This is a genomic window from Streptomyces toxytricini, from assembly GCF_014649915.1.
GTDB classification, from domain to species: Bacteria; Actinomycetota; Actinomycetes; order Streptomycetales; family Streptomycetaceae; genus Streptomyces; species Streptomyces toxytricini.
The window spans coordinates 125,800-221,851 of the sequence record NZ_BMTY01000012.1; the positions used below are offsets into that span (position 1 = coordinate 125,800).

The window sequence follows — 96,052 nt, forward strand, 5'->3', positions numbered from 1 at the left end:
GGGTCTGGTCCGCCGGCGGCGGGTCCAGCTGCACCGGCTGCCCCCAGTCGCTCAGGTCGACGGTGCCCGCTCCCCCGGCGCGCTCCATCCGCAGCGGGTACGGGGTGCCCTCCAGGGAGACCGCCAGCTTGCCGCCCTTGCCCTTGTCGGCGGTGACCTGCACGGCGCGGGTCGGGCCGACCTTGGTGTAGTCGCCCTTGGCGAGCTTGCCGTCGAGGCCGAGGAGGCCGTCGAGCAGGACGTGCATGTCGGTGAAGCCGCGGAACTGCTTGTAGGTGGGGTCGCTCTCGGGGACCTTCACGTACTTGTCGCCGAGCTTCCCGGCCGCCTCGGAGGTCCCCCAGAAGGCGGCGCTCGCCTTGAGGTAGAGCTGGTCGCCGACGCGCAGCAGCTGGAAGGTGTCCTCCTTGGACTTCACCTCGCCGGAGCCGCCCTCCTTGCCGAGGCGCATGTCGAGGGTGAAGGTTTTTCCGCTGCTGACGAGGGTGCCCGACAGGTGCACGGAGGAGGCGGCGCCGGCGGCGGCCTTCGCCTTGCCCTCGATCTGGCCCGCGGAGAGCTTGCCGACGCCGTTGGTGCCTTCGTCGGGGTCCGCGCCGCAGCCCGTCCCGGCAACGGCGAGGCCCGCGAAGACGACACCGGCGACGGCGGCGCGGCGCAGCCGTGCGGCGGGGGAATGGGCGGTCACGGGCGGGTGCCTCTCGTCGTGCTTCGCTGGGCAGCAGGCAGCGTACCCGCCCGTAGGCCGGCGCTCGGAGGGTGCCCGTGGTCGGCGGGCGGGCGGCCGGCGGCGCACCCCGGGCGGACGGCCCCACCAGGACGGCCGTGCACCCCACGGGCTAGCCTGAGGGGCGGCAGGCAGGACCGTGGATCGACGCTCTAGGAGGCGCTGGAATGGCCGGAGGCGCCCCGCGGATCTTCGTCTCGCATCTGTCGGGTGTGCCCGTCTTCGATCCCAACGGCGACCAGGTGGGCCGGGTCCGCGACCTCGTGGCGATGCTGCGCGTCGGCGGGCGGCCGCCGCGGCTGCTGGGGCTGGTGGTCGAGGTGGTCAGCCGGCGCCGGATCTTCCTGCCGATGACGCGGGTGACGGGCGTGGAGTCCGGCCAGGTCATCACCACCGGCGTGGTGAACATGCGGCGGTTCGAGCAGCGGCCGACGGAGCGGCTGGTCCTCGGCGAGCTCCTGGACCGGCGGGTGCGGCTGACCGCGACCGGCGAGGAGGCGACCGTCCTGGACGTGGCCATCCAGCAGCTGCCGGCCCGCCGCGACTGGGAGATCGACAAGATCTTCGTACGCAAGGGCAAGGGGGGCGCGCTGCGCCGCCGCGGCGAGACGCTGACCGTGGAGTGGTCGGCGGTGACCGGCTTCTCCCTGGAGGAGGAGGGGCAGGGCGCCGAGAACCTGGTCGCCACCTTCGAGCAGATGCGCCCGGCGGACGTGGCGAACGTCCTGCACCACCTGACGCCGAAGCGGCGCGCCGAGGTGGCGAGCGCCCTCGACGACGACCGGCTCGCGGACGTCCTGGAGGAGCTGCCCGAGGACGAGCAGGTCGAGATCCTCGGCAAGCTGAAGGAGGAGCGCGCCGCCGACGTCCTGGAGGCGATGGACCCGGACGACGCCGCCGACCTGCTGTCCGAGCTGCCCGAGGACGACAAGGAGCGGCTGCTGACGCTGATGCAGCCCGACGACGCCGCGGACATGCGCCGGCTGCTGTCGTACGAGGAGAACACGGCCGGCGGCCTGATGACGACGGAGCCGATCGTGCTCCGGCCGGACGCGACGGTCGCGGACGCCCTGGCCCGGGTCCGGCAGGCCGACCTGTCGCCGGCGCTGGCCGCGCAGGTGTACGTGTGCCGGCCGCCGGACGAGACGCCGACGGGCAAGTACCTCGGCACGGTGCACTTCCAGCGGCTGCTGCGCGATCCGCCGTTCACGCTGGTCAGCTCGATCGTCGACACGGACCTCCCGCCGCTGCGGCCGGACGCCTCGCTGCCGGCCGTGACGAGCTACCTGGCCGCGTACAACATGGTCGCCGTGCCCGTCGTCGACGAGGGCGGCGCGTTGCTCGGCGCGGTGACGGTGGACGACGTGCTGGACCACCTGCTGCCGGACGACTGGCGGGAGACGGACCTCCACTCCGAGGAGGTCTCCGGTGGGCGGTGAGCGGCGGGGCGACCCGGCGCGCGAGCGGCGCCGCGAGCAGCTGCGGGTGCGGCGCGAGCTGGCCCGGGAGCACGCGCGGGAGGACGCGCGGGAGCACGGGCTGAGCGGCCGGGAGGAGGAGGCCTCCGAGCGGCTGCGGTCGCGGGCCGCCGCGACGGGGTCGAGCGCGCTGACCCGGTCGGCGCGCGTACGGCTGGACCAGCCGCGGGCGGACCGGCGGCGGCTGCTGCCGGTGTACGACCCGGAGGCCTTCGGCCGGCTGTCGGAGAAGGTGGCGCGCTTCCTCGGCACGGGCCGGTTCATCGTCTGGATGACGCTGGTCATCGTGGTGTGGGTGCTGTGGAACGTGTTCGCGCCGTCGCACCTGCGCTGGGACGAGTACCCCTTCATCTTCCTGACGCTGATGCTGTCGCTGCAGGCCTCGTACGCGGCCCCGCTGATCCTCCTCGCGCAGAACCGGCAGGACGACCGCGACCGCGTCAACCTGGAGCAGGACCGCAAGCAGAACGAGCGGTCCATCGCCGACACCGAGTACCTGACGCGGGAGATCGCGGCGCTGCGGATGGGCCTGGGCGAGGTCGCGACGCGCGACTGGATCCGCTCGGAGTTCCAGGACCTGATCAAGGAGATGGACGAGCGGCGGATGTTCCCGCAGGAGAGTGACGAAGGCGACCGTTAGCGGCCTTTCCGGAGGCACGCTACCGAGCCGTACCATCGACGCATGGCTACCGACACAAGCTCCGCCGCCGTGCCCGAGCAGGACGCGATCCTGGACGCGCTGGCGACGGTGAACGACCCCGAGATCCACCGGCCGATCACCGAGCTCGGCATGGTCAAATCGGTGGAGATCGGCGACGGCGGCGCGGTCGCGGTCACGGTCTACCTGACGGTGTCGGGCTGCCCCATGCGCGAGACGATCACCAAGAACGTCTCGGACGCGGTCGCGAAGGTCCCCGGCGTCACCTCGGTGGAGGTGACGCTGGACGTGATGAGCGACGAGCAGCGCAAGGAGCTGGCGGCCACGCTGCGCGGCGGCACCGCCGAGCGCGAGGTCCCGTTCGCCAAGCCGGGCTCGCTGACCCGCGTGTACGCGGTCGCGTCCGGCAAGGGCGGTGTCGGCAAGTCGTCGGTGACGGTGAACCTGGCCGCGGCGATGGCGGCGGACGGCCTGAAGGTCGGTGTCGTCGACGCCGACATCTACGGCCACAGCGTGCCCCGCATGCTCGGCGTCGACGGGAAGCCCACCCAGGTCGAGAACATGATCATGCCGCCGTCGGCGAACGGCGTGAAGGTCATCTCCATCGGCATGTTCACCCCGGGCAACGCGCCGGTCGTCTGGCGCGGCCCGATGCTGCACCGCGCGCTCCAGCAGTTCCTCGCGGACGTCTTCTGGGGCGACCTGGACGTGCTGCTGCTGGACCTGCCGCCGGGCACCGGCGACATCGCGATCTCGGTGGCGCAGCTCGTGCCGAACGCCGAGATCCTCGTCGTGACGACGCCGCAGCAGGCCGCGGCGGAGGTCGCCGAGCGGGCCGGCTCGATCGCCGTCCAGACCCACCAGAAGATCGTCGGCGTGGTGGAGAACATGTCCGGGCTGCCCTGCCCGCACTGCGACGAGATGGTCGACGTGTTCGGCACCGGCGGCGGCCAGAAGGTCGCCGACGGCCTGACGAAGACGGTCGGCGCGACCGTGCCGGTCCTCGGCTCCATCCCGATCGACGTCCGGCTGCGGGAGGGCGGCGACGAGGGCAGGCCCGTCGTCCTGTCCGACCCGGACTCCCCGGCGGGTGCGGCGCTGCGCACGATCGCGGGCAAGCTGGGCGGCCGGGCGCGCGGCCTGGCCGGCATGTCGCTGGGGATCACCCCGCGCAACAAGTTCTGACGGGTTCGGACGGAGGGGCACCGCCTGCCGCGGTGCCCCTCCGGCGTGTCCGGGGTGCGGCTACTCGTAGGCGGTGAGGTCGCCGATGACGGCGAAGCCGATCCCGTAGGCGCTCATGCCGCGGCCGTACGCGCCGAGGTGGACCCCCGCGGGGGTGGTGCCGGCGAGGACCCAGCCGAACTCGGACTCGCGGTAGTGGAAGGGGGTCGGCTCGCCGTCGACGGGCAGCGACAGCGTCGACCAGTCCGGGCCGTCGAGGTGGTCGGCGAGCTCCCAGGCCGCCTCGGTCTGCTGCTCCAGCCAGTCGTCTCGCAGGGTGTGGTCCATCTGGCCGGGCCAGCTGTAGGCCAGCAGGCCGGAGCCGGCGAGCCAGGCGGCGGAGGACACGGAGGTGGCCTCCAGGATTCCGGTGCCGTCGCCGCTGCGGCGCAGCGGGTTCGCCGCGACGGTCACGACGACCGCGAAGCGCTCCTTCTCGCCTGTGGCGAGCTCGCCGCGGACGGACGGTTCGTCGCCGTGGCCGGTGGAGCCGTGCTCGACGGTGCCGTCGGCGCCGGTGCCGACCTGCATCAGCCAGCGGTGCCCGGTGAAGGCGCCGTCCAGCCCGTACCAGGGGAATCCGGCGCGGCGGAAGCCGTCGGCGGTGCGGCGGGCGGCCGGGACGGGGGCGGCCGCGGTCTCCTCGTGGGGCGGGGCGGCGGTGTGCGGGACGGCCGCGGCCGGGGCGGCGGGTGTGGCCGGCGGGGCGGTCGCGGCGGGTGCGGCGGCGGGTGCTTCGGGTGCTTCGGCGGGCTGTGCGCCGACCCGGCTACTGCTCGTCGTCTCCATCGATGGGGCCTCTCGTTCCGTGGGGTCCGGAACGGCCCGCCCCCCTCGGGCGTCCTGGGTCCGGACTCATGGAGGATAGCCACCGGACCCCGGATCGCCGGGCAGGACGGGGCTCAGGTGGCGTCGGCGTCGAACGGGGTGCGCTGCTCGGAGGACGGGGCGGCGGGCTTCTTCACCAGGTCCGGGCCGGGGCCGGCGGGGGCCGGCGCGGGCTCGGGGTCGCGGCCGTTGACGGCGTCGGTGACGTCGTTCAGCTCCTGGCGGAGGTCGAAGCTGCTGCGGATGTCGCGGAGGTCCTCGTTGGTGGAGAGCTGCTTGCGGATGAACGTCTTGGGGTTGAGGTCCTCGAACTCGAAGTCCTTGAAGTCCGGTCCGAGCTCGGAGCGGATGTCCTGCTTCGCGCTGTCGGAGAAGGCGCGGATCTTGCGGACGAAGCCGGCGACGTCCTGGACGACCTTCGGCAGTTTGTCCGGTCCGAAGACGAGGATGGCGAGGACCACGATGGTGACCAGCTCGAGTGCGCCTATGTCGTTGAACACCTTGCCGCTCCTCGGCTCTCTCCTCGTCGGGCCACGACAACGGTACCCGGCCGGGCGCCCGGGGCCCTACATCGGTACTCCATCATCCCCGGTTCGGCAGGGGGTCACGGCCCTTCCGCGGAACCGAGCACGAGCCGGACGGTCTGCTCGCGGCCGTCCCGCAGGAGGGTGAGGCGGAGCGGGTCGCCGGGGCGGCGGGCGCGGACCTTGACGATGAGCTCGTCCCCGCCGTGGACGCGCACGCCGTCGACCTCGGTGATCACGTCGCCGGGTCGGACGCCGGCCCGGGCGGCGGGCCCGCCGGGGGTGACGGCGGGCTTGCCGCCCTCGCCTTGGGCGCCGACGCGGGCACCGGCGCCGGTGTACTGCATGTCGAGGGTGACGCCGATGACGGGGTGGGTGGCGCGGCCGGTGCGGATGAGCTCCTCGGCGACGCGCTTGCCCTGGTTGACGGGGATGGCGAAGCCGAGGCCGATGCTGCCGCTCTGCCGGTCCGAGCCGGTCTTCTCGGCTCCGCGTATGGCGCTGTTGATGCCGATGACGCGGGCCTGCGCGTCGAGGAGCGGGCCGCCCGAGTTGCCGGGGTTGATGGGCGCGTCGGTCTGGAGGGCGTCCACGTAGCTGATGTCGCTGCCGTCCTTGTCGCCGCCCGCGGTGATGGGCCGGCCGGTGGCGCTGATGATGCCGGCGGTGACGCTGTTCGACAGGTCGAAGGGGGCGCCGATGGCGACGACGGGGTCGCCGACCCGGACGCCGTCGGAGTTGCCGAGGGCCAGCGGCTTCAGCCCGCGGACGCCGGTGACGCGGACGACGGCGAGGTCGTAGCCGCTGTCGCGGCCGACGACGGAGGCGGTGGTGCTCTCGCCGGTGCTGAAGGTGACGGTGACGTCCTTGGCGCCGGCCACGACGTGGTGGTTGGTGAGGATGTGGCCCTGGCCGTCGAGGACGAACCCGGTGCCGGTGCCGCCGGAACCGCTGCCGCCGCCGCTGCCGCGGACGTGGAGGGTGACGACGCCGGGCAGCGCGGCCGCGGCGATGCCGGCGACGCTGTCGGGGGCCCGGTCTTTGTTGTCGGCCGCGGCCTGCGGGAGTTCGAGGCGGGTGCTGCTGCGCCGCTCGGCGAGCACCCCGAGCCAGCCGCCGATGCCGCCGGCGAGCAGGGCGATCCCGAGCCCCAGCGCAACGGCATGCCGCAGCCGCACGACCGTCCCCCGAACCGCCGCCCCCTGATCGGGCACGCCGAACACCCCCACCTGCCAGGGGTCGTACGCACCCCGCCCGGCCGCCGGGCCGGTCTCGTCCCCAGCCGCGACCGGCCCGGATCCGTCTGCGGGGGACGGTCCCGCCTGAGCGGGGATCACCGCCGGTCCGGGTTCGACGGGCGGCGCCTCCGGGGCTTCGTCCGGCGCCGCAGCCGGGGCCTCCGGCTGGACCGGCCGGGCGTCGGCGGGACGTTCGCCCGAACCGGCGGCCGGCGCGGGACCGTCCTTCGCGAGCGATACGGGGCCGGGCCCGGCGGGCGGCCCGCCCGGAGCAGCGGCCGGAACGGCGCGGCGCTCCGCGGGCGCAGCCGGGCCGGATCCAGCGGCCGCCACCGAACCGAGGTCACCGGACGCGCCCGAACCGGGTCCATCGCCCGCGACCGAGCCGGGTCCAGCGGCCATGATCGAGCCGTAGTCACCGGACGCGCCCGAGCCGGGTCCATCGGCCGCGACCGAGCCGAGGTCACCGGACGCGCCCAAGCCGGGTCCATCGGCCACGACCGAGCCGGGGGCGTTGAACGCGACCGGGCCATGCTCGGCGCCGGTGAGGGGGCCTGGTTCGGCGGGCGCGGCCGGCCCGGACGCGGCCGGTGTCGCCGGGCCGGGTTCGGCGGGCGGGGTGGGGCTCGGAGGTGCGGCCGCCGGGGCGTCGACGGGGTCGGTCCGCCGTGGCGGAGTCGGCTGGGACTGTTGCTCGTCGGCCATGGGCGCTCCCCGGATTGCCTGCCGCCGCAGGGCGGCGCACCTGCCGGAGATTCAACCAGGTCGGCGCGCGGCGGGGGATGGCGGCCCAAGATCCTGCCGTCAGAGGAGCACCGAACCGGCCCTGCCCTCGGTGTCGGCGCCGTACGCCCCTGCAGGGGAGGCGGGGCACGCGTCCTGGACGGAATGGGCGGCGGCCCGCCAGCGCGGCAAGCGCCATATCGAACCCGCCGGTACGGCGCCCCGACGGCAGGGCCCGAGCCCGCCCCCGGAAGCGAGGGCCCGCAGCCCGCCCACACGGCGGGCGCCACGCAGGACCCACCGACCCGGCACCCCGACCGCAGGGCCCAAGCCCCGCACCGGAAGGGAAGCCCCGCAGCCAGCCCGGGCGGCCAGCCCAAACGGCAGGCGCCATATCCGACCCGCCAGCCCGGCACCCCGACGGGCACGCCCCCGGAAGCGAGAGCCCGCAGCCGGCCCACACGGCGGGCGCCACGCCGGACCCGCCCACCCGGCACCCCGACCGCAGGGCCCAAGCCCCGCACCGGAAGGGAAGCCCCGCAGCCAGCCCGGGCGGCCAGCCCAAACGGCAGGCGCCATATCCGACCCGCCAGCCCGGCACCCCGACGGGCACGGCCCCGGAAGCGAGAGCCCGCGGCCGGCCCACGCGGCGGGCGCCACGCCGGACCCGCCGACCCGGCACCCCGACCGCAGGGCCCAAGCCCCGCACCGGAAGGGAAGCCCCGCAGCCAGCCCGGGCGGCCAGCCCAAACGGCAGGCGCCATATCCGACCCGCCGGTCCGGCACCCCGACCGCAGCGCCCGAGCCCGCCCCCGAAGGCGAGGGCCCGCGGCCAGCCCACGCGGCGGGCGCGCCACGCCAGACCAGTCGGCCCGGCACCCCATCGCACCCCGACCGCAGCGCCCGAGCCCGCCCCCGAAGGCGAAGGCCCGCGGCCGGCTCACGCGGCGGGCGCCACATGGGGCCCGCCGGTACGGCGCCACGATGGCAGCGCCCGCCCCCGGCCCCGGAAGCGGGGGCCGCGGCTTGGGTGGTCGCGGTGACGCGGTGGGTGCCGGGCCGGGCCCCTGCGCCCCGACGGCAAGGTATGCGCCCCTCCCCGAGCCGGGGCCTGGGCACGTCGCGGCTCGGGCGCGGCCCGGGTCAGCGGAGGAGGGGGACCGGGCGGGACGGTGGTGCGGCGGAGGGGTGGAGCGGGGGGAGCGGGCCCTCCTCCCGGGGGTCGGCGGCGGGGCCGGGGCGTCGCGCGCGGTCGCGGACGACCGCGTCGGCCACGGACACGGCGCCGCCCGGGGCCGGTCCGGACCCGGAGGCGGGGGCCGCGGGCACGGCGGGGCCGGGCCGGGTCGCGGGCGACTCGCCCCGCACGTTCGGCTCGACCGTGTTCAGCGGAAACGTCCCGCCCAGGGCGATCGCCGCCAGGGACACCGCGCCGGCGGCGACGAAGGCGAGGCGCCGCCTGGGCCGCCCCACCTCGGCGATGCGGAAGCCCTCCTGCGGCGGTTCGGGCACCCGGTACCCGAACAGGTCCCCGCCGGGCGGTCCCGCGGGCCCGTCGGGCCCTTCGCCGGGCAGCCCTTGGAGCCGGGCCAGCAGCCCGGCGGACAGCGGCGGCGGCGCGCTCTCGACGAACATGGCCTTGAGGCGGCGCTGCGCATCCGCCTCGGCCTTGCACTTGGGGCAGGTCGCGAGGTGCGCCAGCACCCGCTCCCGCGCATCGTGGCTCAACTCCCCGTCCACCAGGGCCGCCAGGCGGTCGCCCAGGTGCTGCTCGGCGGGGGACGGACTGACTCCGGTCACTGCGCTCCGCCCTCTCCCCCACTGCCCGGGACTCCGACGGCCACCCCGGCCAGCGCCCGCTGCTCGGCCCTGGCCTCGGGCGAGCGGTGCTTGAGCGCCTTGCGCAGGTGCGAGCGGCCCCGGTGGATGCGGCTGCGGACGGTGCCCAGCTTCACGCCGAGCGTCGCGGCGATCTCCTCGTACGACAGGCCCTCGATGTCGCAGAGCACGACCGCCGCGCGGAACTCGGGCGCGAGGGTGTCCAGCGCCTGCTGCACGTCCGCGTCGAAGTGCGTGTCGTGGAGCACCTGCTGCGGGGACGGCTCGCGGCTCGCCAGCCGCTCCGCGGCGTCCTCCCCGAGTGCGTCGAACCGGATCCGCTGCTTGCGGCGGACCATGTCGAGGAACAGGTTCGTGGTGATCCGGTGCAGCCAGCCCTCGAATGTGCCGGGCGTGTAGGTGGACAGCGAGCGGAAGACCCGGACGAAGACCTCCTGCGTGAGGTCCTCGGCATCGTGCTGATTGCCCGTCAGGCGGTAGGCGAGGCGGTACACCCGCGCGCTGTGCGTGCTGACGATCTCCTCCCACGTGGGAGGGGTCCACGCCTGCGAGCCCGCATCGGCGGCAAAGGTCGCGGTGGTTGCGGTCACGGCGGAGTGGAAACGGTCAGCGGTGTCAGTCACGGATTTCGGCTCACCCGCCGACCAGAAGAGGCGTCTCCAGACGCCCCCACGATCCACAGGCGCAGCCGCACCTCCCCTATCGGCTCTGGTGGTGTCCAGTGGAGCCCCTACCATAGCCACCCCTCCCGTCAGCTCCGGATAAGCTTTTTTGCCCTAACTTTGCCTTGGGTGTCGGGGGTCGCCGCGCCGTTCTGACCGGTGCCGCCCCATCCATCCCCTCTGCGCCCCGCCCGGGGCCCTTCCCGCCTTCCGGCATAGGTCCGCTGCCCTTTCCAACGCCCGGTCCCATCTGCGGGTTCCCGACGCCAGCGGCTACAGTCACCGTTGCGCCAACTATGGGGACAGGAGAGGGTCATTACCGGCAACCGGCAGACGAGCTGGGCGTTCGCCGACGCGTTTGTCGCCGAGGACGACGCTCTGCGGTGGGCCCGCGACCGGGCCAGGGAGGCGGGCCTGCGCTCCGTCTCGCCCGGCACCGGCGCCGCGCTGCGCCTGCTCGCCGCCAGTGCCGACGCCAAGGCGGTCGCCGAGATCGGCACGGGCACCGGCGTCTCCGGCATCCACCTCCTGCACGGCATGCGCCCGGACGGGGTGCTGACCACCGTCGACCCGGAGGCCGACCGGCAGGCCTTCGCCCGCCAGGCGTTCCGCGCCGCCGGCTTCGCGGGCAACCGCGCCCGCTTCATCCCCGGCCGCGCCCTCGACGTGCTGCCCCGACTCGCCGACGGCGGGTACGACCTCGTCTTCTGCGACGGCGACCCCACCGAGTCCCTCGACTACCTCGCCGAATCGTTGCGCCTGCTGCGCCCCGGCGGCCTGGTGTGCTTCGAGGGGGTCTTCCGCGACGGCCGCACGGTCGACTCCGCGGCCCAGGAGGCGGACGTCATGCGCGTCCGCGAACTGCTGCGCAGCGTACGGGAGAGCCCTGCGCTGGAAGGGGCCCTGCTGCCGGTCGGCGACGGCCTGCTGTGCGCCGTGCGGCGCTGAGGGCCGCCCGGTCAGCGCAGCAGTGCGCCCGGTCAGCGCAGCAGTGCGAAGGTCAGCCCGGTGACCGCCCCGAGGGCGGTGCCCGCGGCGACCTGGGCGGGCGTGTGCGCCCGCAGGACGAGCCGGGACCAGCCGACGGCCGCGGCGAGCGGCGCCGCGAGGAGCGCGGCCTGCCCGAACGCCAGCCAGAGGACCATGACGGTGCCGCCGGCCACCGACATGTGCACGGATATCTGCCAGCCCACGGTGACCAGCAGGGTCGTCGCGAGCCCGACGAGCATCGCGGCGACCAGGGCGAGCACCTCGCGGGGCGCGCCGAAGGCGTGGCCCAGGCCCATCGCGGCGGCCACCGAGCCCAGGCTCAGCCCCATCGGCACGATGCGCTGGCGCCGGACCCGTATGTGCTGGTCGGTGAGGGCGCCGCGGCGCACCCCGAGCCGGACGATGCCGATCGGCACGGCGCCGCAGAACAGGGCGGCGAGCAGGCCCCAGCCGAGCCCGGCCGCCGTCCCGGTGCTGTGCAGGCCGATCACCAGCAGCAGGAGGACGACGAGGTGCGCCGGCGCGAGGACGTCGGAGAGGACCCGGGCGGCCTTCTGGCGGGGCGTGCAGTCGGCGAAGGCGGGCGGAGCGGGAGGGGCGGCGGTCACGTCTCGGCTTTCGGGGAACGGCGTACGCCCGCCCCCGCACGCGGGGACCGCCCGGCGCACCGGGGGAAGGGACCCGGCGGAGTCGGGCAGGGCGGACGCGGCACGGTCGGTCGGGGAGGTACGGCGCACGGCGGCGGGAGCACGGGCCGGTCAGGCACGTTCCCGGCGCGAGGCACGGAGAGCAGCCCGCCGCGGACCGGTGCTCACGCTCCGGTGTGCGCAGCGCACAACGCTGCCCCGGCCGCGGATCGCGGGCCGGGGCAGCGCAGAGTGTGCAGAGAGTGCAGTCGGTCTTGCCGACGGGTCAGCCGACGACCTTCTTCAGGGCGTCACCCAGGGCGTCCGCCTCGTCCGGCGTCAGCTCGACGACCAGCCGACCGCCGCCCTCGAGCGGTACGCGCATGACGATGCCCCGCCCCTCCTTGGTGACCTCGAGCGGGCCGTCGCCCGTCCGCGGCTTCATGGCCGCCATGCTCGTTCCCCTTCCTGAAACCAGCTCATCGTCAGCCGACGGCCCCATTCAGGCGCCTGGAACCCGGCATCGAACACATTGCTTCCCGGCCATTATCCCGCATGTCAGGACCCGATGACCAACATCGCAAGGGAACGCTTGGGCAACGCGCTCTGCCAAAACCACTCATTTCGGGGACCTGCCTGCGATACTGCGCGCGCTCCGCGCGGGCGCCGCGCCCGCTTTCTTTGACGCACATCACATGCCCCCGGGCGGCCGGGTCCGCCATGCTGGCCCTTGCACCGGCCGGTACCGGCCGGTAGCCCAGCCCGCGACGAAGGGGGACCCCCGACATGGCCGACAGCGTGCTCTACGACGTCACCGACGGACTCGCCACCATCACGATCAACCGTCCCGACGCCATGAACGCCATGAACACCGAGGCGAAGGTCGCGCTCCGCGACGCCGTCCGGGCGGCGGCCGACGACGCGGCGGTGCGGGCCGTGCTGCTGACCGCGGCCGGCGACCGCGCCTTCTGCGTCGGCCAGGACCTCCGCGAGCACGTGCAGAACCTGCAGGCCGACCGGGAGACCGGCTCGTCGCTGACGATGAGCACGGTCTCGGAGCACTACAACCCGATCGTGCGGGCGCTGGTGGAGATGCCCAAGCCGGTCGTGGCGGGTGTGAACGGCGTCGCGGCCGGTGCGGGCTTCGGCTTCGCGCTCGCCGCGGACTTCCGGGTCGTCTCCGAGACGGCGTCCTTCAACACGTCCTTCGCCGGGGTGGCGCTGACCGCCGACTCGGGCGTCTCCTGGACGCTGCCCCGCCTGATCGGCGCCTCGCGCGCCGCCGACCTGCTGTTCTTCCCGCGCTCGGTGAAGGCGCAGGAGGCGTACGAGCTGGGCATCGCGAACCGGCTGGTCCCGGCGCAGGAGCTGCACGCGCAGGCCGAGGCCGTGGCGCGCACGCTGGCCGCCGGCCCGACCGTCGCCTACGCGGCGCTGAAGGAGTCCCTCGCGTACGGGGCCTCGCACTCCCTCGCCGACGCCCTGGAGCGCGAGGACGTCCTGCAGACCCGGGCCGGGGCCTCCGAGGACCACGGGATCGCCGTCCAGGCCTTCCTGGCCAAGCAGCCGCCGGTCTACCTCGGCCGCTGACCCGCCGCCGGCGCCCGCCCCGCCCCGGCCTTGGCCGCCGGGGCGGCCGGGGTGCGGGCCGTGCAGTCGGCCAGGTGGTCGTTGACGAGGCCGCAGGCCTGCATCAGCGCGTAGGCCGTCGTGGGCCCGACGAAGCGGATGCCGGCCTTCTTCAGCGCCTTGGCGAGCGCCGTCGACTCGGTCGTCACCGCCGGGACGTCCGTGACCGACGCGGGGGCGGGCCGGCCCGGCTCCGGGGCGTGCGACCAGATCAGGGCGTCCAGCTCGCCGGGCTCCCAGTCGGCGAGCACCCGCGCGTTGGCGAGCGTCGCGTCGATCTTGGCGCGGTTGCGGATGATCCGCTCGTCGGCGAGCAGCCGCTCGGCGTCCCGGTGGTCGAAGGCGGCGACGGCCGCGATCTCGAAGTTCGCGAAGGCCGCGCGGAAGCCCTCGCGCCGCCGCAGGATCGTCAGCCAGGACAGCCCGGACTGGAAGGCCTCCAGGCACAGCCGCTCGTACAGGGCGTCGTCCCCGTGGACGGCGCGGCCCCACTCGGTGTCGTGGTAGGCGGTGTAGTCCTCGGTGGCCAGGGCCCACGGGCAGCGCAGGGCGCCGTCCGCGCCCGCGAGGGCGGTCACCGGGCGTCCTTGGTGAGGTCGACCGCGGTCGGCTCGGGGTCCTGCTCGGGCTCCGCGGCCTCCGCCTCCCCGGCCTCCCCGGCCGCCCCGGGCGCGTCCCCGGCGGCAGCCCCGGCCGCGGGAGCGGGAGCGGACCCGGCCGCCGCCGGCCGCCCGGCCGTCGCCACCGCCGCCGCCAGCTCGGCGATCTTGGAGTCCCGCTCGGCGAGCTCCGCCGCGAGGCGCTCCAGTACGTCGTCCACCTCGGCCATCCGGTAGCCGCGCGCCGCGACCGGCAGCCGCAGTGCCGCGACGTCGGCCGGGGCGACGGGGCGGGTCTCGGGCAGGGCGTCGGCGACCCGGTCGGGCTCCGCCTCGGGCAGGACGGCCTCGGAGCCGCCCCCGATCACGGCCAGGGTGACCGCGGTGACGACCACGACCAGCGCGATCAGCAGGAACCAGAACACGATCAACTCCCTGAGAGACTTGCGGGGCACCTCCCGGCGGCGGCCGGTGGACCACCAGGTGACCAGGTTAAGGTCGCGGACGGGGCGCGAGGGCCCCCTGAGGAGGAAAGAACGGGATGCTGCGACTGGGCAGGCGCGAGTTCGACACCCACGAGCCGGTGATCATGGCGATCGTGAACCGGACGCCCGACTCCTTCTACGACCAGGGCGCGACGTTCCGCGACGAGCCCGCCCTGGAGCGCGTGGAGCAGGCGGTGGCCGAGGGCGCGGCGATCATCGACGTCGGCGGGGTCAAGGCGGGGCCGGGCGAGCACGTGGACGCGGTCGAGGAGGCCCGGCGGACGGTCGGCTTCGTCGCCGAGGTCCGGCGCCGCCACCCGGACGTGGTGATCAGCGTCGACACCTGGCGGCACGAGGTCGGCGAGGCGGTCTGCGAGGCCGGTGCGGACCTGCTGAACGACGCCTGGGGCGGGGTCGACCCGAAGCTGACCGAGGTCGCCGCCCGGTACGGGGCGGGCCTGGTGTGCACGCACGCAGGCGGGGTCGAGCCGCGGACCCGGCCGCACCGGACCGCGTACGAGGACGTCATGGCGGACATCCTGCGGGTCACGGTGGGGCTGGCCGAGCGGGCCGCGGCCCTCGGTGTCCGCCGCGACGCGATCATGATCGATCCGGGGCACGACTTCGGGAAGAACACCCGGCACTCCCTGGAGGCGACCCGGCGCCTTGCGGAGATGGCGGAGACCGGCTGGCCCGTGCTGGTGTCGCTGTCCAACAAGGACTTCGTCGGCGAGACCCTGGACCGTCCGGTCAAGGAGCGCCTGCTCGGCACGCTCGCCACGACCGCGGTGTCGGCCTGGCTGGGCGCGCAGGTCTACCGGGTGCACGAGGTCGCGGAGACCCGGCAGGTCCTGGAGATGGTCCGGGCGATCCAGGGGCACCGGGAGCCGGCGGTGGCCCGCCGGGGACTGGCCTGAGCCGGGCCCCGGCGGGGGGCTGCCGGCCGGCCCCTACTTTCCGACCTCCTTGGTGACGAGCGCGATGGCCTCCTCCACGTCGTCGGTGACGTGGAAGAGGTACAGGTCGCGCTCGGAGGCCTTGCCCTGGGCGATGACCGTGTTCCGGAGCCACTCGACCAGACCGCTCCAGTAGTCCGTGCCGAAGAGCACGATCGGGAAGCGGGTGATCTTCTGGGTCTGGACCAGGGTCAGGGCCTCGAACAGCTCGTCCAGCGTGCCGAGTCCGCCCGGCAGCACGACGAAGCCCTGGCTGTACTTCACGAACATCGTCTTGCGGACGAAGAAGTACCGGAAGTTCAGCCCGAGGTCGACGTGCTGGTTGAGCCCCTGCTCGAAGGGCAGCTCGATGCCGAGGCCGACGGAGATCCCGTTCGCCTCCCGCGCACCCTTGTTGGCGGCCTCCATGGCGCCCGGACCGCCGCCGGTGATGACGGCGAAGCCGGCCTCGACGAGCGCGCTGCCGATGCGGACGCCGGCCTCGTACTCCGGCGAGCCCGCCGGGGTGCGCGCCGAGCCGAACACGCTGATCGCGGGCGGCAGCTCCGCCAGCGTGCCGAAGCCCTCGATGAATTCCGACTGGATGCGCAGGACCCGCCAGGGATCGGTGTGCACCCACTCGGAAGGCCCTGCCGAGTCCAGCAGCCGCTGGTCGGTCGTGCTGCCCGCCTGCACCTGGCTGCGGCGGCGCAGCACCGGTCCGAGCTGCTGCTCCTCGGGGCGGCGGACGCCTCCCTCGGCATCGCGGTGGTTGCCCATGATGTGCTCCCTCCTGCTGATCGTTGGATCAGGGTAGGCGCACGGAGGTGACGGGAGGGGTAATTCAGGAGGTCAGCCAGGCGCGGAGTCGTTCCTCGCAGTGCGCGATCGCCTTGGTGTCGACCCGTTCGTCGACCTTGTGGGCCAGCAGGGCGTTGCCCGGGCCGTAGTTGACGGCGGGGACGCCGAGCGCGCTGAAGCGGGAGACGTCGGTCCAGCCGAACTTGGGCATGGCGCGGCCGCCGACGGCCTCCATGAAGGCCTTCGCGGCCGGGTGCGAGAGCCCGGGGAGGGCGCCGCCGGAGGAGTCGTCGACGGTGAAGGCGGTGACGCCGCAGTCCGCGAAGACCTCCTCGACGTGGGCGATGGCTTCTGCCTCGCTGCGGTCGGGGGCGTAGCGGAAGTTGACGGTCACGGTGCAGGCGTCGGGGATGACGTTGTTGGCGACGCCGCCCTCGATGCGGACCGCGTTGAGGCCCTCGTGGTACTCCAGGCCGTCGATGACGGGCCGGCGCGGTTCGTAAGCGGCCAGCCTGGCCAGGATCGGGGCGGCGGCGTGGATGGCGTTGGAGCCCATCCAGCTGCGGGCGGAGTGGGCGCGCTCCCCGGAGGTGTGCAGCAGGACGCGCAGGGTGCCCTGGCAGCCGCCCTCGACCTCGGCGTCCGACGGCTCCAGGAGGACCGCGAAGTCCCCGGCGAGCCAGTCGGGGTGGGCCTCGGCGATCCGGCCCAGGCCGTTGAGGTGGGAGGCCACCTCCTCCTGGTCGTAGAAGACGAAGGTGAGGTCGCGGTTGGGCTCGGGCACGGTCGCGGCGATGCGCAGCTGCACGGCGACGCCGGACTTCATGTCGGTGGTGCCGCAGCCCCACAGGACGCCGTCGCCGTCGAGGCGGGAGGGGACGTTCCCGGCGATGGGCACGGTGTCGAGGTGCCCGGCGAGGACGACGCGCTCGGGGCGGCCGAGGCGGGTGCGGGCCACGACGTTGTTGCCGTACCGGTCGACCGTGAGGTGGGGCAGGCCCCGCAGGGCCTGTTCGACGAGGTCGGCGAGGGCCTTCTCGTCGCCGCTCACGGACGGGACGTCGACGAGCCTCGCGGTCAGCCGGGCTGCGTCGAGGGTGAGGTCGAGCTCGGTTTCGGACATGCCTCCGACCCTAACGCGCCGTGCTGCGGCGAAGGTCTCACGTCCGACCGGTGGACGCGCGACGTGGCTGAAGTACGGTGGGCCGCGTGTCACAGAGCGATCACTCCCGCCCCCGCCGCCGCCGTAGGCTCCGCACGGCCGCCGGCCTGTGCGTCCTGCTCGCGCTCGCCGGCTACCTGGTCGTCCGGTTCGAGTCGACGGGAGGGGGCGGCGCACCGCACTGCACGGCCGCGGATTCGGCCGGGGACGGCTCCCCCGGGGGCAGCCGCCGCACGTACGACATGACGCCCGAGCAGGCGGCGAACGCGGCGACGATAGCCGCGGTCGGGGTGGCCAAGGGGCTGCCCGACCGGGCGGTGACCATCGCGCTGGCGACGGCGATGCAGGAGTCGGCGCTGCGCAACCTCGACCACGGCGACCGGGATTCGCTCGGCCTGTTCCAGCAGCGGCCCTCGCAGGGCTGGGGCACGCCGGAGCAGATCAGGGACCCCGTCTACTCGGCGGGGATCTTCTACGACCGGCTCGTCAAGGTGAAGGGGTACTCGCGGCTGCCGCTGACGGAAGCCGCGCAGAAGGTGCAGCTGAGCGGCTATCCGCAGGCGTACGCCAAGCACGAGCCGGACGCGGCGGTGCTGACGGCGGCGTTCGCCGGGGCCGGCGATCTGACCTGCGGCGGGCCCGCGCCGGCGGCGCCGGGTGATCCGCAGCGGGTGCGGGGCGAGCTGGAGCGGATCTTCGGCAAGAGCGGGCTGCACGCCTTCCCGAAGGAGCAGGCCGCCGCGGCGGCCGGCGGCGCGCCGGCGGCGGAAGCCGAGGTCGCGCTGGCGGAGAAGCCGGACGGCGGGGAGCAGGCCGCGCGGGGCAGCCGGGCGATCGCCGGCTGGGCGGTCGCGAACGCGCCGTCGCTGGGCATCGCGCGGGTCTCGTACGCGGACCGCAGCTGGGTGGCCGGCGAGAAGAAGGGCCGCTGGCAGCCTGCGGGCGGCGACGCGAAGGGCGGCGCGGACGCGCGCGGGGCGCAGCGCGGCCAGGTCCGCATCTTCCTGAAGGGCTGAGCCGGGGGCTCCGGTCGCCCGCTCGCGCGTACGGGAGGTCACCCGCAGGGGGCCAACCGCGGGGCGGGCCTCCGGCGGCCTCCGGGGCGAGGAAGTGCTGGTCGGTCGGCATCCAATGCGCTTGTCCCGGAAGCCGATTAAACGATGCGTTACCGATCCTTTACCGAAGGGCGCCGCAACCCGCCCCGTACCGCGAGCGGTTGTAGCGGGCGTACTCAGCCGCTACCGCTTAGGAGCAACATGTCCCTCCCCCTGACCCGCCGGATCGCCCGTACCGCGCTGCTGCTCGCAGCCGGGGCCGCTCCCGTGGTCGGTGCGGCCGGCGCGGCCAGCGCCGCGGGCCTGGACTCGTCCCTGCCGCAGCTGGGCGCCCTCACCGGGCCGCAGGCCGCGGACACCGCCTCCGAGGCCGTCCCGGCCGCGCCCGGGCAGGTCGCCGACACCGCGGGCGCCCTGCTGGGCGGCCTGCCGGCCGCCAAGGGCCTGCCGACCGACGCCGTCCCGGCCGGCGACCTCGCGGGCGCGGTCCCGGCGCAGGGCCTGCCGACCGACGCCCTGCCGACCGGCTCCCTGCCGACGGACTCGCTGCCGACGGACTCGCTGCCGCTGGGCTCCCTGCCCCTGAACGGCCTCGCCGGCTGACGGACCCGCAGGACATCCGGAAGACGGCCGAGGGGGCCGGGAGCGCTCGCCGCTCCCGGCCCCCTCGGCCCGTCCGGGCCCGCCGTCAGGCGAGCCGCTTGACCGCGGCGTCGACGCGCTCGTCCGTCGCCGTGAACGCGACGCGGACGTGCCGGGCACCCGCCTCGCCGTAGAAGTCGCCGGGGGCGACGAGGATGCCGAGGCCGGCGAGGTGGGCGACGGTGTCCCAGCAGGGCTCGTCGCGGGTCACCCACAGGTAGAGGCTGGCCTCGCTGTGCTCGACGCGGAAGCCGTGCGCCTCCAGGGCCGCGCGCAGCGCCGCGCGCCGGGCGGCGTAGCGGGCGCGCTGCTCCGCGACGTGCGCGTCGTCGCCGAGGGCCGCGACCGTGGCGGCCTGTACCGGCGCCGGCGTCATCATGCCGCCGTGCTTGCGGATCTCCAGGAGCTCGCCGAGGACATCCGCGTCGCCGGCGATGAACGCGGCCCGGTAGCCCGCCAGGTTGGACCGCTTGGACAGGGAGTGGACGGCGACGAGGCCCTCGTAGGAGCCGCCGCAGACGTCGTCGTGGAGGACGGAGACGGGCTCGGCCTCCCAGCCGAGCTCCAGGTAGCACTCGTCGCTGAAGACCAGGACGGAGTGCTCCCGCGCCCAGGCCACGATGCGGACGAGCTCGTCCTTCGGGATGACCGCGCCGGTCGGGTTGGAGGGCGAGTTGAGCCACAGCAGCTTCAGGCCGGCCGGGTCGAGCTCGGTCGGGTCGTCGTAGACGACGGCCTCGGCGCCGCAGAGCCGCGCGCCGACCTCGTACGTGGGGTAGGCGAGCCGCGGGTAGGCGACCTTGTCGCCGGGGCCCAGGCCGAGCTGCGTGGGCAGCCAGGCCACGAGCTCCTTGGAGCCGACGACGGGCAGGACGTTGCGGTGGCCTGCCGCGCTCGCTCCGAGGCGGCCGCGGAGCCAGCCGGTGATCGCGTCGCGCAGGGCGGGCGTCCCCCACACGGTGGGGTAGCCCGGGGAGTCCGCGGCGGCGACGAGGGCGCTGCGGATCAGCTGCGGCACCGGGTCCACGGGTGTGCCGACGGAGAGGTCGACGATGCCGTCGGGGTGCGCCGCGGCCGTCGCCTTGTACGGCTCCAGCTTGTCCCACGGGAAGACGGGAAGGCGTGCGGATACTGCGGCCACGGTGCTCTCTGCTCTCTCGTGCGGTCCGGTGCGGCGGGTGAACGGCTCGGTCCCGCGCGGCGCGGGGCCGTACGGGACCGAGGTGCGTTCCGCCCGCGTGGGGGCAGCCGTCAGTGGCCTTCGCCCATGGGCGGCAGCGCGGCGATGAAGGGGTGGTCGCGCTCGATCAGACCCAGCTTCGAGGCACCACCGGGCGAACCGAGCTCGTCGAAGAACTCGACGTTCGCCTTGTAGTACTCCTTCCACTCCTCCGGAGTGTCGTCCTCGTAGAAGATGGCCTCGACCGGGCAGACCGGCTCACAGGCGCCGCAGTCGACGCATTCGTCCGGGTGGATGTACAAGGACCGCTGGCCCTCGTAGATGCAGTCGACGGGGCACTCTTCGATGCATGCCTTGTCCTTGACGTCGACACAAGGCTCCGCGATGACGTAGGTCACGCTCTCGTTCCTCCTCGGTAGGGCTGTCCATATCGCGCGGGAGCGCGGCGTCGTCGATGCCCACGCCTAGTATCTCCGTTCCCGGGCACGATCCGAACAGGAGGGGCGGACAGAGCTGTGGAAATCACTGCCGGTGGGCTGCTGGAGATCCGTATCACCCCCGCTGACGTGGGTAAACGAGTCTCCGTACGACGGTCGGACGGGGGGCCGGACGGCAGGCCCCCGTTCACGGACACGGTAGGGGTTCTCACATCCTGGGACCGCGGTGTGCTCACGATCACACGCAAGAGCGGGGAATCCGTCCGCATCCCGGAATCCTCGCTGGTGGCGGGCAAGGTCGTGCCCGCCGCGCCGGCCCGCCGCAGGGGTCCGGCGGCCTCCTTCGAGGAGCTGGCGCGCGTCGGCGCGCGGGCCTGGCAGCCGCTGGAGAGCGAGCCGCTCGGCGGGTGGACGCTGCGGGCGGCCGGCGGGTTCACCCGGCGCGCCAACTCCGTCCTGGCGCTCGGCGACCCCGGGATACCGCTCGGTGAAGCACTCGCCCGGGTGACGGCCTGGTACGCGGAACGAGGACTTCCGCCCTATGTGCAGGGGGCGACGGGCGCCGCGGGCACCCAGGAGGTGCTCCTCGCGGAGCTGGAGCGGCGCGGCTGGCGGCGCGAGGTGTCGGCGGAGGTCCGCACCGCCGCGCTGGCGCCGCTGGCCGACACCGACGCGGACACCGCGGCCGTACGGCTGTCCCGGACTCCGGACGCGGAGTGGCTCTCCCGCTACGGCCGGGTCGAGGACCCGGACACGGCGCGCCGGGTGCTGGAGGCCGGCCCGTCGGTGTGGTTCGCGACCGTGCCCGGCGCCGCGATCGGCCGCCTGGTCGTGGACGGCCGGTGGGCCGGCTTCGCGGCCGTCGAGGTCGCCCCGGAGCGGCGGCGCGAGGGGCTGGCGACAGCGGTGATGGCCGCGCTGGCCGCACGCGCCCTGGAGGAGGGCGCCTCCGCGGCGTGGCTCCAGGTGGAGGCCGGCAACGCCGCGGCCCGCGCGCTCTACGACGGCCTGGGCTTCGCCGCGCACCACGCCTACCACCACTACCGGCAGGCCCGGCCGTGATCCCGGGGATCCGCGAGCAGTTCGCCGAGGAGGCCCGCGCGGAGCGGCCCGACCTGTCCGTGCTGTGCCTGCTGGTGGCGGCCGAGGCCGACCCGGCGCTGGACGAGCGGGGGGTGGACGCGGCGCAGATCGAGCTGGACCGGCTGGCCGGCATGCTGCCGTACGGCCTGCGCGGGGCGCGGGCGTGGGCGTCGGCGGTGACGGAGCTGCTCGGAGGCCGGATGGGCTTCCACGGCACGCCCGCGGACTACGAGCGGCTGTCGTCCTCGCTGCTGCACGAGGTGCTGCGGCGCCGGCGCGGCCTGCCGATCCTGCTGTCCGTGGTGTGGCTGGAGGTCGCCCGGCGGGCGGGCGCGCCGGTGTACGGGCTCGGGCTGCCGGGGCATTTCGTCGTGGGCTTCGGCGACCCTGACGAGGGCGTGGTGGTGGACCCCTTCGCGGGCGGCGCCTCGCTGGGGGCGGGCCCCGCGGAGCAGGCGACGGGGCCGCGCACGCCCGCCCGGACGCTGGACATCGTGCTGCGGATCCTGAACAACATCCGGGCGTGGGCGGCCATGCGGCCCGAGCAGTCGGGGGTCGCGCTGTGGGCGCTGGAGCTGTCGCTGCTGCTCCCCTCGCACCCGGCGTCGCTGCGCTACGAGCGGGCGAAGCTGCTGGTGGAGCGCGGCCGGTTCACCGACGGGGCGGCCGAGCTGGAGGCGTACGCGCTGGTGGTGGAGGCGGTGGACGCCGCGGCCGCGGCGCGGATCCGGTCGGAGGCCCGCTCGGCGCGGGCCCTGCTGAACTGACCGTCCGCGGGGCGCGGCCCTTGCGTACGGACGGCGGCGGCCCCCGCCTCCCGGTGTCGGGGGCGGGGGCCGTGTCCGTGCCAGGCGGCGGGCGGCGCCGTCAGTTGGGGTTGGTGTCGATGGTGACGGTGCGCTCGGCGGTGGTCTTGCCGCGCAGGGCCTTGCCGAGGGCCCCGGCGACGTCCTGCGGGGAGACCGGGGTCTTCTCGCCGGTGCCTCGGGTGATCAGCACGCCGTCGAAGCTGTTGCCGTAGATGGCCTTGAGGGCCTCCAGGTCGTACTTCTCGACGAGCTTGCCGTCGACGGCCTGCATGCTGAGGATCTTCGGCAGCGACTTGGGGCCGAACGGGATGGACTTCGGGCCGGCCTTGACGGTGGCGATGCCGGACATGGCGGGCTCGGCGAACTCCTTCATGGCCCGGTCGAGTTCGGCCTGGTTCACGGCCGGCTCCTTGGTGGTGACCGGGAGTTCGACGGCATCGGCGGAGCCGGTGGCGACCATGTCGCGGAACGCCTTGGTGACGAGCTCGGCGGAGGCCCCGGTGTCGAGGGTGGTTCCGGCCTTGCCGGGGACGGCGACGGCCTTGCCCGTGTCGAACTTGATGGTGCCCTCGGTGACGGTCCCGGCGGTTCCCGCCAGCTCCTGCAGGGCGACCTGGAGCTTCTCCTCGTCGACCGGCATGACCGGGTCGGCGACGCGCTCGTTGCCGAGGAGCGAGCCGATGACGGTGACCGGGTTGTAGTCGCTGCCCGCGGCGTTGCGGACGGTGGTCTGGGCGTCCAGGCTCAGGCCGGCCTTCTCCGGCTTCAGCTCGACCGGCTTGCCGCCGACGGTGAGCTGGAGCGGCGTGGCGGCGCGGTTGCCGAAGGCCGTCTGGAGCTTGGCGACGGCCTCGTCGCGGCTGCCGCTGATGTCGACGCCGAGGACGGTGGTGCCCTTGGGGACGTCCGAGTGGTTCAGCAGCAGGCCGGCTCCGTACGCCACGGCGAGGAGGGAGACGACGCCGCCGCCGAGCAGGACCAGCTTCGAGCGGGCCTTGGCGACCTTCGTCGGCTTTGGGGCGGCCGCCTTGGCGGGCCGGGGCGCCGCCGGCCGGTCGGCGGACGGCTTCGGCGCGCGGGGGGCCGCGGCGCCGGCCGGTCCGGACGGGGCGGCGGGGCCGGGCGGCGGGACGGGGGTGCGCGCAGCGGCGCCCGTGTCGGGGCCGGGCCACTGCGGGGCGGCGTCGGCGCGCGGGCCGTCGACGGGGAAGGAGCCCAGCGCGGGGCCGCCGGTGGGGCCGGCCGGGCCGGCGGACCGGCCGGGGCCCTCGGGGGCGTCGAAGGCGGGGAACGGCTCGGTCGCGGGGCCGCCGTCGCCGGGGAAGGCGGGGAAGCCCTGCGTGGCACCGGCACCGGGCCCTGCCGGGGGCGGGAGCGGCGGGCCGGCGAAGCCGGGGCCGGCCGGGGCCGGCGGCTGCGGGGCGGGGGCGAAGCCCTGGGGGGCGCCGCCGGCCGCGGGGGCGGCGGGCGGGGCGAAGCCGCCACCCGTGGCGCCGCCGCGCACGGGCGGGGCGGGGGTGCGGACCGGCAGCGGCTCGGCGGCGGCCGGGGTTCGCGCGGGCAGCGCGGGGGCGGAGCCTTCCGCGGCGGGCGTGCGCTTCGGCAGCGCGGGGGCCGCCGGAGCGGCGGTGGAGGCCGCGGCCGCCTGGGGCGGCTTGCGTGGGGCGAACCAGTTGTTCGCCGACGCCTCCGGCTCCGCCGCCGGCTCGGGTGCGGGCGCGGGGGGCGCGGGCGCCCGCGGCGGCTCGGGCTCGGCACCGGGCCGGTCGGCCGGGGCCGCGGCGGCCTCCGCCTCCGCCTCCGCTTCGGCGACGGGCTTGCGCACGACCACCGGCGGGATCGGCCGCGAACCCGGGATGTTGATCCGGATCCGGGTCGTCAGGGTGGTCTCGGTCTTCGGCCCGTCGGTGTCGGGCGTGGACGGGTTCGAGGTCACAGAGTTCTCCTCCGAGGCAGTCGCCGCTGGGTCCGTGGACGGGTACTGGCCGGATCCGTACGGCGGCGTGCCCGAGGGGTAGGCGGCTCCACCGCCCCCCTGGGGCCCGGTGGACGGACTGTCGGTTTCACGACTCAAGGCAGGTTCTCCCGGTTGGCTCCGCCGCCCGTCGTTGCGTGCTCGGGCAGCTCGGCGGCCCGACCACCATACTGTCCGCGGCACGGAAGCAACTGAGCTGGTGGAATCAGAGGTTCCCCTTCACCTTCCCCAAGCCGCCGGCGCACACCGCCCCACAGGCCGCCCAACGGCCCGCAACCGGCACCGCGACCGAGTTCAACGGCCCGTCACTCCGCGGACGGGGCGGCCTGGACGGGGCGGTGGAACGGGCCGGACAGCGTGGCGCAGATCACAGCGGCCACCGTCCCGCCCAAAAGGTAGGCGTACATGGCGATTCCGGACGAACCGAGCAGGAAGTCCCCTTCGGGGCGCGGGGTGCCGACCACCACGTACGCCAGGAACCAGCCGACCGCGCCGGCGCCCACCCCGAAGCCGCCGCCGTCGGCGATCCTGCCGCCGAGGAACAGCCCGAAGGCGGCCAGCACCGCGAGCACCAGCCCGCCCGGGAACCACAGGTCGACGACGAGCCAGCCGGCCAGGCCGACCACCGCCCCGAGCGCCAACAGCCCGGCCAGCAGGGCGATGCGGCCGGCGGTCCAGGGCCGGGTCACGCCTCGACCCCCGCGAAGAGGTCGTCCTCGCGCCCGCCGGCGCCGGCGCCCGGACTGCCCTGCACCAGCTCGTAGAACTCCCGCGCGAACAGCGGCTGCGCCAGGTCGTTGGAGAGCGCGAAGAAGGGGCCGTCCACGGCGATCTGGGTGGCGTGCGCGCGCATCGCGGCCGCCTTGGCGGCGACGAAGCGCTCGTCCGCGGTGATTTCGGCGGTGATGCGCTCGTCCGGCACCACGCCGGGGACGTCCTCCGGCGAGGCGACTCCGGGGAAGGGCACCTTCTCCCCCGCCTCCCTCAGACGCGCGAAGCCCTCCTCCACGGCGGAGCGCGGCACCCGGTTCCAGTAGACCTTCCCGATCCGGTGCGGCTCTCCCAGGTCGCGCCGGTACGCGCCCTCGGCGGCGAGTTCGGCGGCGCGCATGGCGACGCGGTGGGCCTGGATGTGGTCCGGGTGGCCGTACCCGCCGTCCGGGTCGTAGGTGACGAGGACCTGCGGGCGCAGCTCGCGGATGACCTCGACGAGGTGTGCGGCGGCCTCGTCCACGTCGGCGGACCAGAAGGAGCCGGGCCGGTCGTTCTGGGGCAGGCCCATCATCCCGGAGTCGCGGAAGCGGCCGGCGCCGCCGAGGAACCGGTGGTCGGTGACGCCCAGTTCGGCCATCGCGGCGGCGAGTTCGCCGGTGCGGTGGGCGCCGAGGGTGTCGTCGCGGTCGGCCGCCAGGTGGGCGAGGGAGGGCGGGATGACCTCCCCCTCCTCTCCGAGGGTGCAGGTCACCAGAGCGACGTGCGCACCCTCGGCCGCGTACTTGGCCATGGTGAGGCCGTTGTTGATCGACTCGTCGTCCGGGTGTGCGTGCACGAGGAGCAGACGGCGGGCGGGAAGACCGTTCATGGGGCCAAGCGTAGTGCGGTGATCGGCGGCCCGGGGCTTCAGAGCTTGAGACCGCTGATCATGCTGGCCACGTTCGAGGTGAGCTGGGTGAGCGTCGGCGCGATGGTCGAGCTCGCCAGGTAGAAGCCGAGGAGCACACAGACGGCGGCGTGTCCCGCCTTCAGGCCCGATCGCCGGACCAGCAGGAAGACGACGATCGCCAGCAGCACCACGGCCGAGATCGAGAGTGCCACGGCGTTTCACCTCCACGTCGAGCGGACATCGGGTACGCGTACTCGTACTCAGTGCTCGGCGGAGTCATACCCACCGTGCGCTACGGATCATAACTATCCGTACCAGCGCATCGATCGAATTCCGGCAGCACGAGGGGCGCACCCCGCGCATGCGCAGGGTCACGGGGACGGCCGGGCGCGGGGCGCGTACGCCGGCTCGGCCGGTTGCCGGCGCCCGCACGGCCGCCCGGCATCCGTGCGGAGAAGCCCGTATCTCATGACAGACCGAACAATTCGCCGTGTTGGCAGGCGAATTGGGGCGGCGGCGGCAGGGGCGCGAGGGTACCGGCCGGGGCGCCGCCGCCACGCGGCGAAACCATCGCGGTGGCTGGAAATGATCGGTACGGGATCACGCCGCGGGCCGCCCGGACAGTCACTGGCCGCCGTGCAGCGGCCCCGGCGGCGGCGGGGGCGGGGGCAGCTCCCCCTCCGCCGGCACCACGTGCTTCTCGGCGGCGAAGTGACAGGCCGACGGGTGCGCCGCCGGCCCCTCCGGGAAGGCCTGCGGCACCGCCAGCAGCGGCACCTCGTCGGCGCACCGCTGCCGCGCCTTCCAGCAGCGGGTGCGGAAGCGGCAGCCCGACGGCGGGTTGGCCGGCGAGGGCACGTCCCCGGTCAGGATGATCCGCTCCCGGTGCGCGCGGGCCTGCGGGTCCGGGACCGGAACGGCCGACAGCAGCGCCTGGGTGTAGGGGTGCGTCGGGTGGTCGTAGATCTCCGCGTCCGTGCCGGTCTCCACGACCCGCCCCAGGTACATCACGCCGATGCGGTCGGAGATGTGCCGGACGATCGACAGGTCGTGCGCGATGAACACGTAGCTCAGGTCGAACTCGTCCTGGAGCCGTTCCAGCAGGTTGACCACCTGCGCCTGCACCGACACGTCGAGCGCGGAGACCGGCTCGTCGGCCACGATCACCTCGGGCCGCAGGGCGAGGCCCCGGGCGATGCCGATGCGCTGGCGCTGCCCGCCGGAGAACTGGTGCGGGTAGCGGTTGACGTACTCGGGGTTGAGCCCGACCACGTCCAGCAGCTCCTGGACCTTCCGCCGCCGGTCGCCCTTCGGGGCCGCCTCGGGGTGGATCTCGAAGGGCTCCCCGATGATGTCGCCGACCGTCATGCGCGGGTTCAGCGAGGTGTACGGGTCCTGGAAGACCATCTGGATGTTGCGGCGGACGGCTTTGAGCGCCCGGCCGGACAGCCTGGTGATGTCCTCGCCCTTGTACGAGATCGCGCCGGCCGTCGGCCGCTCCAGGTTGACCAGCATCCGCGCGACGGTCGACTTGCCGCAGCCGGACTCGCCGACGATGCCGAGTGTCTCTCCGCGGGCCAGGCCGAAGGAGACCCCGTCGACCGCCTTGACCGCGCCGATCTGCTTCTTGAAGAGGATGCCCTGGGTCAGCGGGTAGTGCTTGACGAGGTCGCGGACCTCCAGGATCTGCTCAGCCACCGAGGCACTCCTTCCAGAAGTGGCAGGCGCTCGTCCGGCGCGCGGGCGTACCGGTGACCGAGTACAGCGGCGGGACGTCGGTGCGGCAGATCGCCTGGGCCATGGGGCAGCGCGGGTTGAAGGCGCAGCCCGGCGGGATGGCCGTGAGGTTGGGCGGCAGGCCCTTGATGGCGTACAGCTCCTGGCCCATCTGGTCCAGGCGCGGGATGGAGTCGAGGAGGCCGCGCGTGTACGGGTGCGCGGGCGCCCGGTACAGCTCGTGGACGGGGGCCGCCTCGACGATCCGGCCCGCGTACATGACGGCGATCTTGTCGGCGACGTCGGCGACGACGCCGAGGTCGTGGGTGATCAGGATCAGGCCCATGTTCAGCTCGCGCTGCAGCTCGGCGAGGAGGTCCATGACCTGGGCCTGGACGGTCACGTCGAGCGCGGTCGTCGGCTCGTCCGCGATGATCAGGGAGGGCTCCAGGGCGAGCGCCATCGCGATCATGATGCGCTGGCGCATGCCGCCGGAGAACTGGTGCGGGTAGTCCCCCGCGCGCTGGCGGGCCGCCGGGATCCGCACCCGGTCCATCAGCTCCACGGCCCGCGCACGGGAGTCCTTGCGGGACATGCCGCGGTGCACCTCGAACATCTCGCCGAGCTGCGCGCCCACGGTGAGGACCGGATTCAGCGCGGACAGCGCGTCCTGGAAGATCATCGCCATGTGCGCGCCGCGGACCCGGCGCCGCTCGTCCTCCTTCATCCGCAGCAGGTCGCGGCCCTTGAAGAGGATCTCGCCGCCCGCGATGCGGCCGGGCGGCACGTCGAGGATGCCCATGACCGCCTGGGCGGTCACGGACTTCCCGGAGCCGGACTCGCCGAGCACTGCGAGCGTCTCCCCTTCGTCGACGGAGTAGTTCACGCCGTTGACGGCCTTGGCGACGCCGTCGCGGGTGCGGAACTCCACGTGGAGGTCGCGGACTTCGAGCAGCATGGGGCCGGCACTCCTCAGCGCAGCTTGGGGTCGAGGGCGTCGCGCACCGCGTCGCCGAGCATGATGAACGCCAGGACGGTGATGCTGAGCGCGCCGGCCGGCCAGAGCAGCATGTGGGGGGCGTTGCGGATCTGCGAGGCCGCGTTGGAGATGTCGATGCCCCAGGAGACGGTCGGCGGGCGCAGGCCCACGCCGAGGAAGGACAGGGTGGCCTCCAGGGCGATGTACGTGCCGAGCGCGATGGTGGCGACGACGATGACCGGCGCCACGGCGTTGGGGGCGACGTGCCTCAGCAGCAGCCGGGTGTTGCCGGCGCCGAGCGCCCGCGCGGCCTGGACGTAGTCGTTCTGTTTGGCGGTGATGACGGAGCCGCGGGCGATGCGGGCGATCTGCGGCCAGCCGAGCAGCACGATGAAGCCGACGACCGGCCAGACGGTGGTGCTGGTGACCACGGACAGGAAGACCAGGCCGCCGAGGATGACGGGGATGCCGAAGAAGATGTCCGCGACGCGGGAGAGCGTCGCGTCGCCCCAGCCGCCGAAGAAGCCGGCGAGGCCGCCGAGCAGCGAGCCGAGCAGGGCGGCGCCCAGGGTGGCGCAGACGCCGACGGTGATGGAGGCGCGGGCGCCGTACACGGTCCGGGTGTACACGTCGCAGCCCTGGGTGTCGTAGCCGAAGGGGTGGCCGGGGGCGGAGCCCTCCTGCGATTTGGACAGGTCGCACTTGAGGGGGTCGCCGCTCGCGATGAGCTGCGGCCAGATCGCGATGACGACGAGGAAGGCGATGAGCAGGGCGGAGACGACGAAGACGGGGTTGCGGCGCAGCTGGTGCCAGGCGTCGGACCACAGGGAGCGGGCCTTCCCGCCCGGTCCGGACGGGCCGGGGGCGTCGCCGAGGGTCTTCTCCAGGCTTTCCGCTTCTTCGATGGCCAGGTCCATGGGGCCGCCCGCTCCGGTGGGTGCGATGGCTTCCTTGTCGCCGGGCTGCAGCGGGTCGTACGGCTCAGGCATAGCGGATCCTCGGGTCCAGGACCGCGTAGAGCAGGTCGACGAGCAGGTTCGCCAGCAGGAAGACGATGACGAGGATGGTGACGAAGCCGACGACGGTCGGGGAGTTGTTGCGCAGGATGCCCTGGTAGAGCTGGTAGCCGACGCCGTGGATGTTGAAGATCCGCTCGGTGACGATCGCGCCGCCCATGAGGGCGCCGATGTCCGTGCCGATGAAGGTGACGACGGGGATGAGCGAGTTGCGCAGCAGGTGGCGGGTGATGACCCGCCGGCGGGGCAGTCCCTTGGCCACGGCGGTGCGGACGTAGTCGGCCTTGGTGTTCTCGGCGATGGAGGTGCGCGAGAGGCGGGTGACGTAGGCCAGGGAGACCAGCGCGAGGACGATGCCGGGCAGGATCAGCTCGTTCAGGGGGGCGTCCGGGGAGACGGTGGGCCGGACCCAGCCCCACTTCACTCCCAGCAGGTACTGCAGCAGGTAGCCGGTGACGAAGGTCGGCACGGAGATGACGACGAGGGTCAGGACCAGCAGGGTGGTGTCGATGGTCCGGCCCCGGCGGAGCCCGCTGACCACGCCGAGGGTGATGCCGACGACGATCTCGATCGTGATGGCGACGAGCGTCAGGCGCAGGGTGACCGGGAACGCCGAGGCCATCAGCTCGGTGACGGGCTGGCCGTTGAAGGCGGTGCCGAAGTCGCCCTGGAAGATCTGGCCCATGTAGTGGAGGTACTGCTCCCACAGCGGCCGGTCGAGGTAGAGGTCCTTGCGGATGCGCGCGGCGGTCGCCGGGTCGGGGGCCTTGTCGCCGAACAGGGCGGCGACCGGGTCGCCGAGCGCGTACACCATGATGAAGATCAGGAACGTGCTGCCGATGAACACCGGGATCATCTGGAGCAGCCGCCGGATCACGTAACGTCCCATGGACTGCTCCGGGGGGTGGGTGGGCCGGTGTGTCCGCCGGGCGGGTCAGCTGACCTTGATCCGGTTGTAGACGGGGACGCTGAACTGGTTGAGCGCGACGTCGGAGAGGCGCTCGGCGTACCCGGCGCTGCCGTTCTGGTACCAGAGCGGGATCGCCGGCATCTGCGCGGCGAGGATCTTCTCCGCGTCCTGGAACTTGGTGACGGCCTGCGCCGGGTCGGCCTCCTGGTTGGCCTCGTCGACGAGCTTGTCGAACTGCGGGTCGCTGAACTTGCCGTAGTTGGAGGAGGCGCCCGTGTAGTAGAGCGGCTGGAGGAAGTTCTGGATCAGCGGGTAGTCGGCCTGCCAGCCGGAGCGGAAGGGGCCGGTCAGCTTGTAGGAGCTCTGCTGGTTGCGGAAGTCGGCGAAGGTGCCGACCGGGTTGACCGTGCAGGCCGGGCCCTCGCCGAGGGCGTTGTTGATGCTGTTGCAGACGGCGTCCATCCAGTCGCGGTGCGATCCGGTGTCCACGTTCGACGTGAGGGTGACCTTGCCGCCGGGCAGGCCGCCGCCCTCCTGGATCAGCTGCTTGGCCGCGGCCGGGTCGTAGGTGCAGGCGTCGCCGCACAGGGTCGGGTTGAAGCCGCCCTTCTCGCCGAGGGCCGGGGAGGTCCAGTCCTTGGCGGGGGTGCGGGTCTCGCGGAAGATCTGCCGGGTGATCTCGTCGCGGTTGATGGCCATGGAGATGCCGCGGCGGACCTTCTCCATGCCGGGCTTGCTCCACCGCGGGTCGTACAGCGGGAAGGTGAGGGTCTGCATGATCAGGGCGGGCTGGTTGATGTACCGGTCGCCGAGGTCGTTCTTGACGTTCTTCAGCTGCTGGGCGGGGATATCGTCGACCAGGTCGAGGTTGCCGGAGATCAGGTCCGTGTAGGCGGTGTTGTTGTCGGTGTAGACCTTGAGGTCGACGCCGCCGTTGACGGCCTTGTCCTCGCCCGGGTAGCCGTCCCACCGGCGCAGCTTCATCCCGGTGCCCTTGGTGTAGGAGTCCACCGTGTAGGGGCCGTTGCCGACGGGCTTGTCCAGCCAGGCGGCGTGGTCGGTGAAGAAGGCCTTCGGCAGCGGGGAGAAGGCCTGGTAGCCGAGGGTGTCGGGCCAGGTGGAGAACTTCTTGTCCAGCGCGACGGTGAAGGTCCTGGCGTCCTTGACGACCAGCCCCTTCATCGTCTTGGCGGTGGGGTCCCCGGAGGCGGGGTGGACGTCGTCGTAGCCGACGATGTCCGAGAAGAACGGCGCGTTGTTCTGCTTGTTGCGGACGTCCGCGCCGTAGTTCCAGGCGTCCACGAAGGACTGGGCGGTGACGGGCTCGCCGTTGCTGAAGGTCCAGCCTTCCTTCAGGGTGATGGTGAAGTTCTGGCTGTCCTGCGTCTCGATCCGCTCGGCCAGCATGTTCTGCGCCTCGCCCGTCTCCGGGTCGTAGCGCATGAGGCCGCGGAAGACCATGTCGAGGACCTTGCCGCCCTGCACCTCGTTGGTGTTGGCCGGCTCCAGCGGGTTCTGCGGATCACCCCACGAGGAGCTGACGATGCCCGCCTCGCCGCTCCCGCCGCTGTCGCTGCCGCCGCCGCAGGCCGTCGCGGCGAGGGCGACGGCCACCGCGCCTGCGGCCCACCTGGCGTGCGTGGCTCCGCGCATGGAGTGCCTCCTACTGGCTCCCGGGACTCGCTTCGGGGCCAATGTCCCCCCATGTGGGTGCCGCCGCACGCCCGGCTCGACCGATTGCACCCGTGGGGAAAGCCGCTGTCACCCGACCGGGTGCAAAGGCAGCTCCCAGGTGTCCACCGCGTAGTGCTGCCGCATGCCGTGGGCCTCGTACAGGCCGAGCGCCCCGGTCGCGTTGCGGGTGTCGACGCCGAGGCCGAGGGTGTCCCGGCCGCGGGCCGCGTACGCGGCGAAGGCGTGGCGCAGCAGGTGTCCGCCGATGCCGCGGCCGCGCAGCTCCTTGCGGACGCCGAGGTGGCTGATCCAGGCCATGCTCGCACGGTCGTCGCGGGTGAGGAGGACGGCGGCGTCGCCGTGGCCGGGCAGGCTCGCGATCCAGACCAGCGACCAGTCGAGGCGGCGGCCGTCGATGTGGTCGAGCCAGTTCTCGTACGGGCGGTCCACGTGGCCGAAGTGGGCGGCGAAGGACTCCTCGACGAGGGCGTGGGCGCGGGCCGGGTCGGCCGGGTCGCTGCCGCAGTGCCGCAGGACGAGCCCCTCGGGCGGGGCGGGCGGCAGGTCGGCGGCCGGGTCGAGGGGGCGGGTCATCACCTGGTAGTGGCGGATGGTGCGGTATCCGCGCCCGGCCAGCAGGCCGAGGTCGAGGGTGGGGGTGCGGTTGAGCTGGAGCCGCAGCCGGCCCTCGGGGGCACCGGCGGCCATCTCGCGGGCGCGGGCCTCGATCCGCTCGAAGAGGGCGGTGGCCGCGGCGTCGCGGCCGGGCAGTACGTAGTGGTCGCAGTCCACGCGCCCCGGCTCGGAGTCCGCCCAGACCATGCCGTACCCGGTGAGCCGGCCGTCCTCGAAGGCGAGCCAGGAGTCGGTGGAGAGCTCCACCCCGGGGTGGCTCAGGTCGGCTTCGACGGAGGCGAGGTCGGTCTCGGGCCGGCCGATCTCGATCTCGTCGACGGCGTTGAGGAGGGCGCAGATGTCGGCCGCGTCCCCCGGTTCGGTGGGGCGCACGGTCATCACGTCGGTCATCGGGCCACTGTCCGCGAGGCGCCGGCGGGCCCGCAACGCGTTTTCCCCGGCGGGGAAACGCCGGGGCGCCCGGCTCCGGAGGTGTCCGGTGCCGGGCGCCCCTCAGGTGCGTCCGCTGGTGCGGTGGAGGTCAGACGGCGAGGACCGCCCGCTCCTCCGCGAAGTGGCACGCCGACTCGTGCGCGGCGAGGGTGTTCTGGCCCTTGTAACGCTCGGGGACGGCGAGGAGCGGCTGCTCGGTGGAGCAGATGTCCTGCGCCTTCCAGCAGCGGGTGCGGAAGCGGCAGCCCGACGGCGGGTTGGCCGGGGACGGGACGTCGCCGGTCAGGATGATCCGGTCGCGGGCCTCGCGGGCCTCCGGGTCCGGGACCGGGACCGCCGACAGCAGCGCCTGGGTGTAGGGGTGCGTCGGGTGGTCGTAGATCTCGTTGTCGGTGCCGATCTCGGCCATCTTGCCGAGGTACATCACGCCGACGCGGTCGGAGATGTGCCGGACGATCGACAGGTCGTGCGCGATGAACACGTACGACAGGTCGAACTCGTCCTGGAGCTTCTCCATCAGGTTGACGACCTGCGCCTGCACCGACACGTCGAGCGCGGAGACCGGCTCGTCGCAGATGATGATCTCCGGGTTGAGCGCGAGGCCGCGGGCGATGCCGATGCGCTGGCGCTGGCCGCCGGAGAACTGGTGCGGGTAGCGGTTGATGTACTCGGGGTTCAGGCCCACGACGTCCAGGAGTTCCTGGACCTTGCGGCGCCGGTCGCCCTTCGGGGCCACCTCGGGGTGGATCTCGAAGGGCTCCCCGATGATGTCGCCGACCGTCATGCGCGGGTTCAGCGAGGTGTACGGGTCCTGGAAGACCATCTGGATGTTGCGGCGGACGGCCTTCAGGGCGCGGCCGGACAGCTTGGTGATGTCCTGGCCCTTGTAGAACACCTCGCCGGAGGTGGCGCGCTCCAGGCTCATCAGCAGCTTGGCGACGGTGGACTTGCCGCAGCCGGACTCGCCGACGATGCCGAGGGTCTCGCCCCGGTAGAGGTCGAAGGAGACGCCGTCGACGGCCTTGACCGCGCCGACCTGCTTCTTGAACAGGATGCCCTGGGTCAGCGGGAAGTGCTTGACCAGGTTGCGCACCTGAAGGATCGGCTCGCGCTCGCCCTTGGTGAGGTCAGCCATGGATCTGCTCCTTCCAGAAGTGGCACGCGCTGCCGCGGCCCGGCAGCTCGGTGCCGTCCTGCTCGGTCACCCGGTGCAGGACCGGAACGTCGGTGCGGCAGACGTCCTGCGCCTTCGGGCAGCGCGGGTTGAAGGCGCAGCCCGAGGGGATGTTCAGCAGGTTGGGCGGCAGGCCCTTGATCGCGTACAGCTCCTGGCCCTTGAGGTCCAGGCGCGGGATCGAGTCGAGCAGGCCGCGGGTGTACGGGTGCGCGGGGCGCTTGTAGATCTCGTGGACCGGGGCGGTCTCGACGATCCGGCCGCCGTACATGACGGCGATCTTGTCCGCGACGTCGGCGACGACGCCGAGGTCGTGGGTGATCAGGATCAGGCCCATGTTCATCTCGCGCTGGAGTTCCGCGAGGAGGTCCATGACCTGGGCCTGGACCGTCACGTCGAGGGCCGTGGTCGGCTCGTCGGCGATGATCAGGTCCGGCTCCAGGGCCATCGCCATGGCGATCATGATGCGCTGGCGCATGCCGCCGGAGAACTGGTGCGGGTAGTCGCCCACGCGCGCCTTGGCGGCGGGGATCTTCACCCGGTCCATCAGCTCGACGGCCTTGGCGAGGGAGTCCTTCTTGGACATCCCGCGGTGGACGCGGAACATCTCGCCGAGCTGGGCGCCGACGGTGTGCACCGGGTTCAGCGAGGAGAGCGCGTCCTGGAAGATCATCGCGATCTTCGAGCCGCGGATCTTGCGGTACTCGTCCGCCGGGAGCTTCAGCAGGTCCTGGCCCTGGAAGAGGATCTCGCCGGAGGGGATCTTGCCGGGCGGCATGTCGAGGATGCCCATGATGGCCTGCGCCGTCACGGACTTGCCCGAGCCGGACTCGCCGAGGACGGCGAGGGTCTCGCCGGCGTCCACGGAGTACGAGACTCCGTTGACGGCCTTGGCGACGCCGTCGCGGGTGTGGAACTCGACGTGCAGGTCGCGCACTTCGAGGAGGGGGGTGCCCTCGCTCGCGGCGCGCGGCGCCGGGACGTTCGTGGTCTTGTCGATGCTGGTCAACGTACGCCCTTCCTCAGCGCAGCTTCGGGTCGAGGGCGTCGCGGACCGCGTCGCCGACCATGATGAAAGCGAGCACGGTGATGCTCAGGGCGGCGGCCGGGAACAGCAGGACGTGCGGGGCCTGCAGGAAGCGGTCCTTGGCGTCGCTGATCATCAGACCCCAGGAGATCTCCGGGGGCTGGACGCCGATGCCGAGGTAGGACAGGGCCGCCTCCGCACCGATGTACACGCCGAGGCTGATCGCGCCGACCACGATGACCGGGGCGATGGCGTTCGGCAGGATGTGCCGCAGCGTGATGCGCACGGTGCTCGCGCCGAGGGCGCGGGCGGCCACGACGTAGTCGTTGTTCTTGTGCTGCAGCACCGACGACCGCATGATGCGGAAGATCTGCGGCCAGCCCAGGGTGGCGAGGACCGCCGAGACCGTCCAGGCGTTGCCCTCGCGGCCGGACATGATGAGCATGCCGCCGAGGAGGAGCGGGATCGCGAAGAAGATCTCGGTGATGCGGGACAGGATGCTGTCCATGATGCCGCCGAGCCAGCCGGCGAGCAGGCCCAGCGCGCCGCCGACGGTGAGGACCAGGGTGGTGGTCACGACACCGACGATGACGGAGTTGCGGGCGGCCCAGATGGTGCGGGTGTAGATGTCACAGCCCTGGACGTCGAAGCCGAACCAGTTCTCACCGGTCGGCGGCTTCAGGGAGTTCTGCAGGGTGCAGGCGTTCGCCGCGAACGGAGTGCCGGAGGTGAACCAGCCGGGCACGGCGGACAGCACGAGCATGCAGAAGACGAGGAAGGCGCCGATCAGGAAGATCGGGTTGCTGCGCAGGTCGCGCCAGGCGTCGGACCAGAGGCTGGCGATCCGCTCCTGCTTCTCGTCCTTCTTCCCGCCCGCGGGGCCGCTGGCGGCGGTGCCCGTGGAGGGGGCGCCGGCGGTCTGGGTGTCGGTCATCGAGTCCTCCACCGAAGTCGTGTCACGCATAGCGGATCCTCGGGTCGAGCACGGCGTAGAGCAGGTCCACGATCAGGTTGGCGAGCAGGTAGACGAGGACGAGCAGCGTCACGACGCCCACGAGCACGGTGCCCTGGTCGAGGCGGATGGCCTGGGCGATCAGGCCACCGATGCCGTTGATGTTGAAGATGTTCTCGGTGATGACCGCGCCGCCCATCAGGGAGCCGAGGTCCGCGCCGAGGAAGGTGACGATCGGGATCAGCGCGTTGCGCAGCGCGTGGTTCACGACCACCCGGCGCCGGGGCAGGCCCTTGGCGACGGCGGTGCGCACGTAGTCGGCGCGCATGGTCTCCATCAGGCTGGTCCGGGTCAGGCGGGTGACGTACGCCAGCGACGTCGAGGCCAGGATGAAGCCGGGCAGCAGGTACGCCTTGAACCCGTCCGACTCGTTGAAGGAGACGGGGAAGAAGTCGAACCCGAGTTCCTTCAGCTCGACTCCGAGGAGGAGCTGGAGGACGAAGCCGGTGACGAACACCGGGATGGAGATGACCAGCAGGGTGGAGAGCAGGACCAGCTGGTCGAGGAACTTGCCGCGGCGCAGCGCGGCCATGATGCCGGCGGTGACGCCGACGAGCGCCTCGATGGCGAAGGCCACGATGGCGAGGTTGACCGTGTACGGGAATGCCTCGGTGATGAGGTCCAGGACCTGGCGGCCGTTCAGGGTCTCGCCGAGGTTCCCCTGGAGCACACCGGTCAGGTAGTTCCAGTACTGGACCAGGAAGGGGTCGTCGAGGTGGTACTTCTCGCGCAGCATCGCGGCGACGAGGGGGTCGGCCTTCTTTTCGCCGGCGAGGGCCTGCACGGGGTCGCCGCCCAGCGCGAAGGTGAGGAAGTAGATCAGGAAAGTGGCACCGAGCAGAACAGGGATCGCCTGTATGAGTCGGCGGATGAGGTAGCGGCCCATCAGACCTCCAGCAGTTGAACAGGGGCAGGGGGCAGGCGGACGGAACCCTGGTTCCGTCCGCCCGCCCCCGAGTCAGTTCCCCTTGGTGAAGAAGCGTGTTAGTTGAGCTCGACGTTGGCCAGGTCCATGCGGCCCTGGGCGTCGATCTCGACGTTCTTCACGGACTTGGAGTAGGCCGAGGAGGACATGTAGGTGAAGACCGGGATGTACGGCAGGTCGCGGATGATGATGTCATCGGCCTGCTGGTACAGCTTCAGCGAGGCGGCCGGGTCGACGGTCTTGTCGGCCTCGTCCATCAGCTTCTCGAACTCTTCGTTGACGTAGCCGCCGTAGTTCGAGCCGTGGTCGATGGCGACCTTCGAGAAGATCGGACGCAGGTAGTTCTCCGCGGCCGGGTAGTCCATGGACCACGCCATGCGGAAGGCGCCCTTGTACTTCTTGTCGCCCAGGTCGGTCAGCATGTCGCCGAACTTCGCGAACGGCTTGGCGGTGACCTCGACGCCGAGGTTCGCCTTCAGCTGGTTGGCGACGGCCTCGATCCACTCCTTGTGGCCGCCGTCGGCGTTGTAGCCGAGCTCGATCTTGTTGCCCGGAACACCGCCCGCCTGGGTCCACAGCTCCTTGGCCTTGGTCGGGTTGTAGGTGCCGACCTCGCCCAGGGCGCCCTTGCGGTAGCCGGGGATGATGGGGTTGATGAAGTCGTCGGCCGGCTTGCGGGTGCCGTTGAAGATGGTCTTCGTCAGCGCCTCCCGGTCGATGGCCATGGAGATCGCCTTGCGGATCTCGACCTTGCCGAAGGCCTCCGGGTTGGTGGAGAGCGGCAGGCCGACGTAGCCGACGCCCGACTCCGGCTTGTAGATGTAGCGCTCGCCGAACTCCTGGGAGACGGTGGCCATCGCCGAGGTGGGGAGCTTGTCGACGATCTGGATGGTGTCGGCGCGCAGGTCGTTGTACGCCGTGTCCAGGTTGTCGTAGATCTTGAAGGTGACGCCGTCGAGCTTCGCCTTGCCGCCGGCGTAGTTCTCGAAGCGCTTGACCTTGATCTGCTTGTTGTGCTCCCAGGCGCCGTCCATCTGGAACGGGCCGTTGCCGATCGGGGCCTCGCCGAACTTCTTCGGGTCTGCCTCGAACGCCTTCGGCAGCGGGTAGAAGGCGTTGTAGCCCAGCATGGTCTTGAACTGCGAGAAGGGGGCCTTCAGCGTGACCGTGAAGGTCTTCTCGTCGACGACCTTGAGGCCCTTGAGCTCGGTGGCGGTGGGCTTCTTGTCCTTGCCCGGCGCCAGCTCGTCGGAGCCCTCGATCTTGGAGAAGAAGGGCAGGCCCTCGGCGGCGTTGTCCTGGTTGGCGCCCCAGTTCCAGGCGCGGACGAACGACTGGGCGTCGACCTTCTCACCGTTGTGGAAGGTGTAGCCGTCCTTCAGCTTGATGGTCCAGGTCTTCGAGTCCTGGGTCTCGATGGACTCGGCCACCGCGAGCTTCGGCTCGTTGGTCTTGTTGTCGTAGTCGACCAGGCCGGTGAAGAGGGCGTTGAGAACCTCGGCGCCCTCGGACTCGGCGGTGTTCTGACCGATCAGGCCGTGCTGCGGCTCGCCGAGCACCACGGTGATGTTGCCACCGGACTTGGCCTTGCCGTCGCCTTCCTTGCTGGTGCTGCAAGCCGTTGCAGCCATCGCCACGATGACGGCACCGGCGACCCACTTGGCGCTCGTTGCTCCGCGCATGGGTTATTGCCTCCTCAGGAGTCACTGTCGATACGTGACGGAACCCGGCCCGCTGACACCCCTGACAGCGAAAACCGGCCCCATCGTGTGTGCTCGTGAGTCGACGCTCCCCACAGCGTGTGACCCATTGACCCGAGCTCAATGGAGCCATCCTCAGGGACCGCCCGACCGTAAACCACACTTCAGTGGTCTCGTTTTCACAACATCGATCCGCGCCAGAAACCCGAAATCCGGACAAAGGGAACAGAGACAGACACGCGCGAAACGGACGGTTGACTCACCATCCGGAGCGCGACGGTCGGAATGCGGACAACTGAACACAAGAATCCGCTTGACAAAAGCGAACAGCCCCCCTTGCCACGGGATTCCGTGGCAAGGGGGGCTGCCCTGCGGTGCGGCGCGACCGGCGGGTGCGCCAACTACCGGACTACTTGGCGGCCTTGGCGCGCGAGGCGGTGCGCGAGCGCTCCTTCTGGTCCAGGACGACCTTGCGGATGCGGACGGCCTCCGGGGTCACCTCGACGCACTCGTCGTCGCGGCAGAACTCCAGGGACTGCTCCAGGGAGAGCTTGCGCGGCGGAACGATCGCCTCGAACGAGTCGGCCGAGGAGGACCGCATGTTCGTGAGCTTCTTCTCCTTGGTGATGTTCACGTCCATGTCGTCGGAGCGCGAGTTCTCGCCGACGATCATGCCCTCGTACACCTCGGTGCCGGGGTCGGTGAACAGCACGCCGCGCTCCTGCAGGTTGGTCATCGCGAAGGCGGTGACCGCACCGGCGCGGTCGGCGACCAGCGAACCGTTGTTTCGGGTCTGCAGCGGGCCGAACCACGGCTCGTGGCCCTCGTGGATGGAGTGCGCGATGCCCGTGCCGCGGGTCTGCGTCAGGAACTCCGTACGGAAGCCGATGAGGCCGCGGGACGGGACGACGAACTCCATGCGGACCCAGCCGGAGCCGTGGTTGGACATGTTGTCCATGCGGCCCTTGCGGACGCCCATGAGCTGGGTGACGGCGCCCATGTGCTCCTCGGGCACGTCGATCGTCATGCGCTCGACCGGCTCGTGGACCTTGCCGTCGACCTCCTTGGTGACGACCTGCGGCTTGCCGATGGTCAGCTCGAAGCCCTCGCGGCGCATCTGCTCGACCAGGATGGCGAGCGCGAGCTCGCCGCGGCCCTGGACCTCCCAGGCGTCCGGGCGCTCGGTGTCGAGGACGCGCAGCGAGACGTTGCCGATGAGCTCGCGGTCCAGGCGGTCCTTGACCTGGCGGGCGGTGACCTTGCGGTCCTTGACCGCCGACTTGGCGTCGGCGCCCTTGCCGGAGCCGCCGCGGCCGACCAGCGGGGAGGTGTTGGTGCCGATGACCATGGAGATCGCGGGCTCGTCGACCGTGATCAGCGGGAGCGCGACCGGGTTCTCCGGGTCGGCCAGCGTCTCGCCGATCATGATGTCGGGGATGCCGGCGACGGCGCAGATGTCACCGGGGCCGGCCACCTCGGCCGGCTTGCGGGTGAGCGCCTCGGTCATCATCAGCTCGGTGATGCGCACGTTGGAGATCGAGCCGTCGCGCTTGATCCACGCGACCGTCTGGCCCTTGCGCAGCTCGCCCTGCTCCACGCGGAGCAGCGCGATGCGGCCGAGGAAGTTGTCGGCGTCGAGGTTGGTGACGTGGGCCTGGAGGGGCGCGTCCTCCTCGTACGTCGGGGCCGGGACGTGCTCCAGGATGGTGGAGAAGAACGGCTCCAGGTTGTCGCTGTCCGCGGGGACGGTGCCGTCCTGCGGCTTGGTCAGCGAGGCGATGCCGTCGCGGCCGCAGGCGTAGACGATCGGGAACTCGATCTGGTCCTCGTCCGCGTCCAGGTCCAGGAACAGGTCGTAGGTCTCGTTGACGACCTCGTCGATCCGGGAGTCCGGGCGGTCCGTCTTGTTGATGCAGAGGATGACGGGCATCCGGGCCTGGAGGGCCTTGCGGAGCACGAAGCGCGTCTGCGGCAGCGGGCCCTCGGAGGCGTCCACCAGCAGGACGACGGCGTCGACCATCGACAGGCCGCGCTCGACCTCGCCGCCGAAGTCGGCGTGGCCGGGGGTGTCGATGATGTTGATCGTGATCGGGGCCCCGCCGTCCTTGGGGTGGTACTTCACCGCCGTGTTCTTGGCGAGGATCGTGATGCCCTTCTCACGCTCCAGGTCGTTCGAGTCCATCATGCGGTCGTCGAGCTGCTGGTGGGCGGCGAAGGCGCCGGCCTGCTTGAGCATGGCGTCGACGATGGTCGTCTTGCCGTGGTCGACGTGGGCGACGATGGCGACGTTTCGGATGTCGTGGCGCGTGGGCACTGCGGCGCTTCTCCCGGGATCGTGGATGGCGTCGCGTACGGTCCGGCACGCGCGCCCTGGCCGGGCGGAAAACCTGCCACGGCCTTACCCCATCCTACGTCGGATGGCGGGAACCGCCTGCCGGGGGGTCTGTCAAGAGGCCGTACGACTGAGACCGGCCGGGATGCGGGGTGGGGGGCTCCGGCCGTGGTGGAACGGGTACTGCCGCGGGTCAACGGGTATCCACGACCTTGCCCGCCGGGCATCCGGCGGGCAAGGGAATTGAGTCACTTCTGAGCTTGTGACCCGCGGGTCACCCCCGCGGCCACCGGATTGTCACCGGTTCTTCTCGTTTGCTGCCCCGCTGCCCTTCCCGGCCGCCTTCGCGGGCTTCTTCCACCCGATGTCCTGGTAGCGGGGGGCGGCCATGCCGAAGGCGCCCGCGTTGGCCACGTTCGGCTTGACGGCCACCAGCTGCGGCCGCTGGAAGAGCGGGATGGAGCCGGCGGCCGCCCAGATCCGGGCGTCGGCCTTGCGGATCAGCTCCCGGGAGGCCTCCTCGTCCAGCTCGCCGACCGCCTGGTCGAACAGCTGGTCGATGTGGTCGGTCCCGACCCGCGTGTAGTTCTGCTCCACCAGCAGCGAACCGTCGGCGGCAGGCTCCGGCTTGGCGAAGATCGGGCGCGCGTCGGTCGCCGGGTAGGCCGTCGCGGGCCACGAGTACAGGGCGAGGTCGTACTCGCCCGAGGCGACGTGGTCCTTGAAGAAGCTCTCGTCCGACACCTTCGTCATCTCGGTGTTGACGCCGACCCTGCGGAGCATCTGCGAGATCCGCTCCCCGACCGTGCGCAGCGCTTCCGAGCCGGGACCGGAGGGCACGACGAAGCGCAGGGTCAGCATCCTGCCGTCCTTGGCGAGCATGGACCCGGAGGTGCGGGTCTGCTGCGCCGGGGCGGGGGCGGGCGAGGCGTCGCCGTCGGCGCCGTCGGCCTCGTCGGCCTCGTCGGCGCGCTGCGGGGCGCCCTTGGCATCGGCCGGATTCCGGGCCGCGGCGGACAGCGCGGCCGCCTGGGCCAGCAGCACCGCCTTCTGCTGGGCCGCGAAGGGGGCCGGCGCGAGGACCGGGGAGGGCTGGTCTCCCGCCGCGCCGCGGGCCTCGCCGTTGCGGCCGTCGTCCTGGCCCACGATGTACAGGCCGTCGTTCCCGGTGCCGGGGCCGGACGCCGCCGACGGCGTCTTCCCGTCGTCCTGCGGCTCGGCCTCCGGGCCGGCCTTGGCACCGGCCGGCTCGGTGATCCGGCCGCCGCGGCGCCAGCCGGCGTCCGCAAGGAGGGCCTGCGCCGCCTTGGTGTCCTGGCCGCCGAGCGCGTCGCTGTTGTCCGCGTACGCCCGCTGCCCGGCCAGCGCCACGTGGCTGCCGACCGGCCGCGCCGGCAGGCCCAGCGGCTTGAGGACGAGCTCGGCGAGCTCCTTGCGGTCCAGGGCGCGGGCCACGGCCCGGCGCACCCGCTCGTCGGCGAGCGGGCCGGAGGCCCCGTTCAGGGCGAGCTGCGTGTAGGCGGGCTCCAGCGACTTGCGCACGGTGAAGTTCCGCAGGGCCGCCTGCTCGGCCGGGTAGCGGGCGGCGGCCTCCTGGGCCTTCGCCCGCAGCTCCTCCTCCGCGGCCGCCTTGGCCTCGTCGGTGCCGTGGGCGGCCGCCCAGGACAGCGTCGCCGCGGCCGCGGCGGCCGCCGGGTCCGCCTCGGGCACGGGGGCGCCGGCCGCGCCGGCCGGGGTGCCCGCCTCCTTGCGGGCCCGCTCGATCCGGTCGGCGCCGGCCCGGTCGACCTCGGCCATGTCGACCTTCCCGGCGGCGAGCGCCGCCGGGCGCTCGGCCCGGGGCACCGCGGTCAGGACGAGGGTGTCCAGCTTGGCGGGCCGGCCCCACCAGCGGGGGTTGCGGGTGAGCGCGGCGGTGCCGGTCTTCTTGTCGACGGCTCCCAGGACGAACGGGCCGGCGGTCGCCTTCAGCGTGCCGCGGGCGCCCTCGTTGAAGGCGTCGGGCGTGCCGGTGACCTGCTTGGGGTAGAGCGGGGAGAACAGCGAGCGCCAGTCGGTGTACGGCTTGAGGAAGGTGACCCGCACCTCCAGGTCGGTCTTCCCCTTCTCGATCTTCTCGATCCGCTCGTAGCCGGCGTTGCGGGCGGTCCAGTACGCGGAGTCCTTGCCGCTCAGGGCCCGCCACTGGGAGACGAAGTCCGCCGCGCCGATCTCCCGGCCGTCGCTCCACACGGCCTGCTGGTTGAGCTTGTACAGGACGACCTGCTTGGGCTCCCGCTCGACGATCTGCGCCTTCTCCAGGAAGTCCGGGTTCGCCACCGGCCGGCCCTTGGCGTCCATCGTGAACAGCTGGGGCAGCACCGCGCCGGCGATCCGGGCGGTGGTGGCGTCGGCGTCGGCCTGGAAGGCGTTCAGGGTGTCCGGGAGGCTGTCGACGGCCCAGCGCAGCACACCGCCGTCGGCGACCTTCTCCCGCGCGGTGGGCGCGATGTCCGGCCCCGCGGCAGCGGGGCCGGCGTCGTCGCCCGAGCCGCAGCCCGCGAGCAGCGGCAGTGCGAGGACTCCCGAGGTCAGGAGCGCCAAGGGCCTGCGCCTTCTACGGGACATGGGTGCCACCTCCGGGCGGGCGTGAACGACGTGAGACGGCGGGCCGGCGGCTTGATCACGTTCGGCGGTATTTGCGGCTGATCACACCGGGTGCCGAGACACACTGAAAACGACCGCCCGGCGCGCCCCGGGCAGCCGCCCCCCGCCACGCCGCGAAGCCCACCCGTGCGGACCAATCGCGGTGCCGGCGGGGCGGGCGTTCCCCCGGGAGGGGGATGGGAGAGGGGTCGGGGAGGGCGCACGGATCGCGCCTGCGCGCCCGCAATCGGCGCACGTCCCCTTCCCAACGGGGGACGGGAGGCGCGACACTCGCAGGCGCACATGAACGTTGCCGCCGCTACCTGCGGAAGTGAGGGCAAGTCATGTACCAGCAGCATGAATTGGAAGCCGTCCGGCGCAGCCTCGACGAGCTGGCGCGCAAGGTGGAGCAGCTGGAGCGGCGGGCCGCGCCGCGGCCGCCGGACCGCGCCCGGCCGGCGGCCGCGCAGCCGCTCCCGATGGTGGCCATCCCGGACGCCCCGTACGACAGCGCGCTGTGGACGGACAGCGATGACGAGGGCCTCGGCGCCCGCGGCCGCCGGGCCCCCTGACCGCCCGCGGGCGCACCGCGCGCCGGCCCCCGCAGGCCCGCCACCGCCCGCGCCCCGCCGCACACCCCCGGGCCCGGCCCCTGCGGGCCGGGCCTCCCGGGCCACCCCCGACCACTCCACCCGGAGTCCCCTTTGGCCACAGGCACCCGACCTCCCCGCCCGCCGTCCGGCGTCCACGGCGCCTCCCGCGCCGCGATCGGCGCCCGCCACCTGCGCACCGACCGGTGGTGGCTGGCCCCCGCCGGCACCGCGGCCGGACTGCTCGCCTTCGTCGCCTACTCGACGTGGCGGGCCTTCGCGAACGCCGACTACTACGCGGCCCCCTACGTCTCCCCCTTCTACTCCCCCTGCCTGGCGGAGAACTGCCAGGAGATGCGCGGCGGCCCCAACCTCGACCTCGTCGGGAGCTGGTGGGGCCTGTCCCCCGCCCTGCTCATCCTGGTCTTCCCGCTCGGCTTCCGGCTGACCTGCTACTACTACCGGAAGGCCTACTACCGGAGCTTCTGGGCCTCGCCGCCCGCCTGCGCCGTCGCCGAGCCGCACTCCCGGTACACCGGCGAGACCCGCTTCCCGCTGGTCCTGCAGAACCTGCACCGCTACTTCTTCTACGCGGCCGTGCCGGTCGCCGCGGTCCTCACCTACGACACCGTCCTCACCTTCCGCGACGCGGACTACGCGTGGGGCCACATGGGGGCGGGGACGCTGCTGTTCCTCCTCAACGCGGCCCTGATCTGGGCGTACACGCTGTCCTGCCACTCCTGCCGGCACATCATGGGCGGCCGCCTGAGGCACTTCTCCCGGCACCCCGTCCGCTACCGGCTGTGGGGCTGGGTCAGCCGCCTCAACGCCCGCCACATGCAGCTCGCCTGGGCCTCGCTGGTCAGCGTCGCCGCCTGCGACCTGTACGTGTACCTGCTCGCCACCGGCGCCTTCACCGACCCGAGGATCTTCTGACATGGCCCAAGTCGACCGGCAGCAGTGGGACGTCGTCGTGGTGGGGGCGGGCGGCGCCGGGCTGCGGGCCGCCATCGAGGCCCGCGAGCGGGGCGCCCGTACGGCCGTGGTCTGCAAGTCCCTGTTCGGCAAGGCGCACACCGTCATGGCGGAGGGCGGGATCGCCGCCTCCATGGGCAACGTCAACGGGCACGACAACTGGCAGGTGCACTTCCGCGACACGATGCGCGGCGGCAAGTTCCTGGGCCAGTGGCGGATGGCCGAGCTGCACGCGCGGGAGGCCCCCGACCGGGTCTGGGAGCTGGAGACCTGGGGCGCCCTCTTCGACCGCACCCCGGACGGCCGGATCTCGCAGCGGAACTTCGGCGGGCACGAGTACCCGCGCCTCGCGCACGTCGGCGACCGCACCGGCCTGGAGCTGATCCGCACCCTCCAGCAGAAGGCGACCGCCCTCCAGCAGGAGGACTTCGCCGCGTACGGGGACCACGAGGCGCGCCTGAAGGTCTTCCAGGAGTGCACGGTCACGCGCGTCCTGAAGGACGGCGGGCGCGTCGCGGGCGCCTTCTGCTACGAGCGGGAGAGCGGCCGCTTCTTCGTCCTGGAGGCCCCGGCGGTGGTCCTCGCCACCGGCGGCATCGGCAAGTCGTTCAAGACCACCTCGAACTCGTGGGAGTACACGGGCGACGGGCACGCGCTGGCGCTGCTCGCCGGCGCGCCGCTGCTGAACATGGAGTTCGTGCAGTTCCACCCGACGGGGATGGTCTGGCCGCCGTCGGTGAAGGGGATCCTCGTCACCGAGTCGGTGCGCGGCGACGGCGGGGTGCTGCGCAACAGCGACGGCAGGCGGTTCATGTTCGACTACGTCCCGGACGTCTTCAAGGACAAGTACGCGCAGACGGAGGACGAGGCCGACCGCTGGTACGAGGACCCCGACGGCAACCGGCGCCCGCCCGAGCTGCTCCCCCGCGACGAGGTGGCCCGCGCCATCAACGCCGAGGTCAAGGCGGGCCGCGGCTCCCCGCACGGCGGGGTCTACCTCGACGTGTCGACGCGGATGTCCCCGGAGCGGGTCAAGCGGCGGCTGCCGTCCATGTACCACCAGTTCAAGGAGCTGGCGGACGTGGACATCACGGCGGAGCCGATGGAGGTCGGGCCGACCTGCCACTACGTGATGGGCGGCGTCGCGGTCGACTCCGAGACGGCCGCGGCCGAGGGCGTCCCCGGACTGTTCGCGGCGGGCGAGGTCGCCGGCGGCATGCACGGCTCGAACCGGCTCGGCGGCAACTCCCTCTCGGACCTGCTGGTGTTCGGGCGGCGGGCCGGACTGCACGCCGCGGCCCTCGCGGCGGCGCCGGGGCCGCGGCCGCGGGTCTCACCGGAGCAGGTGGACGCCGCCGCGGCGGAGGCCCTGGCCCCGTTCCACGCGGGGGAGGGCGCGGAGAACCCGTACACCCTGCACCAGGAGCTCCAGAACGCCATGAACGACCTCGTCGGCATCATCCGCCGCGAGGACGAGATGGCGGAGGCGCTGCGCAGGCTGGCCTCCCTGCGGGAGCGGGCCGCCCGGGCGGGCGTGGAGGGGCACCGGCAGTTCAACCCCGGCTGGCACCTCGCGCTGGACCTGCGGAACATGCTGCTGGTCAGCGAATGCGTGGCCCGCGCGGCCCTGGAGCGCACCGAGAGCCGCGGCGGGCACACCCGCGAGGACTGCCCGGCGATGGAGCGCGCCTGGCGGCCGGTGAACCTGCTGTGCCGCCCGGTGGAGCCGCCCCCGGCGGACCCGGCCGCGGACCGGATCCGGCTGGAGCGGGTCCGCACCGAGCCCATCCGCCCCGACCTGCTCGCGCTCTTCGAGAAGGAAGAACTCGTCAAGTACCTGGCCGAAGAGGAGCTCCCCGCGTGACGACATACGACGCCCGGTTCCGGATCTGGCGGGGCGACGCCGACGGCGGGGGCCTGCGGGACTTCACGGTCGAGGTGCACGACGGCGAGGTCGTCCTGGACATCGTCCACCGCCTCCAGGCCACCGAGGCCCCGGACCTGGCGGTGCGCTGGAACTGCAAGGCCGGCAAGTGCGGCTCGTGCAGCGCGGAGGTCAACGGGCGGCCGCGGCTGATGTGCATGACCCGCATGTCGGTCTTCGACCGGGCGGAGACGGTCACGATCACGCCGCTGCGGGCCTTCCCGGTGGTCCGCGACCTGGTGACGGACGTGTCCTTCAACTACCGCAAGGCGCGCGAGGTGCCCGCCTTCGTGCCGCCGGAGGGGGTCGGGCCGGGCGAGTACCGGATGCAGCAGGTCGACGTGGACCGCTCCCAGGAGTTCCGCAAGTGCATCGAGTGCTTCCTGTGCCAGGACACCTGCCATGTGGTGCGCGACCACGAGGAGAACAAGGAGGCCTTCGCCGGGCCGCGCTTCCTGATGCGGGTCGCCGAGCTGGACATGCACCCGCTGGACGCGGCGGCCGCGTCGGGCCTGGACCGCCGGCGGGCGGCGCAGGAGGAGCACGGGCTGGGCTACTGCAACATCACCAAGTGCTGCACGGAGGTCTGCCCCGAGGGCATCCGGATCACCGACAACGCGCTGATCCCCCTGAAGGAGCGGGCCGCCGACCGCAAGTACGACCCGCTGGTGTGGCTGGGGAACAGGATCCTCCGGCGCCGCCCCGACGCGCCGTAGCCCTCCCGCCGCCCCCTTCCCGAGCCCGCGGGAGGGGGTGGCGGCGCTGCGGTCGCGGGGGCCCGGGTGCGGTCATACGCTCCCTGCGTGACCCCGTCGAGACGCAACCCCGCCGGGCGGCCCGGCCCCCGGGCCGGGCTCGCGCTGGGTGCCGCGCTGCTGGCCTTCTGCGGCTGCGCGGTGGCCGGGGCGCCCGCCGCCCGGGCCGAGGACCCCGTCAGCCTGTCGGGGCAGGGCCAGGTCACCGACCGGGTGGGGGCGCTGCGCGGCCGGGAGGCCGCCGTCACGGCAGCACTGGACCGGCTGTACGACCGCCGCCGCATCCAGTTGTTCGTGGCGTACGTACGGGACTTCTCCGGGCGCTCCCCGCAGGGCTGGGCCGACGCCACCGCGCAGCGGGGCGGCCTCGGACGCGACGACCTGCTCCTCGCGGTGGCCACGGGGGACCGCCGGTACGGCTATTCGGCCGACCCCGATTCCGGATTCACCGAGGACCAGCTCGCGGAGGTCGCCCGGGAGGCCGTCGAGCCGGCGCTGCGCGCCAACGACTGGGCGGGCGCCGCGATCGGTGCGGCCGACGGCTACGACGCGGTGCTCGCCGGCCGCCCCGTCACCCCGCCGCCGATCACGCCGGGCCCGGCGGACCCGGGCGGCGGCGGGTCGGGCCCGGGCTGGGCGGGGGACCTGGTGCTCCCGGTCGTCGCCGTCGGCGCAGCGGGGGCGCTCGCCGCGTACGCGTACTCCCGGCGCCGCCGCGGGGCCGGGCGGGGCGGCGGCCGGACGACGACCGGCTGGGGCGGGCAGCCCGCGACGGCGACGGCGGTGCCGCTGCTCCAGCTGGACGCGCGGTCGCGGGCGCTGCTGGTGGAGACGGACGACGCGGTCCGCACGTCCACCGAGGAGCTCGGCTTCGCGGCCGCCCGGTTCGGCGACGAGGCGGTGGCCCCCTTCACCCGGGCGGTGGAGTTCGCGGAGAGCGAGTTGACGGCCGCGTTCCGGCTGCGCCAGCAGCTCGACGACGCCTACCCGGAGGACGACGCGGCACGGCGGCGGATGCTCGACGAGATCGTGGCCCGGTGCAGCGAGGCGAACCGGCGCCTGGACGCGGAGGCGGCCGACTTCGACCGGCTGCGCGACCTGGGGCGCAACGCCCCGCAGGCGCTGGCCGCAGCACAGGAGCGGGCGCGGGACCTGGCGGGGCGCACGGCCACGGCGGCGGCGACGCTGGAGGCGCTGCGCGGCCGGTACGCCGGCTCCGCGTCCGGGCCGGTCGCCGGCCACGCCGAACGGGCCGAGGACCGGCTGGCGTTCGCCGGGGAGCAGCTCGACGGGGCGCGGGCGGCCGTCGAGGCGGGGGACACCGGCCGGGCCGCCGTGCACGTACGGGCCGCCGAGGGCGCCGTGGACCAGGCGGCGATCCTGGTGGACGCGGTGGAGCGGCGGGCGCAGGAGCTCGCGGAGGCCGCGGGGAAACTGCCCGGGGCGCTCGCCGAGACCGACGCGGACCTCGCCGACGCGCGCGGGCTGCTCGCCGCGGCCGCGGCGGGGACGCCCGCCGGGGACCTCGGCGGCCGGATCGCCCGGGCGGAGGCGGTGGCCGCCGCCGTACGGCGGGAGGTGGAAACCGGCCGGTACGACCCGCTGGACGCCTTGCGCCGGGTCGAGGAGGCGGACGCGGCCCTGGACGCGGCCCTGGCCGGGGCCCGGGAGCAGGAGTCGGGCCGGCGGCGGGCGGCCGCGCTGCTGGACCGGGCGCTGCTGTCGGCGCGCAGCGCCATCGGGGCGGCGGCGGACTACGTGACGACGACCCGCGGCGCGGTGGGCAGCGAGGCCCGGACGCGGCTGGCGGAGGCGCGCCGGCACCTGGAGCGGGCGCAGTCGCTGGCGGAGCCGGACCCGCCGGCCGCGCTGGCGGAGGCGCAGCAGGCGGACGGACTGGCCCGGCAGGCGCAGGAGCTGGCAGAGCGGGACGTACGGGAGTACGGGGACCCGTACGGCGGCCCGGGCGGACCCGGCGGCGGGCGGGGCGGCATGGGCGGGGCGGTGCTGGGCGGGATCATCCTCGGCGGGATCCTGCGCGGCGGCGGGTACGGCGGAGGCCTCCCGGGCGGCTTCGGCGGAGGCGGGGTGTTCGGCGGCGGCGGGGGCGGGCCGGGTTCGTTCGGCGGGGGCGGCACCCGCGGCCGGATGGGCGGCGGTGGCCGCTTCTGACCCTGCCCCGCGCCGGTGCGCCGCGGGCGCGCGCCGCGCCTCTTCCTCCGTTCTTTCCCGTCCCGACCCGAGGAGCCCCGGATCGATGAGCAAGCAGACCGTCCTCGGCCGCGTCGCCCTGCTGGCGCGCGCCAACATCCACGCCCTGCTGGACCAGGCGGAGGACCCGCAGACGATGCTGGACCAGCTGATCCGGGACTACACCAACAGCATCTCGGAGGCCGACCAGGCCGTCGCGACGGTCCTCGGCGGCCTGCGGCTGCTGGAGGCGGACCGAGACGAGGACGCGGCGGCGGCCGCGGAGTGGGGTGACAAGGCGCTCGCGGCGAGCCGCAGGGCGGACGGGCTTCGGGCGGCCGGGTCGTCGGCGGAGGCGGACCGCTTCGACGGGCTGGCCCGGGTGGCGTTGGAGCGGCAGCTGCGGGCGGAGCGGGAGGCGGCCGACGCCGAGCCGGTGATCGCCGCGCAGACGGGGGTGGCGGGCCGGCTGCGGAAGGGCCTGGACGCCATGAGGGGCAAGCTGGCGGAGCTGACGGCGAAGCGGGACGAGCTGGTGGCGCGGGCGCGGACCGCGGAGGCGCAGAACCGGATGCTGGACGCGGTGCGCAGCATCGACGTGACGGACCCGACGAGCGAGCTGGGCCGCTTCGAGGACAAGGTGCGGCGGGAGGAGGCGCGGGCGCTGGGCCGCGAGGAACTCGCGGCCTCCTCCCTGGACGCCCAGTTCGAGGCGCTGGACGGCCTGGCGCGGGCCGAGGAGGTCGAGGCCCGGCTGGCGGCCCTGAAGTCTGCGGGCCCGGCCTGACCGGGGACGGTCCCGGCCCCGGCGGACCCTCCCCGGGCCCTGTTCAGCCGTACAGGCCGAGGAGCTGTTCGGCCGACAGTCCGCCCTCCGGTTCGGCGGAGGTCCCGGGCAGCGGGAGTTCGAACCAGACCGTCTTGCCGCGGTGGGTCCGCCGGGTCCCCCAGCCCGCCGACAGCAGGCCGACGAGCTGCAGGCCGCGCCCGCCCTCGTCGGTGTCGCGGGCGCGGCGCCGGCGCGGCTGGACGAGGTTGGCGTCCCACACCTCGCAGACGAGGGTGCGGTCCAGCAGCAGCCTCAGCCGGATGTCGCCCTCGCCGTACCGCAGGGCGTTGGTGACGAGTTCGCTGACGAGCAGTTCGGTGGTGTCGAGGAGCCCTTCGAGGCCCCATGCGGGCAGTTTGGCGCGGGCGAGCTCCCGGGCGCGGCCCACCGAGCGGGCGTCGCGCGGGAGGTGCCAGTCGCCGACCGCGTCGACGGGGAGTCCCTGGACGCGGGCCATGAGGAGGGCGATGTCGTCCTCGCCGTGCCGGGTGTCGAGGGTGTTCAGGACGTGGTCGCAGATGTCCTCCAGCGGCCGCGCCGGGTCGGTGAGGGCGTGGCGCAGTCCGCGCAGCCCCTCTTCGAGGGGGTGGTCGCGGGACTCGACGAGGCCGTCGGTGTAGAGGGCGAGGAGGGCGCCTTCGGGGAGGTCGACCTCGACTTCCTCGAAGGGTTCGCCGCCGACGCCGAGCGGCATGCCGGGCGGCACCTCCAGCAGCAGTCCGGCGCGCGGTGCGGCGCCGGGCTCGGCGGGTTCGACGAGGACGGGCGGCATGTGGCCGGCGTTGGCGATGGTGCAGCGCCGGGTCACCGGGTCGTAGACGGCGTACACGCAGGTGGCGAGGTAGACCTCGGAGCGGTCGGCGTCGCGGGAGTGGAGGGCGGCCCGGGAGGCCTGCTGGGAGCCGCCGGGCGCGCCGAGGCCGCGGGCGATCTCGTCGAGCGCGGCGAGGACTTCGGCGGGCTCCAGGTCGAGCAGGGCCAGGGTGCGCACGGCGGTGCGGAGTTCGCCCATGGCGACGGCGGCGCGCAGTCCGCGGCCCATGACGTCGCCGACGACGAGGGCGGTGCGGTGGCCGGGCAGTTCGATGACGTCGAACCAGTCGCCGCCGACTTCGGTCGCGGCGTTGCCGGGGAGGTAGCGGCAGGCGATGTCGAGGCCGGCGGCCTCCGGGTCGCCGGGCGGCAGCAGGCTGCGCTGGAGGATCAGGGCGCGTTCGTGTTCGCGCCGGTAGAGGCGGGCGTTGTCGATGCAGACGGCGGCGCGGGCGGCGAGTTCGACGGCGACGGCGCGGTCGCGTTCGCCGAAGGGCTCGCTGCCCTTGGTGCGGGAGAACTGGGCGAGGCCGACGACGGTGTCGTGGGCCACCAGCGGCACGACGAGGGTGGACTGGACGAGGTCGTCCGGTCCGCCGCCCTCGATGAGGCGGGGCCGTGCGCTGCGCAGGGCGAGCGCGCCGGGCGAGGCGGCGGGGTAGCGGTGGACGTCGCCGACGGCGACGGGGGTGCCCGGTCCGGAGAGGGGGGCGTCGGAGACCGCGGAGGAGAAGGCGACGCGCCGCAGCGGTGCGGAGGGGGCGCGGCCGGCGCCGAGTCCGGGCGGCAGGGAGGGCACGCCGGGGCCTTGGGGGCGGGCGGGCCGGTCGTCGTCGCCGAGGAGGAGGCCCTGGTAGAGGTCGACGGCGGCGAGGTCGCAGAAGCCGGGGACGGTGACGTCGAGCAGTTCGCGGGCGGTGGTCTCCAGGTCGAGGGAGTTGCCGATGCGGTGCCCGGCCTCGTTGAGGAGGGCGAGGTTGCGGCGGACGCCGGCGGCTTCGCGGGCGGCGAGGTGGCGGCGGGTGACGTCGGTGCCGAGGCCGGCGACGCCGATGGGCCGGCCGCTGCCGCCGTGGAGGCGGTAGAGGTTGATGGACCAGTGGCGGTTCTCGCGGCTGCCGGGGGCGGCGCCGCTGATCTGGAGGTCGGTGACGGACTCCCCGGTCTCCAGTACGCGGCGCAGGGCCTCGGCCATGCGGTCGGCCTCCTCCGGGGGGAGGTAGTCGTGGACGGTGCGGCCGCGGTGCTCCTCGGCGTTGCCGCCGAAGACGGTGGCGAAGCGGCGGTTGGCGCGCTGCACGGTCAGGTCGGTGCCGAACAGCAGGAAGCCGAACGGAGATTGGCCGAATATGGCCTGTGAGGCGGCGAGGTCGGATTCGATGCTGCGCAGGGCGCGTACGTCGACGACGATGCACAGCGCGGCCCGCTCGGCGGCTTCGGTGAGGGTCGGCATGACGTAGATCTCGGCGATGCCGTGGGCGCCGCCGCCGCCCGGGATGCGGAAGGGGACGTGGCCCGTCCACTCCTTGCCGTCGAGGATCTCGGCGACGCGGCGGTGGGCGCCTGCGCGGAGGCCGGGCGGCATGAAGGCGTCGACGGGGTCGCGGCCGACGGCCTCCGCGGCGGTCAGGCCGAAGAGTTCCTCGGCGCGCAGGCTCCACTGGTCGATGAGGCCGTCGGGTCCGATCGAGAAGGAGGCGGCCCTGACGTGGTCGTACAGCGAGCCGGGCGGGCTGCTGTGCCACAGGGAGTCGTGCCACGCCTCCCCGGGCACACGTGCCTGTCGTGCCTGCGCAGGTATCTCGCTCACGCGACCGTCCCCTCCAGCTCACCGCAACCGGACCGGCCATGACCGAAGTATTCAGCACCACGGCCCCGGACGGCACGGCGTTCCCGATCACGAAAAGGTCCCGACTGTTTCGAGCCATGCCCGGTGATCGTCGGCCACCCTCCACCTTGTTACTGACCAGGAAGAGCCAACTCGAACCACACGGTCTTGCCCGACTTGCCGTGACGGGTGCCCCAGCGGCGCGCGGAGACGGCCACGAGGTGCAGGCCCCGGCCGCCTTCGTCGTCGGAGCCGGCGGTGCGTTCGCGGGGCGGATCCGGAAGCGGATCGGAGACTTCCACGAGGAGGGCGGGCCCGAGGGAGGGGTCCCCGTCGACCTGCTTGCGGCGTTCCAGGCGGACCCCGATGGGGCCGGAGGCGTACCGGAGGGAGTTGGTGACCAGTTCGCTGACCAGCAGGACGGTCACCTCGCCGACGGATTCCAGGCCCCAGGAGTGGAGCGTGCCGCGCACGGCGTGGCGGGCGGTGCGGACCGCGCCGGGCTCGGCAGGGAAGGCCCATTCGGCACATTCGCCGTCTGTGTCGATCACGCCGATCACTTCCCGGGCCGGGGCGGCCGCCGTCCGGTCCGGCGGGGACGGCGCCTTGAGGTTTAGTGCGCAAAAAGGACCAATAGCGACATACCCGATAATCGCGGCGGCGTACCACCCGACTTGCATGCCCCGGCGCACTGTGGCGCGGACGGCCGAGCGCACGAGCGGTGCGCGCCCCCGTGCGACCCGGCGTGCTCCGGGTCAGGGCGCCGCCCGGGTGCCGCCGGCCCCTTCCCCCGTGTGCGCGGCGCGCAGCCGGCGGCCGATCTCGGCGACGGCCGGGCGGTCCTGGTCGAGCCAGTCCACCGACTCCAGCTCGTCGGGGGCGAGCCAGCGCAGTTCGTCGTGGTCCTCCAGCGGTGCGGGCTCCCCGTCCAGCAGGCGGGCGGTCCACACGTGCAGGACGAGGCCGGGCCGCAGCGGCCACTCCCCCGGGATGCGCTCGACGGGCTGGGTGTGCACGCCGAGCTCCTCGCGCAGTTCGCGGACCAGTGCGTCGGGGACGGACTCGCCCGGTTCGGCCTTGCCCCCGGGCAGTTCCCATCGGCCCGCCAGTTCGGGGGGCGCGCTGCGGCGGGCGGCCAACAGGCGGCCCGCACGGCAGAGGGCTCCGCCCACGACCACTCGATCCGTCATGGGCGGAGCCTATGCCACTGCCGTGATGCTCAGTTCGTCGTGGCGGTCTGGCCGATCCGCTCGACCCAGTAGAGCTGCTCGTGTCCTCGGTGGTCGAGGCTCTCGACCACCTTCTGGGCCTCGGCCCGGGTGGGGTACCGGCCCACCCGGTAGCGGTTGCCGTTGTCGTCCTGACGTATGACCAGCCACGGAAGCAGGGCACCGCTGTCGTTCATCGCGCTTCACCCTCCGCCGATCCACGTGCCCGGGCAGCCGGACCGCCTGCCCGGGAAACCGCATTGCGCATATGCCCGAGCTTACGCCCGACCTTTACTGAGCGGATACAGGTTTTTACGAAGAGATACCTGCCGGGCGTACGCATCCGGCCATGCGTACGAGTGAGCCGTGCGCGCCGGCCGCTGACCGGCGCACGCAGGCCCGGCGGCGGGCCGGACCGGCGGGATCCGCGGATCCGCGGGGCGTGCGGGGGCGGCGCCGGGGCGCGCAAGGGGCGCTGTGCCGGGGCGTCGGCGCAGGACCGGGCGATCACCATCGCACCGAAACCCGCCGCCCCGGCCCGCCCGCCGAACCGCCGACCCACCCGGACTGCCGGGCCCGCCCGGCGGGGCCTCAGCGGACGGGCAGGTGGTAGGCGAGCCGGTAGCGGTCGGCCGGCACGACCACGTCGGCGGTCTCCACGGGGCGGCCGGAGGCGTAGTAGGTGCGGCCGATCACCAGGACGACGTGCCCGGGGACGCCGCCGAGCACCGTCAGCTCCTCCGCGAGGCCGGGCCGCGCACCGACCTCCTCGACCACGTTGTCGACGACCACGTCGATGGCGGCCATGCGGTCCACGACGCCCGAGCCGCCCAGCGGTCCCTCCTCCGGCAGCATGACGGGGGTCCGGCCGGTGAGCGCCAGCGGCTCCCAGGAGGTGGACAGCATCATCGCCTCGCCGGCGTCGCGGAAGACGTACCGGGTCCGCATGACGCGCTCCCCCGGCTCGATGCCGAGGCGCTCGGCGATCGGCGCGGGCGCCGCGGTCTGCTCGCTGGCGGACTCCCAGGTGCCGCGCGCGCCCGCCTCCGCCTGCTCCTGCCGGAAGGGGGTGGAGGGCCCGCCCGAGCGGTACCCCGAGCGGGCCACCCGCCGGGGCACGGGCTGCTCCCGCACGTACGTCCCCGATCCGGAGCGGCCCTCGACGAGGCCCTCCGCCATCAGGACCTTGCGGGCCTCCAGCGCCACGGTGTCGGAGACCCCGTACTCCTCGCGGATCCGGGCCTGGGAGGGGAGGCGGGCGTGCGGGGGCAGGGAGCCGTCGACGATCTTCCGTCGGAGATCCCCGGCGACGCGGAGATAGGCCGGCTGCTCACCGAAAGCCACTGGGCACTCCCATCAGGTTGACAGACAGCAACACCCTGGCAACGGTCGGTTGTACGCCGCAAGCAAAGGCCAGTGTTTCACCCGAAGTGATGAAAGCAGGTCAGTCAAACCGTCGGTCAGATCCCGTGCAGCACGGTGCCCCCGCCAGGCCGGCGCCGCGCCGGCTCCGGCCGCGGACCGGCATCCGGATCGGCTTCCGGGTCCTCCTCGGGTGCCTCCTCGGGTGCCTCGTCCGGCTCCGCCGGGCCGCCCGGCTCCGGCCGCTCCTCCAGCCAGTCCGGCACCGTCGTCGCGAGCCCGTACGCCCCGCGCAGGTTCCGCTCCGCCGCCACGGTCGGCACCCGCGCGGCCCGCTCCCACGCCTCGCGGAAGTCGTCCGGGCGGACGGCCTCCCCGGCCCTCTGCCACTCCGCCCGGGAGGCCTCGACCTCCTTCAGCCGGATCCCGGCGGGCTCCGCGAGCTCCGGCCGCGCCAGCGCCTCCCGGAGCACCGCCGCCTCGCGGGCCAGCGCCCGCTCCACCGACCGGGCCCACTCCCGGTACGCGGGGAGCGCCTCGTCGAGGTCCTCGTCCGGGGCGCCGCTGCGGGCCAGCTCCGCCTCGTTCGCCGCGCCGAGGTAGGCCGCCTGGTCGGGCCGCAGCATGCCGGCGTCCCTGCGGAGGCTGCCGCGGTGCTCCACCTCGGCGGTGCCGAGGACGCACAGCAGGTGCCGGTCCCCGTCACCCCACGACTCGCGGGAAGGCGCGAAGTAGAACATGTCCGCGTACGGGGGCAGGGCCCAGGTGTCCATGGCGTACGCGTCCTGCGCCCGCCAACAGGCCTCCGCGGCACTGCGCTTGACCTTGCGGCCGCCGGGGAACGCCGGCTGGCCGAGCAGTGTCGAGGAGGTCACCTCGCCCTGGTGGACCTCGGCGCAGTCGATCCGGTAGAAGAGCGGGTCCTCGTCGAGCAGGTCGCCGCCGGGGACGTTGAAGCAGTCGCCGGCCTGGAGCTCCTCGGGGACGGTCAGCTCGCCCGCCACGCTCTCGTACTGCTCCAGGGCGTCGAGCCGTTCGAAGAGCGGACCGGCAGCCTGCGCGACGGTGAACAGGGCGGCGGCGGTGGTCACCAGCGACACGGCGAGGCCTGCGAGGGCCAGCGGCCGGCCGCGCTCGCCCTTGCGGGAGATCTGTACGAGCGCCACGACCGCGAGGACGATGCCGAGCGGCGGCAGGCACAGCAGCCCGACGAGCAGCGAGGCCGGCGCGAACCCGTTCAGCTCCGCGTCCCCTTCCGCCTGCGGCGATGCCGCCGGCCGGCGGTGCGGCGGCGGCCAGGCGGGCGGCGGCGGGGTGCTCACGGGCGCGGGACTCCATCCCGGGGGTGCGGAGGCGAATGCGCGAAATAGTACGCAGCGGGGGCGACCGCGGTGTCGGTCGCCCCCGCCGCCCGCCCGGCGCCCCTGCGGGCGGTTCCGGGCTCAGCAGGTGCCGGTCGGGCCGCAGGCGGCCCCGTACCGGATCAGAACTGCAGCGCCCACGAGTCGATCTTGCCGGTGTCGAGGTTCGCGTTGTCGTTCACGCGCAGCTTCCAGGTGCCGTTCGCGGTCTCCGAGGAGGCGTTCACTGTGAAGGTGCGGATGATGTTGTCCGCGCTGCCGCCCGAGCGGTTGTGCAGGTTGTAGGCGGTGCCGTCGGGGGCGACCAGGTCGACCTTGAGGTCGCCGATGTAGGTGTGCTTGATGTCGACCGCGACGGTCAGGGCCGCCGGGGCGCTGCCGGGCACGCCGCTGACGGTGACCGGGGACTCGACGGTCGCGTTGTCGTTGACCGCGTAGTCGGCGGAGTTCTCGAAGCGCGGGCCGGGAGGCGTGGTGGTGCCGCCGCCGACGTAGAGCAGGCGGTTCGGGGAGCCGGAGCCGGGGCCGGTCACCACGTTCGGGGTGGCCGCGGCGGTGAGGGCCTGGGAGACCTGGGCGGGCGTGCTCGCGGGGTTGTCCGCCAGGTGCAGGGCGGCTGCGCCCGCGACGTGCGGCGCGGCCATCGAGGTGCCGGAGATGGTGTTGGTGGCGGTGTCCCCGGTGGCCCAGGCGGAGGTGATGGAGGAGCCGGGGGCGAATATGTCGAGGATGCTTCCGTAGTTGGAGAAGCTGGACTTGGCGTCCGTGCTGGTGGTGGCGCCGACCGTGATGGCCTCGGCGACGCGGGCCGGGGACTTCGTGCTCGCGTCGGTGCTCTCGTTGCCCGCGGCCACCGCGTACGTGACGCCGGAGGCGATCGAGTTGCGCACGGCGGTGTCGAGCGCGGAGTCGGCGCCTCCGCCGAGGGACATGTTGGCGACGGCCGGCTTGACGGCGTTGCGGGTCACCCAGTCGATGCCCGCGACGACCTGGGCGGTCGTGCCGGAGCCCTGGTTGTTCAGCACGCGGACGCCGACGATCTTGGCCTTCTTGGCGACGCCGTACGCGCCGCCGGCGACGGTGCCGGCGACGTGCGTGCCGTGGCCGTGGCCGTCCTGGGCGGTGTTGTCGTTGTCGACGGCGTCGTAGCCGTAGGAGGCGCGGCCCCCGAAGTCCGAGTGGGTGATGCGCACGCCGGTGTCGATGATGTAGGCGGTGACGCCCTCGCCGGCCTTGTCGGGGTACGTGTAGCTGTTGTTCAGCGGGAGGGCCCGCTGGTCGATGCGGTCCAGGCCCCAGGACGGCGGGCTGGGCTGGGTGCCCTGGGCGCCGTCGACGGTGAAGACCCGGTTCTGCACGACCGACTTGACCGCCGGGTCGGCGGCGAGCTTGCGGGCCTGTGCCTCGGAGACCTCGACGGAGTAGCCGTTGAGCGCGGCGCTGTAGGTGCGGTCGATGGTCGCCCCGTACTTGCGGGCGACGGCCTTGCCGCTCTCGGCGGTGGAGCGGGCGGCGGAGTCCTTCAGGGTCACGATGTAGCTGCCCGCCACGGCGCCGGGGGCGCCGGCGTTCTCGATGACGCCCTGGGGGGCCCGGTCGGCCGCGGACGCGGGGAGCGCGGCGGCGGCGCCGAGCGCGAGGGCCGCGACGGCGGTCACGCCGGCGGCGGCGGCCTTCCGGCGGGTGCGACGCATGGACATGTGGGGGGTCCTCCTCGTCGGTGGAGCTCTGGGGATGGCGGCGGAACGGCGGACGCCAAGCCATGGACATGACAAGACTGGGGACGCCCGGCCCGGCACCGCCTGTCGAAAGGTTGGCCCAGCCCGTCGGCATCCCACAAGGGGACGGCGGACGCGTAACATCCGTGCCATACAACGGCCATGAAAGAGCAAAGGTGCTCCGCACATGACGCACGCAATCCCCGGCTACGTCTGCTCCGACGACGGCACCCGCGCGGACGTGCGGACCGCACCGTGGTGCTGCCCCGTCTGCGGCGGCCCCTGGGACCTCGACTTCGCACCGGATCCGGCCAGCGCCCTCGACCCGCAGGCCGGGCCCAACTCCCTGTGGCGCTTCGGGTCCGCGCTGCCCCTGCCGGGGGCGTTCTCCGTGACCATGTCGGAGGGGAACACCCCGCTGCTCCCGCTCGGGGAGCGGATTCACGCCAAGCTCGACTTCCTGATGCCCACCCTGTCGTTCAAGGACCGCGGCGCGGTGATGCTCGCCGAAGTGGCCCGGCGGCTGGGCCCCGAGAGGGTCGTCGCGGACAGCAGCGGCAACGCCGGAACGGCCGTGGCGGCGTACTGCGCGCGGGCCGGGCTGAGTTGTGAAATTTTCGTGCCCGAGGGCACCTCCGAGAAGAAGACCGGCCAGATGCGCGCCCACGGCGCGGCGGTACGGGTGGTTCCGGGCGGCCGCGAGGCCGCCGCGGCCGCGGCGCGCGCGGAGGCGGACCTGCCGGGCGTCTTCTACGCCAGCCACGTGTACAACCCGTACTTCCTGCACGGCACCAAGACGTACGCCTACGAGGTGTGGGAGGAGCTCGGCGGCCGGCTGCCCGAGGTCCTCGTGCTCCCCGTCGGCAACGGCACCCTGCTGCTGGGCGCCGCCCTGGCCGCGGAGGAGCTGGCCCGGCGCGGAGTGCGCCCGCCGGCCCTGTTCGCGGTGCAGGCGGAGGCGGTGTCCCCGCTGGCGCAGGCGTTCGCGGCCGGCGCCGAGGACGCCGGCCCGGTCGGGCAGCGGCCCACCCTCGCCGAGGGGATCGCGATCCCGGCGCCGCCGCGGGCCCGCCAGATCCTGGCCGCGGTGCGGAAGTCCGGCGGCACCTTCCTGACCGTCTCGGAGGAGGCCCTCGACGCCGCCCACCGGGACCTGGCCGGGCGCGGCCTCTTCGTCGAGCCGACGGCTGCCGCCTGCTGGGCCGCGGTCGGCCCCGGCGCCCCGTCGAACCCGCTGCAGGGGCGGACGGCGGTGCTGCCGCTGTGCGGGGCGGGCCTGAAGGCGTCGCCGGCAGCCTGAGGGGCGGGCGGGGGGCGGCAGGGCGCGGCGCCGGCCGGTGCCGTCGCCCGGCGCGGCGGCCTTGCGGGCCGGTCCGGCCGCGGGTGGCGGCGTACGTGTCGGAAAACCGCCAGCCGCGGCGGCCCGGCAGCTGGTCAACTGGTGGCATGACCACTGCCGTTGACCTCGCCCGCCGCTTCGCGGACCTCCACGACCCCGCCGCCCCGCTGGCCCTGGCCAATGCCTGGGACGTCGTCAGCGCCCGTATCGTCGAGGCCGCCGGCGCCCCCGCCGTCGCCACGACGAGCGCCGGCGTCGCCTGGTCCCTCGGCGCGCCCGACGGGGACGCGCTGGCCCGCGACCGGGCCGTCGACCTGGTGGCCCGGGTGGCCTCCGCCGTCTCCGTGCCCGTCACCGCCGACATCGAGGGCGGCTTCGCCGCCGACCCGGCGGGCGTCGGGGAGACCGTCGCCGCGGTCCTCGCCTCCGGCGCCGTCGGCATCAACATCGAGGACGGGGGCCGCGCCCCCGCCGAGCACGCCGAGCGCGTCGCCGCCGCCCGGGCCGCCGCCGACGCGGCCGGGATCCCGCTGTACGTCAACGCCCGCATCGACACCTACCTGTTCGGCCTCGGCGACCCCGCGGGCCGCCTCGACGAGACCCTGGCCCGCGCCGCCGCCTACCTGCGCGCGGGCGCCTCCGGCATCTTCGTGCCCGGCACCACCGACCCGGCCGTCGTCGCCGAGCTCGCCAAGGGGATCGACGCCCCCCTCAACGTGCTGGCCGGCCCCGGCGACCCGTCCGTCGCCGCGTTCGGCGCCCTCGGCGCGGCCCGGGTCAGCCTCGGCTCCCGGGTGGCGGAGGCCGCGTACGGCGTCGTGCGGCGCGCCGCGGAGGAGCTCCTCGCGCACGGCACGTACACCGCGGTCGCCGACGCCCTGCCGTACGGGACGCTGAACGGCCTGCTCCAGGGCTGAACGGGACGGGCCGGCCGGGCGGCCGGGGCGCCTGCCGTCAGTCCTGCGCGGCCCGCTCGTACAGCGCCCGGGCCCGTTCGTCGAAGAGCGCCGCGGTGGAGTCGACGTCCGTGTCCCCGCCGCTCAGTACGCCGATCAGGTGGCCGGGGCTGCCCGGGCCGCCCCGGTCGGCGATGAAGGGGCTGCCGCTGGTGCCCGTCCAGAAGCCGGCGCAGCCGATGTACAGCATCGCCGGGTCGTCCTCGTCGTGGGCGGTCCGGGTGGAGCAGGAGACGGGCCGGTTCTCCGGGTTGCGGGCCGACTCCGGGTAGCCGACGACGGTGACCTCTCGCTCGTACCCGGAGGTCCAGTCCGGGACGGGCGCCTCCCGGGCGCCGCCGACCGCCTCCTGGACGGCCTGCTGGACGGTCCGGCCGTCCTCGTCCGGCTCGACGCTGAGGAAGGCGTAGTCGGCGGTGTCCTCGCCCCACCGCGTCCACCGCTCGTCGACGTGGACGGCCTTGACCTTCCACACTCCGAGCGGCTGCCGGCCCGGCCCCTCACCGGTGAAGGCCGGCGCGAAGGACAGGTCGCCGATCTCGCGGCCGTCGTGCGCGACCTCGCCCGGCTCGCCGTCCTCCCCGGCCGGGGCCACGCAGTGCGCGGCGGTCGCGACGACCGTCCCCTTGGGGCTGTCGACGACGCTCGCCGTGCACCAGTGCTCCCCGTTCGCCATGAGCACGCCGACCCCGGGGAAGGGGTGGACGGCGCCGGCGTCCTCGTCCACCGCCTGGGCGAAGGCGACGGCCAGGGCGGCCGCCACCCCGGCGGCCGCCGCCGCGGACGCCCCCCGCCTCACGGCGGTCAGCGCACGCCGGGGTCGGGGGTCGGTGCAGACATCACCTTGCTGATCCACTCCAGGGAGCCCTCCCTCATGCCGCGCACATACGACTTTCCGTTGTGCTCACCATCCTGGATCACCTGCAGCCGGGTGTGCACGGGGCCCCTGCCGTACTCCTTCATGAACTTCTCGGCCTTGTCGCGGCCGGACTCGGCGGTGCCGATCTGGAAGTTGACATAGACGTCCGGGCCGCCGGCCGCGATCAGCCGGGCGGCGAGCTTCTCCGGGTTGTTCTCGTCCATCGCCTTCTTGTTCCCCTTCCACAGCGGGGAGTCGGGGACGATGTCGATGCCGCTCGCGATGACCGCCTTGAAGCGGTCGGGGTGCTTCAGGACGTGCTTGAAGGCGCCGAAGCCGCCCGAGGAGGAGCCCATGAAGCCCCACCCGTCGCGGGAGGTGAAGGTGCGGAAATTGGCGCGGGTGAAGTCGGGGACGTCGTCCGCCATCCAGGTGCCCATCTTCGGCTGCCCGGGGATGTCCGAGCCGTCGAAGTGGTTCTTGGTGTCGGCGTTGATCACCGGCATGACGAGGATGAAGGGCAGGCTCTTCCCGGTCTTCACCCCGTCGGCCACCGCCTGCTGGAGGCCGAGGCCGGGTCCGGTGCCCCAGTAGTTCTTCGGGTAGCCGCGGCCGCCCGGCAGGGAGATCAGGACCGGGAACGCGCTCTTGGCGTACCGGGGGTCGTCGTACTCCTTGGGGACCCACACCCACACGTCGCCGGTGAACCCGGACTTCGGTCCCTTCAGGGTCGTCTTGGCGATCTGCGTTCCGTCCGGCAGGCGGCTGGTGCGGATGAACGAGGCCTTCGGGCCGGTCGGCAGGCTGACCCCGGAGGGGACGGCCTCGGCGGCCGCCGCCGCGGGCTTCTTGGTCTTCTCGAAGGACATGGGATCCCCTATGTCCGAGAAGAGGCCGAACTTGTAGGCGGCCGCGCCGCCGCCGGCGGTGAGCACGAAGGCGAGCCCGCCGCCGATCAGGAGCCTGCGCAGGCGCCTGGGGCGGGGGCGGCCCGTGGTCACGGGGCCTTCCCCGGCCGCGTCGCGGCGCTCGCCCTGAAGCTGGTCATGCTGCACGGAATTGTCCCGTTCCCTCTCCGGCGCCCGCAGGGGGCGCGGGGTCGGACCGATCGGTCCCCCTTACACCCCTTACAGAGGGATCAACGACGGGGAGGGTTGCCTGGGACGGGTGTGACGTGGGGCGCGCGAACAGCGGCGGCCCCGCCGCCCGCGGGGGGCGACGGGGCCGCGGCGTCCTGCGGATCCCGGGGGCAGGGTCAGCCGGCCTCGGGCTTGGGCGCCTTGAGCACCTTGCTGATCCACTCCAGGGAGCCCTCCTTCATGCCCCGGACGTAGTGCCAGCCGTTGTGCTCGCCGTTCTGGATGTCGCGGATGGTGGTCTTGACCGGTCCCTTGCCGTACTCCTGCTGGAACTTGACCATCCGGTCCTTGCCGCCCTCCTTGGTGCCGATCTGGAAGTTGATGTACACCTCCGGGCCCTTGCGGTCGATCAGCTTCTTGGCGAGCTTCTCCGGGTTGTTCGCGTCCATCTCCGCCTGGTGGCCCTTCCACAGCGGGGAGTCCGGGACGATCTCGCCGCCGCTGGCGATCACGGCCTTGAACTTGTCCGGGTGCTGGAGGACGGTCTTCATGCCGACGAAGGCGCCGGACGAGGAGCCCATGAAGGCCCAGCCGTCGCGGGACTTGTAGGTGCGGAAGTTCGCCTTGGCGAAGTTCGGGACGTCCTCGGCCATCCAGGTGCCCATCTTGGGCTGGCCGGGGATGTCGGAGCCGTCGTAGTAGTACTTGTTGTCGGGGTTCAGCACGGGCATGATCACGACGTACGGCAGGCTGGTGCCTGCGGCGACGCCGTCGCTGATCGCCTTGTGCAGGCCGAGGCTGCGGTCGGCCCAGTAGTTGGTCGGGTAGCCCTCGCCGCCGGGCAGCGCGATCAGCACCGGGAAGCCGCTCTTGGCGTACTTCGGGTCGTCGTACTGCTTGGGCGCCCACACCCACACGTCGCCGGTGAAGCCGGACTTGGCGCCGACCAGCGTCGTCTTGGCGACGATCGTGCCGTCGTCGAGCTTGGCGGTCTGCTTGAACTGGGCCTTCGGGCCGGTCGGCATCTGCACGTCCGGGTCGCCGCTGGGCGCGGCCTCGGTCGGCGCGCCGCCCGCCTTGCCGGCCTCGCCACCGGAGCCGGAGGCAGGGGTCTTGCCGAAGCTGACGGCCTCGCCGTTGCCGGAGAACCACTCCAGCTTCCAGGCGGCGAAGCCGCCGCCGCCGAGCAGCAGGGCGAGCACCACGACGGCGCTGATCCATATCGCGCGGCGCGAGCGGCGGGGACGCGGCTCGTCGTCGTACGCGTCCTCGTACCCGTCGTCGTACCGGTCGCCGCCGTCCGGGTGGGGGCGCGGGCCGGGCGGCGGCGGGACCGGGGGGCCGGCCTGGTACTGCTGCGGCTGCTCGTACTCGCCGTACGGGGCGCCGTAGGGCGCGCCCTGCGGGGCGTACGGCTGCTGCGGCTGCTGCGGGTAGCCCTGCGGTGCCTGCGGCTGCCGGGCCTCGTACGGCCCGGCGGGCCTGTGCTGCGGGTGCGGCTGGTCGTCAGGCCGCGGGCGCTGCGGGTACTGGTGCACGAACTTGGCTCCGAACGGTCATGGCTGCCCCCGGGGCTGGGACAAACGGCTGGACTCCCCCTGGTTCTGATGTGCGAACGGCGGAGTCAGTTCCCGAACGCGGCAAAAAACCTGGCCCGACCGCGGCCCGGAAGAACCCCCCGCCCCCTTGTCACCTCTGGGCGTCGAGCACCTCGGCACACCGCCCCAGCAGCCGGACCAGCAGCTCCCGCTCCTCGTCGGTGAAGGCGGCGGCGAGCGCCCGCTCCACCCGCACCGCGCCGGCGTCGGCCTGCTCCAGGGCGGCCCGGCCCTCGGGGGTGAGGCGGGTCTCCAGGACGTTGCGGTGCCACTCGTGGGGGCTGCGCTCGACGAAGCCGCGCTCCTGGAGGTTCTTCAGCACGGTCGTCATGGTCGGCGGGGTCACCCCGCACAGCCGCGCGAGGGCGGCGGCGGAGATGCCGGGCTTCTCGGCGAGCCAGAGGAGGGCCGCGTACTGGGGGACCGTCACCCCGGCGGGCCTGAGCGCGGCGTTCTTCGCCGCGAGCAGCGCCTGCTCGGCCCGCTTGACGTGCGAGCCGATCCGCTCCTCGGGGGACATGGAGGTCATGCGGGCCATCCTAAGCCCCTTGCCTTTCATTAGACCTCTAACATAAGTTCGCACCCACCGAACAAACAGAGGTCACATCATGCTGTCTCCCAAGAACAAGAAACCGGCCGTGGCGCTGATCGCGCTGGCTGCGTTGGCGTCGGCCGGCATGGGCCCGGCGGCGGCCGCCGCACCGGTCGAGCCGTCCGCTCACACGGCGGCGCCGCACGCCCGCGTCTCCACCGCCTTCACGCTCCCCGGCGAACGGGTCTACCCCGAGGGCATAGCCGCCGACCCGCGCACCGGCACCGTGTACGTCGGCTCGTACGCGGACGGCACCGTCTACCGGACCCTGCCCGGGCGGTCCCGCGCCGAGGTGTTCCTGCCGGCGGGCACGGACGGCCGCCGCACGGCGAACGGCCTGCGCGTCGACGACCGCGGCCGCCTGTGGGTCACCGACTCGACCGCCGGCGTCACGGTGTACGACACCCGCTCCGGGGCCCGCCTGGCCCGCTTCGACGTCCCGGGCACCGGTCCGCGCTTCGTCAACGACGTGGCGATCACCCCGGACGGGACGGCGTACCTCACGGACAGCGCCCGGGCCGTGGTCTACCGGGTCACCCGCGCACAACTAGCGGAGGGCGGCGGCACCCTGCACCCGGCGTACGACGTCACGGCAGAACTGGCCCCCGTCCCGGGCCGCCGGTTCAGCCTCAACGGCATCACGGCCGACCCGCGCGGCCGCCACCTGCTGACGGTCGACATGATCGCGGGCGAGCTGTTCCGCATCGACCTGCGCAGCGGCGCGATCACGCGTGTCGCCCTCGAGGGCGGGAACGTCCTCAACGGCGACGGCATCGACCTCGCCGCGGACGGCGCCCTCCGCGTCGTCCACAACACGACGAACACCCTGACCCGCTGGCGCACGAACGGGGACGGCACCCGAGCCCGCCTGGTCCGCACGCTCACGGACCCGTCCCTGCAGATCCCGACCACCCTGACCCGCACCCGCGGCCGCACCCTGGTGGTCCGCTCCCAGTTCGACAAGGGCGGCCCGGCCGGCGACAACGGCGACCCCACGACCTTCTCGGTCGCGGAAGTCCGCGGCCTCTGACCGACGGCGGGCCGCCCGGCCGCGCCGCCGGGCGGCCCGAAACCCTGGCCCGCCGCCTGCCCCCTGCCACCACACTGCAACGGTGACGGACGTACGCGACACCTACGTATCAAGGCTCTACGGGGGCGTACCGCGCTACCTGGCCCTGAACAGCGGCCGCTACCTGAGTCCCCGCTGGTGGCACACTGCCCGCTTCACCCGCCACCTCCTGGACGACGCCGCCGCGATCACCGGCACCGAGCTGGAAGCCCTCCTCGCCCAGGGGTGGCGCTCACGCCTCACCGCCGCCTGGCTGATCGGCATAGACCGCCGCGCCCCGTTCCGCACCCGCATCGGCGACCTGCTCCTGGCGAGCGAGGCACCCTACGCCGGCGGCGCCTACTGCTTCGCGCTGGCCCGCCTCGACACCCCGGCGGACGCCGAGATCGTCTCGACGTACCTCGACCGCTACCTCCCGCGCACCGACCTGGACTACGACCAGCCGACCGCACTCGGCGCCCTCCTCCGCCTCGACGCCCGCCTGGACACCCACCACGCCGACCGCTTCCCGGAACCCGGCGGCCTCTGGGACCGATGGACGCAAGCCATGCACCACCTGGGCCGCTCCCCCGGCACTCCGGCGGACCTGCACCACTGGACCGACCTCCAGTGCGACTTCGCCGACAGCTGGTCCGCCCGCCGCCGCGACCGCCGCCGCTGAGCGGGCCACAAGCCAGTCGGCGGTCCGGGGGCCGGTGACGGCCGAGGACGACATGCCGCCTCCGCACTACCGGGACTCCTCGCACGGCCGCAACCGGCCCACCGCACCCCCCGCACAGGACGAGGAAGACGGGATCCGACCGGAGCCGGAAGGCCCACCTCTGGCGAGGCGGGCCTTCCGGTCGTCCGGGCCGCTACCGTGAAGCCATGACCGCACTGCCCGACTGGATGCGCCCGCCGCGCGCGGAAGGCTGGTTCGCGGAGGACCTCGACCGCCTCCCCGAGGCACCCCGCCACACCGAGCTCATCGACGGAGCCCTCGTCTTCATGATGTCGCCGCAACGGGCCTGGCACGGCCGTCTCGTCACCGCCCTGACCACCACGCTGATGGCCCAGGCACCGGTCGGCCTCGAGGTCGAGCGGGAGATGACGATCCGCCTCGATGCCCGCAACCGCCCCGAGCCGGACCTCCTGCTGACGGACCTGCCCTACGACCCCGACCGCACCTGGTACGCCCCGGAGCACGTGAAGCTCGTCGTGGAGGCCGTGTCACCCGAGTCCGCCCATCGCGATCGCACGGTGAAGCTCCGCAAGTACGCAGAGGCCGGCATCCCGCACTACTGGTGCATCGAGGAAGAGGACGGGGCGCCCGTGGTCCACGTCTACGAGCTCGACGAACCGACTGGCGCCTACGCGCCCGCCGGGATCTTCCGAGGGACCCTCCAGCGCCCGGTGCCCTTCGAGATCACCCTGGACCTCGACAAGCTCACACCGCCCCGAAGCAGCTGAAAAGGCGTGGTGCTGATTCACACGCTCAGACGTTGAAGCGGAACATTCAGCAAAGCGCTCTCGCCTGCGAAAACGTCGACTTCGCAGCCCATGTCCAGCACCCGTCCAGCACGGTGCCGGCTATCCGGCATGTCCAGCACGCTCAGCCACGGCGAAGGGAGCCGGCTCCGCCAAAGCCATTGTGTACACATGGGACACTCGGTACGCTTGAGGGCATGACGCAGCCACTGCCCATGGAGTCCATCCGCGACGTGCGTGCGCACCTGGCGGAGGTCGTCGATCGCGCCGACCGCGACGACGTGCCCACGGTGATCACACGCCGGGGCAAGGAAGTCGCCGCCGTCGTCTCCATCGAGGTGCTGCGCAAGTACCAGGAGTGGGAAGAGCGCGAGATCAACCGGATCATTGACGAGCGCATGGCCAACCCCGCGCCCGGCACCCCCCTCGAGGACGTCATGAGGGAGACGCTGGCGCGCGGTGAGTGAGTACCGAACCGTCTTCCGCCCCGAGGCGCAGGCCGAGCTTCGCAAGATCCCTCGCGGCATGGCACTGCGCATCCTCGCCAAGCTGACGCAGCTGGAGGGCGACCCCTTCGGCTTCAACACCACCGCGCCCGTGTCCCAACCGGAACGGCGCCGCCTGCGAGTCGGCGACTACCGAGTCGTCTACACCGTCGACAACGGAGAACTCGTGGTGTGGGTCGTCCACGTCGGCCACGCTCCACCGTCTACGACGCCTGACCCGGGCAGATCAGCGGTCTGCGGACCATGTAAAGCCCGCAAGGGAGGGTGAACGCCTGATGGGCGGTCAGCTGTCCCGGCACCGTCCCGGCACGGGCAAAGACCAAGGGCCCACCTCCGAGGAGGCGGGCCCTTCTGCACCTGCGTGTTTGCCCGGTGGGCGACGTGGTGCTGATTCACACGCTCAGACGTTGAAGCGGAACTCCACCACGTCGCCGTCCTGCATGACGTAGTCCTTGCCCTCCATGCGCGCCTTGCCCTTCGCGCGGGCCTCGGCCACCGAGCCGCATTCGACCAGGTCCTGGAAGGAGATGACCTCCGCCTTGATGAAGCCGCGCTGGAAGTCCGTGTGGATCACGCCCGCCGCCTCGGGGGCCGTGGCGCCCTTCTTGATCGTCCAGGCGCGGGTCTCCTTCGGGCCCGCCGTCAGGTAGGTCTGCAGGCCCAGGGTGGTGAAGCCGACGCGGCCGAGGGTGGCCAGGCCGGGCTCCTCCTGGCCGACGGACTGGAGGAGCTCCAGGGCCTCCTCGTCGTCCAGTTCGGCGAGGTCCGCCTCCAGCTTGGCGTTGAGGAAGATGGCCTCCGCCGGGGCGACCAGCGCGGACTGCTCCGCCTTGAAGGCGTCGTCCGTCAGCTCGTCCTCGTCGACGTTGAAGACGTACAGGAAGGGCTTCGTCGTCAGCAGGTGCAGCTCGTGCAGCAGGTCGCCCTGCTCGGTGCCCTTGGTGATGCCCTTCGAGAAGAGGGTGTCGCCGGCCTCGAGGATCGTCTTCGCGTTCTCGACGGCGGCCAGGACCGCGACCTTGTCCTTCTGGAGGCGGGCCTCCTTCGTCAGGCGCGGGACGGCCTTCTCGATGGACTGGAGGTCGGCGAGGATCAGCTCGGTGTTGATCGTCTCGATGTCGTCCTTCGGCGAGACCTTGCCGTCGACGTGGACGACGTTCTCGTCCTTGAAGGCGCGGATGACCTGGCAGATCGCGTCCGACTCGCGGATGTTCGCGAGGAACTTGTTGCCCAGGCCCTCGCCCTCCGACGCGCCGCGGACGATGCCCGCGATGTCGACGAAGTCGACGGTCGCCGGGAGGATGCGCTCCGACTTGAAGATCCCGGCCAGGACGGCGAGGCGGGGGTCGGGCACGCCGACGACGCCGACGTTCGGCTCGATGGTGGCGAACGGGTAGTTGGCCGCCAGCACGTCGTTCTTGGTCAGGGCGTTGAACAGGGTCGACTTGCCGACATTCGGCAGGCCGACGATTCCGATCGTGAGCGACACGTTGGCGACTTCCCGTAGCTGGAGGGGGCGACGGCCCGGGCGCGGGCCACCGGACAGTTTACTTTCCGATGGGCGCCGGTCGATGTACGCGTGTCCCCGCACGGATCGGGGGCCCGCCGCGCCTAGTTTGGTGGGGTGGAGCCATACAGGACGCGTTCGGCGGATCACCCGCAGCGACAGCAGCCGCGGCGGCCCGCCCGCGGCGGGCCCGCAGCGGCCGGCGTGCCCGCGCAGGGCGGCGGGCGGCCGCGGCCCCTGCCGGTGCGGCACGGCCGGCTGCCGAGGCCGCGGCTGACGGGGCTGGGCGGCGGGCTCTTCGCGTGCGCGTCGATGCTGCTCGTCGCCGGGATCGTCTGGCTGCTGTTCGGCGGCTCGCTGTTCGTGTACGGGCTGCTGTTCGTGCCGGTGGCGTCCGCGACGGCCCTGTGGGTGCGGCCCGCCGACCTGGTGACCGCGCCGATCTCCGCACCGATCGCCTTCGCCGCCGGGGTCTGGCCGATCTCCGGGGACTCGGGCGGCTTCGGCGCGCAGGTGATGGGCGTGGTCTCCGCGCTGTCGCTGCACGCCGGCTGGCTGTACGCGGGCACGCTCGCCGCCGCGCTCATCGCGGTCGTCCGCAAGGCGGTGCTGATGGGGCGGCGGCGGGTCCCCCGCCGGGCCGGCTGACCGGCCGCCCGGCCGGCGGCAGCCGCCGCCCCCGCCCCCTCCCCTACCGCGGCGCCGACGTCCGCGCCGCCATCGCCGCGCCGACGATCCCCGCGTTGTTCTGCAGCACCGCCGGGACGATCTCGGCCCGGATCCCCTCGATCAGCGGCAGGAACTTCTCCGGCTTGCGGCTGACGCCGCCGCCGAGGATGAAGAGGTCCGGGGAGAACAGCATCTCCACGTGCGCCAGGTATTTCTCCAGCCGGCGCGCCCACCGCTCCCAGGTGAGGTCCTGGTCCTCCTTGGCCTTGACCGAGGCGCGCTTCTCCGCGTCGTGCCCCTTGAGCTCCAGGTGTCCGAGCTCGGTGTTGGGGACGAGGTGGCCGTCCGTGAAGAGGGCGCTGCCGATGCCGGTGCCGAGCGTCAGCATCATGACGGTGCCGCCGCGCCCCTTGCCTGCGCCGTACGCCATCTCCGCCACCCCGGCCGCGTCGGCGTCGTTGAGGACGGTGACGGGCCGGCCGCCGAGCCGCTGCGAGAGCCGGTCCGCCGCCTCGACGCCGATCCACCCCGGGTCCATGTTGGCGGCCGTACGGATCGTGCCGCCGGTGACGACGCCGGGGAAGGTCACCCCGACGGGGCCGTCCCAGCCGAAGTGGCGGACCACCTCGACGACGCAGCCGGCCACCCCTTCGGGGGTCGCCGGCTGCGGTGTCAGCACTTTGTGGCGCTCCTGCGCCAGGTCGCCGCGGTCGAGGTCCACGGGCGCGCCCTTGATCCCCGTACCGCCGATGTCCACACCGAATAGCTGCATGGACTCACGGTACGGAAACCGCTACTGGTCTGCGACCAGGCCCGCGGCTTCGGCGCGCAGGTCCCGGCGGAGCTCCTTCGGCAGCGAGAAGGTGATCGACTCCTCGGCGGTCTTGACGATCTCGACGTCCGCGAAGCCCCGCTCGGCCAGCCATTCGAGCACCTGCTCGACGAGGACCTCGGGGACGGAGGCGCCGGAGGTCAGGCCGACGGTGGTGACGCCGTCCAGCCAGGCCTCGTCGATCTCGCTGGCGTAGTCGACGAGGTGGGCGGCGCGGGCGCCGGCGTCGAGGGCGACCTCGACGAGGCGGATGGAGTTGGAGGAGTTCTTCGAGCCGACGACGATCACCAGGTCGGAGTCGGCGCCCATCGCCTTGACGGCGGCCTGCCGGTTGGAGGTGGCGTAGCAGATGTCGTCGCTCGGCGGGGAGACCAGCAGCGGGAACTTGGTCTTGAGCGCGTCGACCGTCTGCATCGTCTCGTCGACGGACAGGGTCGTCTGCGACAGCCAGACGACCTTGGACTCGTCGCGGACGACGACCTTGTCGACGTCGTCGGGGCCGTCGACGATCGTGATGTGGTCCGGGGCCTCGCCGGAGGTGCCGATGACCTCCTCGTGGCCCTCGTGGCCGATGAGGAGGATGTCGAAGTCGTCCTTGGCGTACCGGACGGCCTCCTTGTGGACCTTCGTGACGAGCGGGCAGGTCGCGTCGATCGTGGCGAGCCTGCCGCGGGCCGCCTCCTCGTGCACGACGGGGGCCACGCCGTGCGCCGAGAACATCACGATGTTGCCCGGGGGGACTTCCTCCGTCTTCTCGACGAAGATGGCGCCCTTCTTGCGGAGGGTCTCGACGACGTACTTGTTGTGCACGATCTCGTGGCGGACGTACACCGGCGCCCCGTACTGCTCCAGGGCCTTCTCGACGGCGATCACGGCTCGGTCCACGCCGGCGCAGTAGCCGCGCGGGGCGGCGAGCAGGACGCGGCGGGAAGCGGGAGCAGGGGCGGCGGCAGCACTCATGCGGTCCATCGTACGGGGGTGCCGGGCAGCCGGTACGCCCACCGGGCGCGGCGGCGGGGCAGGCCGCGGCGCGGGCGCGGCAGACGGTGTCGGTGCGGGCGGCTAGCCTGCCTGCATGGGTCTGAATACGTCGGCCGAGGCGCCGCTGCCCGTCGGCCAGGTGTCCCGGCTCATCGGGGGCTGGATCGACCGGCTCGGCCAGGTGTGGGTGGAGGGGCAGATCACCCAGCTCTCGCGGCGGCCGGGGGCGGGGGTGGTGTTCCTGACGCTGCGCGACCCCGCGCACGACGTGTCGATCGGCGTGACCTGCTTCCGGCAGGTCTTCGACGACGTCGCGGACGCGGTGACCGAGGGCTCGCGGGTGGTGGTCCTGGCCAAGCCCGAGTGGTACGCGCCGCGCGGCCAGCTGTCGCTGCGCGCGGCGGAGATAAGGCCGGTCGGGATCGGGGAGCTGCTGGCGCGGCTGGAGCGGCTCAAGCGGTCGCTGGCCTCGGAGGGGCTGTTCGCGCTGGACCGCAAGAAGCCGCTGCCGTTCCTGCCGCAGCTGATCGGGCTGGTGGTGGGGCGGGCGTCGGCCGCCGAGCGGGACGTGCTGGAGAACGCGCGCCGGCGGTGGCCGGCGGTCCGCTTCGAGGTGCGCAACGTCGCGGTGCAGGGCGTGCACGCGGTGCCGCAGGTGGTCCAGGCGGTCAAGGAGCTCGACGACCTGCCCGAGGTCGACGTGATCATCGTGGCGCGCGGCGGCGGCAGCGTGGAGGACCTGCTGCCGTTCTCCGACGAGGAGGTCGTCCGGGCCGTCGCCGCGGCGCGCACGCCGGTCGTGTCGGCGATCGGGCACGAGCCGGACTCGCCGCTGCTGGACCTGGTCGCCGACCTGCGGGCCTCGACGCCCACGGACGCGGCCAAGAAGGTCGTACCGGACGTGGGCGAGGAGCTGGAGCGGGTGCAGCAGCTGCGGGGGCGGGGCCTGCGCGCCGTACGGGCGCTGCTCGACCGGGAGGAGCGGGGGCTGGCGCACGCGCTGGCGCGGCCGGTCTTCGTGCACCCGCAGCGGATGGTGGAGACCCGCGAGGACGAGCTGGAGGCGCTGCTGGGGCGGAGCCGGCGGACGCTGCGGCACCTGCTGGACCGGGCCGACTCGGAGCTGGCGCACACGCTGGCGCGGGTGGTGGCGCTGTCGCCGGCGGCGACGCTGGAGCGCGGGTACGCGGTGCTCCAGCGGGCCGACGGGCATGTGGTGCGCTCGCCGGAGGAGGCCCCGCCGGGCGAGGAGCTGCGGGCGCGGGTCGCGGAGGGCGAGTTCCGCGTCCGGGTGGCCGAAGGCGGGCCGGCGGCGGGCGGCTGAACGGGCCGGGCGGCGGCCGGACGGGCCGGCCGCGGGAGCGCGCCGACCGGGCGGGCGGTCAGGCCGACTTGACGAATCATGTGCGTGTTGCACCTGGGTGGACGAGATCCGAGGCGGAATGGGAATGGCAGCAGAGAACACGGCGTTGGGCTACGAGCAGGCCCGCGACGAGCTGATCGAGGTCGTCCGCAGGCTGGAGGCCGGAGGCACCTCGCTGGAGGAGTCGCTCGCGCTCTGGGAGCGGGGCGAGGAACTGGCGGCGGTGTGCCGGCGCTGGCTGGAGGGCGCCCGCGCCCGGCTGGACTCGGCGATCGCCGCGCGCGAGGAGGCGGGGGAGGGCCGGGAGGACTGAGGAGGGCACGGGCGGAAGCCCGGCCTCCGAGGGGCCGGAGGGTGATGCGAGCCACCGGTGGCCGGATTTAGTTGAAAATTCGACTAGTTTCGGCGTACAGTCAGTGCATCGCTGCACCTCTCCGCATGGAAGAAGGCTTTCCCATGTCCCTCGTTCTTGACCCCGCCGCGCAGGACCTCCTGTTCCGCGAGGCCCGCACCGCCAACACCTTCTCCGACGAGCCGGTGACCGAGGAGCAGGTCCAGGCGATCTACGACCTGGTCAAGTACGGCCCCACCGCCTTCAACTCGACGCCGCTGCGCATCACGCTCGTGCGCTCCCCCGAGGCCCGCGAGCGCCTCGTGAACCTGATGGCCGAGGGCAACCAGGCGAAGACCGCCGCCGCGCCGCTCGTCGCGATCCTCTCCGCGGACAACGAGTTCCACGAGGAGCTGCCGACCCTGCTGCCGCACTTCCCGCAGGCCAAGGACGTCTTCTTCAGCGAGCGCCCGGCCCGCGAGCAGTCCGCCGTGATGAACGCCGCCATGCAGGCCGCGTACTTCATCGTCGGCGTCCGCGCCGCCGGCCTGGCCGCGGGTCCGATGGGCGGCCTGGACTACGCGGGCGTCCAGAAGGAGTTCCTGGACGACGACCACACCCCGCTGATGGTGGTCAACATCGGCAAGCCCGGCCCGGACGCCTGGCACCCGCGCGGCCCGCGCCTGGGCATCGACGAGGTCATCACCACCGTCTGACGGCCCCGCCCGCGCCAAGCAGAAGGCCCCGCCACCCCGGTCCCCCGGGGTGCGGGGCCTTCCGCGTGCGCGCGGGCCGCCCGCCCTGCTAGGCCTTCTTGAACTCCAGCGCCGCCGCCATCCGGCCGAGGTCCTCGAACGGCGCGGTTCCGGTCACCACCGTGACGTGGCCCTGCTCCTGCCGGACCAGGGCGTCGTACTTCTCGCCCTCCCAGCGCTCCCACTCCAGGCCGCCGACCTGCTGCGTCCGCCCGGTGGCCTTCGCCTTCTGGGTGACCTTGGACAGGTATCCGGCCGAGGCGTCGCTCGACTGCTCTACGGCGACGTACTGGTTCTGCGGGTCGAGGAAGCCGAGGTGCCAGCGGTGCGCCTCGCGCCGGTCGAACTTCACCGAGGTCGCCCGCCACTCCTCCGGCAGGCCCACCGGCGCCGCGAGGGGGTACGGCGCCGCGCGCCGGGCGGTGAGCGTTTCCACCCGGTAGTCGACGACGTGCGTCGGATCGGCCTCGTCGTCGTGCGGGACGAACATGTAGATCCCCGCCACGACCACACCGATGACCGCCAGCGACCGGACCATGTCCCAGACTGTCTGCTTGCCCTTCATACCTGCCACGCACCCATCGTCCCCCATCGCCGGCGGCGATCACCGCCGGGGTGGGTGCGCCGGCCGCGCGGCGCGCCGGGGGGCGCCGTACGTGAGCCGTACGCAAGCCGCGCCCGAGGCATGCGCAAGCCGTGTCCGAGGCATGCGCAAGGCGTCCGCTCAGGCCAAACCCTCGACCGATAACCCGCTCATACGTGACCCGGTCTGCTCAGTTTGTCGACGTGACGATAGAGTTCCCACACCCTCACCTTCCCGGCCGTCGTCGTACAGAAAGGTGCGCTCCGATGACCGAGCACAACCTGCCGCCCCAGCTCGAAGTCGCCCCCGAGGCCCCCGACCGCAACCTCGCCCTGGAGCTCGTCCGGGTGACCGAGGCCGCCGCCATGGCCGCGGGCCGCTGGGTCGGGCGCGGCGACAAGATCGGCGCCGACGGTGCGGCGGTCAACGCGATGCGGACCCTGATCTCCACCGTCTCGATGAACGGCGTCGTCGTCATCGGCGAGGGCGAGAAGGACGAAGCCCCGATGCTCTACAACGGCGAGCGGGTCGGCGACGGCTCCGGCGCCGAGGTGGACATCGCCGTCGACCCGATCGACGGCACCACCCTGAACGCCAAGGGCATGCCGAACGCGATCGCCGTGCTGGCGGCCGCGGACCGCGGCACCATGTTCGACCCGTCCGCGGTGTTCTACATGGAGAAGCTGGTCACGGGCCCGGAGGCGGCCGACTTCGTCGACATCAACGCCCCGGTGTCGGTGAACATCCGCCGCGTCGCGAAGGCCAAGAACATGGCAGTCGAGGACGTCACCGTCGTCATCCTGGACCGCCCCCGTCACGAGGGCATCGTCCGGGAGATCCGCGAGACGGGCGCCCGCATCAAGTTCATCTCCGACGGCGACGTCGCCGGCTCCGTCATGGCGGTCCGCGAGGATACCGGCGTCGACCTCCTGATGGGTATCGGCGGCACCCCGGAGGGCATCATCTCGGCCTGCGCCATCAAGTGCCTGGGCGGTGTCATCCAGGGCAAGCTGTGGCCCAAGGACGAGGCGGAGCGCCAGAAGGCCATCGACGCGGGCCACGACCTGGACCGCGTCCTGACCACGAACGACCTGGTGTCCGGCGACAACGTCTTCTTCGTCGCCACCGGCATCACGGACGGCGAGCTGCTGCGCGGCGTGCACTACCGCTCGGAGACCGCGACGACGTCCTCCCTGGTCATGCGCTCGAAGTCGGGCACGATCCGCAAGATCGACTCCACGCACCGCCTGTCGAAGCTGCGCGCGTACAGCGCGATCGACTTCGACCGGGCCCAGTAGGGGCTGGAGCGCCCGTACGAGCGCACCCGGGCCGGCGGCTGCGCCGGCACAGCGAGAGGGGCGGTTCCCGTGTGCGGCGGGACCGCCCCTCTCGCGTGGCCGTGTGCGGGGCTCAGCCCGCGGCGGCTATCGTCCCCGCGCCCGGGGTCTGGCGGAGTTCGGCCGCGCGGCGGCGCCTGCGGGCGAGCACGACGCGCCGCTCGGCGGCGGTGAGCCCGCCCCAGACACCGTACGGCTCGGGCTGCAGCAGCGCGTGCTCACGGCAGGCGACCATCACCGGGCAGCGCGCGCACACCCGCTTGGCGGCCTCCTCACGGGAGAGCCTGGCCGCGGTGGGCTCCTTGGACGGGGCAAAGAACAGTCCCGCTTCGTCCCGGCGGCACACCGCCTCCGCGTGCCAGGGGCCGTCCTCTTCCTGCCGCGCCGGCACCCGCGGCCTCGGCACGGCTGTCGGACGCGCCTGAAGGCCCGGTACGGCGGCTACCTGCAGGGACTGATGCGGCGGATGCTGCACGGTCTACTCCTGACGACGGATACGCAAGCGAGAGACGATGCACCTGTCCCTACCCGCTGTGCGCGCCCCTATGCACTGCGTGCGGCGCTGCCGGGACTCCGCCGGAAGTAGACCGAAATACGACCGCGGGACCGGTCGGTGTCCGGTGTCCGGCGTCTAGCGGAGGTCCTTGCGGAGCCTGCGGGCGAGGTCGACGAGGCGGGAGCCGAGCTTCGGGCGGGCCTCGATGTTCCCGAGCAGGGCGAAGCCGCGGATGATCACGACGGGCGCGTTCGGGTCGACGCTGTCGGTGCCGCTGCCGCTGACCTCGAAGTTGCCGAGGACGCCGCTGCCGTGCCCGCGGAGGGTGATGTTCTCCGGGACCAGGACCTCCACGTTGCCGAGGACGCACGCCACCTCGATCTCGGTGACCTGCTGCTCGAAGACGGCCTGGGTGAGGTCGATGCTGATGTCGCCCATGACGGAGACGGCCCGGGTGTGCGCCGGCGGCCGCCAGCGGCCCTTGCGGGCGCTGCTGCTGCACACGGCGACGACCGTCTCGGAAGGGCCGGGGCGCACGCCGGAGCCGGTGCCGGCGTACGCGGGGGCGTGCGCGGCCGCGGCGGACGCGGGGGCGGCTCCCGGTGCGGGCAGGTCCTGGACCAGGACGTCCAGCTCGGCGACGGTCTTGCGGGCGTACAGGGAGTCGAGGCGCTCGGAGTGCTCGTCCGGCGTGAGCCGGCCCTCGGCGACGGCGTCGGCCAGGATGCGCGCGATCCGGTCCCGGTCGGCGTCGGAGGCACGCAGGCCGCCTGGGGCCGGGGCCGCCGGCGGGGCCGGGGCCGCCGGCGCGGCGGGGGCAGCAGGCGCGGCGGGGTGCTTTTCCAGGTCCATGACAGCAGTCTAGCCAGACACGATAGATCGCGATAGTTCCGAGTGAGCCTTACCTCACAGACGAGCGCCCGCGGCGAGGTCCTACGCTGGTTGCGCGCTGCCAATCCGGTCGCCAGCGCTCCCGCCGAGTGAGGATGACTGCCGTCATGCCAGAGTTTGCGTACACCGACCTGCTGCCCCTGGGCGAGGACACCACCCCGTACAGGCTGGTGACCTCCGAGGGCGTCTCGACCTTCGAGGCCGACGGCCGTACGTTCCTCAAGGTCGAGCCCGAGGCGCTGCGCAAGCTCGCCGAAGAGGCCATCCACGACATCCAGCACTTCCTGCGCCCGGCCCACCTCGCGCAGCTGCGCCGCATCATCGACGACCCCGAGGCCTCCTCGAACGACAAGTTCGTCGCCCTCGACCTGCTGAAGAACGCCAACATCGCGGCCGCCGGAGTGCTGCCGATGTGCCAGGACACCGGCACGGCGATCGTCATGGGCAAGCGCGGCCAGAACGTCCTGACGGCCGGCGGCGACGAGGAGGCCCTCTCCCGCGGCATCTACGACGCGTACACGCAGCTGAACCTGCGCTACTCGCAGATGGCCCCGCTGACGATGTGGGACGAGAAGAACACCGGCTCGAACCTGCCGGCGCAGATCGAGCTGTACGCGACGGACGGCGGCGCGTACAAGTTCCTCTTCATGGCCAAGGGCGGCGGCTCGGCGAACAAGTCCTTCCTGTACCAGGAGACCAAGGCCGTCCTGAACGAGGCCTCCATGATGAAGTTCCTGGAGGAGAAGATCCGCTCGCTGGGCACCGCGGCCTGCCCGCCGTACCACCTGGCGATCGTCGTCGGCGGCACGTCCGCCGAGCACGCCCTGAAGACCGCCAAGTACGCCTCCGCGCACTACCTGGACGAGCTCCCCACCGAGGGCTCCCCCCTCGGCCACGGCTTCCGCGACCTGGAGCTGGAGGAGAAGGTCTTCGAGCTGACCCAGAAGCTCGGCATCGGCGCCCAGTTCGGCGGCAAGTACTTCTGCCACGACGTCCGCGTGGTCCGCCTGCCGCGGCACGGCGCGTCCTGCCCCGTCGCCATCGCCGTGTCCTGCTCCGCGGACCGCCAGGCCGTCGCCAAGATCACCGCCGAGGGCGTCTTCCTGGAGCAGCTGGAGCGGGACCCGGCGCGCTTCCTGCCGGACACCACCGACGAGCACCTGGACGCCGCGTCCGACGTCGTCTCCATCGACCTGAACCAGCCGATGGAGGAGATCCTCGCGACGCTGACGAAGCACCCGGTCAAGACCCGGCTGTCGCTGACCGGCCCGCTGGTCGTGGCGCGCGACATCGCGCACGCCAAGATCAAGGAGCGGCTGGACGCGGGCGAGGACATGCCGCAGTACCTCAAGGACCACCCGGTCTACTACGCCGGCCCGGCGAAGACCCCCGAGGGCTACGCCTCGGGCTCCTTCGGCCCGACGACGGCGGGCCGCATGGACTCGTACGTCGAGCAGTTCCAGGCGGCGGGCGGCTCCAAGGTCATGCTGGCCAAGGGCAACCGCTCGCAGCAGGTCACGGACGCGTGCGGCACGCACGGCGGCTTCTACCTGGGATCCATCGGCGGCCCGGCGGCGCGCCTGGCCCAGGACTGCATCAAGAAGGTCGAGGTCCTGGAGTACGAGGAGCTCGGCATGGAGGCGGTCTGGAAGATCGAGGTGGAGGACTTCCCGGCGTTCATCGTGGTGGACGACAAGGGCAACGACTTCTTCCAGAATCCTGCCCCGGAGCCGACGTTCACCCACATCCCGGTCCGCGGCCCGGGCCTCGCATAACGGCGAAACCCCACCCGCACAGAGCCCCCGGCACCCGCCGGGGGCTCTTGCCTCACGGGGCGGGAGGCTCGTCGTTGCCAACGGCCGCGGCGCGGAGGAAGGCGGCTTCGAAAGGGGTGGCCCGTAGGCCCGTTGTGCGGGCTGTGCGGAGTTCGTCGAGGGTGAGGGCGTAGAAGGCGCGGACCGCCTTCAGGGGGGCGCCGTTCGGGCCGCCCACCGCGAGGTGGACCGTGCCTTCCGTGGCGGAGAGCAGCGCGCGGACGTGCGGTGGGGGTGGGCCCAGCCGCGGTCGCATGCCAGGAATGCCGTGTCCGGGGCGGTGCAGTACGTCTGCGCCTCCCAGGCCGGGCGGCCGTTGGCGGCGACGTACTGGCGGGCGTCGCTTCCGCAGGACGGGCAGGGCCCGTGAGGGGGTTCGGGGCGGTTCGGCATGCGTCGATGGTGCCCTGTCCGGGGTTCGGGGGGTGGGGCTATAGCGTGGGGCGCATGACGTACCAGGCGTTTTCCGGGGCCCGTGGTGTGCGGGTCGTCGCCCATCGGGGGGCTTCGCACGAGTATCCCGAGCGCACGCTCGCCGCCTACCGGCAGGCCATCGCCGACGGGGCCGACGCGTTGGAGTGCGATGTGCGGCTCAGCGCCGACGGGCGGCTGGTGTGCGTGCACGACCGGCGCGTCGACCGCACCTCCGACGGGCGGGGGATCGTCTCGGCCATGACGTACGAGCAGCTCGCCGCGCTCGACTTCGGCTCCTGGAAGGGCGCCGGGCACCGCGGCGCGCAGGTGCTGCTCTTCGAGGACCTGCTGAAGGAGGCCCTGGCCGCGGGCCGGCCCGTCGGGCTCGCCGTGGAGACGAAGCACCCGACGCGGGCCGGGGGCCGGCTGGAGGCCGAGCTGGTGCGGGTCCTGAAGGACCACGGGCTGGCCGACGGGGCGGAGGGGCTGGTGGAGGTGATGAGCTTCTCCCGTACCGCGCTGATGCGGCTGCACCGGCTGGCGCCGGGGCTGCCCGCGGTGTACCTGATCGAGCGGGCGGTGCGCGCGCCGCGGCCGCCGTTCGCGGGGCACGCCGGGCCGGGCATCGACCTCGTCCGCAAGGACCCGGGGCTGGTGGGGCGACTGAAGGCCAAGGGGCTCCGGGTGCGGGTGTGGACGGTGGACGAGGTCGAGGACGTCGAGCTGTGCCTGCGCCTCGGCGTGGACACGCTGATCACGAACCGGCCGCGGGAGGTACGGGAGTACCTCGACCGGCGGTGAGCCGCCCGCCGGCCCGGCGGCCGGCGCCCCAGGGGAAGCGCTGGGCCGGCGTGCCGTCGCAGAGCCGGAGGCGGCCCGGCGGGTGCGGCCCGCGGCCGTCGGGCAGAGGTCCGGGGCGGCGGCGGGCCGCAGGGTGGCGCCGCCGCGGAGCCACTGCCGGTCGGCGCCGCCGCGGGTTCCGCAGGACGGTGCCGGTGCCCGCACGGTGGTCGCCGCCGAGGACGTCGGGGCAGGGGCCGCGGGCGAGTTCGGTGTGGAGGGACCGGCGCGGGGCGTCGTACCACCGGCCCTGGTTGCGGCCGCCGCGGCCGTCGGCGCCGCGTGGGCCAGGGGGGTGACGGCGGCGGTGCCCCCGAGGGCGGCCGCGGCCGCCGCGAGGGCGGCGGGGTAGATCTGAGTCTGGTTTCGCACCCGCACGTGTCATGTACGCCTCCCCGAGGTCGCCGTCACCGCCGGTGTCTTCCGAGCGTCAGGGGAGAAGGGAACACCCCGGACATGACGATTGCTCAGCTGGTCAAGGAGGCAACGCACATGACGAACGAACACCCCCAGGACCCGGCCGGCACCACCCCCGCCGGCGGCCACCGCATCGAGCACGACTCCATGGGCGAGGTCAAGGTCCCCTCACACGCCAAGTGGCGGGCCCAGACCCAGCGCGCGGTGGAGAACTTCCCCCTCTCCGGCCAGCGCCTGGAGCGCGCCCACATCGAGGCCCTGGCCCGCATCAAGGCGGCCGCCGCCAAGGTCAACGCGGACCTCGGCGTCATCGCGGACGACGTCGCCGAGGCGATCACCGCGGCCGCCGCCGAGGTGGCCGAGGGCCGCTGGGACGACCACTTCCCGGTGGACGTCTTCCAGACCGGGTCGGGGACCTCGTCCAACATGAACGCCAACGAGGTCGTCGCCACCCTGGCGACCGAGCGCCTCGGCCGGGACGTGCACCCCAACGACCACGTCAACGCCTCGCAGAGCTCCAACGACGTCTTCCCCTCGTCCATCCACATCGCGGCGACGGCCGCCGTCACCCGCGAGCTGATCCCGGCGCTGCGCCACCTCGAACTGGCCCTGGAGCGCAAGGCGGCCGAGTTCGCCGAGGTCGTCAAGGCCGGCCGCACCCACCTGATGGACGCGACCCCGGTCACCCTGGGCCAGGAGTTCGGCGGGTACGCCGCCCAGGTGCGCCTCGGCATCGAGCGGCTGGAGTCGGCCCTGCCCAGGCTGGCCGAACTGCCGCTCGGCGGAACCGCGGTGGGCACCGGGATCAACACCCCGGCAGGCTTCTCGGAGGCCGTGATCGCCGAGGTCGCCGCGGCGACCGGGCTGCCGCTGACGGAGGCCCGCAACCACTTCGAGGCTCAAGGGGCGCGGGACGCGCTGGTGGAGACCTCGGGCGTGCTCCGCACGATCGCGGTGTCCCTGACCAAGATCTGCAACGACCTGCGCTGGATGGCCTCCGGCCCGCGCACGGGATTGGCCGAAATCAACCTCCCGGATCTGCAGCCGGGGTCCTCCATCATGCCGGGGAAGGTCAATCCGGTGGTCCCGGAGGCCGTCCTGATGATCGCGGCGCAGGTGACGGGGAACGACACCGCGGTCGCCGTCGCCGGCGCGGCGGGCAACTTCGAGCTCAACGTGATGCTGCCGGTGATGGCCCGGAACCTGCTGGAGTCGATCCGGCTCCTCGGCTCCGGCAGCCGCCTCCTCGCCGACCGAACGGTGGACGGCATCACCGCCAACGCGGCGCGGGCCAGGGAGTACGCCGAGTCCTCCCCCTCCGTGGTCACCCCCCTCAACCGGTACATCGGCTACGAGGAGGCCGCCCGGGTCGCCAAGCGGGCGCTCGCGGAGCGCAAGACGATCCGGGAGGTGGTCCTGGAGTCCGGCTACGTCGACCGCGGCGACCTGACCCTGCAACAGCTCGACGAGGCCCTCGACGTCCTGCGCATGACCCGGCCCTGACACCGCCGCGGCCGGAGACGGCCCGGGGGCCGGATCCGGTCGTTTCCCGCCCGCGAACCCCTCCGTGACCTGCACCGCAGCGGCCGCAGCCGCCCCAGCCCTAATATCTGCGCATGACAGGTACCGCAGGCCGCGGGGGCGGCGAGGCTCAGGGCGTCCGGTGGCGGCGGGGCGAGCAGGTCCTCTGGCGCTACCGCGACCACGCGCCGGGCGGCCTGCCGGGGGCGGTCCACATCTGCCGCCCGGTCACCGTGGTCGAGGACAGCGACGAGCTGCTGGCGGTCTGGATGGCTCCCGGCACCGAGTGCGTCAAGCCGGTCCTGGCCGACGGCACGCCCGTCCACGAGGAGCCGCTCGCGACGCGCTACACGGCGCCGCGCACCACGGTCCGCTCCCGCTGGTTCGGCACCGGCGTGCTGAAGCTGGCCCGGCCGGCCGACCCGTGGTCGGTGTGGCTCTTCTGGGAGCCGGGCTGGCGGTTCAAGAGCTGGTACGTGAACCTGGAGGAGCCGCGGTCGCGCTGGTCGGGCGGCGTCGACTCCGTCGACCACTTCCTCGACATCTCCGTCTACCCCGACCGCACTTGGACGTGGCGCGACGAGGACGAGTTCGCGCAGGCGCAGCGGTCCGGCCTGATGGGCCCGGAGCAGGCCCGCCGGGTGCAGGAGGCCGGCCGGGCCGCGCTGGAGGCCGTCAAGGCGTGGGGCTCGCCGTTCTCGGACGGGTGGGAGGACTGGCGCCCCGATCCGGCATGGACGGTTCCGGCCCTGCCCGGGGACTGGGACCGCACCCCGGCGCATATGACCTCATGAGACCCTTGATGCGCCCCCGGGGTTGAACCGTAATATCTCCCTCCGCAAGGTCCCCTGCGCACCGCACACCTTCCGCCCGGCCGCAAATCACGCGCAGTACGCGGAACTTGACGGGAGGTCAACGCGGAGAGAGGTAACGAGCGGGACGCGGAACCGCGGGGCGGTGGTGCCCCCGCCGCTGAGCGGGTATACCGCGACTGACCGAGTTGAGTGCAGCGCACATCGAGCGCAGACGGACGGAATGCCACGCGTGACGGAGTACCCCACCTCGCAGGAGGGCCCGCAGCCTGCCGCGGCCGCCGCGACACCGGCCCAGGGCGGCCCGGGCCTGCCCGCCGGGGCCGGCGGAGCCGCGGACGGGCGGGGCCGCGGCGCGTCCGGCGGCGGCTGCGCGGACGAGCTCGGCCACGGGAAGGCTCCGGCCCCGGCCGCCGAGGGCGTACGCGACACGGGGGCTCCCGGCGCCGGCCCGGTGCGCGCCCACGCGGACGGGGGCCTCGGCCCCGACGTGCCGCACCAGCGCCGCACCCGCGACGGCGCCGCCGCCCGCAACGCCTCGGCGGCGGCCGCACCCGCCCCCGCGCTGCCGGACACCGCACCCGGCGGCGCCGCCGGCCCGGCCCCGGAGGCAGCCACCGCCGCGGCGCCGCAGCCTCCGCAGCCCGGCCCCGACGACGCCTGCGACCCCCTGCCGGACGCCGGCGCCGCGGAAGCGGGCGCCGACCCGGCCGCCGCAGGAGGCGCGTCGCCGGCCCGCCGCGAGGGCGACCGGCTGCGCTTCGTGGGCGCCGCGACGCGCCGGATCGCCCGCGGCATCGACCTCGACGAGATCGTGCTCGGCCTGTGCCGGGCCACCGTCCCGACGTTCTCCGACGCCATCCTCGTCTACCTGCGCGATCCGCTCCCGGTCGGCGACGAGCGGCCCGTCGGCCCGGTCGTTTTAAGGCTGCGCCGCACCGACCGGCTCCGGCCGATCGACGACCTGACCGGAGCCGAGGGCGCCGGGGCCGCGGGGGGCGCCGGCGAACTCGACTTCAGCCAGCTGCCGCTGCTGGGCCCGCAGGGCGACCTGCCCGCCGCCGAGCTCTGCGAGATCATGCCCGGCGGGGCGCTCGCCGAGGTGCTCCGCGGCGTCCGGCCGGTCTTCGGCTCCTCCGCGGGCGCCCAGGACGCCCTGCCGGAGCTGCTGGGCGCCGGGCACCCCCTGCCGCGCGGCCGGCGGGCCATCCTGGCCCCGCTGCGCGGCCGCCGCCGCGTGATCGGCGCGGCCGTGTTCCTGCGCAGCCCGGAGCGGCCCGCGTTCGAGCAGAACGACCTCCTGGTCGCCGCCCAGCTCGCCACGCACACCGCCCTCGGCATCGACAAGGCCGTCCTGTACGGCCGCGAGGCCTACATCGCCGACGAGCTGCAGCGCACCATGCTCCCGGACAGCCTGCCCCAGCCGACCGGCGTCAGGCTCGCCTCGCGCTACCTGCCGGCCGCGGAGACGGCCCGCGTCGGCGGCGACTGGTACGACGCCATACCCCTGCCCGGCAGCCGCGTCGCGCTCGTCGTCGGCGACGTCATGGGCCACTCCATGACGTCCGCGGCCATCATGGGCCAGCTGCGGACCACCGCGCAGACGCTGGCCCAGCTCGACCTGCCGCCGGCCGAGGTGCTGCACCACCTCGACGAGCAGGCGCAGCGGCTCGGCTCCGACCGCATGGCCACCTGCCTGTACGCCGTCTACGACCCGGTCTCGCACCGCATCACCATCGCCAACGCCGGCCACCCGCCACCGGTGCTGCTGCACCTGGGCGGCCGGGCCGAGGTGCTGCGGGTGCCGCCGGGCGCGCCCATCGGCGTCGGCGGCGTCGACTTCGAGGCCGTCGAGCTGGACGCGCCCGCGGGGGCGACCCTGCTGCTGTACACCGACGGGCTGGTGGAGTCCCGGCTGCGGGACGTGTGGACGGGCATCGACCAGCTCCGCGAGCGCCTGGCCACCACCGCGCAGCTGACGGGCCTGGACCATCCGCCGCCGCTGGAGGCCCTCTGCGACGACGTCCTGGACATGCTCGGCCCCGGCGACCGGGACGACGACATCGCGCTGCTCGCCGCCCGCTTCGACGGGATCGCGCCGAGCGACGTCGCGTACTGGTTCCTCGACCCGGAGGAGACCGCGCCCGGGCGGGCCCGCCGCTTCGCGCGGCGCGCGCTGACCCGCTGGGGGCTGGAGGAGCTGGAGGACTCGGTGGAGCTCCTCGTCAGCGAGGTCGTCACCAACGCCGTCCGCTACGCGGAGCGGCCCGTCACGCTGCGCCTGCTGCGGACGGACGTGCTGCGCTGCGAGGTCGGCGACGACTCCCCGCAGCTGCCGCGGCAGCGCCGCGCCCGCGAGACCGACGAGGGCGGGCGGGGCCTGTTCCTGGTGAACCGGATGGCCCGGCGCTGGGGTGCGACCCGGCTGAGCAGCGGCAAGGTGGTGTGGTTCGAGCTGTCGCTGCCCGCCGGGCACGACCGCCGCTGACGGGGCTGCGCCGCCGCCGGCGCACCACCGGGGCATGACCGCCGCGAAAAGGCCGCCGCCCCGCAGCACTGATGCTGCGGGGCGGCGGTCCGTTTACGGCTGGTCCTGCTGCTGGAAGGGCGGCAGCACCGGCGGGCTGGCCGAGCTCTTGGTCGGGTCCGGCTTGACCGAGCCGCTCTTGGTCGGGTCCGGCTTGCCGGAGCTCTTGCTCGGGTCCGGGCTCGGCGAGACCTTGCTCGGGTCCGGGCTCGGCGAGAGCTGGCTGCCGCTCGGCGAGGGGCTCGTCGAGCTCGGCGAGTTCGACGGGGAGCTGCTGCGCGACGGCGTCTGGACGGCGCCCATCTCGGCCTCGGAGAGGTCGAACTTCGCGGTGTCCACGCCCTTGAGGGCCGCCAGCGTGTACGCCTTCCAGATCTCGGCGGGGAAGCTGGAGCCGCCGGCGCGGCCGCCGCCCGCGGTACCGGTCAGGGTGACCTGCTTGCCGGTGCCCGGCTCCTCGCCGAACATGGCGACGACGGTGACGAGTTCGGGGGTGTACGCGGTGAACCAGGCGGACACGTTCGACTCGGTGGTACCGGTCTTGCCGGCGGCCTCGTACGCGGAGCTCTTGACGGCCTTGCCGGAGCCGTCGTTGACGACGCCGGTGAGGACCTTGGTCACGGTGTCGGCGGTCTCGCGGGTGATCGCCTGGCTCCCGACGGACTCCACCTTCTGGAACTCGCGGACGCTGTGCTTGGCGCTCTTGATGATCGAGGGGGTGACCTTCTTGCCGTGGTTGTCGAGGGTGGCGTAGACGGCGGCCATCTCGACGGTGTTGGCGCTCATCGTGCCGAGCGACATGGCCGGCTTGTCCTCGGGCCAGCCCTCGCGGTCCTTCATGCCGAGCTGGAGCGCGGTCTTCTTCGCGTTCTGCGGCTTCACGTCCACGATCATCTGGGCGTAGACGGAGTTCACCGAGTAGTTGGTGGCCTCCTGCACCGTCATCATCGGGTCGCCGTAGTTCTTGTTGTCCTGGTTCTGCGGGTTGAACGGGATCTTGCTGCCGACGACGGGGCGCTTGCTGGTGCCGTCGTAGAGCGCGTTCGGGGTGATCGGCTTCTTGTCCTGGGTGACGGCCTTGGTCTCCAGGGCGGAGGCCAGCACGACGGGCTTGAACGTCGAGCCGGGCTGGTAGTCGGTGCGCAGGGCGTTGCTCGCCCAGTGGTCGGCCATGCCGGTGCCGCCGTACATGGCGACGATGGCGCCGGTCTTGGGGTCGACGGAGGTGGCGCCGGCCTGGACGGAGGCGTCGACGGGGCGGTCCTTGCGGTCGAGCTTGGACTCCAGCTCGTCCTGGACGGCCTTCTCCAGCGCGGCCTGCTTCTTGGGATCGACGTTGAGGACGATCTCCCAGCCGCCGGCCTGGAGCTCGGCCGCGCTCATGCCGGTCTGGCGGCGCAGCTCGGCGTCCGCGGCCTGCTTCAGGTAGCCCTTCTGGCCTTCGAGGCCGGGGGCGGGCTTGGGCTTGATCGGCTCCTGGAACTTCAGGGTGTCGCGCTTGGCCTTGTCCAGCGCGCCCATCTCGACCATGTTGTCGAGGACGCCGTTGAAGCGGATCATGACGAGCTTCTTGCCGCGCTCGCTCGCGTTGGCCCAGTCGTAGTCGCTGGGGGCCTGGAGGAGGGCCGCGAGGTAGGCGCCCTGCTCCAGGGTGAGCTTGCTGGAGTCGACGCCGTAGTAGGCCTGGGAGGCGGCCTGGATGCCGTAGGCGCCGCGGCCGAAGTAGCTGGTGTTCAGGTAGCCGGCGAGGATGTCCGGCTTCTCCATGCGCTGGTCGACCTTGAGGGAGATCACCAGCTCCTTCACCTTGCGCGTCGCCGTCTGGTCCTGCGTCAGGTAGAAGTTCTTGACGTACTGCTGGGTGATCGTCGAGCCGCCCGCCTTGCCGCGGCCGGTGACCGTGTTGAACAGGCCCCGGGCGACGCCCATGAAGTCGACGCCCTGGTCCTCGTAGAAGGACTTGTTCTCGATGGCGATGAAGGCCTTCTGGACCTCCTCGGGCACCTTGTCGAGGGTGACGATCTCGCGGTTCATCTTGCCCTCGCGGGCCATGACGGTGCCGTCGGCGTACTTGTAGGTGTTGCTCTGGAGGGTCGCCTCGGCGTTGGGGTCGGGCTCGTCCACGTAGAAGTAGAGGCCGACGAGCGCGGCCATGCCGAGCAGCATCAACCCGAAGAAGGTGCCGAGGATCTTCTTCCAGGTGAAGAAGCGGCGTATACCGGTCCGCTTGCCGGTACGCCCCTTTCCGTCCGCGCGCCCGCGCGGCGACCGCCGCGCGCTGCGCTGCTGCTGCGCCTTACGCGCATCTGCTCGGCCCATCGCTCCCGCTCCGCTCGAATTCCCCCCCGACGTCAGCTCTGAAAGCTAACACCGGAGGTTGTGACAAAGGTTTGCCAAGCCTGACCAATTTTGGTCAATTCGGACGTGAGAATCAGCACCCACATCAAGGGAACCGACGCGCACCGGCCGCCCAGGGTTGCGGAAACCCCGAAAAGTGATATCACTTTGCTAGGCCCACGGGGGGCCGTCACGGAAGCGAACGGGGCATACCATGACGAAGACCACAGAGGGCGGGACCGGCATCCGCGAGTTCCCGGCGCGCAGCATCGGCGGCGGGCCGGCCCTGCTGGCGGGCCTGGCGGGGGTCGCGGCCGGCATCTGCCTCACCGTCCTCGGGGTGCAAGGGGACGGCACGTCCGCCCAACCGGCCCTGGCCGCCGGGGGGATCGTCCTGGCGCTGCTGGCGGTGCTGGCGATGTGCGGGCTGAACACGGTGGCCCCGGGCGAGGCCCGGGTGGTCCAGCTCTTCGGCCGCTACCGCGGCACCGTCCGCACCGACGGCCTGCGCTGGGTGAACCCGCTGACCTCGCGGCAGAAGATCTCCACCCGCGTCCGCAACCACGAGACGGCCGTCCTGAAGGTCAACGACGCCTACGGCAACCCCATCGAGCTGGCCGCGGTCGTCGTCTGGCGGGTGGCGGACACCGCGCGCGCCGTCTTCGAGGTGGACGACTTCACCGAGTTCGTCGAGACGCAGACCGAGGCGGCCGTCCGGCACATCGCGATCGAGTACCCCTACGACGCCCACGACGAGGGCGGCCTCTCCCTGCGCGGCAACGCCGAGGAGATCACCGAGAAGCTCGCCGCCGAGCTGCACGAGCGGGTCGAGGCGGCCGGGGTGCACATCGTCGAGTCCCGCTTCACCCACCTCGCGTACGCTCCGGAGATCGCCTCGGCGATGCTCCAGCGCCAGCAGGCCGGCGCGGTCGTCGCGGCCCGCAAGCAGATCGTCGAGGGCGCCGTGGGCATGGTCGAGCTGGCCCTGAACCGGCTGACGGAGGAGGACATCGTGGAACTGGACCCGGAGCGCAAGGCCGCCATGGTCTCGAACCTGATGGTGGTGCTCTGCGGCGACCGCGCGGCCCAGCCCGTCGTGAACACCGGGACGCTCTACCAGTGACCGGCGCCGACTCCCCCGGCGGCACCGGGCGGGCCGGCGGGGAGCGGGCGGCCGGGCAGCGGGCGGCCGCCGGCCGCGCCGCCCGCAAGCAGGTGCTGCTGCGCCTCGACCCGCAGGTGTACGAGGCCCTCGCACGGTGGGCGGGCGAGGAGCTGCGCAGCGCCAACGCGCAGATCGAGTTCCTGCTGCGGCGCGCCCTGGCCGAGACGGGGCGGCTGCCGGGCGGCGCCGCCCCCATCCCGCCGCGCGGCCGGCCGCCCCGCTCCTCCCCCGGTTCTGACGCTCCGCGGCCCTGACCGGCCGTCAGCCCGTACGGGACGTGCGGCCGAGCAGGACGAAGCCCTGCTCGGCGGCCACCGTCCGGTAGCCCGCGGCGCGGGCCCGGGCGAGCGCGAGGGCTTCCTCGCGGGCGCTCAGCGGCCAGCGCAGGTGCGGCGCGACCTGCGTGTCCACCAGGATCCACTCGGGATCGGGCCGGCTGGCCGCCCACCCGTACAGGCTGACGCCCGTCCGGTTCGCCAGGTGCGGCACGAGCCCGTCGGAGGCCTGGACCCGCGCGCCGTCCGGGATCCGAGCCATCATCCGGTGGGCGGCCGCGATCCGCGGGTCGGCCCGCCACATCTCCGGATCGGCCAGCTTGCCCAGCGAGGACCCGGGGAGCAGGAGCAGGCAGACGCCCGCCGCGCCCGCCAGGGTCCGGTGCAGCCCGGCGCCCGACGTGCCGCGCCGCTCCAGGGCGTGGACGAGCGCCGCGAAGACGACCGGCATCGCCGTGAGCGAGTAGTGGTAGCCGGTTCCCCAGTGGGGCGCGTAGTCGGACAGGCCGCGCCAGAGCAGCGTCGGCACCGCGACCAGCAGCAGCGGCGAGCGCAGCGCGAGGAAGAGGGTCGGCGCGAGGAGCAGCAGCAGCGTCACCGCCTTCTCCCCGGGGGTGACGAGCCCGAGGGTCGCCTTGTGCAGCAACGCCGTGAAGCCGCCGCCCGCGCCGCCGGATCCGCCGAGGAAGCCGGCGTAGAAGTACGACCCGGCGGGGTTGAGGGCGGGCAGGACGACGAGGACGGCGAGCAGCGTCCAGGCGGCGCCCGCGGCGGCGGTGGCGAGGCCGAGCCGCCGCCGGCCCGGCCCGCCGCGCCAGGCGATCAGCAGGCCGATGGCGGCGACCGTGCCGCCCATGTCCTCCTTCACCAGCAGCAGCGGCAGCGCCCACAGTGCGGCGGCGCGCAGCCGGTCCTGGCCGAGGGCTGCAAGGGAGCAGGCCAGGAGCGGGACGGCGAAGGCCCATTCGTGGAAGTCGAAGCCCACCGCGTTGGCGACGCCCCAGGACAGCCCGTAGGCGAGGCCGATGACGGCGGCCGCGGCGCCGCCGAGCGCCCGCCGCGCCCACAGCGCGAGCGGCAGGACGCTCGCCGCGATCAGGGCGGCCTGCGCGACGAGCAGCGTCCGCGCCGACGGGAACAGCAGGTGGGCGGGGGCGAGGAGGGCGAGGACCGGGGAGAAGTGGTCGCCGAGGACGGGGAAGTCGGGTCCCTTGACCTCGGAGACAGGCAGGCGTCCCTCCGCGTACGAGCGGACGGCCTGCTCGAAGATCGCCAGGTCGAAGCTGTGCGACAGCAGCCGCTCGTGGGTGCGCAGCGAGAGCGTGGCGTAGAGGAGGAAGAGCCCGGAGACGAGGGCCCACATCCACAGCGGCGGCCCGCCCCGGCCGGCGGCCGGCGGGCCCCCGGCCGACTGCGGGCCCGCCCGGTCGGGCGTGCCGGACTGCTGCGGCGGGAGCGCGGCGGTGTCTGCGGGGGGTGCGTGCATGGCGCGCCTTTCGGGAGCAGGACCGACAGCGATGCCCCTCAACGTGCCAGCCGGGCCGCGGACCGCGGGCGAGCTGCCGCGCCCGCCGAGCAAGTCCCTACGAATGGCCGCACGCGCTCCCCCGCGGCGGGCGGCAGGCGGCGGCCTACTCGGCGGGCCAGACCGGCAGCGGGCGGACCGCCTCGCGCAGGGCGGCGGCGACGGCCCGGAACTCCTCCTGGCGGGCCGTGCCGGTCCGCATCGCGAGGGCGATCCGCCGGGAGGGGGCCGGCTCGGCGAAGTATCCGGTGGCCAGGTGCTCGTTGCGGGCGGTCTCCAGGCGCAGCGCCGTGCGCGGCAACAGGGTGACGCCCAGTCCCCCGGCGACCAGTTGTACGAGGGTGGAGAGCCCGGCGGCGGTCGTGGTGACGTCGGCCCCGTCGGTCCGCCCGGCCTCGCGGCAGATGTCCAGGGCCTGGTCGCGCAGGCAGTGGCCCTCGTCCAGCAGGAGCAGCTGGAGGCCGCGCAGCTCCTCGCGGGGGATGCCGCGGCGCCCGGCGAGGGGGTGCTCGCGGGGCGCCAGGAGGACGAAGTCCTCGTCGAACACGGGCAGTTCGGTGACGCCGGGGACGCCCAGCGGCACGGCGAGCAGCAGCAGGTCCAGGCGGCCGGCGGCCAGGCCGTCGAGGAGCGAGGAGGTCTGCTCCTCGTGCACCTGGAGGTCCATGCGGGGGTAGCGCCGGTGGAACAGCGACAGGACGGTCGGCAGCAGGTAGGGGGCGACGGTGGGGATCACGCCGAGCCGCAGGGTCCCGGTGAAGGGGGCGCGCACGGCCTCGGCCTCCTCCAGGAGCTCGCCCATGGCGTCGAGGACGGAGCGGGCGCGGGCGGCGATGCGCTCGCCGGCCGGGGAGAGGAGCACCTTGCGGGTGGTGCGCTCCAGGAGCTGGACGCCGAGGGCCTCCTCCAGCGCGGAGACGGCGCCGGAGAGGGCGGGCTGGCTCATGCCGATGGCGGCGGCCGCGTCGCGGAAGTGCAGGTGCTCGGCGACGGCGGCGAAGGCGCGCAGCTGCGCGAGCGTCGCCTGCTTCGTCCCCTTATTACTGACCGCCACTGATAGGTACCTCCGATCACCCGGCACAAGACTAGCTATTTCTGCAATCAATGCAGCTGTGTCAGCATGTGAGATACGTCCAACCCCCTCGGAAGACGCCCATAAAGGGCGTTTTTCCTGCTGCAAGGAGAGCACGTGCTCACTGTCGGTGACAAGTTCCCCACCTACGATCTGACCGCCTGCGTCTCGCTCGAGGCCGGCAAGGAGTTCGCGCAGATCGACCACAAGACCTACGAGGGCAAGTGGCGCGTGGTGTTCTTCTGGCCGAAGGACTTCACCTTCGTCTGCCCGACCGAGATCGCCGCCTTCGGCAAGCTGAACGACGAGTTCGCCGACCGCGACGCCCAGGTCCTCGGCGTCTCCGGCGACTCCGAGTTCGTCCACCACGCCTGGCGCAAGGACCACGCCGACCTGCGCGACCTGCCCTTCCCGATGCTGGCCGACTCCAAGCACGAGCTGATGCAGGCCTGCGGCGTGCAGGGTGCGGACGGCTTCGCGCAGCGCGCCGTCTTCATCGTCGACCAGAACAACGAGATCCAGTTCTCCATGGTGACCGCCGGCTCCGTCGGCCGTAACCCCAAGGAGGTCCTGCGGGTCCTCGACGCCCTGCAGACGGACGAGCTGTGCCCCTGCAACTGGAACAAGGGCGAGGACACCCTCGACGCGGGCGCCCTCCTGGCCGGTGAGTGACGGATGTCCCTCGACTCCCTCAAGGCCTCGATACCGGACTTCGCCAAGGACCTGAAGCTCAACCTGGGCTCGGTCATCGGCAACAGCGGCCTGCCGCAGCAGCAGCTGTGGGGCACGGTCCTGTCCTGCGCCATCGCCGCCCGCTCCCCGCGCGTCCTGCGCGAGCTGGAGCCGGAGGCGAAGGCCGCCCTGTCGCCCGAGGCGTACACGGCCGCCAAGTCGGCCGCGGCCGTCATGGCGATGAACAACGTCTTCTACCGCACCCGCCACCTGCTCTCCGACCCCGAGTACGGCACGCTGCGGGCCGGCCTGCGGATGAACGTCATCGGCAACCCGGGCGTGGAGAAGGTCGACTTCGAGCTGTGGTCGCTCGCGGTCTCCGCGATCAACGGCTGCGGCCAGTGCCTCGACTCGCACGAGCAGGTGCTGCGCAAGGCCGGTGTCGACCGCGAGACGATCCAGGAGGCCTTCAAGATCGCCTCGGTGATCCAGGCCGTCGCGGTCACCCTCGACGCCGAGGCCGCCCTCGCCGCCGAGTAGCAGCCGCCCCCGTAGAGGGAGAGGGGCCCCGCAGCCGTCCGACGGCTGCGGGGCCCCGGCGTTCCCGGGCTACTTCCGCAGACGGCCCATCAGGGCGCGCATGTCCTCGATCATCGCGGCCTTGACGGCATCCTCGTCCGGCCCGGGCGGGCCGCCGCCCTTGTCGATGTCCCCGAGCCAGGTCACGGACAGCGTGAACACCGCCCCGCCGTCGAGGACCAGGAGCCTCGGCCCGTCGGCGAAGGCGGTCGTCTCCACCATCAGCGCCCGCTCCCCGAGCCCCGGCACCTCGGCCACCTCCGCGGCGGCCGCCGCCGGCGGCGCCTCCCGGACCAGGCCGGTGCCCTGCCCGAACTCGGCCTCCGGGTCCGCCTTCTTGTGCAGCTCGACCAGGACCTGCATCTGGTAGGAGGTGCCGCCCTCCTCCCACTCGGTGAAGAGCTCGCAGTGCGCCCAGTCCACCGCGGTGCCCTCCCGGTGGCTGGGGTGGCGGGTCATCACGGGCGCGGTCGCCTTCACCAGCGTGTCCAGGCCCGTCTCCCGGCACAGGTTCTCCGCGTGCCGGTACGCGATCCGGGGCGTCGACGCGTAGCGGTCACGGAGCTCCGGCACGGCCGCCCACCCAGCCGACGCCAGCACGGCCCCGGCCAGCGCCCACACCCACGGCCCGCGCGGACGGCGTACGGCGGCCCGGTCGCCCTCCTCCGGCGGCGCCTGCGCGGGCCGCTCCTGCCCGGCCGGCCGGTCCGCGCCCCACTCGCCTTCGAGTTCAGGCTCGCTGATCACTGCCGGCCTCCGGCACGGCCTGCTCCGCTGCCGTCGCCCCGTGCGGGCCCGGGCCGACCGCGGCGGCCCCGTGCAGGAACTGCTCGCGCGAGTACGCCTTCAGGTAGCCGAGGACCGTGTTGGTGACCGCGACCAGCGGGACCGCGACGACCGCCCCGCCGATCCCCGCGACCATGCCGCCCGCCGCCACCGACAGCACCACCGCGAGCGGGTGGACCCGTACGGCCCGGCCCAGGATGAACGGCTGCAGGACGTGCCCCTCGATCTGCTGGACGGCCAGCACCACGGCCAGCACCAGCAGGGCGGTGACCGGGCCCTGCGTCACCAGCGCCACGACGACCGCGAGCGCCCCGGAGACGACCGCGCCGACGAGCGGGATGAAGGCGAAGAGGAAGATGAACACGGCGAGCGGCACCGCCATCGGCACGTTCAGGACGTAGATGCCCAGGCCGATGAAGATGGCGTCGATGAGCGCGACGAGGACCGTCCCCCGCACGTACGC

The 96,052-nt window shown here is 73.3% G+C and carries 90 protein-coding genes and 1 pseudogene (1 of these 91 cut by a window edge); 37 read left to right on the plus strand and 54 right to left on the minus strand.

The annotated features are described in order from the left end of the window. Nucleotides 1-688 carry the 5' portion of a hypothetical protein gene (locus IE170_RS17075; RefSeq protein ID WP_189810245.1) on the minus strand. It extends 110 nt beyond the left edge of the window, so only the first 688 of its 798 coding nucleotides appear in the window; the start codon lies at nucleotides 686-688; its stop codon lies beyond the left edge, outside the window. 206 nt (nucleotides 689-894) lie between these two features. On the opposite strand from IE170_RS17075, the gene IE170_RS17080 reads away from it, so the two are divergent. From IE170_RS17080 to IE170_RS17090, 3 genes are all read left to right on the plus strand, one after another. After that, nucleotides 895-2,166 (plus strand): magnesium transporter MgtE N-terminal domain-containing protein, encoded by a 1,272-nt coding sequence (locus IE170_RS17080; protein WP_189810246.1) that lies wholly within the window; start codon nucleotides 895-897, stop codon nucleotides 2,164-2,166. 100 nt (nucleotides 2,167-2,266) lie between these two features. Continuing rightward, a complete protein-coding gene (locus IE170_RS17085; RefSeq protein ID WP_373299007.1) occupies nucleotides 2,267-2,845 on the plus strand; it encodes a DUF1003 domain-containing protein in 579 nt (192 codons plus the stop codon). Between the two features lie 87 nt (nucleotides 2,846-2,932). Next, entirely contained in the window at nucleotides 2,933-4,048 is a 1,116-nt protein-coding gene (locus tag IE170_RS17090; protein WP_189810340.1) for an Mrp/NBP35 family ATP-binding protein, read from the plus strand. Nucleotides 4,049-4,108: 60 nt separating this feature from the next. Here IE170_RS17090 and IE170_RS17095 read toward each other — a convergent pair whose 3' ends face one another. From IE170_RS17095 to sigE, 5 genes are all read right to left on the minus strand, one after another. Then, nucleotides 4,109-4,876, minus strand: a complete 768-nt coding sequence (locus IE170_RS17095) for a hypothetical protein (protein WP_189810247.1) — start codon at nucleotides 4,874-4,876, stop codon at nucleotides 4,109-4,111. 113 nt (nucleotides 4,877-4,989) lie between these two features. Continuing rightward, the gene (locus IE170_RS17100) at nucleotides 4,990-5,415 is read right to left on the minus strand and encodes a sec-independent translocase (protein WP_189810248.1); all 426 of its coding nucleotides are present in this window, start codon (nucleotides 5,413-5,415) and stop codon (nucleotides 4,990-4,992) included. Between the two features lie 104 nt (nucleotides 5,416-5,519). Next, a complete protein-coding gene (locus tag IE170_RS17105) occupies nucleotides 5,520-6,653 on the minus strand; it encodes a S1C family serine protease (protein ID WP_308428409.1) in 1,134 nt (377 codons plus the stop codon). Nucleotides 6,654-8,543: 1,890 nt separating this feature from the next. Continuing rightward, nucleotides 8,544-9,200, minus strand: a complete 657-nt coding sequence (locus IE170_RS17110; RefSeq protein WP_189810250.1) for an anti-sigma factor family protein — start codon at nucleotides 9,198-9,200, stop codon at nucleotides 8,544-8,546. Further along, on the minus strand, nucleotides 9,197-9,976 hold the full coding sequence (gene sigE / locus IE170_RS17115) for an RNA polymerase sigma factor SigE (protein ID WP_125548401.1): 780 nt from the start codon (nucleotides 9,974-9,976) through the stop codon (nucleotides 9,197-9,199). Before sigE ends, IE170_RS17110 begins: the two co-directional genes overlap by 4 nt. Before the next feature lie 210 nt (nucleotides 9,977-10,186). Here sigE and IE170_RS17120 point away from each other — a divergent pair, with 210 nt between their 5' ends. Next, the gene (locus IE170_RS17120) at nucleotides 10,187-10,849 is read left to right on the plus strand and encodes an O-methyltransferase (protein ID WP_189810251.1); all 663 of its coding nucleotides are present in this window, start codon (nucleotides 10,187-10,189) and stop codon (nucleotides 10,847-10,849) included. A 32-nt stretch (nucleotides 10,850-10,881) separates the two neighbouring features. Here IE170_RS17120 and IE170_RS17125 read toward each other — a convergent pair whose 3' ends face one another. After that, nucleotides 10,882-11,499, minus strand: a complete 618-nt coding sequence (locus tag IE170_RS17125) for a phosphatase PAP2 family protein (RefSeq protein ID WP_189810252.1) — start codon at nucleotides 11,497-11,499, stop codon at nucleotides 10,882-10,884. A 304-nt stretch (nucleotides 11,500-11,803) separates the two neighbouring features. After that, nucleotides 11,804-11,971 carry a DUF3117 domain-containing protein gene (locus IE170_RS17130; protein WP_003966491.1) on the minus strand — a complete coding sequence of 56 codons (168 nt, stop codon included), beginning with the start codon at nucleotides 11,969-11,971 and terminating at the stop codon, nucleotides 11,804-11,806. A 332-nt stretch (nucleotides 11,972-12,303) separates the two neighbouring features. Here IE170_RS17130 and chcB point away from each other — a divergent pair, with 332 nt between their 5' ends. After that, nucleotides 12,304-13,107 (plus strand): 2-cyclohexenylcarbonyl CoA isomerase, encoded by an 804-nt coding sequence (chcB, locus tag IE170_RS17135; RefSeq protein WP_189810253.1) that lies wholly within the window; start codon nucleotides 12,304-12,306, stop codon nucleotides 13,105-13,107. Here chcB and IE170_RS17140 read toward each other — a convergent pair. Both IE170_RS17140 and IE170_RS17145 read right to left on the minus strand, forming a co-directional pair. Then, the gene (locus IE170_RS17140; RefSeq protein WP_189810254.1) at nucleotides 13,092-13,724 is read right to left on the minus strand and encodes a DNA-3-methyladenine glycosylase I; all 633 of its coding nucleotides are present in this window, start codon (nucleotides 13,722-13,724) and stop codon (nucleotides 13,092-13,094) included. The genes chcB and IE170_RS17140 overlap by 16 nt on opposite strands. Further along, nucleotides 13,721-14,176, minus strand: coding sequence for a DivIVA domain-containing protein (locus tag IE170_RS17145; RefSeq protein WP_189810341.1), 456 nt, complete (start codon nucleotides 14,174-14,176; stop codon nucleotides 13,721-13,723). The genes IE170_RS17140 and IE170_RS17145 overlap by 4 nt, the downstream gene beginning before the upstream one ends. A gap of 110 nt (nucleotides 14,177-14,286) precedes the next feature. On the opposite strand from IE170_RS17145, the gene folP reads away from it, so the two are divergent. Then, the gene (gene folP / locus IE170_RS17150) at nucleotides 14,287-15,147 is read left to right on the plus strand and encodes a dihydropteroate synthase (protein ID WP_189810255.1); all 861 of its coding nucleotides are present in this window, start codon (nucleotides 14,287-14,289) and stop codon (nucleotides 15,145-15,147) included. 33 nt (nucleotides 15,148-15,180) lie between these two features. Here the strand turns inward: folP and IE170_RS17155 are convergent, their stop codons facing one another. Both IE170_RS17155 and dapE read right to left on the minus strand, forming a co-directional pair. After that, entirely contained in the window at nucleotides 15,181-15,945 is a 765-nt protein-coding gene (locus IE170_RS17155) for an LOG family protein (protein ID WP_189810256.1), read from the minus strand. A 64-nt stretch (nucleotides 15,946-16,009) separates the two neighbouring features. Next, nucleotides 16,010-17,089: a succinyl-diaminopimelate desuccinylase gene (gene dapE, locus IE170_RS17160; protein ID WP_189810257.1), complete on the minus strand. Its 1,080-nt coding sequence runs from the start codon at nucleotides 17,087-17,089 to the stop codon at nucleotides 16,010-16,012. A gap of 86 nt (nucleotides 17,090-17,175) precedes the next feature. On the opposite strand from dapE, the gene IE170_RS17165 reads away from it, so the two are divergent. Beyond that, on the plus strand, nucleotides 17,176-18,144 hold the full coding sequence (locus IE170_RS17165) for a hypothetical protein (RefSeq protein ID WP_189810258.1): 969 nt from the start codon (nucleotides 17,176-17,178) through the stop codon (nucleotides 18,142-18,144). A 240-nt stretch (nucleotides 18,145-18,384) separates the two neighbouring features. Beyond that, a complete protein-coding gene (locus IE170_RS17170; protein ID WP_189810259.1) occupies nucleotides 18,385-18,786 on the plus strand; it encodes an ATP-binding protein in 402 nt (133 codons plus the stop codon). An 85-nt stretch (nucleotides 18,787-18,871) separates the two neighbouring features. Here IE170_RS17170 and dapC read toward each other — a convergent pair whose 3' ends face one another. Together dapC and fdxA are read right to left on the minus strand one after the other, a co-directional pair. After that, the gene (dapC, locus tag IE170_RS17175) at nucleotides 18,872-19,966 is read right to left on the minus strand and encodes a succinyldiaminopimelate transaminase (RefSeq protein WP_189810260.1); all 1,095 of its coding nucleotides are present in this window, start codon (nucleotides 19,964-19,966) and stop codon (nucleotides 18,872-18,874) included. A 110-nt stretch (nucleotides 19,967-20,076) separates the two neighbouring features. Beyond that, nucleotides 20,077-20,403: a ferredoxin gene (fdxA, locus tag IE170_RS17180; RefSeq protein ID WP_114054017.1), complete on the minus strand. Its 327-nt coding sequence runs from the start codon at nucleotides 20,401-20,403 to the stop codon at nucleotides 20,077-20,079. Between the two features lie 117 nt (nucleotides 20,404-20,520). Here fdxA and IE170_RS17185 point away from each other — a divergent pair, with 117 nt between their 5' ends. Together IE170_RS17185 and IE170_RS17190 are read left to right on the plus strand one after the other, a co-directional pair. Then, the gene (locus IE170_RS17185) at nucleotides 20,521-21,504 is read left to right on the plus strand and encodes a GNAT family N-acetyltransferase (protein WP_189810261.1); all 984 of its coding nucleotides are present in this window, start codon (nucleotides 20,521-20,523) and stop codon (nucleotides 21,502-21,504) included. Continuing rightward, entirely contained in the window at nucleotides 21,501-22,292 is a 792-nt protein-coding gene (locus IE170_RS17190; protein ID WP_229884866.1) for a transglutaminase family protein, read from the plus strand. Before IE170_RS17185 ends, IE170_RS17190 begins: the two co-directional genes overlap by 4 nt. A gap of 100 nt (nucleotides 22,293-22,392) precedes the next feature. Here IE170_RS17190 and IE170_RS17195 read toward each other — a convergent pair whose 3' ends face one another. From IE170_RS17195 to IE170_RS17275, 17 genes are all read right to left on the minus strand, one after another. Next, a complete protein-coding gene (locus tag IE170_RS17195; RefSeq protein ID WP_189810263.1) occupies nucleotides 22,393-24,408 on the minus strand; it encodes a peptidoglycan binding domain-containing protein in 2,016 nt (671 codons plus the stop codon). Between the two features lie 206 nt (nucleotides 24,409-24,614). Next, nucleotides 24,615-24,998, minus strand: coding sequence for a DUF6113 family protein (locus tag IE170_RS17200; RefSeq protein ID WP_189810264.1), 384 nt, complete (start codon nucleotides 24,996-24,998; stop codon nucleotides 24,615-24,617). Then, the gene (gene mshB, locus IE170_RS17205) at nucleotides 24,995-25,891 is read right to left on the minus strand and encodes an N-acetyl-1-D-myo-inositol-2-amino-2-deoxy-alpha-D-glucopyranoside deacetylase (RefSeq protein WP_189810265.1); all 897 of its coding nucleotides are present in this window, start codon (nucleotides 25,889-25,891) and stop codon (nucleotides 24,995-24,997) included. The genes IE170_RS17200 and mshB overlap by 4 nt, the downstream gene beginning before the upstream one ends. Before the next feature lie 38 nt (nucleotides 25,892-25,929). Continuing rightward, entirely contained in the window at nucleotides 25,930-26,124 is a 195-nt protein-coding gene (locus IE170_RS17210; RefSeq protein WP_114054011.1) for a hypothetical protein, read from the minus strand. 412 nt (nucleotides 26,125-26,536) lie between these two features. Then, a complete protein-coding gene (locus tag IE170_RS17215; RefSeq protein ID WP_189810266.1) occupies nucleotides 26,537-27,610 on the minus strand; it encodes an ABC transporter ATP-binding protein in 1,074 nt (357 codons plus the stop codon). Beyond that, complete coding sequence (locus IE170_RS17220) at nucleotides 27,603-28,586, minus strand: ABC transporter ATP-binding protein (protein ID WP_189810267.1); 984 nt, start codon at nucleotides 28,584-28,586, stop codon at nucleotides 27,603-27,605. The genes IE170_RS17215 and IE170_RS17220 overlap by 8 nt, the downstream gene beginning before the upstream one ends. A gap of 14 nt (nucleotides 28,587-28,600) precedes the next feature. Further along, nucleotides 28,601-29,596 (minus strand): ABC transporter permease, encoded by a 996-nt coding sequence (locus tag IE170_RS17225; RefSeq protein WP_189810268.1) that lies wholly within the window; start codon nucleotides 29,594-29,596, stop codon nucleotides 28,601-28,603. Next, complete coding sequence (locus tag IE170_RS17230) at nucleotides 29,589-30,512, minus strand: ABC transporter permease (protein ID WP_189810269.1); 924 nt, start codon at nucleotides 30,510-30,512, stop codon at nucleotides 29,589-29,591. The genes IE170_RS17225 and IE170_RS17230 overlap by 8 nt, the downstream gene beginning before the upstream one ends. A 45-nt stretch (nucleotides 30,513-30,557) precedes the next feature. Beyond that, nucleotides 30,558-32,186: a peptide ABC transporter substrate-binding protein gene (locus IE170_RS17235; protein ID WP_189810270.1), complete on the minus strand. Its 1,629-nt coding sequence runs from the start codon at nucleotides 32,184-32,186 to the stop codon at nucleotides 30,558-30,560. A gap of 108 nt (nucleotides 32,187-32,294) precedes the next feature. Further along, nucleotides 32,295-33,233: a GNAT family N-acetyltransferase gene (locus IE170_RS17240; RefSeq protein ID WP_189810271.1), complete on the minus strand. Its 939-nt coding sequence runs from the start codon at nucleotides 33,231-33,233 to the stop codon at nucleotides 32,295-32,297. A 130-nt stretch (nucleotides 33,234-33,363) separates the two neighbouring features. Next, nucleotides 33,364-34,410, minus strand: a complete 1,047-nt coding sequence (locus IE170_RS17245) for an ABC transporter ATP-binding protein (RefSeq protein WP_189810272.1) — start codon at nucleotides 34,408-34,410, stop codon at nucleotides 33,364-33,366. Beyond that, nucleotides 34,403-35,458, minus strand: a complete 1,056-nt coding sequence (locus tag IE170_RS17250) for an ABC transporter ATP-binding protein (RefSeq protein WP_189810273.1) — start codon at nucleotides 35,456-35,458, stop codon at nucleotides 34,403-34,405. Before IE170_RS17250 ends, IE170_RS17245 begins: the two co-directional genes overlap by 8 nt. Nucleotides 35,459-35,471: 13 nt before the next feature. Further along, the gene (locus tag IE170_RS17255; protein ID WP_189810274.1) at nucleotides 35,472-36,440 is read right to left on the minus strand and encodes an ABC transporter permease; all 969 of its coding nucleotides are present in this window, start codon (nucleotides 36,438-36,440) and stop codon (nucleotides 35,472-35,474) included. After that, entirely contained in the window at nucleotides 36,433-37,374 is a 942-nt protein-coding gene (locus IE170_RS17260; protein WP_125542791.1) for an ABC transporter permease, read from the minus strand. Before IE170_RS17260 ends, IE170_RS17255 begins: the two co-directional genes overlap by 8 nt. Nucleotides 37,375-37,472: 98 nt before the next feature. Then, entirely contained in the window at nucleotides 37,473-39,095 is a 1,623-nt protein-coding gene (locus IE170_RS17265; protein WP_189810275.1) for a peptide ABC transporter substrate-binding protein, read from the minus strand. Between the two features lie 427 nt (nucleotides 39,096-39,522). Further along, nucleotides 39,523-41,427, minus strand: coding sequence for a translational GTPase TypA (typA, locus tag IE170_RS17270; protein ID WP_189810276.1), 1,905 nt, complete (start codon nucleotides 41,425-41,427; stop codon nucleotides 39,523-39,525). A gap of 315 nt (nucleotides 41,428-41,742) precedes the next feature. Next, entirely contained in the window at nucleotides 41,743-44,052 is a 2,310-nt protein-coding gene (locus tag IE170_RS17275; RefSeq protein ID WP_189810277.1) for an ABC transporter family substrate-binding protein, read from the minus strand. A 362-nt stretch (nucleotides 44,053-44,414) separates the two neighbouring features. Here IE170_RS17275 and IE170_RS17280 point away from each other — a divergent pair, with 362 nt between their 5' ends. The 6 genes from IE170_RS17280 (at nucleotide 44,415) to IE170_RS17305 (ending at nucleotide 51,291) form a co-directional block, all read left to right on the plus strand. Further along, the gene (locus IE170_RS17280) at nucleotides 44,415-44,642 is read left to right on the plus strand and encodes an Rv0250c family protein (RefSeq protein WP_189810278.1); all 228 of its coding nucleotides are present in this window, start codon (nucleotides 44,415-44,417) and stop codon (nucleotides 44,640-44,642) included. A gap of 132 nt (nucleotides 44,643-44,774) precedes the next feature. After that, a complete protein-coding gene (sdhC, locus tag IE170_RS17285) occupies nucleotides 44,775-45,596 on the plus strand; it encodes a succinate dehydrogenase subunit SdhC (RefSeq protein ID WP_189810279.1) in 822 nt (273 codons plus the stop codon). 1 nt (nucleotide 45,597) lies between these two features. Continuing rightward, on the plus strand, nucleotides 45,598-47,499 hold the full coding sequence (locus IE170_RS17290) for a fumarate reductase/succinate dehydrogenase flavoprotein subunit (RefSeq protein ID WP_189810280.1): 1,902 nt from the start codon (nucleotides 45,598-45,600) through the stop codon (nucleotides 47,497-47,499). Further along, a complete protein-coding gene (locus tag IE170_RS17295) occupies nucleotides 47,496-48,275 on the plus strand; it encodes a succinate dehydrogenase/fumarate reductase iron-sulfur subunit (protein ID WP_189810281.1) in 780 nt (259 codons plus the stop codon). The genes IE170_RS17290 and IE170_RS17295 overlap by 4 nt, the downstream gene beginning before the upstream one ends. A gap of 87 nt (nucleotides 48,276-48,362) precedes the next feature. Further along, nucleotides 48,363-50,486, plus strand: a complete 2,124-nt coding sequence (locus IE170_RS17300) for a TPM domain-containing protein (protein ID WP_373299004.1) — start codon at nucleotides 48,363-48,365, stop codon at nucleotides 50,484-50,486. An 85-nt stretch (nucleotides 50,487-50,571) separates the two neighbouring features. Next, nucleotides 50,572-51,291 (plus strand): PspA/IM30 family protein, encoded by a 720-nt coding sequence (locus tag IE170_RS17305; RefSeq protein ID WP_189810282.1) that lies wholly within the window; start codon nucleotides 50,572-50,574, stop codon nucleotides 51,289-51,291. Nucleotides 51,292-51,334: 43 nt separating this feature from the next. On the opposite strand, the gene IE170_RS17310 is transcribed toward IE170_RS17305, so the two are convergent. From IE170_RS17310 to IE170_RS17340, 7 genes are all read right to left on the minus strand, one after another. After that, nucleotides 51,335-53,956: a SpoIIE family protein phosphatase gene (locus IE170_RS17310; RefSeq protein WP_189810283.1), complete on the minus strand. Its 2,622-nt coding sequence runs from the start codon at nucleotides 53,954-53,956 to the stop codon at nucleotides 51,335-51,337. Nucleotides 53,957-54,105: 149 nt separating this feature from the next. After that, nucleotides 54,106-54,534, minus strand: coding sequence for an ATP-binding protein (locus IE170_RS17315; protein WP_189810284.1), 429 nt, complete (start codon nucleotides 54,532-54,534; stop codon nucleotides 54,106-54,108). Nucleotides 54,535-54,729: 195 nt separating this feature from the next. Continuing rightward, nucleotides 54,730-55,164, minus strand: a complete 435-nt coding sequence (locus IE170_RS17320; protein ID WP_189810285.1) for a (deoxy)nucleoside triphosphate pyrophosphohydrolase — start codon at nucleotides 55,162-55,164, stop codon at nucleotides 54,730-54,732. A gap of 29 nt (nucleotides 55,165-55,193) precedes the next feature. After that, complete coding sequence (locus IE170_RS17325) at nucleotides 55,194-55,379, minus strand: SPOR domain-containing protein (RefSeq protein ID WP_114053989.1); 186 nt, start codon at nucleotides 55,377-55,379, stop codon at nucleotides 55,194-55,196. Between the two features lie 394 nt (nucleotides 55,380-55,773). Beyond that, nucleotides 55,774-56,526, minus strand: coding sequence for a GntR family transcriptional regulator (locus IE170_RS17330; RefSeq protein ID WP_189810286.1), 753 nt, complete (start codon nucleotides 56,524-56,526; stop codon nucleotides 55,774-55,776). Nucleotides 56,527-56,642: 116 nt separating this feature from the next. Then, entirely contained in the window at nucleotides 56,643-57,866 is a 1,224-nt protein-coding gene (locus IE170_RS17335) for a DUF4190 domain-containing protein (protein ID WP_189810287.1), read from the minus strand. 161 nt (nucleotides 57,867-58,027) lie between these two features. After that, complete coding sequence (locus IE170_RS17340; protein ID WP_373299008.1) at nucleotides 58,028-59,599, minus strand: S8 family peptidase; 1,572 nt, start codon at nucleotides 59,597-59,599, stop codon at nucleotides 58,028-58,030. A gap of 211 nt (nucleotides 59,600-59,810) precedes the next feature. On the opposite strand from IE170_RS17340, the gene IE170_RS17345 reads away from it, so the two are divergent. Both IE170_RS17345 and IE170_RS17350 read left to right on the plus strand, forming a co-directional pair. Then, the gene (locus IE170_RS17345) at nucleotides 59,811-60,923 is read left to right on the plus strand and encodes a pyridoxal-phosphate dependent enzyme (protein WP_189810289.1); all 1,113 of its coding nucleotides are present in this window, start codon (nucleotides 59,811-59,813) and stop codon (nucleotides 60,921-60,923) included. A 146-nt stretch (nucleotides 60,924-61,069) separates the two neighbouring features. Continuing rightward, complete coding sequence (locus IE170_RS17350) at nucleotides 61,070-61,879, plus strand: isocitrate lyase/PEP mutase family protein (protein ID WP_189810290.1); 810 nt, start codon at nucleotides 61,070-61,072, stop codon at nucleotides 61,877-61,879. Between the two features lie 37 nt (nucleotides 61,880-61,916). Here IE170_RS17350 and IE170_RS17355 read toward each other — a convergent pair whose 3' ends face one another. The 4 genes from IE170_RS17355 to IE170_RS17370 all read right to left on the minus strand — a co-directional run bounded on the left by IE170_RS17355 (nucleotide 61,917) and on the right by IE170_RS17370 (nucleotide 65,983). After that, entirely contained in the window at nucleotides 61,917-62,717 is an 801-nt protein-coding gene (locus IE170_RS17355) for a trypsin-like serine peptidase (RefSeq protein WP_229884873.1), read from the minus strand. Nucleotides 62,718-62,722: 5 nt separating this feature from the next. Further along, entirely contained in the window at nucleotides 62,723-63,832 is a 1,110-nt protein-coding gene (locus IE170_RS17360; protein WP_189810291.1) for an alpha/beta hydrolase, read from the minus strand. 200 nt (nucleotides 63,833-64,032) lie between these two features. Next, entirely contained in the window at nucleotides 64,033-65,394 is a 1,362-nt protein-coding gene (locus IE170_RS17365; protein WP_308428411.1) for an alpha/beta hydrolase, read from the minus strand. A 151-nt stretch (nucleotides 65,395-65,545) separates the two neighbouring features. Continuing rightward, nucleotides 65,546-65,983, minus strand: a complete 438-nt coding sequence (locus tag IE170_RS17370) for a MarR family winged helix-turn-helix transcriptional regulator (RefSeq protein WP_189810292.1) — start codon at nucleotides 65,981-65,983, stop codon at nucleotides 65,546-65,548. A 79-nt stretch (nucleotides 65,984-66,062) separates the two neighbouring features. On the opposite strand from IE170_RS17370, the gene IE170_RS17375 reads away from it, so the two are divergent. From IE170_RS17375 to IE170_RS17395, 5 genes and pseudogenes are all read left to right on the plus strand, one after another. Next, nucleotides 66,063-67,076 (plus strand): SMP-30/gluconolactonase/LRE family protein, encoded by a 1,014-nt coding sequence (locus IE170_RS17375; RefSeq protein ID WP_189810293.1) that lies wholly within the window; start codon nucleotides 66,063-66,065, stop codon nucleotides 67,074-67,076. 82 nt (nucleotides 67,077-67,158) lie between these two features. Then, on the plus strand, nucleotides 67,159-67,776 hold the full coding sequence (locus IE170_RS17380) for a DUF6000 family protein (RefSeq protein WP_189810294.1): 618 nt from the start codon (nucleotides 67,159-67,161) through the stop codon (nucleotides 67,774-67,776). A 206-nt stretch (nucleotides 67,777-67,982) separates the two neighbouring features. Then, nucleotides 67,983-68,564: a Uma2 family endonuclease gene (locus tag IE170_RS17385; protein ID WP_189810295.1), complete on the plus strand. Its 582-nt coding sequence runs from the start codon at nucleotides 67,983-67,985 to the stop codon at nucleotides 68,562-68,564. Between the two features lie 215 nt (nucleotides 68,565-68,779). After that, nucleotides 68,780-69,049, plus strand: coding sequence for a type II toxin-antitoxin system Phd/YefM family antitoxin (locus tag IE170_RS17390; protein ID WP_189810296.1), 270 nt, complete (start codon nucleotides 68,780-68,782; stop codon nucleotides 69,047-69,049). Beyond that, a pseudogene (locus IE170_RS17395) lies at nucleotides 69,042-69,304 on the plus strand (type II toxin-antitoxin system RelE family toxin). The gene IE170_RS17390 and the pseudogene IE170_RS17395 overlap by 8 nt, the downstream one beginning before the upstream one ends. A 184-nt stretch (nucleotides 69,305-69,488) precedes the next feature. Here the strand turns inward: IE170_RS17395 and ychF are convergent. Beyond that, nucleotides 69,489-70,577, minus strand: coding sequence for a redox-regulated ATPase YchF (gene ychF, locus IE170_RS17400; protein ID WP_189810297.1), 1,089 nt, complete (start codon nucleotides 70,575-70,577; stop codon nucleotides 69,489-69,491). A 135-nt stretch (nucleotides 70,578-70,712) separates the two neighbouring features. Between ychF and IE170_RS17405 the strand changes: the two genes are divergently transcribed. Then, nucleotides 70,713-71,243: a DUF6542 domain-containing protein gene (locus IE170_RS17405; protein WP_189810298.1), complete on the plus strand. Its 531-nt coding sequence runs from the start codon at nucleotides 70,713-70,715 to the stop codon at nucleotides 71,241-71,243. Nucleotides 71,244-71,286: 43 nt separating this feature from the next. Here IE170_RS17405 and ppgK read toward each other — a convergent pair whose 3' ends face one another. Then, nucleotides 71,287-72,036 (minus strand): polyphosphate--glucose phosphotransferase, encoded by a 750-nt coding sequence (ppgK, locus tag IE170_RS17410; protein ID WP_189810299.1) that lies wholly within the window; start codon nucleotides 72,034-72,036, stop codon nucleotides 71,287-71,289. Between the two features lie 21 nt (nucleotides 72,037-72,057). Next, nucleotides 72,058-73,065 carry a 4-hydroxy-3-methylbut-2-enyl diphosphate reductase gene (locus IE170_RS17415; protein ID WP_125543860.1) on the minus strand — a complete coding sequence of 336 codons (1,008 nt, stop codon included), beginning with the start codon at nucleotides 73,063-73,065 and terminating at the stop codon, nucleotides 72,058-72,060. A 106-nt stretch (nucleotides 73,066-73,171) separates the two neighbouring features. Here IE170_RS17415 and xseA point away from each other — a divergent pair, with 106 nt between their 5' ends. The 3 genes from xseA to IE170_RS17430 all read left to right on the plus strand — a co-directional run bounded on the left by xseA (nucleotide 73,172) and on the right by IE170_RS17430 (nucleotide 75,487). Beyond that, nucleotides 73,172-74,401: an exodeoxyribonuclease VII large subunit gene (gene xseA, locus IE170_RS17420; protein WP_189810300.1), complete on the plus strand. Its 1,230-nt coding sequence runs from the start codon at nucleotides 73,172-73,174 to the stop codon at nucleotides 74,399-74,401. 124 nt (nucleotides 74,402-74,525) lie between these two features. Continuing rightward, the gene (locus tag IE170_RS17425) at nucleotides 74,526-74,753 is read left to right on the plus strand and encodes an exodeoxyribonuclease VII small subunit (protein ID WP_189810301.1); all 228 of its coding nucleotides are present in this window, start codon (nucleotides 74,526-74,528) and stop codon (nucleotides 74,751-74,753) included. Nucleotides 74,754-74,896: 143 nt separating this feature from the next. Beyond that, nucleotides 74,897-75,487 carry a malonic semialdehyde reductase gene (locus IE170_RS17430; RefSeq protein ID WP_125543863.1) on the plus strand — a complete coding sequence of 197 codons (591 nt, stop codon included), beginning with the start codon at nucleotides 74,897-74,899 and terminating at the stop codon, nucleotides 75,485-75,487. 88 nt (nucleotides 75,488-75,575) lie between these two features. On the opposite strand, the gene IE170_RS17435 is transcribed toward IE170_RS17430, so the two are convergent. Next, nucleotides 75,576-76,091 carry a DUF4245 domain-containing protein gene (locus IE170_RS17435; RefSeq protein ID WP_189810345.1) on the minus strand — a complete coding sequence of 172 codons (516 nt, stop codon included), beginning with the start codon at nucleotides 76,089-76,091 and terminating at the stop codon, nucleotides 75,576-75,578. Between the two features lie 284 nt (nucleotides 76,092-76,375). Between IE170_RS17435 and glpX the strand changes: the two genes are divergently transcribed. After that, the gene (gene glpX, locus IE170_RS17440) at nucleotides 76,376-77,407 is read left to right on the plus strand and encodes a class II fructose-bisphosphatase (RefSeq protein WP_189810302.1); all 1,032 of its coding nucleotides are present in this window, start codon (nucleotides 76,376-76,378) and stop codon (nucleotides 77,405-77,407) included. Nucleotides 77,408-77,519: 112 nt separating this feature from the next. On the opposite strand, the gene IE170_RS17445 is transcribed toward glpX, so the two are convergent. Both IE170_RS17445 and IE170_RS17450 read right to left on the minus strand, forming a co-directional pair. After that, a complete protein-coding gene (locus IE170_RS17445; protein WP_373299005.1) occupies nucleotides 77,520-77,921 on the minus strand; it encodes a WhiB family transcriptional regulator in 402 nt (133 codons plus the stop codon). Between the two features lie 156 nt (nucleotides 77,922-78,077). Next, a complete protein-coding gene (locus IE170_RS17450; protein ID WP_189810304.1) occupies nucleotides 78,078-78,794 on the minus strand; it encodes a DUF1707 SHOCT-like domain-containing protein in 717 nt (238 codons plus the stop codon). Nucleotides 78,795-78,940: 146 nt separating this feature from the next. On the opposite strand from IE170_RS17450, the gene IE170_RS17455 reads away from it, so the two are divergent. Then, nucleotides 78,941-80,608: a fumarate hydratase gene (locus tag IE170_RS17455; protein WP_189810305.1), complete on the plus strand. Its 1,668-nt coding sequence runs from the start codon at nucleotides 78,941-78,943 to the stop codon at nucleotides 80,606-80,608. Nucleotides 80,609-80,660: 52 nt separating this feature from the next. Here the strand turns inward: IE170_RS17455 and IE170_RS17460 are convergent, their stop codons facing one another. After that, on the minus strand, nucleotides 80,661-80,903 hold the full coding sequence (locus IE170_RS17460; RefSeq protein WP_189810306.1) for a hypothetical protein: 243 nt from the start codon (nucleotides 80,901-80,903) through the stop codon (nucleotides 80,661-80,663). 191 nt (nucleotides 80,904-81,094) lie between these two features. On the opposite strand from IE170_RS17460, the gene IE170_RS17465 reads away from it, so the two are divergent. The 4 genes from IE170_RS17465 to IE170_RS17480 all read left to right on the plus strand — a co-directional run bounded on the left by IE170_RS17465 (nucleotide 81,095) and on the right by IE170_RS17480 (nucleotide 87,139). Continuing rightward, nucleotides 81,095-81,862, plus strand: coding sequence for a glycerophosphodiester phosphodiesterase (locus IE170_RS17465; RefSeq protein ID WP_189810307.1), 768 nt, complete (start codon nucleotides 81,095-81,097; stop codon nucleotides 81,860-81,862). Nucleotides 81,863-82,393: 531 nt separating this feature from the next. Further along, nucleotides 82,394-83,821, plus strand: a complete 1,428-nt coding sequence (locus tag IE170_RS17470; RefSeq protein WP_189810346.1) for a class II fumarate hydratase — start codon at nucleotides 82,394-82,396, stop codon at nucleotides 83,819-83,821. Between the two features lie 113 nt (nucleotides 83,822-83,934). After that, nucleotides 83,935-84,633: a cytidylyl-2-hydroxypropylphosphonate hydrolase gene (gene fomD / locus IE170_RS17475; RefSeq protein WP_189810308.1), complete on the plus strand. Its 699-nt coding sequence runs from the start codon at nucleotides 83,935-83,937 to the stop codon at nucleotides 84,631-84,633. Between the two features lie 250 nt (nucleotides 84,634-84,883). Beyond that, nucleotides 84,884-87,139: a SpoIIE family protein phosphatase gene (locus tag IE170_RS17480; protein WP_189810309.1), complete on the plus strand. Its 2,256-nt coding sequence runs from the start codon at nucleotides 84,884-84,886 to the stop codon at nucleotides 87,137-87,139. Between the two features lie 93 nt (nucleotides 87,140-87,232). On the opposite strand, the gene IE170_RS17485 is transcribed toward IE170_RS17480, so the two are convergent. Beyond that, nucleotides 87,233-89,497 (minus strand): transglycosylase domain-containing protein, encoded by a 2,265-nt coding sequence (locus tag IE170_RS17485; protein WP_189810310.1) that lies wholly within the window; start codon nucleotides 89,495-89,497, stop codon nucleotides 87,233-87,235. 232 nt (nucleotides 89,498-89,729) lie between these two features. Between IE170_RS17485 and IE170_RS17490 the strand changes: the two genes are divergently transcribed. Continuing rightward, on the plus strand, nucleotides 89,730-90,638 hold the full coding sequence (locus tag IE170_RS17490; protein WP_189810311.1) for an SPFH domain-containing protein: 909 nt from the start codon (nucleotides 89,730-89,732) through the stop codon (nucleotides 90,636-90,638). Further along, nucleotides 90,635-90,934: a type II toxin-antitoxin system antitoxin gene (locus IE170_RS17495; RefSeq protein ID WP_229884882.1), complete on the plus strand. Its 300-nt coding sequence runs from the start codon at nucleotides 90,635-90,637 to the stop codon at nucleotides 90,932-90,934. Before IE170_RS17490 ends, IE170_RS17495 begins: the two co-directional genes overlap by 4 nt. 7 nt (nucleotides 90,935-90,941) lie before the next feature. Here IE170_RS17495 and IE170_RS17500 read toward each other — a convergent pair whose 3' ends face one another. Together IE170_RS17500 and IE170_RS17505 are read right to left on the minus strand one after the other, a co-directional pair. Then, complete coding sequence (locus IE170_RS17500) at nucleotides 90,942-92,441, minus strand: DUF2079 domain-containing protein (protein ID WP_189810312.1); 1,500 nt, start codon at nucleotides 92,439-92,441, stop codon at nucleotides 90,942-90,944. A 145-nt stretch (nucleotides 92,442-92,586) separates the two neighbouring features. Next, on the minus strand, nucleotides 92,587-93,534 hold the full coding sequence (locus tag IE170_RS17505) for a hydrogen peroxide-inducible genes activator (protein WP_189810313.1): 948 nt from the start codon (nucleotides 93,532-93,534) through the stop codon (nucleotides 92,587-92,589). A gap of 135 nt (nucleotides 93,535-93,669) precedes the next feature. Here IE170_RS17505 and IE170_RS17510 point away from each other — a divergent pair, with 135 nt between their 5' ends. Together IE170_RS17510 and IE170_RS17515 are read left to right on the plus strand one after the other, a co-directional pair. Then, nucleotides 93,670-94,224, plus strand: coding sequence for a peroxiredoxin (locus tag IE170_RS17510; protein WP_189810314.1), 555 nt, complete (start codon nucleotides 93,670-93,672; stop codon nucleotides 94,222-94,224). Nucleotides 94,225-94,227: 3 nt separating this feature from the next. Beyond that, on the plus strand, nucleotides 94,228-94,764 hold the full coding sequence (locus IE170_RS17515) for an alkyl hydroperoxide reductase (RefSeq protein ID WP_114053954.1): 537 nt from the start codon (nucleotides 94,228-94,230) through the stop codon (nucleotides 94,762-94,764). A 69-nt stretch (nucleotides 94,765-94,833) separates the two neighbouring features. Here IE170_RS17515 and IE170_RS17520 read toward each other — a convergent pair whose 3' ends face one another. Together IE170_RS17520 and IE170_RS32675 are read right to left on the minus strand one after the other, a co-directional pair. After that, on the minus strand, nucleotides 94,834-95,550 hold the full coding sequence (locus IE170_RS17520; protein WP_189810315.1) for a hypothetical protein: 717 nt from the start codon (nucleotides 95,548-95,550) through the stop codon (nucleotides 94,834-94,836). After that, nucleotides 95,534-96,052: AI-2E family transporter (locus IE170_RS32675; protein ID WP_229884890.1), on the minus strand; the 519-nt coding region annotated here is incomplete at its 5' end. The genes IE170_RS17520 and IE170_RS32675, both read right to left, overlap by 17 nt.

What these genes read in the sequence shown, in the direction of transcription:
- IE170_RS17080 (WP_189810246.1), top strand. Translation starts at nt 895, where the DNA reads ATGGCCGGAGGCGCCCCGCGGATCTTCGTCTCGCATCTGTCGGGTGTG.
- IE170_RS17095 (WP_189810247.1), bottom strand. Translation starts at nt 4,876, where the DNA reads ATGGAGACGACGAGCAGTAGCCGGGTCGGCGCACAGCCCGCCGAAGCA.
- sigE (WP_125548401.1), bottom strand. Translation starts at nt 9,976, where the DNA reads ATGGTAGGGGCTCCACTGGACACCACCAGAGCCGATAGGGGAGGTGCG.
- IE170_RS17130 (WP_003966491.1), bottom strand. Translation starts at nt 11,971, where the DNA reads ATGGCGGCCATGAAGCCGCGGACGGGCGACGGCCCGCTCGAGGTCACC.
- chcB (WP_189810253.1), top strand. Translation starts at nt 12,304, where the DNA reads ATGGCCGACAGCGTGCTCTACGACGTCACCGACGGACTCGCCACCATC.
- folP (WP_189810255.1), top strand. Translation starts at nt 14,287, where the DNA reads ATGCTGCGACTGGGCAGGCGCGAGTTCGACACCCACGAGCCGGTGATC.
- IE170_RS17155 (WP_189810256.1), bottom strand. Translation starts at nt 15,945, where the DNA reads ATGGGCAACCACCGCGATGCCGAGGGAGGCGTCCGCCGCCCCGAGGAG.
- dapE (WP_189810257.1), bottom strand. Translation starts at nt 17,089, where the DNA reads ATGTCCGAAACCGAGCTCGACCTCACCCTCGACGCAGCCCGGCTGACC.
- IE170_RS17170 (WP_189810259.1), top strand. Translation starts at nt 18,385, where the DNA reads ATGTCCCTCCCCCTGACCCGCCGGATCGCCCGTACCGCGCTGCTGCTC.
- mshB (WP_189810265.1), bottom strand. Translation starts at nt 25,891, where the DNA reads ATGAACGGTCTTCCCGCCCGCCGTCTGCTCCTCGTGCACGCACACCCG.
- IE170_RS17220 (WP_189810267.1), bottom strand. Translation starts at nt 28,586, where the DNA reads ATGCTGCTCGAAGTCCGCGACCTCCACGTGGAGTTCCGCACCCGCGAC.
- IE170_RS17225 (WP_189810268.1), bottom strand. Translation starts at nt 29,596, where the DNA reads ATGCCTGAGCCGTACGACCCGCTGCAGCCCGGCGACAAGGAAGCCATC.
- IE170_RS17230 (WP_189810269.1), bottom strand. Translation starts at nt 30,512, where the DNA reads ATGGGACGTTACGTGATCCGGCGGCTGCTCCAGATGATCCCGGTGTTC.
- IE170_RS17235 (WP_189810270.1), bottom strand. Translation starts at nt 32,186, where the DNA reads ATGCGCGGAGCCACGCACGCCAGGTGGGCCGCAGGCGCGGTGGCCGTC.
- IE170_RS17240 (WP_189810271.1), bottom strand. Translation starts at nt 33,233, where the DNA reads ATGACCGACGTGATGACCGTGCGCCCCACCGAACCGGGGGACGCGGCC.
- IE170_RS17245 (WP_189810272.1), bottom strand. Translation starts at nt 34,410, where the DNA reads ATGGCTGACCTCACCAAGGGCGAGCGCGAGCCGATCCTTCAGGTGCGC.
- IE170_RS17255 (WP_189810274.1), bottom strand. Translation starts at nt 36,440, where the DNA reads ATGCGTGACACGACTTCGGTGGAGGACTCGATGACCGACACCCAGACC.
- IE170_RS17260 (WP_125542791.1), bottom strand. Translation starts at nt 37,374, where the DNA reads ATGGGCCGCTACCTCATCCGCCGACTCATACAGGCGATCCCTGTTCTG.
- IE170_RS17265 (WP_189810275.1), bottom strand. Translation starts at nt 39,095, where the DNA reads ATGCGCGGAGCAACGAGCGCCAAGTGGGTCGCCGGTGCCGTCATCGTG.
- IE170_RS17275 (WP_189810277.1), bottom strand. Translation starts at nt 44,052, where the DNA reads ATGTCCCGTAGAAGGCGCAGGCCCTTGGCGCTCCTGACCTCGGGAGTC.
- IE170_RS17280 (WP_189810278.1), top strand. Translation starts at nt 44,415, where the DNA reads ATGTACCAGCAGCATGAATTGGAAGCCGTCCGGCGCAGCCTCGACGAG.
- IE170_RS17290 (WP_189810280.1), top strand. Translation starts at nt 45,598, where the DNA reads ATGGCCCAAGTCGACCGGCAGCAGTGGGACGTCGTCGTGGTGGGGGCG.
- IE170_RS17305 (WP_189810282.1), top strand. Translation starts at nt 50,572, where the DNA reads ATGAGCAAGCAGACCGTCCTCGGCCGCGTCGCCCTGCTGGCGCGCGCC.
- IE170_RS17320 (WP_189810285.1), bottom strand. Translation starts at nt 55,164, where the DNA reads ATGACGGATCGAGTGGTCGTGGGCGGAGCCCTCTGCCGTGCGGGCCGC.
- IE170_RS17325 (WP_114053989.1), bottom strand. Translation starts at nt 55,379, where the DNA reads ATGAACGACAGCGGTGCCCTGCTTCCGTGGCTGGTCATACGTCAGGAC.
- IE170_RS17340 (WP_373299008.1), bottom strand. Translation starts at nt 59,599, where the DNA reads ATGCGTCGCACCCGCCGGAAGGCCGCCGCCGCCGGCGTGACCGCCGTC.
- IE170_RS17345 (WP_189810289.1), top strand. Translation starts at nt 59,811, where the DNA reads ATGACGCACGCAATCCCCGGCTACGTCTGCTCCGACGACGGCACCCGC.
- IE170_RS17350 (WP_189810290.1), top strand. Translation starts at nt 61,070, where the DNA reads ATGACCACTGCCGTTGACCTCGCCCGCCGCTTCGCGGACCTCCACGAC.
- IE170_RS17370 (WP_189810292.1), bottom strand. Translation starts at nt 65,983, where the DNA reads ATGACCTCCATGTCCCCCGAGGAGCGGATCGGCTCGCACGTCAAGCGG.
- IE170_RS17375 (WP_189810293.1), top strand. Translation starts at nt 66,063, where the DNA reads ATGCTGTCTCCCAAGAACAAGAAACCGGCCGTGGCGCTGATCGCGCTG.
- IE170_RS17385 (WP_189810295.1), top strand. Translation starts at nt 67,983, where the DNA reads ATGACCGCACTGCCCGACTGGATGCGCCCGCCGCGCGCGGAAGGCTGG.
- IE170_RS17390 (WP_189810296.1), top strand. Translation starts at nt 68,780, where the DNA reads ATGACGCAGCCACTGCCCATGGAGTCCATCCGCGACGTGCGTGCGCAC.
- ppgK (WP_189810299.1), bottom strand. Translation starts at nt 72,036, where the DNA reads ATGCAGCTATTCGGTGTGGACATCGGCGGTACGGGGATCAAGGGCGCG.
- IE170_RS17415 (WP_125543860.1), bottom strand. Translation starts at nt 73,065, where the DNA reads ATGGACCGCATGAGTGCTGCCGCCGCCCCTGCTCCCGCTTCCCGCCGC.
- xseA (WP_189810300.1), top strand. Translation starts at nt 73,172, where the DNA reads ATGGGTCTGAATACGTCGGCCGAGGCGCCGCTGCCCGTCGGCCAGGTG.
- IE170_RS17425 (WP_189810301.1), top strand. Translation starts at nt 74,526, where the DNA reads ATGGCAGCAGAGAACACGGCGTTGGGCTACGAGCAGGCCCGCGACGAG.
- IE170_RS17430 (WP_125543863.1), top strand. Translation starts at nt 74,897, where the DNA reads ATGTCCCTCGTTCTTGACCCCGCCGCGCAGGACCTCCTGTTCCGCGAG.
- IE170_RS17435 (WP_189810345.1), bottom strand. Translation starts at nt 76,091, where the DNA reads ATGAAGGGCAAGCAGACAGTCTGGGACATGGTCCGGTCGCTGGCGGTC.
- glpX (WP_189810302.1), top strand. Translation starts at nt 76,376, where the DNA reads ATGACCGAGCACAACCTGCCGCCCCAGCTCGAAGTCGCCCCCGAGGCC.
- IE170_RS17450 (WP_189810304.1), bottom strand. Translation starts at nt 78,794, where the DNA reads ATGGACCTGGAAAAGCACCCCGCCGCGCCTGCTGCCCCCGCCGCGCCG.
- IE170_RS17455 (WP_189810305.1), top strand. Translation starts at nt 78,941, where the DNA reads ATGCCAGAGTTTGCGTACACCGACCTGCTGCCCCTGGGCGAGGACACC.
- IE170_RS17460 (WP_189810306.1), bottom strand. Translation starts at nt 80,903, where the DNA reads ATGCGACCGCGGCTGGGCCCACCCCCACCGCACGTCCGCGCGCTGCTC.
- IE170_RS17465 (WP_189810307.1), top strand. Translation starts at nt 81,095, where the DNA reads ATGACGTACCAGGCGTTTTCCGGGGCCCGTGGTGTGCGGGTCGTCGCC.
- IE170_RS17470 (WP_189810346.1), top strand. Translation starts at nt 82,394, where the DNA reads ATGACGAACGAACACCCCCAGGACCCGGCCGGCACCACCCCCGCCGGC.
- fomD (WP_189810308.1), top strand. Translation starts at nt 83,935, where the DNA reads ATGACAGGTACCGCAGGCCGCGGGGGCGGCGAGGCTCAGGGCGTCCGG.
- IE170_RS17485 (WP_189810310.1), bottom strand. Translation starts at nt 89,497, where the DNA reads ATGGGCCGAGCAGATGCGCGTAAGGCGCAGCAGCAGCGCAGCGCGCGG.
- IE170_RS17490 (WP_189810311.1), top strand. Translation starts at nt 89,730, where the DNA reads ATGACGAAGACCACAGAGGGCGGGACCGGCATCCGCGAGTTCCCGGCG.
- IE170_RS17500 (WP_189810312.1), bottom strand. Translation starts at nt 92,441, where the DNA reads ATGCACGCACCCCCCGCAGACACCGCCGCGCTCCCGCCGCAGCAGTCC.
- IE170_RS17515 (WP_114053954.1), top strand. Translation starts at nt 94,228, where the DNA reads ATGTCCCTCGACTCCCTCAAGGCCTCGATACCGGACTTCGCCAAGGAC.